Below are 114559 nucleotides of genomic sequence, written 5' to 3' on the forward strand. Positions count from 1 at the left end.
CCCCCCCCCCCCCCCCCCCCCCCCCCCCCCCCCCCCCCCCCCCCCCCCCCCCCCCCCCCCCCCCCCCCCCCCCCCCCCCCCCCCCCCCCCCCCCCACGACCGTGCAAGGATCACCGCATGCTGAGCAAGGTCGGCCAGGCGGTCCTGGGCATCTTCCTGATCGTCGCGGGCACCGGCCACCTGACCTTCGCCCGCGACGCCTTCCGCGCGCAGGTGCCGCCCTGGCTCCCGCTCGACCCCGGTTTCGTCGTCGTCGCCTCCGGCATGGCCGAGCTCGCCTTGGGCCTGGCCCTGCTCACCATCTGGCGGCAACCCGCCCGTGGCTTCCTCGGCGCCGTCGTGGCCACCTTCTTCGTCGCGGTCCTGCCCGGCAACATCGCCCAGTTCACCGAGCACCGCGACGCTTTCGGCCTCACCACCGACACCGCCCGCGCGGTCCGCCTGCTCTTCCAGCCGCTCCTCGTCCTCTGGGCCCTCGCCACCACCTCCGCGCTGCGGACCCTGCGCGCCGGGCGGGTCAGTCCCGGCGCATCAGCTGGACCATCTGCTCGGCCAGCGGCGCCAGCTCGGCCCGGAGACGTTCCGCCTCCACCGGGGTGACCACCACCGCCGGGTCGAGGTACGCGCGGGCGGCCACCCACTGCCGGCGACGGCCCGCCGGCGGATGATCGGCCAGCAGCGAGGCGTCCTCCCGGATGGACAGCTGGCGCAGCACCGGCAGGAGCCCGGCCCGGCGCTGCTGCACGTCGGCGAGCAGGTCGCGCCACCGTCGCGCCGCTTCCCCGGCCGGCACGCGCGGGTGCAGCAGGTCGGTCAGCCCCGGCAGCAGGACCAGGACGTCGAGCGCCTCCATCGCGGCCCGGGACCCCGCGGCCCGGACCGACATGAGGTCGGCCCGGACCTCCGCGCGACGGTCCTGCCCGGCGGCGAGCAGGAACATCCCGACGTGGGCGCTGAACAGCACGAACGACACCAGCCCACCCACGACCTGCCACGTGGCGAACAGCAGCGGCAGTGGGCCGGCCAGTCCCCTGTCCTCAGCGCTGCCCCGGGGCGGGGCGACGATCCTGGAGAGCGCGCCGAAGACGGTCCGGGCGGGCTGCTCGAGAAGCCGGCGGAGCCCGTCCTCGTGCGCCAGGTGACCGAGCTCGTGGCCGATCACCGCGACGAGCTGCTGCTCGGTCAGGGCGAGGATCACCGGTAGTCCGAGCCGCAGCACCCTCGTCCGTTTCCAGCCGACCACCGCGGCCGACGCGTTGAACTCGGTGTTCACGACCAGCACGTCCGGCATCGGCGCCCCGATCCGTTCCGCTGTCCGCGCGACGAGCGCCACCAGCGCCGGCGCGTGGCCGGCGTCCAGCACCCAGCCCCCGGCAACGGCCTCCTTACGGCTGCCGAGCCGGGGCCGGAGCACCCAGGCCAGCGCGAGCAGCGCGGCGCCGGCGGCGATCGGCGGCAGCAGCCGGCCGGTCACGATCAGCCAGATCCCGGCCGCCGCCGTGGCCAGCACCCCGGCGCCCAGGACCAGGGAGACCGCCAGCAGCACCACGTGCCCGGCGGTCACCCGTCGCCCGACGGCCTTCTCGTCGAGCCCGGCCAGCACCCGGTCGGCCCGGAACCCGGCCCGCCGGTCGAGCCGCAGCATCCGCCGCCCGAACCAGCTGCCGCCGTCCGGGGCGAAGGCGTCGAGATTCCATTCGCAGGAACCGCACCACGGGGGCGTTTCGTCCACCGTCACCAGCACCCCGGCACATTGGGGGCAGACCCCCGTCGATGTCAGCACCGGGGCATCAGATCAGGTGGGCCGCGCGCCACATGCGGTAGAAGGGGGTGCCGTCGGGGAGGTGGATGGCGAACGGGTGCAGGGTCCGGTATCCGTGGCGGCGGTAGAGGCGGATGTTGTCCTCGTTGGTCGCTTCGAGATAGGCGGGCACCCGGAGCCGGGCGTGGGTGTGGTGCAGCAGGGACGTGCCCAGGCCGGACCCGCGATGGTCCGGGTGGACCGCGAGGAAGGCCAGGTGCCAGTGCGGTTCGGCCGGGTGGTGCTCGCCGAGGAGCCGGTCGAGGGTCTGGAAGGCGGGCAGGCGGGGGCCGGCCAGGGCGGCGAGTCTGCCCTCGTACGCCGGATCGGGTGCGGCCGTCCGGGTGCGGTCGAACCAGACGGCGGCCGCTACCGGCGTACCCGAGGGCCCGGGGATGACGTCGATCGTGCCGGCGGCCGGGGCAGCGTCGGTGACCAGCGCGAAGAAGTCCGTCATGACGCGCAGACGGTCGGTGTCGTCCGGGACCAGCGACCGGTTCTGGTCGAGGTCGTCGAAGGCGAGCGCGATGAGCGCGGCGATCGCCGGGAGCTCGGCGGGCCGGGCCGGGCGGATGGCGCCGGTCATGCGCCACCACCGAGGAACGGGAAGCCGAACGAGCTGCGGCTGCGGGCGCCCCAGCCGATGCCCTTGTAGACCTCCGGGCGGACGCGGCGCAGGATGACGGCCCAGGCGGCACCGGCGGCGGCCAGGACCGCGAGTGCCAGCGGGACCACCCAGGTCGGGCCCGAGCCCGGTGGGACGCCGAACAGCGTGGCGATGGTGGTCAGGGCGACCGTGGTGATCACCGCCAGCAGCATGGTCGCGGTCACCGGGGCGACGATCCGGCGCCAGACGTTCTCCGTGCCGGGGTCGCGGGCGAAGTAGGCGAGCACCGCCGCGGAGGTGACCGTGATCAGCAGCAGCACGCCGATCCCGCCGGTCGTGCCGCCCCAGAAGAACAGCTGGACGAGCGGATCCCAGCCCAGGACCGCGTACGTGATGATCACGACCAGGCCGAACGCGGACTGGGCGAGCGAGCCGTTCTTGGGCGCTCCCGTGCCGGGGACCGTGCGGCCGAACGCGCGGGGCAGCACGCCCTCGCGGCCCAGCGAGAACGTGTACCGGGCGATGATGTTGTGGAACGAGATCATCGCGGCGACCAGTGACGTCAGGAACAGGGCGTGGCCGAGGTCGACGGCGGTGCCGCCCAGGCGCCCGGCGGCGAGGGTGAAGAACAGCTCGGGGCCCTCGGCGGCGGCCCGGCCGACGACGCCGGGACCGGCCGCGGAGATCATCGTCCAGGACGAGAACGCGTACAGGACGGCGATGAGCGTGATCGCGATGTACGTGGCCCGGGGCACCGTGCGCCGGGGGTCACGGGATTCCTCGCTGAACACGACGGACTGCTCGAACCCGACGAAGCCGGTGACCGCCATGACGAGCAGTGCGCCCGCACCCGCCCCGGTCAGGTTGCCCGGGTCGAGCGCGGCCCCGGAGGCCCGGAAGCCGGCGGTGCCCAGGTCGGCGACGCTGAACACGAGCACCAGGGCGATCTCGGCGACCAGCAGGGTGGCCAGCACCTTGCCGTTGACCGCGACGTCGCGGACGCCGAGCACGGCGACGAGTGCCCAGGCGGCCAGCGCGATCGCCCACCAGGGCGGCTCGACGCCGAACCAGCCGGCGAACAGGGGCGCGGCGATCGCGCCGAATCCTCCGTACGACGCGACCTGGAAGCTGTTGTAGGCGGCGAGCGCGACCCAGGCAGCGGCGACCCCCGGGGGCCGGCCGAGGCCGCGGGCCACGTACGCGTAGAAGGCTCCGGCGTTGGCGATGTGCCGGGCCATCGCGACGTAGCCGATCGAGAACACGGCCAGCACGAGGGCGACGGCCAGGAACGCGACCGGGACGGCGAGCAGGCCGGTGACCGCGAGTCCGGTGGGGACGACGCCGGCGACGACGGTGAGCGGCGCGGCGGCCGACATCACGAAGAAGACGACCGCGGCGACACCGAGCCGGTCGCGGGCCAGGGCGGTCGAGAGCCGGGCGGGCCCGGTGGAAGTGGGGTGTGGCACAGGGGTTCTCCTCGGGAAGGGGTTCAGGCCCGGCGGGCCATGACGGCGTCGCCCACTGCCGCTTCGGCGTGGCCGACGAGTCGTTGCAGCGGCGGCGGGAGCCGGCGGCGCAACTGGTCGAGCAGGTGGTCGCGCCCGCGTGGGTCGAGCGTGGCCAGGGCGTGCTGGTCGAGGCCGGTGGCGAACACCAGCCCGGTCAGCACGAGATCGGGTACGCCGAGCAGCTCGCGGCGTTCGGCGGCGACCCGGATCCGGGTCGCCGGCAGCCCGGAGACGACCGAGTCGACCGGGTCGAAGCTCAGCCGGGAGCCGAACAGGCCCCGCCGGACGGTGCGCCGGGTGAGCCCGGCCCGGGTGAGCCGGCGGGCGACCAGGTCGGTGGCGACACCGGTGGACAGGAACGCGATCCAGTCCCGGACGCCGCGGCGCTGTTCGCGGGTCAACTGGTCGAGGACGGCGGCGCTGGCCACGTCACCGGTGGGCCGGTGGTCGACCACGCTCAGGCGGTCGTCGTGGATCTCGAGACGGCGCCAGAGCACGAGCTCGCCCAGCAGCGCGCCGGCCAGGCCCAGGCCCAGCGTCGCCGGCGTGAGCACGCAGCGGGCGCGGACGGTGTCGTGGGCGGCCAGGTACAGGTCGTCGGCAAGCGACACGGATTCCCCCGGGGTCATCGGACTGGCAACGTGAGGCAGTTTGGCATTCACGGGACTAGATGCGCAACGCCTACTAGACATGAGTCAACTATTTGGCCGAAAAACATCCGTACGTGGTGTCCTGGTTTAGTTGACGGCTCAACTAAAACGTCGTACCGTGGAGTCAGTTACTTGAAGCATCAACGGAGGCGACCCATGAGCACCCTGCCCGCGCTCTTCATCAGTCACGGCGCCCCGCCGCTGGTCGACAACCGCACCTGGGTCGCCCAGCTCCAGGAACTGGCCGCCGGCCTGCCGCGCCCCAAGGCGATCCTGATGGCGTCCGCGCACTGGGAGTCGGCCCCGCTGATGCTCGGCGCCACCGAGCCGGTGCCGCTGGTCTACGACTTCGGCGGCTTCCCCCAGCGGTACTACGAGACGCAGTACAAGGCGCCCGGCGCCCCCGAGCTGGCCGCACGCATCGAGAAGCTGATGCCCGACACCGAGCGGGTCGCGCGCACGAACCGCGGCCTCGACCACGGGGCGTACGTACCGCTGACGGTCATGTACCCGGACGCCGACATCCCCGTCCTGCAGATGTCACTGCCCACCCTGGAGCCGGACCGCCTGCTCGACCTCGGCCGCCGGCTCGCCCCGCTGCGCGACGAGGGGGTGCTGATCGTCGGCTCCGGCTTCACCACCCACGGTCTGCCGTTCCTGCGGGACTGGAGCGAGGACGCCAAGGCCCCGGGCTGGTCGCGCGAGTTCGACGCCTGGACCGCCGAGGTGCTCTCCCGCGGCGCGGTGGACGAGCTGGCCGACTTCCGCCGCCTCGCCCCGGGCATGCCCTACGCCCACCCGACGATCGAGCACTTCGCCCCGATGTTCCTGACCCTGGGCGCGTCCAGCGACCCGGAGCAGAGCACCGAGCAACCGATCGACGGTTTCTGGATGGGGCTGTCCAAGCGCTCGTTCCTGGTCAGTTGATCTAAAGGTCAGACGCTTCCACCTGCGCCTTTTCAGGATCTTCCCAGTCTGAGCAGGGATTCTTGTGGGTATCACGACCCCGCACATCCCTTGCAACGACGTCCGGAGGTTCCTCCCTCATGCTTGAGGTCACCGCGCTCGGCTGGACGCTGACCATCGGGGTCATCGTCGCCCTGCTCGCCCTCGACCTGACCCTCGGCGTGCTGCGCCCGCACGCCGTCGGGTTCCGCGAGGCCGCCGCCTGGTCGGTCTTCTACATCGCCGTCGCACTCGCTTTCGGTGTCGTGTTCGCCCAGGTCGCGGGGTGGGACTACGGCACCGAGTACTTCGCCGGCTACATCGTCGAGAAGAGCCTGTCGGTCGACAACCTCTTCGTCTTCGTGATCATCATGAGCACGTTCGCGGTGCCGGAGAAATACCAGCAGGAGGTGCTGACCTTCGGCATCATCATCGCGCTGGTGCTGCGGGTCATCTTCATCGCGCTCGGCGCGACGCTGCTGTCGCTGTTCTCGTTCATGTTCCTGATCTTCGGCCTGCTGCTGATCTACACCGCGGTGCAGCTGTTCCGGCACCGCGACCAGGATCCCAGCGTGGACGACAACGTCCTGGTCAAGGCCAGCAAGCGACTGTTCCCCGTCACCGACGAGTACCAGGGCGGCAAGCTGTTCGCCCGCATCGACGGCAAGCGCATGGCCACCCCGCTGTTCATCACGCTGATCGCGATCGGCAGCTCCGACCTGCTGTTCGCGCTCGACTCGATCCCCGCGGTGTTCGGCGTGACCGAGGAGGCGTACATCGTCTTCGCCGCCAACGCGTTCGCCCTGCTCGGTCTGCGCGCCCTGTTCTTCCTCGTGAAGGGCCTGCTCGACCGGCTGGTCTACCTCTCGACCGGCCTGTCGCTGATCCTCGCGTTCATCGGCGCCAAGCTGGTCCTGCACTGGCTGCACGAGGACGTCTGGCACGACGCCCCGCAGATCAGCACCCCGGTCTCGCTCGGCGTGATCCTGGTGGTCCTGACGGTCACCACGGTGGCCAGCCTCCTGAAGACCCGCAAGGACCCGTCGGCCAAGGCCCACGCGGGCAGCCTCAAGGCACACGACAACCAGCAGGACTGATCACCGGCTCAGGAAGGCCCCGGCAACGGCGCCGGGGCCTTTCTGCTGTCCCGGACGACGCTGCACCGGGCCACCGGTCGCGGGGTGTAACAAAGAAGCCCCCGGCCGTCGGCCGGGGGCTTCTCGTCTGGCGGTGTCGCGGTCAGCGACTATAAGCACTGCCCGCGGGCCAGGCACGCTGGCGTTCGTAGTCCTGGTCGTTGAGGATCTCGCGGATCTGGTGGGTCTCCTCCGGGGTGTGCCGGCTGAGGATCAGGTCGAGCTCCGCGCGCTCCGCGGGGGTCTGGAAGGCCGCGAGCTCAGCGCACAACTGACGGTGGGCGCGGCGCTCGGTGCGGCGGTGGGCGAGGGTTACCTGGACATCTTTGATCATGGTCTTCAGTGGCATCGTGCGTCTCCTCACGGGCAGTCACGTCGAGGCGTCATCGCCGTCGAGTACCAGCGTCGCCGAGGCTCGCGTCATCGCCAAATCACCCAGGTAAAACCCTCGCGAGGAAAGTGACCGGGGCCACGGAAACCGTGTTGCGCGGGTCACTCTGCGTGGTCTTTGTGCTGGTCAGCGCTCCGAGGTGTTTTGCGCCACTACAGAGCTTAATAAGCCCTCAGGTGCTGCGACGCAGGTCACGAAGCTGCGTGATCCGATGTGGACACCCCCGCGGGCAGGCGCTGCGACAGCTGGGTGCGGGAGCGGACCCCCAGCTTGCGATAGACCCGCGTCAACGTCGCCTCGACCGTCTTGACGCTCAGGAACAGCTGCGACGCGATCTCCCGGTTGCTCGCCCCGTCGCGCACCAGGCCCGCGATCCGCGCCTCGGTGCCGGTCAGCCCCAGGTCGTCGGCCGGGGGCGCGGTGCTCCCCTCGGTGCGCGCCAGCACCCGCTCGGTCTGCTCCGTCCACGGCTTCGCGTCCGCGGCGAGGAAGATGGCCAGCGCCGCGCCGATCGCCACCCGGGCCGCGGCGTAACGGCGCCGGCGGCGTTCCGCACCGCCCTGCACCAGCAGCGCGTGGGCCTGCTCGAGCGGCTGGTGCAGACCCTCGAAACGCTGGGCCGCCGACTCGGAGAGCCGCACCGCGGAATCCGGCTCCCCGCTCTCCGACAGCACCATCGCCGCGGCCCGGTCCAGATAGCCGTCCAGGGCCGGGCCGGCGCCCAGGCGGGCCGCGGCCCGCCGGGCCTCGATCAGCGTGGCGGCGGCCTCCCCGTGCTCCCCCAGCGCGGCCAGCCCGGCCGCGAGATCCCCCTGCCAGCGCACGATCATCGGGTCGGGGGCTCCACTGAGGTCCCGCAGCCGCCGCAGCGCGGCCACCCCGGCACGGGCGTCCCCGGAGCGCACCTCCGCCTGGCCCAGCGCGTGCAGGTTCCGGCGCAGGTAGAGCCCGTCACCCTCCTGCTCCGACGCCCGCACGCCCCGGCGCGCGTACCCGGCCGCGGCGGCGAGACTGCCCCCGGCCAGCTCGGCGACGGCCGCGGTGTACCAGGTCGGGCCGGGACTCAGCCCCGCCCGCCCGGCCGCGGCGACGGCCCGGTGGGCGTACCCCAGGGCGTCGCGGCACCGGCCCGCCCGGGTGGCCACCTCGGAGAGGCTGCGCAGCACCTCGACCAGCGCCTCGCCGGCCCGGTCGCGTTCCGCGAAGGCCAGCAGGACGAGCAGTTCGGCGCGGGCCTCGTCGAGCCGGTCGTCCATCATGGCGAACCGGGCCGCCGCATACCGCGGGCTCATGTGCAGCCAGCCCGGCAGGAGCGGGGCCGGCAGGTCGAGGGCGCGTTCGAGGGTACGGTGCCAGACCGCCTCCCCGCGCAGCCGCTGCAACTGGGCCAGCGCGCTCAGTGCCATCGCCTCGGTCGTGGTGTCCCCGGCCCGGCGGGCGGCCTGCGCGGACGCCGCGGCGTGCCCGGCGGCACCGTCCACGTCGCCGACGATGAACGCGGCCCACGTCTGTCGCAACAGGACCGGGGCCAGCAGCACCGGGTCCGGGCCGGCGTCGTGCAGCGCCGCGGCGAACGTCTCACCCATGTCGGCGAGCGCCTGCCCGGCCAGGTCGAGCAGGACCAGGCGGGCCCGGACCCGGTCGGCCGCCGGGGCGCCGGGCGCCGCGATGACCGATTCCGCGGCCCGGCCGGCGATCTCCGGGGCCCCGGCCGTGGCGGCGGTGCACGCGGCCGCGACCAGCCAGTCGAACCGCTCGGCGGCCAGGCTGCGCGGGCACCGGTCGGCGGCGAGCAGGTACAGCTCCGCGGCAGTGCGCCCGGCACCGCGGGCCAGCGCCCGCCCGGCCGCGGCGACCAGATCCCGGGCCACGTCGGCGTCCGGGCGGCCGCTGCGCAGGGCCCGGTGCCGCACCGCGACGGTCTCGTCCAGGGCCGCGTCGGCGAGCGCGTCGTGCACCCCGGCCCGGCGGGCCGCCCCGGCGTCCTCGGCCAGCACGACGGCGAGCGCGGGCGGGGTGAACCGGACCACCTCGCCGTCCAGCTCGACGATCCCGGCCACGGCGGCGGCCCGCAGGTCCCGCGCGGCGTCCTCGCGCCCGGCCCGGACCAGCGTCGGCGTGCTCGCCTCGGTCGCGAGCGCGGCCACCAGCAGCGTCGACGCCACCACCGGGGGCACCGCGTCGAGGCGGCGGCGCAGCACGGCCCGCACCGGCTCGGGCAGCGGCGCGGCCCGCCACTGCGGCCCGGGGGCGACCGCCCGGGCCAGCGCGAGGGCCAGGAACGGGTTGCCGCCGCTGGCCTCGTGCAGCCGGGTGGCCGTCCGGCAGGGCAGGCCCCGGGCCTCCAGCAGCGCGGTCAGCTCGTCCGGGCCGAGCGCCGGCACGACCAGATCGGCCACCGGCGACGGGCACAACCGGACGGCCCGGTGCGCTCCGGTGCCGCCCGGATGGCGCTGCGCGGCCACCACCCGCACCCGGGGGCCGGCCCCGCGGCGCATGGCGAAACCGATGAACCCGGCCGACTCCGCGTCCAGCCACTGCACGTCGTCGAGCACCAGCAGCACCGGCGCGGTGCGGGCACAGTGCGCGAGCAGGCCGGGCAGCACGAGCCGGCGGGCCAGCGCGGGGGCGCCCGCCCGCGGGATGGCACCGCGGCGCAACCCGGCGAGGGCCGTGCGGTGCGCGGGTGGCAGCGCCCCGGCGGCGTCCGGCGGCAACTGCGCGACCAGGTCGGCGATCCCCGCGTACGGCAGCAGTCTTTCCGCCTCCGCGGGCCGCAGCCGGACCACCAGCTCGCCCCGGGCGGCCGCGGTGGCGGCGACGACGTCGAGCAGCGCGCTCTTGCCGATGCCCTCGGGCCCGCGCAGCGCGACCCCGCCACCGGCGGCCAGCCGGGCCTCGACGGCCGACAGCAGCGCCGCCCGTCCCGCGAGGACGTCCTGACCGGGGGAAGGCCGAGTGACCATACCCGCCACCTCCCTGGGTAGATGCCGATCGATCCGCATCAGCCTAGGGAGGTGGCGGCCCGCACATCAACAACAGTGCATGAGTCGACACTTTTCGCCGGTCAGGTCCCGCAGGCCTCGGCCCCACCGGCACCGCGCGCGACCCGGGCCAGCAGGTGCCGCAGCTGGGCCTGCTCCTCGGCGGACAGGTCGCCCATGAGGGCCGCCTCGACCCCCCGCAGCGCCGCCCGCGTGGTGACCAGCAGGGCCCGGCCCGCACCGGTGGGGATGACCTGGCTGCGCCGGCGGTCCCGCGGATCCGGGCGCCGCTCGACCAGCCCCTGCCGCTCGAGCCCGTCGACGACCTGGGTCATCGCGTTCTTGTCGATGCCGAGCCGCTGCCCGAGGGCGACCTGTGACGACGCCTGCTCGGTCGTGACGGCGACCAGCACCTGGTAACCGCGGGCGCCGCCCGGGACCCCCGCGACGGCGCCGGAGGCGGTCCGCCCGAATCCCGCGTACATGGTGTGGAGCGACCAGCCCAGCTCCGCCTCGATGCCCTCCGTCGTACCCATGCCGGGATCTTACCTTGACATGATCGTCCCATATAAGGATCATCCTTTGCCAGGACGATCCTGATCGGGGATCGTCAACCGCCATCTGAGGACGCCGACATGATCACCCCGTTCACTCTGGACATCCCCGACGCGGACCTCGCCGACCTGCAGGAACGCCTGCTGCGCACCCGCTGGCCGGACAAGGAGACCGTGGACGGCACCGCCCAGGGCCCGACGCTCGACAAGATCCAGCGGCTGGTGCACCACTGGGCGACCGGCTACGACTGGCGCCGGGCCGAGAAGCTGCTCAACGGCTGGGGGCAGTTCACCACCACGATCGACGGCCTGGAGATCCACTTCCTGCACATCCGGTCCGGGGTGCCCGGCGCCCGGCCGCTGCTGCTGACCCATGGATGGCCGGGCTCGGTGCTCGAGTTCCGCCACGCGATCGGCCCGCTCACCGACCCCGTCGCGCACGGCGGATCCGCCGGGGACGCCTTCGACCTGGTCATCCCCAGCCTCCCCGGCTTCGGTTTCTCCGGGCACCCCACCGCGCCGGGCTGGAACCTGCGCCGGACCGCGACCGCCTGGGCGACCCTCATGGCGCGCCTCGGCCACCAGCGGTGGTTCGCCCAGGGCGGCGACCTCGGCGCCGTCGTCACGGCGGAGCTCGCCGCACTGCAGCAGACGACCGGGATCGGCCTGGCCGGCATCCACCTGAACATGGCGCTGTTCGCGCCGACCGACGAGGAGATCGCCGGGGCCGACGACGCCGAGCGCGCGATGCTCCAGGAGAGCGGCCACTACTGGCAGGAGCTCTCCGCGTATTCCCAGCAGATGTCGACGAGGCCGCAGACCATCGGATACTCCCTGACCGACTCGCCGGCCGGTCTGGCGTCGTGGATCTACGCCATGTTCCAGGACGTGGGCGGTTCGCACGGCGAACACGGCGACGCCGAGAAGCTGTTCTCCCTCGACGACATGATCGACGACATCATGCTGTACTGGCTGCCCAACGCCGCCGCGTCCGCCGCCCGGATGTACTGGGAACAGCAACGCGGCAACTGGACGGCCCCCGGCACCGTCGAAGCGCCGATCACGGTGCCGGCCGGGCTCAGCGTCATGCCGGGCGAGTACGTCCGGCGCTCGCACCGCTGGGCGCGACGCCGCTTCACCGACCTCGTGTTCTTCGGCGAGGTGGCCCGGGGCGGGCACTTCGCGCTGCTCGAACAACCCGGACTCCTGGTCGCCGACATCCGCGCGACGTTCCGGGACCTGCGCTGATCACCCGCGCCGATAGGCTCGGGCGGTGACGAGCTTCTTCCGCCGCGTGGGCGGGCACCGGTTCCTGGCGACCGAGCTGACCGGGGGTGCGTGGGCCACCGACGAGCAGCACATCGCACCGATGACCGGGCTGATCGTGCACGAGGCACAGCGGCACGCCGCCGCCCGCGGCCCGGACGACCTGGTCATCGGCCGGATCAGCATGGACATCCTGGGCGTGCTGGAGGTCGGCGAGTTCGATCTGACCGTCGAGGTGCTGCGCCCGGGCCGCACGATCGAGCTGCTCGAGGCCGTGGTCGTCGCCCGGGGCCGGCCGGCGGTCCGGGCCCGCCTCTGGCGGATGGCCCGGCACGACACCACCGCCGTCGCCGGGGGCGCGCCGGACGCCCTGCCGGACCCGGCGGCGCTGCCCCGGCACCCCATGTCGGACGTCTGGCCGGGCGGTTACATCGGCGCGATCGACACCCGCGCGGCCGGCGAGGTCCGGCCCGGCCGGGGCATCGCCTGGGTCACCACCGGGACGGAGCTGGTGGCCGGCGAGCCGGTGAGCCCGCTCGCGGAGTTCGCCAAGCTGATCGACACGGCCAACGGCATCGCGGTCCGGGAGTCACCCAAGGAATGGATGTTCCCCAACCTCGACCTGACCGTCCACCTGCACCGGCAACCCACCGGGCGCTGGGTCGGCCTGGACACCACGGTCGTGTTCGGCCCCGACGGTCAGGGCCTGACCAGCACCACCCTGCACGACGTGCACGGCGCGGTGGGACGGGCCGAGCAGATCCTCACGGTCCGGCCGCTCTGAGGCGCTACTTGCTTCTGGTGACCGTCGACGCGGTGACCGTACCGTCCGGGTCCGCCGCTCCCTGGACGGTGACGCTGTCGCCGGTCCTGACGTCCTTGAGCTTGCCCGCCGAGGCGGTCCGCACGTCGGTGTCGCCGCTGGTGCGGACCGTCACCACGGTGCCGTCCGTGGTCTCGACGTAGATGGTCGTGCCGTCCACCAGCTTGACCGTGCCGGTGGTCGGCCCGGCGGCGGCAGCGGACGCCCCAGGGGCCGCCGCTCCGGGTGCCGCGCCGCCGCCGGAGTTCTGGCCGCCCGCGTTCTGGCCGCCGACATTGCCGCCGGGATAGCCGCCGCCGCTGAAACCGCCGCGTCCGCCCTGCTGAGCGCCGGCGCTCCGGCCACCCGCGGTCGCGGCGGTGCCGTAGTTCTTCTGGACCTGGAGGCCGCCGGCGAAGCCGCCGAGCAGCAGCACCGCCGCGCCGAGGTAGACCGTGCCGCGGTTGTGCCAGCGCCGGGGTGCGGCCTTCGCCAGCTCGGCCGCGAGGCCCGCACCGGCCTCGGACCGCGAGGCGAGCTCGGGGGCGGGCAGGACGGCGGTGTCGTCGTTCGAAGGGGTCACAACGGTCCTCACTCGTAGCGCAGCGCGTCGATGGGGCGCAGCCGGGCGGCGCGGCTGGCCGGCAGCCCGCCGAAGAACAGTCCGATGGCGATGGACACGCCGAGCGCGAGCCCGACCGAGCTGGGCACGATGACCGGTTTCACCCCGACGATCTCGAAGCTGCTGCCGATCAGCGCGGTCGCCACCCCCAGCGCCCCGCCGAGCACGCTGAGCAGCGTGGCCTCGATGAGGAACTGGGTCAGGATCACCCGGCGGGGCGCGCCGAGCGCCTTGCGGATGCCGATCTCACGGGTCCGTTCGGTGACCGTGACCAGCATGATGTTGGTGATACCGATGCCGCCGACCAGCAGGCTGATCGCGGCCACCGCGCCGAGCAGCGTGGTGAAGGTGTCGGCCGTCTCGGTCTGCGTCGCGAGCAGCTGGGACGCGTTCTGGATCCGGTACGGCGTGCTCGACCCCGTGGTCGGCAACCGCTGGTCGAGGATCGTGGAGACCTGCGACTGCACCGCGTCGACCTTGCCCGGGTCGGTGGCCTCGACGAGGATCGAGCTCAGGGACCCGTACCCGGTGAGGACCTGGCGCACCGCGGAGAGCGGGGCGACCGCGGTGTCGTTGCTGTCCTGCACGCCGGTCGAGCTCTTCTCCTGCAGCACCCCGACGACCGTGAAGAGGGCGCCGCCGACGGTGACCTGCTTGTCGAGCGGGTCGACACCGGGGAACAGCTCCTCCGCGACCGTCTGCCCGATGACCACCACCCGGCGGCCCTGGGCCTCGTCGTCGGCGGTGAACCCGGAGCCGGTGCCGACCGGGGTGTTCGACGCGGCGAACCAGCCCGGCGTGGTGCCGACGAAGCTGCTGACGTCGTGGTCGGTGCCCTCGTACGTGACGGTGGCCGACGCGCTGACCACCGGCGAGACGGACGCGACGTCGGGAGCCAGGTTCGCATCGACCAGCGCGCCGGCGATCTCCGTGGTCAGCGCGGTGCTGGTGGAGCCGCCCCGGCCGGCGCTCATCACGGTGATCGTGTTGGTGCCCAGCGCCTCGATCCGGTCACTGATCGCCTTCGCCGAGCCGTTGCCGACTGCGACGAGCAGGATGACCGCGGCGACACCGATCAGGATGCCGAGCATGGTCAACGCGGATCGCAGCTTGTTCGCCGACAGCCCGCGCAGCGCGAACCGCACCACTTCGAAGAAGCTCACAGGGAGTGCCGTCCTGCCAGGGAGAGGATGGGCGCCTGGCGGCGGTCCATGACGATGTCGCCGTCGACGAGGCGGATCAGGCGTTTGGCCCGGTCGCCGACCTCGGGTTCGTGGGTGATCAGCACGATCGTCCGGCCGGCGGCGCTGAGCTGGTCGAACACCTCGAGCACGTCGTCGGTCGAGCGGGAGTCCAGGTTGCCGGTGGGCTCGTCGGCGAGCAGCAGGGCCGGCTCAGTGACCAGGGCCCGGGCCACCGCGACCCGCTGCTGCTGACCGCCGGAGAGCTGGTTGGGCTCGTGCCTGGCCCGCTCGGCCAGGCCGACGACGTCCAGCGCGGCCATCGCCCGGCGGCGGCGTTCGCGCGGCTTGACCCCGGCGTACGCGAGGGGCAGCTCCACGTTCGCCACCGCACTCGTACGCGGGATGAGGTTGAACGCCTGGAAGATGAACCCGATGAGACGGTTGCGGGCCAGGGCGAGCTGCCGGTCGGCGAGCTTGCTCACGTCCACGCCGTCGAGCAGGTACTCCCCCGAGGTCGGCACGTCGAGCGCGCCGAGGATGTTCATCAGCGTCGACTTGCCGGAGCCGGACGAGCCCATGATCGCCACGTAGTCGCCGCGGTCCACGGTGAGGGACACGCCGCGCAACGCGTGCACGGTGGCTTCGCCCGTACCGTAGATCTTGCGCAGTTCGCGGACGTCGAGCACCGGGGCGGTCATCGGCCGGGCCCGCCCTGTCCGCCGCCACCCTGGAAGCCGCCGCCGCCGGGGCCGCCGCCACCACCGGTCAGGCCGCCGAAGCCGCCGCCGGTGTTCCCGCCGGTGGTCGACGTGGTGGTCGTCTTGATCACGACCTGTTCGCCGGCGGTGAGCCCGGAGGTGACCTCGGTGGCCTGGTCGCCCTCGAGGCCGATCTCGACCGAGCGGGTCTGTTCGACGCCGTTGGCCAGCACGGTGACCGTGTGCCGGTTGCCGACCGAGGTGAGCGCCGCGGAGTTGACGTACAGCGCGTCGGTGACCTCGCCGGTGACCACGGAGACCGAGACCGTCTGGCCGGGCTTGGCGCCGGTGGGCACCTTGTCGAGGCTGAGCGTGACGCCGTACGTGACCACGCTGTTCGACGTGGTGGCCTGGGGGTCGACCGCGACGACCTTGGCGCTCTGCTCGGTGCCGCTGAGCGCGTTCCAGGTGACCGTGGCGGTCTGCTTCTCCTTGAGCTTCGTCGCGTCCGCCTCCGCGAACGGCGCGGTGACCTGCAGCTTGCTCAGGTCCGCGAGGTCGATGAAGCCGTCGCTGGTGCTCGTCGCGGTCGCCGCGGACGATCCGGCCTGCTGACCGCCGCCACTCGACGAGGTGGAGCCGGTGGAACTGCCCAGCGTGCCGTTGACCGCGACCACGGTGCCGGCCATCGGCGCCTTCAGGGTCGTGCCGGTCACGCCCGCTTCCGCCTCGTTCACGGCGAGCTGGGCCTGGGTGACCTCGTTCTCCGCGGTGCCGGTGTCGGAGCCGGCGTCCTCGGCCCGGGCCAGGGAGTCCTGGGCGGCGTCGAGGTCGGCCTCGGCGGCGTCCAGCGTCCGGTTCGCCGCGGCCGGGTCGACCTTCGCGAGCACCTGACCCTTCTTCACCTTGTCACCGACCTTCACCGAGATGCTGGTGACGGTGCCGCCGGTGACGAAGCTGGCGCTGGCCGAGCTGGCGCTCTCCAGCGAGCCGTCGGCGGACACGGAGGCGGTGACGGTGCCCTGCTGGACGGGTACGGATCGGGTCGAGGCGGCCGCGGCGGTGCCGGTGTCCGGGCCGGACAACGTCTCGTACGCCCAGAAGGCGCCACCGGCGAGCAGGAGCCCTAAGGCGGCGTTGACCGCCACGGAGGGGCGGCGCAGGGAACCCAGGCGGGGGGCAGGCATGCCGGGTAGTCTGGCGACGCCCCCTCAAGGGAGGTTCGGCGTAACCTCGGAGCCACCTATGAAGCGTGGTCCGGCAGGAGCACGCGGAACGTCGCGCCGCCGCCGGGTGACGGGTCGAGTTCGACCCAGCCGCCGTGCCCGTCGACGATCGCCGCCACGATGGACAGGCCCAGCCCGGATCCCCCGCCTTTCGCGCGGCTCCGGCTGGAATCGGCCCGGTACAACCGTTCGAAGACCCGCGGCGCGTGCTCGGCGGGCACGCCCGGGCCGTCGTCCGACACCTCCAGAACAGCCATCGGTACGCCCGGAGCGACCGTTCCCGAGCTGACCGTCCCGGGGCGGGGCACATGATTCTCGACCCGGCCCACGCGCACCACGACCCGCGCCGGTCGCGTGGTGTGCTGCAGCGCGTTCGCGACCAGGTTCGTCGCCACCTGCCGCAGCCCGTGCTCGTCGCCGAGCACCGTGGGTGGCTCGAACGTGTCGCTGTCGTCGTCCAGCCCGGCCAGCCGTACCGGCCGGTCCGGCACCCGGGCATGGGCGTCGCGGATGGTGTCCGCGGCGATCTCCAGCAGGTCCACCGGCCGCAGCCTCGGCGGGCGCTTCTCGTCGAGCCGGGCCAGCAGCAGCAACTCCTCGACCAGCACGCCCATCCGGCCGGCCTCGCCCTCGATCCGGCTCATCGTCTCGTCGAGCTGGGGCCCCGGCGGGGCACCACCACGCCGGTACAGCTCGGCGAACCCGCGGATCGAGGTGAGCGGGGTGCGCAGTTCGTGCGAGGCGTCCGCGACGAACTGGCGCAGGCGGTGCTCGGAGTCCGTACGTGCGGAGACCTCGGCCTCGATGCGCGAGAGCATCAGGTTGAGCGCGCCGCCGAGCCGGCCCGGCTCGGTGTGCGGGTCGGTGTCGGCGACCCGGCCCGAGAGGTTGCCCGCCGAGATCGCGGTGGCCAGCTCCTGCATCCCGGTCAGCGGGCGCAGCCCGAGCCGCACCACGAACGCCGCACCGGCCGCCAGCAGCACCAGCACGAGCAGCGTGACACCGGCGTCGATGAGCAGCAGCCGGTCGACGGTCTGCTGGACCTCCGACATCGAGGCCCCGATCACCGCGGCTCCGCCGGTGTCCGGGATCGCGACCGCGCGCAGCCGCCACTCGGCACCGCCGTCGGCCGCGGTCACGGTGTACGGACCGCCGTCCGTCCTCGCGAGGACGTCCGCGAGCGGCAGCACCGGCGGCCGGGAGGCGTCCGCCGTGGAACTCCGCGACGGGTCCAGGCCGCCGTCCGCCGTGTAGACGTACATGACCTGGTCGGCGCCGAGCCGCTGCGCGCGCCAGGAGGGGAAGCCGTTGACCGGCGGGGACTCCGGGCGGCTGCCCATCGCGAACGGGCGGGCCATCCCGGTGAGCTGTTCGTCGATCCGGTCGCTCAGGTAGCTCTTGATCAGCACCAGACCGGCGACGTTGGCCAGCACCAGCGCCACCGCGGCCAGCGCGCCGACGACCAGCACCAGCCGCGAGCGCAGGGTCCAGTGACCCCACCGCCGCATCCTCACTCGTCGCCGCGCGGCATCCTGAGCGCGTACCCCACGCCGCGGACGGTGTGGATCAGCGGCGGATCGGTCTTGTCGATCTTGCGGCGCAGGTAGTAGACGTAGGACTCCACGATCCGGCCGTCGCCACCGAAGTCGTACTTCCACACCCGGTCCAGGATCTGCGCCTTGCTGACCACCCGGCCCGAGTTCACCATCAGGTACTTCAGCAGGTTGAACTCGGTGGGCGACAGGTCGATGAGCCGGCCGGCCCGGCGCACCTCGTGGGCGTCCTCGTCCAGCTCCAGGTCGGCGTACCGCAGCACCGCCGGGTCCGGCGCGGCGTCCAGCTCGGGCTGGCTGCGCCGCAGGATCGCCCGGATCCGCAGCACGACCTCCTCGAGGCTGAACGGCTTGGCGACATAGTCGTCGGCGCCGGCGGTGAGCCCGGCGACCCGGTCCTCGACGGTGTCCCGCGCGGTCAGGAACAGCACCGGCGTGCTCCGCCCGGCGGCCCGCAGCCGCCGGGCCACGTCGAAGCCGTCCAGGTCCGGCAGCATCACGTCGAGCACGACGAGGTCCGGGTCGAAATCCTCGACCGCGGCCAGCGCGCCGTGGCCCGACCCGGCCACCCGGACGTCGAAGGCGACCAGGCGCAACGTGGCCGAGAGCAGCGCGGAGATGTTCGGTTCGTCGTCGACCACCAGGACCCGGGTCGGCCGGGCGGCCGGGGGTTCGGCGACGGAGGTGGAACCTCGGTTATCGGGATGCACCCGAAAGGGATATCAACGCTACCTATGAGTTGGCCATGAAGAGGTTGGGAGCCCGCTGAGGTCACCACGACCGGGTCACGCTCTCACCCTCCGTGAGCCCGGAGGTGATCTCCGTGTACTGGTCGCCCCGCAGCCCGACACCGACGGTGACCTCGGCGCCGTCGCGCAGCACCGTCGCGCTGTCCCCGGCGACATCGTGCACGGCGGTGCTCGGCACCCGCAGCACGTTCCCGGCCGAACCGGTCGTCACCCGCACCGCGGCGCTCTGCCCGACCAGCAGGTCGTCCGGGGCGTCCGCGAACGACAGCACCACCCCGTAGCGGACCAGGGTGCCGTCGTTCGTCCCCACCGGGTCCACCTGCACGACGGTCGCGCCGAGACTGTCCGCCGTCCGGTCGGCGAGCGTGACGGTGCCCTTCTGCGCCACCGCGAGCCGGTCCGCGTCGGCCTCCGGGAAATCGGCGCTGACCTGCATGTCGTACACATCGGCCAGGCTGATGAACGTCGAACCGGAACCGACCTGGCTGCCGACCTTGCCCGACACCGACAGCACCCGGCCGGCGATCGGCGCGGTGATCGTGGTGCCCTCGAGATCGTCCTCGGCGTTCTCCAGCGCGACCTGGGCCTGATTGACCCGCTGCTCGGCGCTGAGCACCGCGTCGCCACCCTGCTGGCCGCCAGCCTGCTGGCCGCCACCCTGCTGGGTCTGGGCGCCGGTGGCGCAGCTGCCGGCCCGCGTGGTCGTCGCCGGGGCGCCACCACCGCCGTTCCGGGCCGGTGCGGTCGTCGTGACCGGCGCGGTTGTCCTTGCGGGCGCGGTCGTCTTGACCGGCGCGGTCGTCTTTACGGGCGCGGTCGTCTTCACCGGCGCCGTCGTCTTGGCCGGGCTGGTCGTCACCGTCCTGCTCGGACCGGCCGTCGCGGTCGGCGAGGGGGTGGGCGACGCGGTGGCCGGGCTCGGATCCGCGTACGCGGCCGGCGCCACACACCCGGTCGCCGGGGTGCTCGCCGTGCTGCTGTCCTCCTCGGCCTGCGCCTCCCGGGCCTCGGTCAGCGCGTCCTCGGCGTCGGCCAGCGTGTCCTGAGCCGAGTCGACCGCCGCCGCGGCATCCGCGTCGTCGATGGTGGCGAGCTCCTGCCCGGCCGTGACCACCGTGCCCGCGCGCACCCGCACACTCTCCACCGTGCCGCCGACCGCGAACGCGAGCCCGCGTGTCGTCGCCGGCTGCACCGTCCCGGTCGTGGCGACCTCGGTCGTCACCGCACCCCTGTCCACCGCGACGGTGGCGGCGGCCGCGGCGGGTTCGTCATCGGCACCGGCGGTCACCGCCCGTGCCACCCCCGCCACCAGCACCAGAATCAGCACCACGCCGGCCGTCAGCCACACCCGACGCCGGTTCACCCCGCGCCAGGCGGTCAGGCCGTTACCCATGACGGCGAAGTGTTCCGGTCCCGCCTCGCCGCGGGCTCGGTCCCGCCTGGGAGTTGCCTAGGAGCGCCCGGCCGGCTCATAGCCAATTCCGAGCAACATCCGACGTTGCGTGCAGGTGTGGCGTCTTCTCTGAACCGTCGTGTCCGCGTACGCAAGGAGAAAACCCGTGCCGATCAACCGAACAACGACCCCGCGCCGCCTCGCGGGCCTGCTCGTCGCGTCCGCGGCACTGCTCATCACGGCGGCCTGCGGCGGCGACTCGGACACCGGCACCACGGCGTCCGGCGGCGGCGACGGGAACGACGCGTTCGCCGCGTACACCAGCTGTCTCAGCGAGAACGGCGTCACCGTGACCATGCCGTCGGGCATGGCCCGCAACCGACCGTCCGGCGGAGCTTCCGGCGGCCCCCAGGGCGGCGGCTTCCCCTCCGGCGGCCCCCAGGGCGGCGGCTTCCCCTCCGGCGGGCCGCAGGGCGGCGGCTTCCCGTCCGGCATGCCGCGTCCTTCGGGCAGCGCGGGCGCCGGGATGCCGGGTGGCGGCGGCTTCCCGGGTGGCGGCGGCATCCGCAAGCCCGCGGGCGTCGACGACGCGACCTGGGAAAAGGCCCAGACGGCGTGCTCCTCGCTGCGGCCGAGCGGGCGCGCGGGCGGCGGCAACGGCGGCAACCGGCAGGGCGGCGGCAACGGCATGAGCGCGGCCTACCGCACCTGCCTGCAGGACCACGACGTGACCATCGGCGAGGGCGGCCTGGCCACCACGGACCCGACGGTCAAGGAAGCCATGGAAGCGTGCAAGGCCCTGGCCCCCACGGCAAGCCCGTCCCCGACCTCCTGACCGTCCCACCCCCACACAGCGCCGGCGCGTGCCCCCGCGCCGGCGCTGTCCCCCTGCCGGGTGCGGCGGTCAGAAGTCGGGGATGTTCGACTCGAGATTGATCCATCGGTCGGTGAGCTGACGGCGGCGGCAGGCGACGAGATGCCCGGCGAGGATGGCCGGCTGCCCCCCACGGACACAGACATCCGCGCCCGCGGTCAGCACCCCGGCGACCAGTTCGGCCGCGGCGTCGTCGTCCACCAGGGCAACGATCCGGGTACGCCCGGGAAGCACCGCCCTGGCCCCGGTGACGTCACCTTCCCTGGCCCCGCTGACCAGCACGATGTCATCAAGGCGCACCTCGTCGAGGCCACCCGCGTACCGCACGGACCAGCCGGCGGGCAGATGCGCGGCCAGCCCGGCCACCCGGCCGTGGTAGCCCAGGACGGACACGACCGGGTCAGGTCGCCGCCGGTTGAGATCGGCGGCGGGACTCACCGTCGAGTTCGGCGCGAAAGCCGCGTTCTGATCGTTGCGGTTCAGCTGCACAAGCATCTCGGACTCCCCCGGGCCGTCTTCCGTTCCCTGCACCCCCTCTACCTTTCGCCCTCAGCCTGAGCCCCACGTGTGCGAAACCTGTGGGTCCGTTGACAACCCATCGAGGGGATCACCCAGCCCCGATCAAAGAGACACGCGCAGTGACGCCGTCGCGGGGTCAGGCCGATTCCCGCACCACGATCCGAACCACATCGTCGAGGTCGAGAACCGGCTCCGGACCACCCTGGACCGCGGCTACCAGCGCGGCGGCCAGATGCGCCGCCACCGCCTGCTGGTCGGTGACCACGGTGGTCAGCGCCGGCTCCGCCAGCCGCGCCGCGACGATGTCGTCGACCCCGACCACGGCAAGCTGCCCCGGCACGGCGACACCGGCCCGGCGGGCCCCGGCCAGGACCGCCAGCGCCACCTCGTCGTTGTAGGCGCAGACCCCGGTGACCCCGGCCGCGACCCACCCCCGGACCACCACCGAGGCAGAATCCGGATCGAGACGCACCGTACGCGTATCCGGGCCCCGGACCCCCAGCGCGGCACACCCCTCGCGGGCCCCCTCCAGCCGGGGCTCGGCGAACGCCCGCACCCGGTCGTCGCCGGGATACGCGTACCCGATCACCGTGTGCCCCCGTCCGCCGAGAAACCTGGCCTGAAGCCACCCCACCCGCCGTTGCGACCCCTCGAGCCGAGCTCCCGCCGGTTGCCCTTGCGCACCGCTCCCGGACCGGCCCAGGAGCACCACGACGAGGGCGACCCCGGCCGCGCTCATGGCCTCGATCTCCGGGGCGGAGAAATCCGCGAAGGCAAGGACCGCCGCCGGGGTGATCGCCTTCCACAGTTCGCTGATCGGCCGGTCGGCGCGCGTCGCCGGATGGGCCACCAGCGTCAGCCCGGCCCGGCCGAGCTCGGCCGACAGGTTCGCGAGCAGGGCCCCCACCTCCGGACCGATGGGCCAGTCCGGCAGCAGGCAGAGGACCACATCGGAGCGCCCGGTCCGCAGCGCCCGGGCCGCGGCCGAGGGGGCATAGCCGAGACTCGCCGCGGCCGCGAGGACCCGGGTCCGGGTCGCGGGCGAAATGGTCTGGTGCGGGGTCGCATTGAGGACGTAGCTGACGGTCGCCCGGGAGACCCCGGCCGCCCGAGCGACATCAGCGCTGGTCACCCGCGGCATCGAAGCACCCACCCCCAGCCTGTCACCGGACGATCTCTCCACCATGGCCCATCGAACCACCGGCCCGCCACCACCGCTCGCCCAGCGCGGCCCCGGCGGCTTGCGGGTCATTGTTCCGGCGCAGGTTTCGGATCGGTTACATTGCCTTCAGGACTCATCGAAGAACCTGGATGGCTGAGATGACCGACCAGTTCACGATCGTGACCGACCCCGTCGCCGATTCCGTCGGCGTGTCCGCGCTCTTCGCGGTCCTCCCCCTGCTCACCCTGTTCCTGCTGCTCGGCGCCCTGCGGATGCGCGCCTGGCTGGCCGGGCTGATCTCGCTCGCCGTGGCCCTGGTGGTGGCGGTGGCCGTCTACGCGATGCCGGCCGGGCAGGCGGTGCTGTCGGCGACGGAGGGGGCCGCGTTCGGGTTCTTCCCCATCCTCTGGATCGTCATCAACGCCATCTGGGTCTACAACCTGACCGTCGTCAGCGGACACTTCGACGTGCTGCGCCGCTCGATGGCACGGGTCAGTCCCGACATGCGGATCCAGGCCATCATCGTGGCCTTCTGCTTCGGGGCACTCCTGGAGGCACTGGCCGGATTCGGTACGCCGGTCGCGGTGACCGTCGTCATGCTGATGGCCCTGGGTTTCCCGCCGCTGCGAGCGGCGTCGGTGGCCCTGATCGCCAACACCGCCCCGGTGGCGTTCGGCGCCCTCGCGACGCCGATCGTCACGCTCGGGACGGTCACCTCGGGCGCGAGCGACGACGCGCGGCTGACCACCGAGACCCTCGGAGCCATGGTCGGCCGGCAGACGCCGCTGCTGGCGGTGGTCGTACCCCTGGTCCTGGTGGCGGTGATCGACGGCCGGCGCGGGGTCCGCCAGACCTGGCCGGTGGCGCTGGTCGCGGGCGTGGTCTTCGCGGTGGGCCAGTTCCTGGCGTCGAATTTCATCTCGGTGCCGCTCACCGACATCATCGCGGCCCTGCTGGCGGCCGCCGCGGTGGTCCTGCTGCTGCGCGTCTGGCAGCCGGCCGGGTCCCCCCGGCTGACCCGGCCCAGCGACCCGGCCCGGCCCAGCGACCCGGCCCAGCCTTCCGACCCGGTCCAGCTCAGCGACCCGGCCCAGCCTTCCGACCCGGTCCAGCCTTCCGACACCGCCCACCCCCGCGATCCGGCCCCGGCGTCCCCGCCCGCTCAGCCATCCGGGCCGGCCCAGCCATCCGGGACGGCTCGGGCAGCCGGGCCGGCTCGGGCAGCCGGTCGGGGTGGGCCGCGGGTGACGGAGGCGCCAACGGCTGCACGGGGTGAGGTTGCCGGGCGGGATTCGGCTGTCGAGGTGGCGCGGGCCTACGCTCCGTACCTGATCATCATTGCTATTTTCTCGGTGGCCACTCTCGGGCCGGTGAAGGCGGCACTGGCGGAGGCGCCCTGGACGGTCGCGTTCGGGTGGCCGGGGCTGGAGGTGCTCGGCGCGAACGGCAAGCCGCTGGCCTCCACCACGTTCACGCTGGGCTGGCTGCCCGCGGCCGGCACCCTGATGATCCTGGCCGGAGTGCTCACCGCGATCGTGCTGCGGGTGCGTCCCGGCCGGGCGCTGCGGGCGTACGGGCGGACCTACGTCGAGCTGCGGCATGCTGTTGTCACCGTGATGGCGGTGCTCGCTCTCGCGTACGTGATGAATCAGAGCGGCCAGACGACCACGCTGGGTGAGTCGCTGGCCGCCACCGGGAGTGCTTTTGTGTTCCTGGCGTCGATCCTGGGGTGGATCGGGGTGGCGGTGACCGGCTCGGACACGTCGGCGAACGCGTTGTTCGGCGCCCTGCAGGTGCAGACCGCCGCCGGGGCCGGGCTCGATCCGTTGCTGCTCGCGGCCGCGAACTCGTCCGGCGGGGTGCTCGGCAAGATGATCAGTCCGCAGAATCTGGCCATCGCGGCGTCCGCGGTGGGGATGGCCGGCCGGGAGGGGGACATCTTCCGGCGGGTGGTCGGCTGGAGTCTGCTCCTGCTGCTGGTGATGTGTGTGCTGGTCACCCTGCAGGCCACGCCGGTGCTGGGCTGGATGGTCCCCTGACGAGGAAGCGGCACGGCAGGTTGACGATTCGTGAATCGTTAAGTTCCGTCACATGAAAGAAGCGTTCCGGACCGGACCGGCGCCGTCCGCCGTGTCACCCTTGTCCACCAGACAGGTCGACAATGCGTCCGGGGAGGCACCATGGCCAGACGCGTTCACCTGCATGTCGGCGCGCCGAAGACGGGCAGCACCTATGTGCAGAATGTGCTCTGGAAGAACAGGGATGCGCTGAAGAAGGCCGGCATCCTGCTGCCGGGGTCGGTCGCGGCCCACGACCAGGCGATGACCGATCTGCGCTCGGTGCCCTGGCGGGATCCGGCGTCGACCTGGACCTGGGACCGGCTGGCGGCCGAGGCGGCCGCGTGGCCCGGTGACGTCGTCATCACCAACGAGGGGCTGGGCGGGGCCACCGCCGAGCAGGCCGAACGGGCCGTACGCAGCCTGGCACCGGCGGAGGTGCACGTCATCGTGGCGGGCCGCGACCTCTGGCGGACGTTTCCCTCGGTCTGGCAGCAGGGCGTCCGGGCGCGCAACGTCGGGCGCCTCGACGATTTCCTCGGCGCCGTCGAGCAGGGGAAGAACGACGCCTTCTGGGATCACACGACGAACCGGATGCTGATGCGGTGGGGCGATCTGGTGCCGGCCGACCGGCGGCACCTGATCACCGTGCCGCCGGCGGGGACCCCGCACGACGTGCTGTGGCAGCGTTTCGCCCGGGTCATCGGGATTCCGGAGGGCGTCTGCGTCATCGCGGCTCCCCCGGCGAACCCGTCGCTGGGTGCGGCCGAGATCGAGGTGCTGCGCCGGGTGAACGCGGCGCTGGGGGACCGGTATCCGCACCGGACGCCGTACCAGAAGGTGGTCCAACGGCATCTGGTCGACGCCGTGCTGAAGCGGGCCCCGAACCGGGTGCGGTTCGGCGTCGGTGCGGGCCGGGCCGGCTGGGTCCTGGATCTGGCCGACCGGCAGATCAAGGAACTCGACGGGTATCCGTGCCGGGTCGAGGGGGATCTGAGCGAGCTGCGGCCGGCCACGGTCGATCGGCATCCGTCACCCGACGAGCTCGACGACGGTCAGATCCTGCAGGCCGCGATCGAGAGCATCGTCGGGCTGCTGGGGCAGGCCGACGCCCTGCATCAGCAGGCCGCGGCCCCGAGGACGTTCGCACGCCTCCGGAGCCGCGCGGCGCGGGGGCTGCGCCGCGACCGATAGACGGGGTACGCCCAGGGTCAGCCGACAGCGACGGGTTCGGCCGGCCGGGAGCGGCGGTCGAGGGTGAAGCTGACCGCGGCCAGGGCGAGACCGATCACGGCGAGGACCACGCCGACCCAGGACGGCGCGATGTAGCCGAAACCGCGGGCGATCACCAGACCACCCAGCGCGGCGCCGAGGCTGTTGGCGATGTTCATGGCGGACTGGTTGACCGCGGCGCCCATCAGCTGGGCGCCCGGTGCCACCGTGATGAGCCTCGCCTGCAGGGCCGGGCCGAGGAAGAGGCTGGTCGCGCCGATCAGGAACGCGCCGGCGAACAGGCCGATCGTGGTGCCGGCGGCCAGGGCGAAGAAGACCAGCGAGGCGATCACGCAGGTGAAGCCGATGAGCATCGCGCGGCGCAGGTCACGGTCGGCGAACCAGCCGCCGAGCGCGTTGCCGACCGTCATGCCGAGGCCGACCGCGACCAGCACCCAGGGGACGGTGCCCGTGGACAGGCCGGTGACGTCGGTGGTGATCGGGGCGATGTAGCTGTCGACCGCGAAGAAGCCCGCGAAGCCGACCGCCGCCGTCGCCGCCACCAGCCACACCTGAGGGGTACGCAGCGCGTTCAGCTCGGCGCGTGGCGAGCCGCCCTCGGCCGCCCGCACCTCGGGCACGGTCAGCGCCACGGCGAGCAGGGTCAGCAGGAAGACGCCGGCGATCACCAGGTAGGCCACGCGCCAGCCGGACTGCTGGCCGAGCCGGGTGATCAGCGGGACGCCCACCACGTTGGCCGCGGTCAGGCCGCTGAGCACCGCCGCGAAGCCGCGGGCCTCGTTGCCGGGGCCCATCAGGGTGGCGGCGAGCAGACCGGCCGCGCCGAAGTAGGCGCCGTGCGGCAGCGCCGCGACGAACCGGGCGACCAGCACGAGCTCGAACGTGGGGGCCAGCGCGGACCCGATCGTCCCGAGCACGAACAGGACCAGCAGGCCGAGGACCAGTTTCTTGCGGGGCAGGCGGGCGGTGAGCGCGGCGATGGTGGGCGCGCCGACGACCACGCCCAGCGCGTAGGCGCTGATCATCCAGCCGGCCTTGGCGACCGCGTCGGAGGAGGAGGCGGCGTATTCGGCGGGCAGCAGGCCGCGGGCGATCTCGGGAAGCAACCCCATCGCGACGAACTCGGTCAGGCCGACCGCCACACCGCCGAGGGCGAGCGTGAGCAGGGCGGTCCAGCGGTGACGGGGGCTCAGATGTTCCACGGGAGCGACTTTAGCAACGCTGTTGCTTTAAAGGGTAGTGTGATCCCATGCACCGCACCGCGGCCGACCTCACCTTCCTGCGCGATTACAACGAGGCGCTGGTCATGGCGCTCGCCCGGACGATGCGCACGTTCGAGCGCGGCACGGTGTCGGACGCCACCGGCCTCACCCCGCAGGCGGTCTCCAAGGTCCTCGCCCGCCTCGTCGAGGAGGGGGTGGTCGCTGCGGCCGGGGTGCGCCGGCCGGCGATCGGCAAGCCGGCCGGGGTCTACGAGCTGGTGGCCGCCAGCCGGTACGCGATCGGCGCGCACGTCTCCCGGCGTACCCTCCGGTTGGTCCTGACCGATCTCGCCGGCGCCGTGCTGTGGTCGGCGGTGACGCCGCTGCCCGCGGATTTCACGCCGGGGCAGCTCGTCGACCGGATGGCCGAGATGATCTCCGCGGTGCGGGCGGCGCACGACATCGACGGCCGGCTGACCGGGGTCGGCATCGGCATGATCGGCCCGCTGGACCACGCGGCCGGCACCGTCCGCGACGCCCACCGGATGCGCCACTGGCACGACGTGCCGCTCGCGGATTTCGCCGCGGACGCCCTCGCCCTGCCGGTCCACCTCGACAAGGACGTCACCGCGGGGGTGACCGCGGAGGCCTGGCGACGGGGGGCCGCATTCCGCGACGCCGCCCTGATCATGGTGGAGTCGGGCGTCGGGGCCGGGCTGTGGCTGGGCGGGGCCACCCATCGCGGCGCGCACACCAACGCGGGCGAGTTCGGCCACACGGTCGTCGCGATGGACGGGCCGCCGTGCGTGTGCGGCCGCCGGGGATGCCTGGAGGCGGTGCACGACCTCGCGGCCGCGGCCGGCGACATCGACCGCGCCGCCGCCGTGCTGGCGGTCGGCGTGGTCAATCTGTTGCAGACCCTCGACCTGGCCCATGTGGTGCTGGCCGGAGCCGACCTGCTGCGCCACGGCGAGGTCTACGCGCGCGCGGTCGCCGAGGCGATCCGCACCCAGGTCCCGCGGGCGGACTGGCTGACCGTCGAGGTGACGCTCTCCAGCCTGGGCGAGGACGTGATCGCGGCCGGCGCCGCGATGCAGGTCCTCGACGCCCGTTACGGCCTTCCCGGGCTGGCCCCGCTCTGAGGAGGGCTCAGCGCGCGTTCCAGGTGTCGATGGCCGGCTCGCCGTGGTCGAAGCCGAGCGTCGAGATCGTCGCCGTGTCGAGCTTGAGCAGAGCGCCGCCGCTCGCGGGCAGGCCGACCCACCGGGCACCGGCGACCCGCAGCGCGTGGCCGTGCGCGATCAGCGCGACGTCACCCTGGTCGAGCAGGCCCCGGGCGTGTTTGAGCACCCGGTCGAGCCGCTGCGCGATCTGCTCCGGCGACTCCCCGCCCGGGGCGCCGTCGGTCCAGAGCCGCCAGGACGGCGTGGTCTCGTGGATGGTCGCCGAGGTGATGCCCTCGTAGTCGCCGTAGTTCCACTCGGCGAGGTCCTCGGTGGTCTCGGTGACGGTGAGGCCGGCCAGCTCCGCGGTGCGCAGCGCCCGCTTGCGGGGGCTGGAGATCACCGCCGCGAACGTGCGCCCCTGCAACCGCTTGCCGGCCTCGCGGGCCTGCTCCTCACCGGTCGCCGTCAACTCCAGATCCGTGTACGACGTGTGCCGCCCGTTGGCGCTCCACTCCGTCTGCCCGTGCCGGATGAGCACGATCTCGCCCATGATGCCCCCTATGGTTCCCAATCTTTGTACCCCGCCAGGGGCCCCCGTGCCGCGAGATCTCCCCCACGTCAGGTCCCGGCGAGCATGTCCTCGAACGACGCGGTCAGCGCGAACGGGTCGGTGACCACGGCCGGCTCGCGGCGGTCGATCTCGCGGACGAGCTCACCGGCCGCGCGGGCGACCCGGGTCCGCAGGTCGTCGTCGGCGCCCCAGTCGTCGGTGGCCGCGAAGACCGCGGTCGCCGTGGTCGCGGCCCGCAGGTACGCGAACATGGGCCGCAGGGCGTGTTCCAAAGCCAGCGAGTGCCGGCCCGTGCCACCGGTCGCCGCGAGCACGACCGGCTTGTCCACCAGCGCGTCCTTGTCGAGCACGTCGAAGAAGGACTTGAACAGCCCGCTGTAGGAGGCGTTGAAGATCGGCGTCACCGCGATGATGCCGTCGGCGGCCGACACCGCGTCGATGACCTCCTCGAGCGCCGCCGGCGGGAAGCCGGTCAGCATGTGGTTCATCAGGTCGTGCGCCACGTCGCGGAGTTCGACGACGCGCACGGAGAGGTCGGTGCCGAGGCCGGCGGCCTGGTCCACCGCCGCCGCGGACAGCCGGTCCGCGAGCAGGCGGGTGGACGACGGCTGGCTCAGGCCCGCCGAGATGACGACGAGAGAGCGGGTCTTCATGCTGCGGCGACCTCTTCCTGACGAGAAGCGGCGAGACGGGAGGCGGCGAGCAGGGAGGCGTGGGTCGGGGCGTCCGGCACGTGGGCCGGCTTGCGGGCGGCGAACTCCTTGCGGAGCACCGGCACGACCTCGGCACCGAGCAGGTCGAGCTGCTCGAGGACGGTCTTGAGCGGCAGTCCGGCGTGGTCCATGAGGAACAGCTGGCGCTGGTAGTCGCCGACGTACTCGCGGAAGCCGAGCGTCTTGTCGATGACCTCCTGCGGGCTGCCGACGGTGAGCGGCGTCTGGCTGGTGAAGTCCTCCATCGACGGGCCGTGTCCGTACACCGGGGCGTTGTCGAAGTAGGGCCGGAAGGCCTTCTTGGCGTCCTGGCTGTTCTTGTTCATGAAGACCTGGCCGCCGAGGCCGACGATGGCCTGGTCCGGGTCGCCGTGGCCGTAGTGCGCGAACCGCTCGCGGTAGAGCGCGATCATCCGCTGGGTGTGCGACGCCGGCCAGAAGATGTGGTTGGCGAAGAAGCCGTCACCGTAGAACGCGGCCTGCTCGGCGATCTCGGGGCTGCGGATCGAGCCGTGCCAGACGAACGGCGGGATCTCGTCGAGCGGGCGCGGGGTCGAGGTGAAACCCTGCAGCGGCGTACGGTACTTGCCCTTCCAGTCGACGGTGTGCTCGCGCCAGAGCTTGTGCAGCAGCGCGTAGTTCTCGATGGCGAGCGGGATCCCGGCGCGGATGTCCTTGCCGAACCAGGGGTACACCGGCCCGGTGTTGCCGCGGCCCAGGGTCAAGTCGACGCGGCCGTCGGCGAGGTGCTGCAGCATCGCGAAGTCCTCGGCGATCTTGACCGGGTCATTGGTCGTGATCAGCGTGGTGGCGGTGCTGAGCTGCAGCGTCGACGTCTGCGCGGCGATGTAGGCGAGGGTCGTCGTCGGCGAGGACGAGAAGAACGGCTCGTTGTGGTGCTCACCGAGCGCGAAGACGTCGAGGCCGACCTGCTCCGCGTGCTTCGCGATGGTGACGATGTCCTTGATGCGCTCGGCCTCGGTCGGCGTGTGACCGGTGGTCGGGTCGGTGGTGATGTCGCTGACGCTGAAGATCCCGAACTGCATGACCGGCTCCTGTACTTCCCCGCCGGGACCGTGCCGTCCCGGACTGCCCCGCACAACCTCTTTGACTCGGCAATTATTTCACAGTCAAAGATCTCCCGTGAAGTGCGGTCCGGGTCACACTCCCCGAGCGGCCATCGAGGTTCCCACCTTCCCCGGCATCCCACCCCAGCCCCGGTCGAGCCACACGGCGTCATGAGCAGCAGCGGGCGCAGCGCCTCTTCATATTGATACTCGTACATTCTTTTAGGCCCTGACGTGCACCCCCTCACTCGTTCGAAGTAGTTGTCGCGGGACTAGTGCTTTCGGAGTACGCTATCGCCCACGCCCGTGGATATACACCCGATTCGGCTGCCACGAACGGGTATCCCGGGAACAATAGGGCGATACCCGCACGCCGCGTCCGGCGTTACACCTGTCGCGTCATGTGAAATCGGCCGCTCGTCGATGTGCGCACCAGGGCCCTACGCTAAAAGAGGCGGCGAGTCCGCTCGAACCGCCGGAGGAGATCGACCCGTGGCTGATCGCGTCGCAGCAGAGAATCGCACCACCGTGTGGGCGCAGATCGGCAACGGCGACGTCGACTGGGACGAGTTCGACTCCGCGGCCTACTTCGATCACAACTACGGTCACCTGCGCCCCGACGACGAGCAGATCATCGAGATCGTCGCCGACTACTTCCAGTCCCGCAAACCACGCGACGGCTGGCGCGACCGCGCGATCGACGTGGGTGCCGGCGCCAATCTGTACCCGGCGCTGACCATGCTCCCGTTCGCCGCCGAGGTGACGCTCTACGAACGGGCCGCCACCAACTGCGACTGGCTGACCGCGCAGACCGCCGTACCCAACGAGTCCTGGTTGGACTTCTGGGCGCATATCATGCGGGGGCGGCCGGACTACGCGGACATCAAGCGGCCGTTCGATCTGCTGCACCGGCGCGCCCGGGTGACGCGGGGCAACATCTTCGGGCTGCCCACCGATCAGTACGACATCGGCACCATGTTCTTCGTGGCGGAATCGATCACCACCCGCACCGACGAGTTCGAGCGGGCGACCCGGACGTTCATCAACTCCCTGCGGGCGGGATCCCCGTTCGCGGCGGCATTCATGAAAGACTCTTCCGGCTATCAGGTGGGCCGGGTCAGTTTCCCCGCCTGCTCGGTGGACGAGAACGACATCCTGCGCGCGCTCGGCAAAGTTGCGCGGGATGTCACCATCACGACAGTGGAAAGCAACGATCTGCGCGACGGTTACGGCGGCATGGTCGTTGCCACGGGACGTAAACGCTTGTAAAAGGCCCACGGACGGGTAGGTGTCAGCGCACCGATGCAGATCCAGCCACGTCAACAACTTCTCGATGTCTGGCGCGCCACGGTCAGACTCTCCTATCCCGACGGAGCATGGCACTTCGGTGGCCGCGACGGCGCGAATTCGATCAGTGACGCCGAACAGTTGCTCTGCATCATGGCACCGGCCACCGAGATCCCGCTCTTCCGGCTGGACGACCCGGACGCCGCCAACCGGGACGTGCTCGACGCGCTCGGCGCACTCGGCGACAACATCCAGGTGCCGCAGCGCCTGATCCGGACCCTCACCGAGTACTGCAACCGCTACACCGCGCCGGACGGCACGCCGATCTTCGCCGGCGACACCTATTTCCTCGGCGAGGGCGCGGGCAACGGCCTCAGCGACGAGCAGCGCTCGCTCGACGTGGTGGACTCGTTCTCGATCAGCGTGACGCTGATGCTCGCCATCGCCGGCTTCACCCGGGTCTTCCGTCAGGTCGTCACCCGCACGCGGCTGCTGGAGGAGATCGACGCGCTGGAGATCATGGCCGGCAAACGCCTCACCGCCGCCATGGTGGGCCTGCTGCGCAGCTTCGCGGTCAACGTCTTCTCGGCCGAGGACAAGTTCGGCCAGGAACTCGTCCGCATGGTCAACCAGGAACGGCGGCCGTCCCGGGTCGTGGTGGAGGAGCTGCGCGAAGCGCTCCGGGAGATCAACGCCCGGCTGCGCGACGACGTCACCATCGGATCCGGCGCCGCCGAGAGCGGTGAACTCGACCTGCCCAACCGCCTGTTCGAGTGCGGATGGAGCTGGGGCATCGTCACCGACGCACCGGAGATCGAGACCTCCGACGTCGGGCGTCAGCTGAACGGCGTGGCCCAGAACGCGCCCTACCTGTACTTCACCACCGTGGCGCTGGACGCGATCCAGGCCCTGTCGTCCGAGCGCACCCGGCTGCTCGGCCTGCTCGACGAGGCCCAGTCCAAGCTGGCCCAGGCGCTGCAGCTGCGCTTCGAGCTCACCCGGTCCTACTGGGCGACGATCGCGACGTACGGATCGGGTCGCTGGCCGCTGGAGGACCTGCCCTGGCGCACCACCGACGGGATCGAGAACGACTACTTCACGCTGTTGGTGACCGGCATGGTCATGCAGAACATGGTCGCGAACCGGGCCTCCAACGCCGACATGTCCCGGGTCGCCTCGGTGCTGGAGGAGGTGGCCAACCGCAGCCGGATCACCCGCCGCTCGTCGAAGCTCGAGGCCGCGCTCGACGTGCACCACCCGGGCCTGCGGTTCCCGCTGGAGGGCAGCGAGGACGCCGGCGGACCCCGGCTCGCGTGGACGGTCGCGGACATCTCGCCGCTGCTGCTCAAACGGACGCTAAGCCTGGCCGGCCTGCTGTCCGAGGGCACGTCCCGGAGCCTGCTGCTCGACCTGTCCGACGAGATGTGGAACCACCTGGCGAGCCGGGCGCTCTCCGACGGGCTGCCCGGCGGGCTCTGGGACCAGCCGACCGGCGTCTTCCCGCAACTCGACGTGAAGTACACCGAGGCGTCCTGGTACTACACCAAGCGGGTCGTCGACTGCCTGGTCACCGCCGCGCAGTTCATCAACGAGCCGCCGTTGCGCAGCGATCTGCTCGCCCAGATCGCCGCGGACCTGCTGAACGAGGCCGAGCACCTGTACGACCGGGAGCTGCTCAACAACTCCACCGACAGCGGGCGCTCCCTGGCCGAGCAGCTGAAACAGATCGGTGTCGACCTGAACCGGGCACGGGCGGTGCGGCGCGAGCGTCCCGGCGTCGCGGTGGCGGTGACCGAGGAGGTCCTGCGCAAACTGGACCGGCTCTCCGCCGCGCGGCGCGCCACGACGGGGACGGTCTGACGTGCTGATCTTCGCGACGTCCGACAAGGGCGGTACCGGCCGCTCGGTGACCAGCAGCAATCTCGCGTACCGGACGGCTCTGGACGGTCTTGACAGCTGCTATCTGGACTTCGATTTCGGCAGCCCGACCTCCGGCGCGATCTTCGAACTGCCCCAGCTGACCGCCGGGGTGGACTCCGGCGACGGTCTGCACAACTACTTCCTCGGGCACATCGCGCTGCCCCGCCGCGTCGACGTCTGGGCGGAGTCGGAACGTGACGTGCTGCGCAGCCGTCCGGCCGGGGCGGGCCGGCTGACGCTGCTGCCGGGCGACCGGGGCGGCGGCGAGTTCCAGGCGACCCGGGCCATGGTGGACCGGTGCGTCGAGCTGTTCCTGCGCGTGTCCGAGGAGTTCGACCTCACCATCGTGGACCTGAGCGCCGGTCGTTCGTACGCGACCGAGATCGTGCTGGCGGCGACGGCCCGGCCGGAGCTGGCCGGGGTCAACGCCCGGTGGCTGGTGTTCCACCGCTGGACCCGGCAGCACATCATCGCGGCCGCCGGGCTGGTCCGGGGCCAGCACGGGCTCCTCGACGCCGGTACCCAGCAGGGCCACGACCGGTGGGCCCTGCAGAACGCGATCCGGTTCATCCGGACCGCGGTGCTGAACCCCGCGGCGCAGGGTCAGGAGGGACTGCGCCCCGAGCAGCTGGCCTGGCTCGACCGGTGCAACCGGCGCCTGCACGAGCTCGCGGGCAGTCTCGGCGTCGGCCGGTCGGTGCTGCTGAGCGAGATCCCGCTCGACCCGGTGCTGCAGTGGCAGGAGCAGCTGCTGTCCAACGAGGATGTGCTGCTGCACGGCACCGCCAACCAGGAGACGGTCGCGGCGTTCGAGCAGCTGGCCAAGAAGATCTTCGATGACGACGCGTGGGTGGGGTTGTGACGCTGCCGGCCTACGAGGTGTTCACCGAGGAGTCCGCCACCCCCGTCATCCGGTCCGTGCCCCTGGCCCACCTGTCCGTCGAGCTCGGCCACCTGTACATGGACGATTTCGAGGCCGGTCCGGCACACCTGCTGGACCAGTTCCGCCTCGTCGCGCCCTGGGCCGCCGCGGCGCGCGGGATCACCGCGGCCGAGTTGCCCGAGCGATCGACGCCCCGGATCAGCACCTGTTTCCTGATCGACGACTACTTCAGCCGCTTCAGCACCCCGGACAAGGTGGTGGCCATGCTGGCGAGCACCGCGGCGGAGGCCGGCCTGGAGATCGACTACGTGGCGCGGGAGTCGGGCTGCGCCGTGGCCGAGGGCGTCGAGCTGGCCCGCATCGTCGAGCATCACCTGGTCAGCGAGCCGCCCGAGGGGGCCACCGGGTCCCGGCCGCCGGTGTCGGAGAGCGGCTGGCTGACCAACGGGGAACGCTCCCCCACCACCGGGCCCGGCTCGGCCATGAGCGCCCGGCCCGAGTGGCGCCCGCCGCGGCAGAGCGCGGTCAAGAACCACTCCATCTTTCTCGACATCGAGCTGTGGCGTGAGGAGGCGGGCGACCGGTTGTGGTCCTGCCCGTTCCTCGCCGCGGTCTGGCAGCTGCAACGACTCGGTCTGGTCCGGCATCTCGGGGAGCCGGTCGCCCCGCCGAGGATGCTGTCGCTCGACGAGCTCCCGTCGGACTGGGACGCCCTGCCGCCGGTCGTGCAGCTGAACCCGGACGCCGCGCCGTTCCGGGCCTACCGGACGTTCTCCGTGCTCGGCGCCCGGTTCCTGCCGATCGAGGTCGCGGTCCGCACGATCCTGGGGCAGGTGGCGATCGCCGCGCCGATCGAGGACCAGCTCCGGGCGCGCGCCCGGGGTGAGCGGATCACCCTGCCCGGCGAGTTCGTCGACCGGATCCGGTACGCGTTCATGTGAGCCCGCGCCGCTCAGACCACCGCCGGTTCGGTCGAGACATCCCACAGGTCGGCGAAGAGCTGGGCGCATTCCTTGACCCGGTCGATGGTCAGCACGAGCCGGGTCTCGGAGATCTGGGCCAGCTCGGGGTCGTTGGTCAGCGTCGGTGTGGTCTCGTACGCGAGTGTGTCATCGAAGACGATCATGTCGCGGACCTGCACCTTGAGGTGCGGAGGCACGTCGGCGCGGGCGAGCAGCCGGACGTGGATCTGCATCCGGCGCTGCTCGGCGCAGACCCGGAGCAGCGCGGGGTCGTCGGCGGTGCCTTGCGCGTCGAGGACGAAGATCCGCCGGACCCGTTTGCCGGCGGCCGCGACCCGCCGCTGGGCGTCGAGGTACCGCTGACCGATCTCGCTCTGCCAGAGGCCGTGGTCGACGGCCGCCATGCTGATCGCGTCGATCCCGATGGTGGCGGTCCGCGTCAGGCCGAGCAGCCACTCGCGGTCCTCGCCGTAGTAGGTGATCGTGCCGCCCTCGGCGAGTTGTTTGAGCAGCCCGGCCGTCTCCTTGATCTTGGCCTGGACGAAGTGCTGGACGATCCGGGGCGCGTCCCGCGAGATCCGGGTCGAGTTCTCCACGAGCTCGGTGACCACGTCGGCGTCCAGCGCCGAATTGTCGATCTTGCGATACAGCTCGGTCGCCTTGCTGATCTGAGGGAACGTGTCGTCGACGAGCCGGCGCATCGCCACGATGCTCTCGGCCTCGATACGCTCCAGCGCCGCGAGCCGCTTCTCGAAGTCGGCCAGGAACCGGATCAGCAGCGCGATGCCCCCGATCAGCACGGACAGCGTGATGCTGATGGCCTGCGGCTGGTTGAGCGCGTTGGTGATGAGGAACGTCAGGCCGCCGGTGGCGACCGTGGTGAGGACCTTGCGGGTCACGCTCGAGGCGTTGCCGGGCGTGACGACCGCCGAGGTCATCGCCGCGGGCCCACGGCGGCCAGCGCCGCGACCGCACCGGCCGACAACTGGTCCCTGATCCGGCGCACGACCGTGTCCCATTGCCGGCTGAAGCCGGGACGGGCCTCCAGCGTGGCCCAGACCCCCGCGGAGTACGCGTCCCCGCGCGCGTCCGGCATCCACAGGTGCAGCAGGTAGTCGATCACGGGACTGAGCCGGTTCAGAACGTCGTCGCGGGCGAGCACGCCGGGCGCGGCCTTGCGGACCGCCTCCAGCAGCGTGGTCAGCAGCCAGTCGTGCAGCGCGATGTCCTCGCAGAGCGCCGCCAGCGCCTCGACCGGCTGGTCGGTCACGGTCAGCTGGACCGTACGCAGCGTGTCGCGGCCGAGCCCGAACCGCACCGCGCCCTGCCCCTCGTCGCAGGCCACCCACCGCACGCTGGTCCGCGCGCTGCGCAGCCGGGACGTGCCCGGCCGCCCACCGGCCCGCTGCACCTGGTCGAGGGCCCGGGACGCGACCTCCCGCAGGCCCAGCGGGGACGAGCCGGCGGCGAGGACCCCGGCCAGCTCGCCCGGGCGGACCTTGCCGATGGCCTCGATCACGCCGGGCCGGGCCAGGTAGTGCGACCAGGACTGCCGGGCGGTGCCGCCGGCCCGCGACACCGTGGCGTACGCGGAGCCCTGCACCACGTGTCCACCGGTGATCGCCGACCGCTGCAGCACCGTGCCGACACCGCGCACCTGCCGTGCCGACCCGGCGGGCACCAGTGCGCAGTCGACCCCGATGGGCACCGCGGGGGAACGCACGTAGGAGATCGGCCGCCGCGAGACCAGCACCGGCTCGCCGGCCACCAGGTCCACCAGGCGCTGGGACTCCTCCAGGGTGACCGGGTCACGCCCGCGCAGGAGTCCGGTGTGCACCTCACCAACGATGAGCATCTGCCCCCCAGGTGTGACGCGGTACGCCGATTGGATCGCATCCGATCGCTGATTGCAACAATGAGTATTGACGCATACCCGTTCCGTAGATCTCGCTATCACCCGGCGCGGCCCTCGACAACCCGGGCACGCCTTAGTCCGCAGCCGCCGGATATTCACGTTCGTCATCAGCACAAGAGGAAACCGACGGATAACGTCGAAAGATGACCTCTGCCCGACCCGATCTTCTCATTATCGGCGCCGGCATATCAGGCATGACCACCGCGGTGCGCCTGGCCGAGGACGCGAGGGGGTTCCGCGTCCGGGTGGTGGCCGAGCGCCGGCCCGAGAGCAGCACCTCGGCCGCCGCCGGCGCCATCTGGGACCCCATATACGCCAATCATCCCGAGGTTCCCGCGTGGAGCATGTACACGTACGGCGTACTGCGCGACCTGGAACGCGCCGGGCGCCCCGGGGTGCGGCTCGTCGACGGGGTGGAGGCGTCCCGGCGGGAGATCGCCACCCCCGGGTGGGCGACGTCGCTGCCCGGGTTCCGGGAATGCACCGCGGCCGATCTGCCCGACGGATTCCGCAGCGGCTGGTGCTATCGCGCGCCGATCGTCGACATGCCCTCCTATCTCGCCTATCTGGAACGGCGCCTGATCGCCGCCGGGACCACGATCGAGACCGCGCGGTTCGATTCGCTGGACGAGGCGTTCGAACAGGCCGATGTCGTCGTCAACTGCAGCGGGATCGGCGCGCGGGAACTGGTGCCGGATCCGCTGGTGGAGCCGATCCGGGGGCAGCTGGTCGCGGTCCGCAACCCGGGGGTGACGGAATTCTTCGCCGAGCACACCGACGAGCTGGAGGAGATGACGTACCTGCTCCCGCAGGGCGACGTGCTGCTGCTCGGCGGCAGCGCCGACAAGGACGTGGACGACCTGGTGCCGGATCCCGAGGTCGCGCGCGGCATCGTCGAGCGGTGCGCCGGCGTGGTGCCCGCGGTCGCCGGCGCGACGGTGCTCGGGCACCGGGTCGGGATCCGGCCGCAGCGTGAGCAGATCCGCGTGGAACGGGTCGAGGCCGGTGGCGGGCGGGTCGTGGTGCACAACTACGGGCACAGCGGCGCCGGGGTGAGCCTGTCCTGGGGCTGCGCCGAGACGGTGGCCGGCCTACTCGCCGGTGACCTGTAGCGGGAGCCCGACGAACGTCGCGAACGGTTCGAGTGCCGCCTCGGCGCGTTTGCGGGCGGCGGCCGTGAGCGGCACCAAAGGCGTGACCTGCACGGTGACCGCCTTCTTGCCGAGAGTGCGTTTCCAGATGGCGGCGACCCGGCCGTTCTCGACGAGCGTGGACTGGAAGATGCCGTTCCCGCCGGGGACCACGGCGGTGAAGTGGGCGTCGTCGAGCAGCATCGAGCGGTCCTTGTAACCCAGCATGTATTCGTCGAAGCCCGGCAGCGCCGCCCAGTCGTCCAGGGCCACCGGGTCCGGTTCGAGCAGAGCGGGATCGACGATCATCGGGACCCCCTCGACGGTGACGGTGGTGAGGGCGTCGCCGGCCAGGGTGATGCCCTTGCGGACGTCGGTGAGGGTCAGACCGGTCCAGCGGGCGAGATCCGCCGGGGTGGCCGGGCCGTGACTGCGGAAGTAGCGGTGCGCGATCAGCGCCAGGGCCTCGTCGCGCGACGGGGTGGCCGACCGGGGCACCCACTCGTCGAGCAGGACGAACGTCTGTTCCTTACCGATGTGCGGGGCGATGCACGTGACGCCCAGCTGACTCGCGTACCAGAGGAGGTGGTAGCCGAGCTGACCGCTCACCTCGACCCCGGCGTCGTTGAGGGCCGTCAGGCACTCGGCCCGGGTGAAGCGGCCGCCGCCGGTCAGGGCGGTGCGCAGGACGTCGACGGCCCGGTCGGCGGTCTTCTCGGTGAGGCCGATGATCTCCCGGCGTTTCGCGGCGCCGGAGAGGGCCCGCACGCCCATCACGTCGAGCATCCAGTGCGCGTCGGCGGGTGGCACGAGGTGGACGGTGCCGCGCATGGGCCAGGTGCGGATCGCCTCGCGCCGCTCGAGGGCGGCGTCGATGTCGGCGCGGACCGAGCCCGGCAGGCGCACGCCCAGCGACCACAGACCGCTGGCCATGTCCTGCGCCTGCATCGCGCCGAACCACTCGACGATCTCGGCGACACTGCCGAGGCGAATCTCGCGCGTCAGCAGCAGGCTGCGCATCCGCACGGCCAGGGCCTGTTCCATGGTCAGTTCCACAGAACAGGACCCTAGCGTCTTATCTAGCGGCCGCGCTGGTTGCGGTAACGGGCGATCAACGCGTCGGTGGACGAGTCGGTCGGCGTGTCGGACGCCGTCGCCGCGGTGAGCAGCGGCGCCAGCTGGTTGGCCATGACCTTGCCGAGCTCGACGCCCCACTGGTCGAACGAGTTGATCTCCCAGATGACGCCCTGGGTGAACGTGATGTGCTCGTACAGCGCGATGAGCTGGCCGAGCACCGACGGGGTCAGCTTCTCGGACAGGATCGTGGTGGTCGGGTGGTTGCCCGGCATGACCTTGTGGGCCACGATGTCGGCGGCCACGCCCTCGGCCTCGATCTGCTCGGCGGTGCGGCCGAACGCCAGCGCCCCGGTCTGGGCGAAGAAGTTCGACATGAACAGGTCGTGCATCTCGCCGGTGTCGTGGTTGGGCACGCTGAACCCGATGAAGTCGGCCGGGATCAGCTTGGTGCCCTGGTGGATCAGCTGGTAGAAAGCGTGCTGCCCGTTGGTGCCGGGCTCGCCCCAGAAGACCTCACCGGTCTGGAAGCCGACCGCCGAGCCGTCGAGGCGTACGTGCTTGCCGTTGCTCTCCATCGTCAGCTGCTGCAGGTAGGCCGCGAACCGGTGCAGGTACTGCGAGTACGGCAGCACCGCGTGCGACTGGGCGCCGAGGAACGTGTCGTACCAGACATTGAGCAGGCCCAGCAGCGCCGGCACGTTCTCCTCGAGCGGCGTGGTGAGGAAGTGCTGATCGACGGCGTGGTACCCGGCCAGCAGCTCGCCGAACTGCTCCTTGCCGATCGCGATCATGACCGAGAGGCCGACCGCGGACGGCAGCGAGTAACGCCCGCCCACCCAGTCCCAGAAGCCGAACATGTTGGCGGTGTCGATGCCGAAATCGGAGACCCGCTGCGCGTTCGTGCTGACCGCGACGAAGTGCTTGGCGACCGCGGACGCGTCCCCGCCCAGGCCGGCGAGCAGCCAGTTGCGCGCCTCGGTGGCGTTGGTCAGCGTCTCCTGGGTGCCGAACGTCTTGGAGACGATGACGAACAGCGTGCTCGCCGGGTCGAGGTCGTGGGTCTTCTCGTACAGGTCGGTCGGGTCGATGTTGGACACGAACCGGCACTCGATGCCCTGCTGCGCGTACGCCTTGAGAGCCTCGTAGGCCATCACCGGACCCAGGTCGGACCCGCCGATGCCGATGTTGACGACGGTCCTGATCGACTCGCCGGTGGCGCCCTTCCACTCCCCGGAGCGGACCTTGTCGGTGAACGCGCCCATCCGGTCGAGGACCTCGTGCACGTCGGCCACCACGTCCTGGCCGTCCACGACGAGCGTGGCGTCGCGCGGCAGCCGCAGCGCGGTGTGCAGCACGGCGCGGTCCTCGGTGACGTTGATGTGCTCACCGGCGAACATCGCCGCGGTGCGCTCGCGCAGCTTCGCCTTCCCGGCGAGCGCCACCAGCGCGCTGATCACCTCGTCCGTGACGAGGTTCTTGCTGTAGTCGACGTAAAGGTCCGCGACCTGGGCGGTGAGCCGCTCGCCGCGCCGCGGGTCGCCCTCGAACAGTTCGCGCAGGTGCACACTCGAGAATTTCTCGGCGTGCCCCTGCACTGCCTGCCATTCCGCGCTGTCGGAAACGTGTTCGCTCATTGCCTTGACTCTCCCGCCTGAACCGACCTATTCGGTGCCATCGTGGCACGGATCCCACCCCCCTGCCGCAATTACTGGGGGGCGAGACCGGTCACAGAGATCAAAACGGGGCTCAGGGCCGAAAGGATCAGAACGCGTACGGACCGAAGCGGCCCCAGGCGACGAACGCGGCCAGGAGCAGGAGCACGACATTGGGAGCGAGCGCCTGGAACTCCTTGCGCCGGGCGTGCACGACGATCGCCCCGATCATCATCAGCACCAGCCCGGTGGCGGCCAGCGGCACCAGGATCGTCGCGATGTCGAGCAGCGCGGGCAGGATCAGGCCGACCGCCGCGGCGATCTCGAGGCCACCGATGACCTTCGGCGGGAACTCGTCGACCCAGCCCATGCCCGCACCCTTGAGCGCTTCCTTGTCCTTGAGCACCTTCATGGAGCCGGCGGCGAGGAAGGCCGCAGCGAGCAGACCAGCGACGATCCAGAGCGCAATATTCACGGTGATGCCTTTCAAGGAGTTGAACGTTCCACTGAAACTTAGGGGTTCAAGGTTGAACGGTCAACCCACTGTGACATGAACGTTCACGCTAAACTGGTGGGGTGCCCGACGACGTGAAATGGCTCGACGACGACCAGCTGCGAGACTGGAAGCGGGTGGTCGGCCTGCTGGTGCTCCTACCGGCCGAGCTCGACAGCCAGATGCAACGCCAGGCCGGCCTCACCCAGTTCGAATACACCGTGCTGGCCGCCCTCTCCGACGCCCCCGGCCGCACGATGCGGATCAGCACCCTCGCCCAGCTGGCCCAAGGCTCCCTGTCGCGCCTGTCCCACCTGATCAAACGGCTCGAGACCCGGGGCTGGGTCCACCGCACCCCCGACCCCGCCGACGGCCGCTACACCAACGCCACCCTCACCGACGCCGGCCGGCAGCTCATGGTCACGATCGCCCCCGGCCACGTCGACCTCGTCCGCCGCCTCGTGATCGACGCCCTCACCCCGGCCCAGCTGCGCAAACTCGGCGAGATCAGCGAACGCATCATCAGCAACATCAACCCCGGGGAGAACTGCCCGGGGTGAATCGCTACTCGCCGCCGGCGGCTTCGCGCCGGGCGGCGGCCTCAGCGGTCCACAGCAGGGCGGCGTTCTCCAGCGCGCTCTTGTGGTACGCGGAGAGCTCGTCGCCGCTCCAGTACGTCTCGACCTGCGGGTAGCGCACGCGCTCCTCGCCCAGGACCACCTGGGTACTGCCGGTGAGATCCCACGCCGGCCACCCCGGCGCAGCCTCGATGAGGAACACCCGCTGCGCCTCCACGGGCGCCCCGGACGCGGCGAACCGCCAGGCCCGCCGCACGGCCACCACCCCGCCCTCGAACGACAGGTCGTTGACCGTCTCCTGATCGGTGTCATCGGTCAGCACCATGGCGAGATCCGCCAGCGACGCCAGCTCCGGCCCGACCTCACGCAGGTCGAACGTGCTGCCACCGCTCAGGTCGAGCCGCAGTGGGACACTCCCGGCAGAGACGGCCAGCACTTCTGCCGACACCGGAGAGAACACATGACCGGTCGGTGGCAGCGGCTCCGCGGAGACCGGAATCAGCTCGATGCCCTTCGCCTCAGGGGCCAGCCCACGCAGCAGCTCAAACTCGTCCGGAGTCACCGACACGCCCAGCTGGGCCAGTGAGGCGCTCAGCGCGCCGGACAGCAGAAGCAAGTCACCGTCGCACAGGACCTTCCGGGTGTAGCTGACGAACTCATCGGGAACCCGCCCGGCCAGCCGCAGCAGCAACCGGTGCATCGCGGCCCGCTCAGCCCACCCCTCGCCAGTCTCGGTCATTCACCGAACTGCTTACCGTAGGCGACGAGATGGACCGCGTCATCGGTGCTCTTCAGAAGGTCGGCCTCATCGACATCGGGGACGACGTACCCGCGTTCGCGGATAAGGGCGAGGAACTCCGCCGGCAGGGTCACATGGTGACGGGACACATAATAGGGAAGGTCGTAGCGCCACATCCAGTCGCCGTCGGTCATGATCGAATCACCGCCCATAACAGTCCGAGACGGATCGAAGACGTCCCTGTCCGCACTTATCGCGGAAATAAGTTGGTAGCTTGCCCGCAGGTAGGCCAAGACCTGTTCCACGTCAGGCAACGGCTCCTCCCCGACATTGTCATGGATGCTCGGCTGAGGCGTCGGCGGCCGAATTTTGCCCAGCTCAGCGAACATTCCTGCCAACTTCATCGTTTCCCGCCTCCCGGCCTGAACGACTCCCAGGTGCCGTCCTTGAAGATGATCACTGGTCTTTCATCGCCACCCCGGTTCGGTACTCCCACCGGCTGGGTCGGCGCCAGAACCCGAACCCCCAACGCATCAGCGACCCGTTGCGCCGCACTGAAACCCTCGAACTCCTTGAGCCCTTCGGGCAACAAGAACTCCTTGTCCAGCCGAGCGGAATGACAGGAGATCAGCCGCACGGGACCGCCGTCCCAATGCGGGTTGTGCCGGATCGCATCGGCGATATGGCCCGCGTTCGTGTCGTTCGAGAACCCGATTTCACCGTCCGCCCTGACAAGTCCGGGTATGAACTTCCCGTCAGGTTTCCCATGCACGACCACATCATGATGACCGGGCACCGGTTTCGCATGGTCGAAGTTCGACATCGTAGCCGCGTCATACCCGATAGCCGTGGCGTTGGGCCGGTAATAGACCGGCTCTCCCCCGGGCAGGAACGAATCCGGAGTGCGTTCCGGCGGACGCGGGAATTCCTCGGGATGACTGTGCCGATATCGCTGGTCACGGCGAGTACCTTCGGGCTCGGCGGTGCTGAACGGGCCGGCATCGTGGTACGGCAGCGGCGAGTACTGACCGTCACCGGTGACCACGAGCGCGTCCATGACCGTGACGTTGCCGCTGTCCACGTTGCCGTTGTGCGAATACAGCGGGCCGGTGTCGCTGACCCGGCGGACCTGCGGATCCAGGTAGACGATGGTCCCGTTCTGATTCACCGCCGCGAACGCGTGGGTCCGCCCACCCTCGGACCTCGTGGTGACGAACGCGAATGAACCATGCCCGGAATTCAGCAGATGGTTGTGCAGGTTCCGCTGGGCGAGCTGCACTGCCTGCCGGGCATCCTGCGGGTCGAGGTCGCTGACGTCCGGGCACAACCCCTGGAACCGTCCACCGGTCGTCGCCTGGATCCGCGAGAGAACATTCCGCTCCGCGCCCATCGGCCGGTCCGGGTCACCGTCGTGATAACCGTCGAACGTACGAGGAGCGGAAACCCGGGGCCGCCCGTGCACGTACGTCTCGTACAGTGAAAGGACTGTGTCACCGCAGTTGATCGACCGGGTCGGATCAACCTCCGGACCACCGTCGTTCATCAGCCCGAACCACTCCCCGTCCCGGGGATCGGCCTGCCGCAGAACCCGGCCCTCCGCGTCGCGCGGCATGGCCCGCTCCAGGTCGGTCTGATGCACGGCCAGCGGGGGCCGTAACCCACCCCGCTCGTTGTAACGCCGCGACATGTCGACCGGCCGAGGTCGGTCATCCCCGGTCAGCGCCGAGCGATCATCGGTCTCCACCGGCCCGGGCGCAAGATCACCCGGATCCTCATTGACCCGATGCCACTCCGGCCCATCAACCTCGACATCCCCGACCGGCGCGGTGCCCCGCTCCACCGCGATCGCCTGATCCCGGAGGTCCGCCGAAGCCTCCAGCGCCACATCGGACAACGCCCGGTAGCGCTCACCATTGGCGTCCTGCCCGTCGCCGAACGCGAGGGAGGCCTGGCGGGAAAGGTTCTCGGCAACCTCCTCCTCGCGTACCGACTCCCGCCGCAGATCCCGCCCCAGCTCCTGCCGATGATTCTCGGCAAACTCAGCCCGTTGCTGGTTGAGCGCGTACTGATAGGTGGCCCGTGCCTCGGCCTCGGCAACCTCCCGTGCCCCCGCGTCCGGTTTGGTGCTCGGCCCAGGATCGGGCGCCGGCGCATCGGGGGCCAGCGCCATCCGGATCCGGTCAGCCTGGTCCCGCGGCTGAGGATCGAGCACCGAGAGCCGGTCCAGATCAGACAACGGCGCCGGCCTCTCCACGGTCGGCTCTGTGAAACTCAAGCTCACATCGTCGGAGATAGGCTGGACCGGCTGACTCTGCTGGACCGGGGGCATGTGCGGAGGTCCCGGTGGCGGCTGCTGATTAATCTGCGTCTGCACGACGGGCTGCACGGGCGGCTGTGGCACAACCACAGGGTGCGTTGCTCGGAGGCTGCCCTGGACCAGGTTGGTGTTAGGGACGAACATCGGGTTGCCTTGGCCGTCGACCATGATGGCGGCGAGCTGAACGACGTTGTTGTCCTGGGATACTCCGTGGTGGCCGTAAAGGGTTCTGACGGCACCCTGGGCTGGCTGGCTCGAATCAACCAACTGGTTCGTCTGCGTGTCCAGGTAGAGGATCGTGCCGTTGTGGTTGACCGCGTTCCAGGCGTGACCCCCACCGCCCTCCCAGTAGGTGATGACCACCGCGCACGAACCCGGGCCCCCGTTGAGCAACGTCTGGTGCAACGCGTTGAAGCCCTGGTCGACCTCAGCCTTGGCCTGCGCCACGGCCTTGTTGCCGACCCATGGGGTGATCTCGGTATGCCAGCTGTTCATTGCCAGTTCGGCACGCCTGGGCCCTTCGGCCTCACCGTTCATCTGGATGGTCGGGTGGCCGACCACGTACGAGTCGAACGTTCGGGGCGCCGCAACGCGTGGCCGACCATGCACATATGTATCGAAGAATGACAATGAACAGTCCAGGCAGTTGTTACCACGCGTGGGATCAGCCGTTGGACCACCGTCGTTGATGAGGTGCCGATACCCGCCGGTACGCGGGTCCACGGCACGCATCGGGTCGCCGTTCGCGTCCCGGGGCATCGCAAGCTCCAGGTCGACCTGATGCTGACTTAACGGTGGACGCAATCCGCCCTCGTGATAATAGTTACGCAGCGACGCAGCAGACGGCGGATGACCGTTGCCGGTGAGCGCGGACCGTTCGGTGGTTTGCACCGGCCCAGCCGCGAGTTGCCCGAGGTCGGCATTCGCCCTTGTATGATCCTGTGCGGTCAGTCGAAATTCATAGCCACTGTTCGGGTTCTCGACATTTTGACGATCTTGCTGAAGTTTCCCCGCCGTTTGGCGGAGTTCGTCCAGCTCCTGCTGCTGGTCTCGTGCAGTGACCAGATCCCCGACTTGAACCGCGTAGTTTCTGGAACTGAGGGCGACACCTTGGTCGTAGCGGTTCTGGTAAAGAGCCGAGTCAAGTCGTTTACGTTCGGCGTTCAGCGCATCGGGATAGACCGTCAGCTGGGTATTTGCCGAAGCGTCGAAATACTGCCGCTCCGCGAGGTCCTGTTGTGGGGTACGGCCATTCTGACCCGGAGCGCCGGGCGCACCTGGAGGCGCAGTGCCGATGAACGGTCCCGACGGGTCGGGTCGCACACCGTCGGCGCGGGGGTTCGTAAGCGGTGTATCGGCGGGAGAGGCCGGTCGTACTGGCGGCGACTGGTTCGCGGGCGGTGCTGAGGACGGAGAGGACGGAACGGAAGGATTCCCGGGTGGAGCCGGATTTGCTGGGGCAGTGATCGAGGACGGGTTCGTCCGGATCGGAGCGACGTCCCGGGGTGACGTTGCGGAAGGTCCCGGAGACGACAGCGGCGCGATGACCAGCGGGGCACTGCTACGAGGGGTCAGATCCGGCCGTACGCCCCCGTTAGGGGCAGCACCTGTAGTGGACGTGTTTGGGGGCGTACCAGCAGGATTGGTCAATGGGCCGCCGGGAGACTGCGGTCCACCAGTAGTGGGGTTGGTGGTGAGATTTTGCGGTGAGTTGACCGTCGACAACGACGGCGAAGAATTCGCTGGTGAGGGCAACGGTCCGCTGATCATTGGGCCCCCAGCGAGAGGGCTGGCATTCAGCGGACTGTTAGGCAGTGAACCAGCGGGACCCGCCGAAGGAGTGGCCGTTGTGGGGTTCGTCGTCACCGATCCGGGTGAGGACGGCGTCGAGGTCGACAGTGGCGATGACGCAGGCGCCGGGCCGGTGTCGACGTGTCCGGCGGGTGCGTCCATCGGCGGGGCGATGGATGACAGGCTCACACCCGTGTCCGATGGGGTTGCGTGGGCAATCGGGTCCGTAGCCGCAGACACACCGCCGTCGGACGCCACGGTCGCGTTGACTTGCACAGGGCCGGCATCCGTGGCGATGCCGACGGCAGGGGCGGACGCTGTGCTCACCGCGGAAGCAGCAGTATGCGAGACCGGCGTGGAAGCGGGTGCCGCCGGCGAGGCCGCCGAATGCGACGCGGCGGAAGATGCGGGCAAAGACGATGCCGGGGCGGACGCGGACGGGGATGACGTCGGAGAGTCATTGCCCGAGGCATAGCTGACCGGCGAGGCCGGGGACGACGAAGCCGGGCTCGACGAGGCGGGGCTCGATCCCCCGCCCGCGTAGTCACCGGCCGGTGAGACGACCGGGTCTGCGGCCGACGAGGGCAGGCGGACATCACCGGACAGGCCGGACGGCAGGGTCGGGACGCCGCCGTCCAGGCTGCTCAGGTCGAGGTTGCTGAAGTCTCCCCGCGCGCCGCTGATGGCAGAGCCGCTTGCTCCCGAGACCGCTGACTTCGCGACGCTCTCGAAGCTGGTCGGGAGGTTTCCGGTGGCCGCCGCGCCGCCGAATTCGCCGAGGACCTCGGCGGCCGCGCCGCGGAGCAGGCTGTTGTTGCCGTGGCCCGCGCCGATGTGGGCGCCGCTCGCCGCCGCGCCGCCGGCCGCTCCCGCGGCGGTCGACCAGGCGAGGTCGCTGCCGTCGATGCCGTCGCGGCGGCCGGTCGTGTTCTGGTAGGCCTGGATGCCGAGGTTGGTCGCGAATTCCTCACGGGCCTCGTCGAAGCCTTCCTCGAGTGCTTCCTTGCCGAGTTTGCGCAGGCCGGCCTTGGTGGTGAGCTGCTTGGCGGCGCGCTTGCCGGCTTCCTTCAGGGTGGCCTTGAGCGCCTTCTTGCTGAGCTGGGCGAGCAGTCGCTTGAAGATCTGCTGGATGGCGTACCGGGTCGCGGCGATCAGGCCGCCGGCCGCCGGGGAGGCCGCGCCGAGGGTGAGCGCGACGGTCACCGCGAGGCCGATCAGTTCGATGACGAACAGGCCGAGTTCGATCCAGGCCTCGATCTTGGCGCCTTCGATGTCGCAGCCGCAGCTCTCGACCATCTTGCCCATCTCGTCGGCGAACTCCAGCAACGAGTTGAGCGGGGCGTCCGTACCCTGCGAGATCTTGTCCCAGGCCGCGGCGAACGCGTCGATGGTGACGCCCGAGCCACCGTACGCGCCGATGACCTCGGCGGCGGCCGCGTAGGACTCGTCGCGGGGGCCGGCGAGTGTGGACGTGATCTCGTACCACTGGTCGGCAATGTCCCACGTGGTTTTTTCATTGCCTTCGGGCCAGTCGAAACCGACAGCCCATTCGAGCGCCGTGTACGCCCAGTCGGGCAGATCCCACGGGGAGAAGTCGAAGGGGTGCGGGATGGGGCTCGGCAGGATCGTCATACGGTCAGTGCTTCTTGTACGCGTCGATCACGCGGGTGGAGGCTTCCGCGTCGGCGTGCAGGTTGTCGTTGACCGAGGCGACAGCCGCTTCGCCCAGGCCCTCCACGTACTCGGCGATCCTCAGCCAGGCCTCCATCAGCTTGGCCTCCATGGGGGCGTACTGCTGGTCGAAGGCGGCACCGATGTCGTCCATGCCCCACGGCTTCTGGCTGCTCGCGGCGATGATGTCCGCGCCGATGCCGTTGCGCCGGTCGACGAGGTCCTTGCCGGCCGCGGCGAGGTCGCGCCCGCCGGCGATGGCCCGTTGCGGGTCGAGGTACAGCTCGCCACCGTCAGGCATCCCGATCGTCCTCCTCGCGCATGATGCGGTCCTGCCGGGCGAGCAGCTTGCCGAAGTCCCCGTCGCGCAGGAACCCGGCCGCCGCGGAATCCGCCGGCATGTACTCCTTCATGATTTCCTGCACCTCGTCGGTGGTCCGGGCGACCGCTTTCTCGACGGTGGCGAGGATCGTGCGCGCCAGTTTGTCCTGGTCGCCCTCACGGTAGATGCCGCGGTCGAGCTTGAGGTCGATGAGCTGTCCGCGCGGCCCGACGGTCGCACGGACGAGGCCATCGGGCGATTCGACCGTAACGGCCATACTCGCCAACCGCTGCTGCAACTCGTCCATACCCGAGCGAAGCCGGTCATATTGCGCGCGCACGTCATCGAAGCGCGCTCGAAGCGCGTGATTCGCGTCGCGGTCAGCCGAATGCGGCACGGTCGTCCTCCCCCGGAACCCCTTGTTCGCCTGCTGGAGACTACCGGGCACCTCGATGCGGCGTTGTCCGGTAACTTCGGCAGCTCAAGGCAAGAGGGGGCGGCCAGACATGATCACGCGGGCGACGGCGGACGACATCGCCGTGGGCTGGGCCCACCGCGAGACACTGCGCCGGGGGTACGAATGCCGCCCGGTCGTGGAGGAGTTCGACCTCGGCTTCGCGGTGTGGATGCGACTGCCCGAGACCACGCTGACCGTCCCGGGCGAGGACGCGACCACGGTGATCGACCGCGAGACCGGCCGGCTGTCCCACTGGCCCAACGTGCCGGCCGAAGCGCTCGAGGAGCTCTACCGGCAGCGGCGCGCGGCCGTGGTCGACCCACCCCGCACGTCCGACGCCGAGGTGGAACTCAAACGAAACGCCCACCGCCGGGCCAGTCCTTCGGTCGCGGCGCACATCACCCTCGGCGGCAAGCTGTACATCGCCCGCGGCGCCAAGGGCGACCAGGACCTGAACCACCACCCGTTGGTGGCGGCCTGGCTGGCGGACGTCCCGGCCGGCCACCTGGTCCGCGGCGCGGAACGGCACGCCGAACTGCTGGTGCTCTCCGACGTCCTGCACGAGACCGACCGGATCCGCGCCGAGCAGGAGCAGCCACCGCTGAGCCTGGCGGAGGCCCGCAAGCTGATGCTGACGGCCCGCTTCGAGACGTTCCACATCCGCGAACCCGGTGACGTCCTGGGTGGCAAGCGTGCCGAGCCCTGCCCGTCCTGCAACGACGCCCTGATCAACATTGCCCTGGTGCCGTGGAAACAACGGATCATGAGCCAGGTCAAAAAGCTCGATTCCGGTACGGACCCCCAGCCCGGTCGCTTCCCGCCGGAGGTGGCCTGGGAACTGGCCGGGGGCGGCTGGAGAACGAGGCCAGGGCCGGACGCCGCGGCCCTGGTGCAGCGGGCCGAGTCGGTGCCCGGCCGGGAGCACCGGCTGACGGCGTTCCCCGCGGCGCTCGCGGCGCTCGCCGAGTTCGGCGGGGTCAGCCCGGACCGGTGGAGCCCCGGCATCGCCGAGCGGGTCCGGTGGTACTTCATCGGCATCGACACCTCGGTGGACCATCACGCGGACGCGCTGCACGAGCTCGGCACCATGATCGGCGCCCGTTTGTTCCCGATCGGCGCCGAGGGCTTCTCCGAATCGGTGCTCGCGATCGACGAGCACGGCCGGGTCTTCGCACTCGACCAGGGTGGCGAGTGGTTCATCGCCGACACCATGGACGAGGCTATGACCGCATTGCTGCTCGGCAGCCGCACCCACCGCATCCGCGACGACGGCACCTGGTAGGCCCTCATCCCGTACCCGAAGGAGTTCGAATGATCACCCGCGCCGACGCCGAGGACATCGCCGCAGGCTGGGCCCACGGCGAGTCGGTCCGGCGCGGCGTCGAGCACGTGCCCGTGGTCGACGAGTTCGACCTCGGATTCGTGGTGGCCAGCAACCCGGTCGAACGGCAACCTGGGGCGGCCCCCGACGGCGGCACCACCGTCATCGACCGGGAGACCGGCCGACTGTCGTACTGGCCCCGGGTACCGAACGCCGAGGTCCACCGGATGTACCGCGAACACCGCGACACCATCGTCGGCCCACCCAAGACCGCCGACGCCGAGGTCGAGCTACGCCGCAACGCGCACCGCCGCTCCACGCCGAACACCGCCGCCCACATCACCCTCAACGGACGACTCATCATCGCCCGCGGCGCCAAGGGCGACCAGGAATTCAGTTATCACCCCCTGATCGCCGACCGACTCGCCGCCATCGCGCACGGCCATAAAGTACGAGGCGCCGAACGCCACGCCGAGATCCTCGTGACCTCCGACGCACTGCACGAAGCCGATCACACCCGGGCCGCTGAAGGACTCGCACCGCTGACCGTCGACCAGGCCCGCGAACTGCTGGGCACCGCCCACCTCGAGACGTTCCAGATCCGCGAACCCGGCGACCCGCTCGGCGGCCGGCCCGTCACACCGTGCGAGACCTGCATCGAGGTGCTCACCCAACTGAGTCTGATCCCGCGGGCCGCGACCGGAGCGCTTTTCGAGCGGATCCCGCCGGCCCAGCCCAACCCGGTGCCCGACCGGTTCCCCGACGACATCGCCTCCGCTCTCCTCGACGCTCACTGGCGGCCGCAGCGGAAGCCCAACGTCGCCGCCGGCATGGTCGCGGTCATGACCGCTGACATCGTCGCGGTCGAGGGCAAAGAACATCGTCACGAGGGCTTCCCCGCAGCGTCCGCTGCCCTGGAATCCATCACGTTGCTGACCGCCGGCCGCTGCGGCCCAGGCATTGATCAACGGATCCGGTATTTCACCATCGACCCACGGGACGCTATGCACAGCGCGGACGTGTTGTACGAATTCGGCCAGGTCATCGGAGCACGGCTGTTCCCGATCGGCGCCGAGGCCGAGACCTCTTTTCTCACCGTCGACGAGCGGGGCCGGGTGTTCGCGCTGGACCAGGGTGGGGAATGGTTCATCGCTGAGACCTTCGACCAGGCGTTGATCACGTTGCTGACCGGTGGGTTCACGCCTCGGGTGCGGGACGACGGGACCTGGTGAGGGCGGGGGCGTGTTTGATGGGGGCATGCGTGCGTTTGTGATCACCGGGCCTGGGGCCGCTGCTGTGCAGGATGTCGGGGAGCCGGTTGCCGGGCCCGGGGATGTTGTGGTGGCGGTGGAGCGGGCCGGGGTGTGCGGCACCGATGCCGAGTTCTATTCGGGGCACATGACGTATCTGCATACCGGGCAGGCCGCGTACCCGGTCCGGATCGGGCATGAGTGGTGCGGGACGGTGGCCTCCGTGGGGGTGGGGGTTGATCCCGGGTGGGTCGGGAAGCGGGTCACCGGGGACACGATGCTCGGCTGCGGGCACTGTGCACGATGTCTGGGCGGGCGTCAGCATCTGTGTGCGGACCGGTTCGAGATCGGGATCCGGAACGGGTTTCCGGGGGCTCTCGCGCAGCTCATGGCCGTACCCGTGCGGTCGCTCTTTGTGCTTCCGGACAGTGTCGACGCGACGCTGGGGGCGCTGGTGGAGCCCGGGGCCAACGCCCTGCGGGCGGTGCGGGCCGCCGATCTGGCCCCGGGGCAGCGGGTGCTGGTGGCAGGGCCGGGGACGATCGGGTTGCTGGCCGCGATGATCGCGGAGGCTCAGGGGGCCGAGGTGCATCTGCTGGGTGAGCACGGGAGCGACCGCGTCTGGACCGCCGATGACCTTCCTGACCTGCGGTGGGACGCGGTGATCGACGCCTCCACGGGTACGGGTGTGCCGGCTCGGGCGGTCGATCTGGTCGAACCGGGCGGGCGGGTCGTGTTCATCGGGATCGCCGCGCATCCGAGCCCGGTCGACAGCCGGGCGCTGGTGCTCAAGGATGTCACCGCCACCGGGGTGCTCAGCGGGTCGGGCGGGCTGGCCGGGACGATCAAGCTGTACGCGTCCGGGGCGGTCGATCCGCGGCCGCTGGTCGCCGCGACCGTGGGTCTGGCCGACGCCGCGACGGTGCTCTCCGGGCAGCGCCTGCCGGGGTGGGGAACCGGGCCGAAGATCCATATCGACCCGCGGGAGTGATCCAGGCCTCACAGACGGCGCACAGAACGAACACAGAGCTCCCGTAGCCGTGGTCACGACGGTGGTGGCATGACGACGTTGATGGACCGTCCGGCCACCACCCCCGACGCGGCGCCGCCGCAGCACCGGCGCCGCGGACCCGGCTGGGAGAAGGTCGCGCTCGGTGTCCTGCTCCTCGGCACCGCCGTGCTCTACCTGTGGAACCTGTCCGCCTCCGGCTGGGGGAACAGCTTCTATGCGGCGGCGGCCCAGGCCGGTGCGCAGAGCTGGAAGGCGTGGCTGTTCGGCTCGCTCGACGCCGGCAACGCCATCACGGTGGACAAACCGCCCGCGGCGATGTGGGTGATGGGGCTGTCGGCGCGCATCTTCGGCGTGAACAGCTGGGCGATCCTCGCCCCGCAGGCGCTCATGGGCGTCGCCTCGGTCGCCCTGGTGTACGCGGCGGTCAAGCGCTGGTTCGGCCCGGTCGCGGGGCTGCTGGCCGGTACCGCTCTCGCGCTCACCCCGGTCGCGGTGCTGATGTTCCGCTACGACAACCCGGACGCGCTGCTGGTGCTGCTGATGACCGCCGGTGCGTACGCGACGGTCCGCGCGGTGGAGACGGCGTCGTGGAAGTGGCTGGCCCTGACCGGCACCCTGCTCGGTTTCGGGTTCCTGACGAAGATGATGCAGGCGTTCCTGGTGCTGCCCGCGTTCGCCCTGGTCTACCTCGTCGCCGCGCCGACCGGGCTCGGCAAGCGGATCCGGGACCTGCTGGTCGCCGGGCTCGCCATGACCGTGTCGGCCGGCTGGTACATCGCGCTGGTGTCACTGTGGCCGGCGTCGTCGCGGCCCTACATCGCCGGGTCCACCAACAACACGCTGTGGGAACTCGCACTGGGCTACAACGGTCTGGGCCGGATCCTCGGCGGGTCCGGCAACGGCGGCGGCGGGGGCGGCGGGGGCGGCGGTCAGAACACGAGCTTCGGCGGCGCCACCGGTATCGGCCGGCTGTTCGGGTCGTCGATGGGCCTGGAGATCTCCTGGCTGCTGCCGGCCGCCCTGCTCGGTATGGTCGCGGTCCTCGCCGCGACGTGGAAGGCGCCGCGCACCGACCGGGCCCGGGCCGCGGCCCTGCTCTGGGGCGGCTGGGTGCTGGTCACCGGCGTCACGTTCTCGTACATGAGCGGCACGATCCACCCGTACTACACGGTCGCGCTCGCCCCGGGCATCGCGGCGCTGGTCGCGGTCAGCGGACGGATCATGTGGCTGTACCGGGGCACGCTCGCGGCCCGGCTCACCCTGGCCGCGATGGTCGCCGGCACCGCGGTCTGGGCGTGGGTGCTGCTCGGCCGCAGCGACTGGCTCCCGGTGCTGCGCTGGGCCGCCCTCGCTGTCGGCGTTCTCGCGGCGCTGGTCCTGGCGGTCACGGCCCGGCCCGGCGACGCGGCCCGCCACGGCGGCCACCGCACGCTGCGGCTGCGCAAGGTCGCGGTGGTCGCGGTGCTGGCGGGGGTGCTGTCGGCCGGCGCGGGCAGCGCGGCCTGGGCGACGGCCACGGTGGGTGAGGCGCACACCGGCAGCATCCCGACGAGCGGCCCGGCGGGGGTCACCCGGAGTGGCATGGGTGGCGGCGGGGGCATGGGCGGCCCGGGCGGCGGCACCGGTGGTCCGGGCGGTCAGCGCCCCGGCGGCACATCGCAGGACGACACCGCGACGGGTACGCAGGATGGTGCCCCCACCGCCCCGGACAGCACCACCACACCGGACGGCACCACCACACAGGACGGCACCACCGCGGAAGGCGGCACGCAGGACGGCACCACCGCGGAAAGCGGCACGCAGGGCGGCGGGGGCCGGACGGGCGGCGGGATGGGTGGGCAGAGCACCAGCGCCGAGATGACCGCAGCGCTGAAGGCGACCACGACGACGTGGTCGGCGGCGGTCAGCGGGGCCACGTCCGCGGCGGACCTGGAGCTCGCCAGCGGCACCGCGGTCATCGCGCTCGGCGGCTGGAACGGCAGCGACCCCTCCCCCACCCTGGCGGAGTTCAAGGCCTACGTCGCGGCCGGGCAGATCACCTACTACATCTCCGGCGGCGGCATGGGCGGTGGCGGCGGTCAGGACAGCGGGACCACCGAGGCCTCGCAGATCGCCACCTGGGTCTCCGAGAACTACCCGTCCACCACGATCGGCAGCAGCACGGTCTACGACCTGACCGCCACCAGCTGACCGACCGGCGCACGGCGGCCCGCATCCGAGCGACGGATGCGGGCCGTTTTCCGCCTGAGCGCGGCTATCATCACGAGGTGCCCGCCTTGGACCGGATCGCGTGCGTCTTCCTGACCACCGCGGGCCTGCAGGTCGCCGGACTGTTCCTGGACCGCCGGCTGATCCCCTGGGCCGGCACCGCCGCGATCGCCGCCCTGCTCGCCGTGGCCTGGATGAGCCCGGCGCTCCCGGGGTCCGGGCCACGATGGTCGCGCTGGACCGCACTCGGCGGGCTGGCCCTGCTCACGGTGACCGCCGGTGTGGTCGACGCCCGCACCGACGGTTACGGCTGGCCGGCCGAACTCACCGAGGGCGACGCCGGTTCCCAGCTCGTGGAGGCGGCGCTCGTGACCGTGGCCGGCCGCGAGCCGGCGAACGTCGAGATGAACGTCGACGTGGCCCGGATCAGAGTTGCCGGCGAGGCCCACGGCGGGCGGACCGGCACCGCTGTGGCGTGGGCGGGCGTCGCAGCGGCGCCGCGGGCCGGCGCACTCCCGGCGGACGTCCCCGCCATCTGGGGCGAGGACACCGACTGGAAGCGGGCGGAATCGGCGCTGCTGGCGACGTTCCTGCTGCTCGGACTCACCATGCTGGTGACGTCACTGTTCCCGCGACCCCCGTCACCCGGGCTCGACGGTCGCGAGCTGCACTACTGACAGCCTCAGGCCAGGGCCGCGGCTGCCGCGCGGCCGGCGGTGCGGCCGGAGAAGATGCAGCCGCCCAGGAACGTTCCTTCCAGGGAGTTGTAGCCGTGCATGCCGCCGCCGCCGAAACCGGCTGCCTCGCCCGCCGCGTAGACGCCCGGCAGCGGGGTGCCGTCGGCTCGCAGGACGCGGGCGTCGAGGTCGGTCTGCAGGCCGCCGAGGGTCTTGCGGGTGAGGATGTTGAGCCGGACCGCGATCAGCGGGCCGGCCGCCGGGTCGAGCAGGCGGTGCGGGGCCGCCACCCGGACGATCTTGTCGCCGCGGTAGTGCCGGGCTCCGCGGATCGCCGTCATCTGGGCGTCCTTGCCGAACGGGTTGTCGACCTCGCGGTCGCGGGCCTCGATGATGCCGCGGACCGACGTCAGGTCCAGCGCCGGCCCACCGGACGCGGCGGCCAGCTTGTTCATGCCCTCGACCAGCTCCGGCAGGGTGGCCGCGACCACGAAGTCCTCGCCGTGCTGCTTGAACGCCTCGACCGGCGGGGTGGCCCCGGGGCGGATCCGGCCGAGGACCTGGCGCACGCTCTTGCCGGTCAGGTCCGGGTTCTGCTCGGAGCCCGAGAGCGCGAACTCCTTCTCGATGATCTTCTGGGTGAGGACGAACCAGCTGTACTCGTGGCCCGTACCCATCAGGTGTTTCAGGGTGCCCAGGGTGTCGAAGCCGGGGAACAGCGGCGCGGGCAGGCGGCGGCCGGTCGCGTCCAGCCACAGCGACGACGGGCCGGGCAGGATGCGGATGCCGTGGTCGGGCCAGATCGGGTCCCAGTTGCGCAGGCCCTCGGTGTAGTGCCACATCCGGTCCGGGTTGATGATCCGGCCGCCGGCGCGTTCGGTGATGCCCAGCATCCGGCCGTCCACGTGTGCCGGAACGCCGGTGACCATGGTCCTCGGCGGGGTGCCGAGCCGGGCCGGCCAGGCCGCCCGGACCAGGTCCTGGTTGCCACCGATGCCGCCGGAGGTCACGATCACGACCGGGGCCTCGTACGCGAAATCGGTGATCGCGGTCCGTGAACTGGGGGCGCCGCGCCGCACGTCGCTGGCCTCGAAGACCGTGCCGCGCACCCCGGTGACCGTGCCGGCGGTCACGACCAGGTCGTCGACCCGGTGCCGGAACCCGAACGTGACGAGACCCCGCTCGGCCGCGGCGCGCACCCGTCGCTCGAAGGGTGCCACCACGCCCGGCCCGGTCCCCCAGGTGATGTGGAAGCGGGGCACGGAGTTGCCGTGGCCGTCGGCGGCCGCACCGCCGCGCTCGGGCCAGCCGACCAGCGGGAACGAGCGGTGTCCCTGCTCATGCAGCCAGCCGCGCATCTCGCCGGCGGCGAAGTGCACGTAGGCCTCGGCCCACCTGCGGGGCCATTCGTCCTCGGGGCGGTCGAACGCGGCGCTGCCCAGCCAGTCCTGCCAGGCCAGATCGAAGGAGTCCTTGATGCCCATCCGGCGCTGCTCGGGCGTGTCGACCATGAACAGGCCGCCGAACGCCCAGAACGCCTGGCCACCGAGGCTCTGCTCCGGCTCCTGGTCGAGCAGCAGCACCGTACGCCCGGCATCGGTCAGCTCCGCGGTCGCGGCCAGCCCGGCCAGCCCCGCACCCACAACGATCACATCTGCGTCCACGGTCTCCAAAATAGGCACCGCAGTGCCAAAATGATCCTCCCGCACGTCACAAAAATGCCACGGCCTTAGCACCGGGATGACAAATGATCGCCGAGCTGCGACCGCAGATCAACGCCCGCCTGCTGCGCACCGTCCGCGCCGAGATGAGCGCCCAGGGCCGCTCCCTCACCGGCGGGCAGGGCCGCGGCCTCACTCTCGGCGTCGAGACCGCCGTCGACGCGTTCGTGCGCACCGTCACCGACCCGGACCACGACATGGCACCGCACCGCGCGGTCTTCGTCCGGCTCGGCCGCACCGAGTTCCGCGAGGGACACCGCGTCGACGCTCTGCGCGCGATCCTCACCGTCGGCGGCCGTGACCTCTGGGCGTTCCTCGTCGGACAAGATCTCAGACCCGAGATCCTGTACGCGCTGGCGTCCGCGCTGTTCGGTTTCGTCGACACCCTCGCCGGGGCCGCGGCCGAGGGTTACCTGGCCGAGCAGGAGGAACACGGCCGGGACTGGGACACCACCCGGCGCCGGCTGATCACCCTGCTGGTGCAGCCCGACCCGCCCGGCGGCGCGGTGCTGCAGGCCGCCGCGGACGCCGCGCGCTGGCCGCTGCCCGCCACCGTCGCGGTGCTCAGCGTCGACGGGACCGACGGCGCCCACCTCGCCCGGACCGCCGGGCACGGCACCATCGCCGCGGTCATCGACGACGCGACCCGGATGGTGGTGCCCGCCCCGCAGACCCCCGGGCGCCTCGTCCACCTCGAAGCGGTCCTCGCCGGCCGCCGGGCCGCCCTGGGCCCGGCCGTGCCGCTGGCCGCCGCCCGCGAGTCCTACCGCCTGTCCAGCCACGCGCTGCGGATCCTGCCGGGCACCGGGTTGCTGCGCTGCGAGGACCGGCTCTTCGACCTGGTCACGGCGTGGGAACCGGGCCTCATGGACCGGTATGCGGCCGGCTGGCTGAAACCCCTGGAAGCGTTGCGCCGCCCGGAGCTGGAGACGCTGCACGCCTGGCTCCGCGCCCAGGGGCAGGTGGTGGCCACGGCGGAAGCCCTGCACGCGCACCCGCAGACCGTCCGCTACCGGATGCGCAAGATCCGCCAGGTGGCCGGCGCCGCCCTCGACGACCCGGACACCCGCCTGCACCTCCAGCTCGCCCTGCACCACCGGCTGAATCGGATGGCACCCGGGCCGTCGGCCCGATAACGTCGCCGGATCATCCGCGACGACGACAAGGACCCGACTGTGGAATACCTCGGCCGTGTGCCCGACGACGAGTGGCCGGTGCTGCTGCGGGAGCACCTGGACCGCGCAGACACGTTCCGCCTCCACACGCCGGACGGCGAGGGTCCGCTGAGTGCGGGCCGCACCGAGTTCCAGGCCCTGCCCCGGGTCGAGGTGCGCCCCTGGACCGGCATGCGCGACGCGATCGAGATCGAGGGCCCGCTGACCCCGGCCGCGCGGGAGCTGTTCACCGCGTTCGAGTTCGGGGTCCTGTGGGACTACCAGCTCGTCCAGGACGGCACGGTCGTCCTCTCGGTCGGCGACTTCCACGACCTGCAGATCGAGCCGCGATGACGGTGCTCCCGGAGTGGGAACGGCTGCGGGTGCTGCGCGCCGAGGCCGAGTACGAGGCGGTTCGCAAGGAACCCCGGATCGCGTACGCGCTGTGGTGCGTGAGCGGCGTCTTCGGCGGGCACCGCTTCTATCTCGGTGACACCGCCCGGTCGTTCGCGATGCTGTACACGCTGGGCGGGCTCGGGGTGTGGGCACTGGCCGACGTGTTCGTCCTCGGCCGCCGGGTCCGGGCGGTCAACCGGGCCCGTCGAGCCACGATCATGGGCCGCTACGGCATCCTCGACAGCACGGTCGCCGATCGGTGACCGCCCCCACCCCCGCTAGGGCGTCCTAGGAGGCTAGGCCATGACGTGGTCGGGCAGCGGGGTGAGTCCCTCGTCGAGCAGGCGGGTGGCGTCGCCGGCCGGGAGCGGGCGGGACAGCAGGAAGCCCTGGGCCAGGTCGCAGCGCAGGTCGCGCAGCGTGGCCAGCTGGCGGGTGTCCTCGATGCCCTCGGCCACGGTGGTCATGCCGAGGCTGCGGCCGAGGCGGATGATCGTGGCGACCAGCGCCTCGTCCTGCGGCTCCCCCGGTGCGCCGGCGTCGCCGCTGAGGCGGTCCACGAACGAGCGGTCGATCTTGAGAATGTCCATCGGGTAGCGGCGCAGGTAGGCCAGTGACGAATAGCCCGTACCGAAATCGTCCATCGCCAGGGTGACGCCCAGCGCCTTGAGGCGGTGCAGCTGGGTGAGGTTCTCGTCGGTGTCGGTGAGCAGCACGCTCTCGGTCATCTCGAGACACAGCTGCCCGGCCGGCATGCCGGTCTCGGCCAGCACCTCGGCGACCGTCGCGGCCAGATCGCCGTGCTCGAACTGCCGGACCGAGACGTTGACCGCCATCTTGAGCGGCCGGGTGGTGCCGGCGCCCCACGCGACGGCCTGGCGGCAGGCCTCCGCGAGGACCCAGCGGCCCAGCGGGACGATCAGGCCGGTCGCCTCGGCGATACCGATGAAGTCGAGCGGGGAGACCAGCCCGCGGACCGGGTGCCGCCAGCGGACCAGGGCCTCGAGACCGACGATCGCATGGGTACGCAGGTCGACCGTCGGCTGGTAGTGCAGGGTCAGTTCCTCGCGGGCGAGCGCGACCCGCAGGTCCGCCTCCAGTTCGAGACGCTCGACGAGGCCGGCCAGCATCGCCGGGTCGTAGGCGGCCAGCGCGTCGCCGCCCGGCGCCTTCGCCCGGTACATGGCCAGGTCGGCGTTGCGGATGAGCTGGTCCACGTCCTCGGCGTCGGCCGCGCGGGCCAGGCCGATGCTGGCCGTGGTGCGCAGCTCGCGGCCGCCGACCAGGAACGGCTCGCGCAGGGTCGCGGCGATGCGCCCGGCGACCGCCTCGGCGTCGCGGCGGGCCGGATCCGACACGACGACCACGCCGAACTCGTCGCCGCCGATGCGCGCCACGGTGTCGTCCTCCCGGACCACCGCGCGGATCCGCTCCGCGACCTGCACGAGGAGCTGGTCGCCGGCGGCGTGGCCCAGGCTGTCGTTGATCTGTTTGAAGCCGTCCAGATCGAGGACCAGGATCGCGACCTCATCGGTACGGGTCCAGCCAGCGGCCGCCTCCTCCACCCGTACGTGGAACAACGCCCGGCTGGCGAGCCCGGTGAGACTGTCGTGATAAGCCTCGTGCACGAGGCGTTCCTGCAGTTCTTTCTGATCGTGCACGTCGCGGGTGTTGAGCACGAGCCCGTGGATGCCGGGGACGTCGAGCAGGTTGGTGACGGTCATCTCGGCGAGCCGGACCGTGTCGTCGCGGTGCCGCACGGGCAGTTCGAGGACCATCGCCCGGCCGGGTGCGCGCAGCGCCGCGGCGATCGCGGTGCCGAGCGCCGCCCGGCCGGCCGGCTCGACGAGGTCGGTGAGCCGGCGGCCGACGAGGTGCTCCGGGGTCCAGCCGAAGACCTTCTTCACCGAGTCGCTCTGGTACCGGATGGTCGAGTCGGCGTCGATGATCGCGACCGAGTCGGAGCTCTGCTGCACCAGGGCGCGGAAACGCGCCTCGCTGACGGTCAGCTGGGCCGAGCGGGCGCCGACCCGGTCCTCCAGGTCGCGGGTGAGGTGCCGGTTCTCCAGCAGGGTGAGCAGCTGGCGGACCACGATCAGCAGGATCAGCGCCGAGCGGGAGTACGAGTAGAAGGCGTCCGCCCGGCCCGCGACGGCGTAGAAGACGACGCTGCAGACCAGGGCGATGACCACGGCCGCGTACGGGACCAGCACGGCGAACGGCTGGGTGGCCAGGACCGGGTCGGGTCCCGCGGCCGGACCCGGGTCGGGGTGCAGCGCGGCGAGCAGGACCAGCGCGAAACAGAGGAACCAGCCGAGGTCGAGCAGCCCACCCGAGCTGTAGGTGCCGTGCAGGGTGAGGTACGCGTACGCGCTGTCGGCGACCCCGACCACCACCATGGCCGCACCGATGAGCATGAGCGGCCCGGAGTCCTGGCCCTGGCGGCGCAGCTGCGCCAGCGTGTACAGCACGACGGTGACCAGCACGACGTCGCCGAGCGGGTACGCCAGCAGCACGACCAGGCCCAGTGTGCTGTCCGAGCCGGCCTCGATCAGCGGGTGCAGCACCGCGATCCAGCTGATCAGCAGCAGCGAACAGGCGATCATCAGCCCGTCGACGATGCCGCGGACCCGATTGGCCAGCGACTGCCGGGCCACCGGGACGAACAGCAGGCCGAGCACGATCAGCGGCACCATGCCCAGGTATCCGAGGTCGGCGGGGCCCGGGGAGGACACCGCGTGCCCCTCGACGGACTCGGTCCACGCCCAGCTCGCCTCGCCGTACGCGTAGGAGAAGCAGCCGAGCCCGATGCCGGCCCAGGTGATGCCCATGCGGCCGCCGCGCCGGGCGGCCCGGGCGAGGGCGGCGCCACCGGCGGCGACCGTCATCAGCACCGACGCGATGTTGGAGACCAGCACCGTGACGGCCGAGCCGCCGGGCGCGAGCCACATGCACGCGGCGAACAGGGCGACGAGGAGCCCGACGAGGATCGTGCAGGGACTCCGGCGGAGGCCGGCCATCGAACGCCTCCCCACCCCGGTCCGAGGTGCCGGTCGGCACGTCTCGTCCCCCCGAGATCGGGCGGGCGCCCGGTCACCTGAGGGATTCGAGCCATTCGCGCAGGGCCGTCACGGCCGGGGCGGCCAGGCCGTGCCCGACCGGGTCGCGGCGGGCGGTGAGCGTCGCACCGCTCTCGTCGTGCAGGTAGGACCAGGTGCGGGCCTGCAGCTCGGGCGGGATCACCACGTCCTGGGAGCCGTGGGCCAGGAACACCGGGACACCGGCGAGGCGGTCCGGAGTGACCGGCACGCCCGCGTCGAACGGCAGCGTCCCGTAGAGCACGGCCGCGCCCGCGTACCGCGCCGGGTCGTCGAGCAGCAGGCCGCCCGCGAACGCCGCACCGCCGCTGAAGCCGACGAGGTGCACCGGGCGCCCGGCCGGGGCGACGCCGTCGAGCCAGGTGCGGAACCAGTCGAGCGTCGAGCGCAGGGACTCCGGCAGGGGGCGGCCGATGCCCCGGTTGGCGAACCAGGCGTAACCGGGACCCTCGGTGATCGGGGCTCGGACCGCGGCGTACACCGGACCGGCCGGGAGGTGGTCCGCGAGCGCGATGATCTCGTTCTCGTGCGAGCCGCGGCCGTGCAGCAGCACCACCAGCGGGGCGTCCGAGGCCAGGTCGCCACGGACGGCGACCTCGGGGGACGGGTACGCGTGCGCCATGATCAGTCCTTAGTTGAAGATGCAACCAACATGGTCACGGTACGCCGTACCGGTTAGTTGAAGCAACAACTGATTGTCCAGGAGGTGAACGACGCGGCGCACAGCCAGGTCCGGGCCGTGTTCCAGCGGACCCAGCGACCCTCGAACGCCGTGCGGACCGCCACCGGATCCGGCTGTCCCGCGGCGTCGAGGGCATTGTTCAACGGGACGCTGACACCGGCGGTGATCGCGACCTGCACGGCGTACAGGAAAAGTCCGGCGACGGCCGGGACCAGAACGCGGCGGTCTCCCCCGGCGGCGATCAGAATCGTGGCCGCCAGGCCGATGAGCAGGGCGCCCAGGAAGCAGAGCAGGAACCAGCCGTTGACGATCGCCCGGTTGATCCGCTGCATGACCTCGACGAACACCGCGTCCGCAGCGCCGCGCAGCGCCGGCATGACCGAAATCGAGTACGCATAGAACAGGCCGGCCATCAGGCCCGTGGTGATCGTCGCCGCGAGCAGGGCCGAGGTCCTCAGCGCATCCATGCCCGCCACAGTAACGACGACCGAGCCGCCCGGATGTCCCACCGGGCGGCTCGGTCGTCGGTCTCTCAGCGGCTGGCGCTTCAGCGGATCTTGACGTCGAAGATCTTGTCGGCGGCGAGGGTGCGGAACGCGGACAGCGCGGTCTTCGTGCTGTCGATGCTGATGTCGCGGTCACCCTGGTCGTCACGCTTGGTGTCGAAGTACACGACGGCCTTGATGTTCGGGCGCTTCTTCAGCTCCGGCAGGACGCTCTGGTAACCGGCCGACTTGTCGGCGGTCCTGCCGACCCGGTGGTAGACGCCCCACTCGGCGACCATGATCGGCTTCGCGGCGTGCTTGCTCGCGGCCCAGTCGTAGAAACCCTGGCCACCCGGCGCGGAACGGTCGAGCAGGTCACCGAACGCACCGTAGTGGTAGTAACCCTTCTCGGCACTGACGTACGAGTCCAGACCCATCCAGTCGACGACGTCGTCGCCCGGGTACAGGTCCTTCCACCACGACTGCGCCATCCACTTCTCGTTGCCCATGTAGGCCATGACGTTGATCGCGTTGGTGACACCCTTGGCGCGCAGCCGCTCGATCGTGTGGCGGTACATGGCCGCGAAGTCCCTGGCCTCCCAGCCGGAACCCTTGCCGGGCTTCACGTCGTTCTCCGGCTCGTGGTTGAGCGCGAGGAAGAACTTCTCCGGGAACGAGGACTTGATCCGGGCGGCGAACTTGTCGATGCGGGCGTCCTGGTCACCCTGGGCGACCTTGGCCCAGGACGAACCGTACGCGATCTTCCAGTTCAGCAGCAGCACGCGGGGCTTGGCGGCGTCGCGGGCCATCGCCATCTCGGACTTGGTCGGGAACGGCTCGTCACCCTTGTGGTACGTGTGGAAGATGCTGGCGGTGCGGCCGCTGAGCTTCTCCCAGTTCTTGAGCGCGGCGTCACGCGGCGCGTCGGTGAATCCACCGGCGGCGGCACCCCACAGGACACCGCACGACGGTACGAGCAGCTTGCCGGTCACACACTCGCCACCGGTGGCCGTCCCGGTCGCCGGCGGCGGGGGCGGCGGCATGTCCTCGTCCTCGATCGCCGGCGGGATGTCCTCCGCGGGCATGTCCGGGACCTCGGTGCTGGTGCCGACGAGCAGGACCGGGCCGGTGCCGGACTCCGTGGACCGGAAACGGGTGATCGAGGAGGCGTCGGACCGCAGCGCGAACGCGTACGTGCCGGGGCCGGTCACCGCCTTGCTCACGTCGAACGTCACCTCCGCGGCGTCCGCCCCCGGCGTGGCCGAGTCGACGACATCGCCCAGCTCGGGGGCGTTCGACGAGGTCAGCGACGACTCGGACCAGTCGGTGCCGGCGACCCGGTTCAGGGTCAGCTTGCCGGCCACGTCACCGACGGTGACCAGCTTGAGCCGGGCACCGGTGACCGGCGTACCGGCCGGGACGACGAAGCGCAGGAAGCCCAGCTTCACGTCCCGGTCCTCACGGCCCACGGAGAGTTTCGCCTCGGCGCCGAACGAAGCATCCTTACGACCGCTCGACACGTACGTGTCACCCGAGGCGGCCAGCTGCAGCTCCGAACCGGCGGCGGCAGCAGCACTCGCGCCGGCCATCGTGGCGCCGGCACCGGCAGCCAGGGCGGCCAGGGCGGTAACGGAAATCTTCAGCTTCGAGCGACGCAACTTTTGTCTCCCCCGCGTTGTCCAGCCGCTGACCGGCCGGGCATGAGAAGAGATTCCGGGGCGCCCGGTGCGCGGCACGGTCCCGAACGGGTGCACGCCGGTTGCGAACGGTCCTTTCGGCGCGACTTGAGGATTTCGCAGCCGGGGAATCCGGACTCCCGGGTGGTTCCGGTCATATGCTTCGCGCGCTGATCATCAACTGTCTGGAGGACCCGTGACCTCTGCCTCGCCCCCTGTGCCCTCCTCCCCCGCCACGTCGCCCGGTGCTTCTGGTGCCGGGGCCGCTGCTGTGGTCGGGGCCGCGCTGGCCGCGATGCCGGTGGTCGACGGGCACAACGACCTGCCGATGGCGCTGCGTGCGCGGGCCGGATACCGGGTGGCGGGCCTGGCCGCGGACCGGCCCGAGTTCCACACCGACATCGCCCGGCTGCGCGCGGGCGGGGTCGGCGGCCAGTTCTGGTCGGTGTACGTCCCCTCGGACCTCTCCGAACCCGACGCGGTCGTGGCGACCCTGGAACAGGTCGACGCCGTGTACCGGCTCGTCGCCGCGTACCCGCGGGACCTGGCCATCGCCCGGACCGCCGCGGAGGTCTCGGCGGCCATCGCCGGCGGCCGGATCGCGTCGTTGATCGGCATCGAGGGCGGGCACAGCCTCGCGTCGTCGCTGGGGGTGCTGCGCGCGTTCGCCCGCCTGGGGGTGCGGTACGTGACCCTCACCCACAACCACAACACGCCCTGGGCGGACTCGGCGGCGGACGTGGCCGCCGTGAACGGCCTCAACGACGAGGGCCGGGCGGTCGTCGCCGAGATGCAGCGCATCGGCGTCCTGCCGGACCTCTCCCACGTGGCCACCGCGACCATGCACGCGGTCCTGGACGTGGCCACCGCCCCGGTGATCTTCAGCCACTCGTCGGCCCGGGCGGTCACCGATCACCGCCGCAACGCCCCCGACGACGTCCTGGTACGCCTGCGCGCCAACGAAGGCGTGTGCATGGCCACGTTCGTCCCGTCGTTCGTCTCGGCCGCCGTCGCCGCCTGGGAAACCGCGGCGGACGCGGAATGGTCCCGCCTCGGCCTCGCCACCGACGAATGGCCCCGGGCACCGCGCCCCGGCGAGGAGATCGTGGCCGGAGCCCCGGGTCCGCGGCTCTGGAGCGACGAAGCCCCGGAATTCCGCCCCTGGCTGACGGCCAACCCCCGCCCGGAAGCCACGATCACCGACGTCGCGAACCACATCGACCACATCCGCGAGGTGGCCGGGGTGCAAAGTGTCGGCCTGGGCGGCGACTACGACGGCTGTGACCGGCTGCCGCTGGGACTCGAGGACGTCTCCGGGTATCCCCGCCTGCTCGACGAACTCGCGGGACGCGGCTGGTCCGCGCCGGACCTCGCCCAGCTCACCGGCGGCAACATCCTGCGGGTCCTGCGCGCGGCCGAGGACCACGCCACCGAGCCGATGCTCCCCTGAGCCCTCCCCCGGCTTCATGACAGGACCGCTTCATGGCAGGCCCGCGTCATGACAGGCCCGCGTCATGACAGGCCCGCGTCATGGACGAGCAGGGCCACCTGGACCCGGTTGTTCAGGTCGAGCTTCACCAGGAGCCGGGAGACATGCGCCTTGACCGTGGCCAGGCTCATGAACAACTCCTGGGATATCTCGGCGTTCGACCGGCCCTGACCGAGCGCGAGTGCGACGTCGCGCTCCCGCTCGCTCAGCACACCGAGCGTGGCCAGCGCCTGATTCCGATGGGGATGCGCGCCGGGACGAGCGGTGCCGGGAGCGGCCACATGGGCGATCAGCTGCCGGGTGACGGTGGGCGAGAGCATCGCCTCCCCGGCGGCGACCTTGCGCACGGCGTGCAGGATCTCCGCCGGCGGGGTGTCCTTGAGGAGGAACCCGCTCGCCCCGGCCCGCAGCGCCCGGAGCACGAACTCGTCGGCATCGAACGTGGTCAGCACGATGACCTCGGGCGACCCGTCCCGCCCCCGCAACGCCTCGGTGGCGGCGAGCCCGTCGACCCGCGGCATCCGGATGTCCATGAGAACGACATGCGGCCGGCTCGCCGCGACGGCCCCCGGGACCTCGAAGCCGTCAGCGGCCTCCCCGACGACCTCGACGTCCGCCGCCGTCGAGAGGATCATGGTCAGCCCGGCGCGCACCAGCGCGTCGTCGTCCACGATCAGCACCCGGATCGCGCCCGGCCGGTCACCGCTGGTCCGGTCACCGCTGGTCCGGTCACCGCTGGGCGGGGTTGTCAGGTGGGCCATGGCAGCCAGGCCTCGAGGACGAATTCGCCGTACGGGTCCCGGCCGTGGGACAGCGTGCCCCCGGCCAGGGTGGCGCGTTCGGTCAGTCCGATGAGACCGGTACCCGTACCCGGGATCACCAGCAGCGGCCTGCCCACCGGGGCCGGGTTGCGGATGTCGATGGTCAGCCCTGTTCCCGCCGACCCACCGACCGCGACCTGGACGGTGGTGCCGGGGGCGTGCTTGCGGGCGTTCGTCAGGCCTTCCTGGACGATCCGGTAGGCCGTGCGCCCCGTGCCCACCGGCATCCGCAGAGCCTGCTCGACCTCGACGTGCAGCGTGAGCTTCACCTTGGCTCCCGCGGCGCGGGACTCCTCGGCGAGCATGGGCAGCTCCGACAGCGTCGGCTGGGGGCGTTCCGGAGCCGACTCGTCCGCCGGCTCGCGCAGCACGGTGATCACCTCGCGGAGATCCTGCAGGGCCTGGTGCGCGCTGGCCCGGATCACCCCGGCCGCGCCGGCCACCGCGGTGTCGGCCACGCCGGGGTGGATCTCCAGAGCCCCGGCGTGCAGGCTCAGCAGCGAGATCCGATGGGCGAGCACGTCGTGCATCTCCCGGGCGATCCGGGTGCGCTCGAGCGTGCGGGCCTGGGAGACGCGCAGACGTTGCTCCGACTCCGCCCGCTGCGCCCGGTCGCGCAGGGAGACCACGAGCTGCCGGCGGGCCCTGACGATCATCCCCCAGAGCTGGATGACGATCACGAAGATGACGCTCCAGAGGAGGGACTCGAGGAACCCGGTGTCCTTCTCCGGCCGGAGCCAGCCGAACACGGCGGTGGACGCCATCGTGGCACCGGCCAACCACGCGGTCGCGGTGAAGCCCCGGTGGACCGCGAGCGTGAAGAGAGCGATCAGGCCGGCCACAGCGACGCTGATCGCGAACATGCCCAGCACCGCCCCCGCGATCGCGATCTGCACCGGCCACCTCCGCCGCCACCACAGCGCGACGGAGAGGGCGATGCCGACCGCCATGTCCGTCCAGATCAGCCACGGTGCCGTCCCCGCCCATCCCGGGATCATCGACGGCTGAGGACTCAGCAGGTCACCCATGCAGAGCACTGCCCAGCCGATGCTCAGCGTGAAGCAGAAGACGTCGATCATCCAGTCGCGACCCGAGCGCGGGCCCCGCGGACGGTCGGGCTCGTCGCGCAGGAACGCGGGAAGCAGGAAGGCGTACTCGGAGGCCGAACCGGGGCGCGAGGGGGTCGGACCTCCCGCCGTTTCCCCTGATGACCGGACCGTCGTGCCCGCCGCGTTTCCCATGCCCGCCATCGTAGGCACGGGCCGGCCGGGGCCGATACCGACCAAAGTCGATACCTTTGATAGACCAAGGTCGCACCGGCACAGACTCATGGCCGCTGCGGGCGGCCACCCGGCCCCGGCAGGCTGGGACGCATGATCTCGGTAGACCACCTGAGCAAACGGTACGGGTCCCACCCGGCCGTGGATGACGTGTCGTTCGTCTGCGAGCCCGGCACGGTGACCGGTTTCCTGGGCCCGAACGGGGCCGGCAAGTCCACCACGATGCGGATGATCTGTGGGCTGACCGCGCCCACCTCCGGCACGGCGACCGTCGACGGCCTGCCGTACCAGCGTCTGGGCAACCCGGGGCGGCGCATCGGGGTGCTGCTCGACGCATCCGCCCAGCACCCCGGGCGCACCGGCCGGGAGGTGCTGACGCTCGCCGCGCTGACCCTGGGCGTCGACCGGAGCCATGTCGACGCGAGCCTCGAGCGGGTCGGGCTCAACCGGACCGCCGCGAAACGCCGGGTCAAGGCCTACTCCCTGGGGATGCGGCAACGGCTCGGCCTGGCGTACGCCCTGCTCGGCGACCCCGGCATCCTGATCCTCGACGAACCGGCGAACGGCCTCGACCCGGAGGGCATCTTCTGGATGCGCGGCCTGCTGCGCGAGTTCGCCGACCGGGGTGGCACCGTCCTTCTTTCCTCGCACCTGCTGCGGGAGGTCGAGGCGGTCGCGGACGAACTCGTCGTGATCGGCGGCGGAAAGGTCGTGGCCCAGGGCGGCAAGGACGAGCTCCTCGCGGCCTCGGGCACCCTGGTCCGCGCCCTCGACGCGGCGGCCCTGGAAGCGACGCTCACCCGCGCCGGGCTGTCCGCGACGAAGACGGCCGACGGGGGCGTCGTCGTGCAGGCCGACGCGGAGACCGTGGGCAGGGCCGCGGCCGCGGACGGCCTCGTCCTGCTGGAGTTGCGGCCCGCCGGCAGCGGCGGGCTCGAGCAGATGTTCCTGACCCTGACCGCCGGTGACTCGGTGAAGGAGGCCGTCCGATGACCGCCGTGCAGAACGCACCACTGACCACATCGTCCGCCGCCGCCCCGGGGGCACGCGTCAGCTCCATCCCGATGGTCCGGCTCGTCCGCGTCGAGCTGCGCAAGCTGGCCGACACCCGCTCGGGCTTCTGGCTGCTCGTGGTGATCGGGCTCGCCGCCGCCGGCACGGCCGCGATCATGCTGAGCGCCGCACCGAACGAGGAGCAGACGTTCCAGGCTCTCTTCTCGTTCGGCCTGCTGCCGGCGGCGGTCCTGCTGCCGGTGCTCGGCATCCTGTCGATGACCAGCGAGTGGTCGCAGCGGACCGCGCTGACCACCTTCACCCTGGTGCCCGAGCGGGGCCGGGTCGTCGCGGCCAAGCTCCTCGCGGGCGTGCTCATCGCGATCGCGGCGACCGTCGCGGCGGCGGCCCTGTCCGCGCTGGCGAACCTGATCGCCATCGGCATCGGCGGTGACGGGAGCTGGGAGATCACCGCCGACCAGGCCGGGCGACTGCTGCTCAACCAGGTCATCTTCGTGCTGATGGGCTCGGCGTTCGGCGCGCTGCTGATGAACTCGCCACTGGCGATCGTGCTCTACTTCGCGATCCCGATGGCCTGGTCGGTGCTCGGCGCACTGGTGAAATCGCTGGCCACGGCCGCCGCGTGGGTGGACATCAACACCACCTCGACACCGCTGAGCACGCTGACGATGAGCGGCGGCGAATGGGCACGGCTGGGCGTCTCGTGCGCGGTCTGGGTGCTGCTCCCCCTGGCGGTGGGCACGGTCCGGGTGCTGCGCCGCGAGGTCAACTGACCACCCGCGGCACCGGCTGACCGGCGTCCACCGGTCAGCCGGCGAGGAGGGCTTCGCCGAGAGCGGTCCGGCGGTACAGGATCGAGCGGCCGCTGCGGGCGCGGGTGACCAGGCCCGCGTCGCGCAGGACGGCCAGGTGGTCGCCGACCGCGCCGAGGCTCTGGGCGTGCTGGGCGGCCAGGTGGCTGGTGCTGGCCGGTTCGTCCAGAGCACGCAACAGCGTGGCCCTGGACCGGCCGACGAGTCTGTCGAGGGCATCGGGGCGAGGAGGTTCCGGGTGATGCCAGAAAGTCGCCACGCCGCCGGCGGCGTAGAGCAGGACATAGGACCTCGGTGGGTCCAGGCCGAGCCAGCCACGGGCGAACGCATTCGGGGCGAAGAGCAGGTCGGCGTCCTCGAGCTGGTGCGACGGGCCCGGCATCCGGGGTATCTCGATCCGGCCGTCCGGGTGCCAGACGAGATCGAGGCCCTCGAGGGCACGCTGCCAGCCGTAGGCGGACAGCAGGCCGGCGCGGCGCACGACGTCGCGTTCGAGGCCGGCCCGCAGGCGCGGCCAGTGCTCGGCGAGGACCGCGTCCCAGAAGCCGGTGAACGCGTCGGCGAGCAACCCGGGGTCGTGCAGCAGGGCGGGTGGGTCGGGCACGCTCAGCAGCAGGTCGCGCCGGACCACCTCGGGCGGGGTGGCCCGCATCGCCGCGAGCTCCTCCTCGATGGTGGTCTCCATGCTCCGCGGTGGGAGCGCGATGAAGTCCGGCATGTTGCGGGTGCGGTGGAGCATGCCGATCAGCGCGACCAGCACGGGGCTGGCGTCGATCGCGGCACGGACCGTGGCGCGCCAGGCCGGCGTCGGTCCGCCCGTGCCCGGGATCGCGGCCCGGCCGTCCACGGTGACCATCGCCGCGACCAGGTTGGCGATCGGGGACATACCGAAACGCGCCCGGACGAGGGCGGCGGAGCTGAGACGCAGAGTGGCCATGGTTTCGTCCTCCGGCGAAACAGTAGTGCGCCACGGGGGTCTGCACGAGCCTGGGCCCGTGGTCACCTACCGACAGATCTTCGCGCTCGCCGAGTTCCGGGCCGTCTTCGCCACGTTCGCCGTGTCGGTGGGCGCGATGACGGTCAAGATGCTGGCGTTGTCCGCGTTCGTCTACGCGCGGACCGGCTCGCCGTTGCTCTCCGCGGTGGCCTTCCTGGTCGGGTTCCTGCCCCAGGCGATCGGTGCGCTGACACTGATGTCGCTGGCCGACCGGTTGCCGCCGCGGGCCGCGCTGGCGTGGTGGCGGGCCGCGCAGGCCGTACTCCTCGGGGTCCTCGCCCTGGGGGTGCTGCCGGTCTGGGCCGTGCTGGTGCTGGTGGTGGCGGGCGGGCTGGGCGACGCCGTGGCCGGGGCGATCAGCAACGCCGTGCTCGTGGACATCCTCGACATCGGCGACGGCGCCTACGTGCTCGGGCGGTCGGTGCTCAACGTGTCCGTCGGGGTCATGCAGATCCTCGGGTACGCCGCCGGGGGTGTGCTGATCGCCACCACCGGGCCGCGTGGTGCTTTCGCGATCGCGGCCGGGGCCGGTGTGGTGACCGCTCTCCTGACGTGGGGCGGGTTACGGCGTCGGGAGCCGCGGGCGACCGGGCGGGCATCGCCGGCGGCCACCTGGCAGGGAAACCGGCGACTGTTCCGGGAGCCCCGGTTGCGGGTACTGCTGCTCGCCCAGTGGCTGCCGAACGGGTTGATCGTCGGGGCCGAGGTGATGTTCGTGCCGTATGCCGGGGATGCCGCGGGGGTGCTGTTCACGGCCGCCGCCGCGGGCATGCTGACCGGCGATCTCGTGGTCGGGCGGTGGGTCACCCCGGCGGTCCGGGCCCGGCTGGGTCTCCCGCTGTACGTGCTGCTCGCCGTCCCGTACCTCGCGTTCGCCCTGCGGCCGGGCCCGATGGTCGCGGCCGGGCTGGTGGCGGTCGCCTCGATCGGGTACGCGGCCACGCTCACGCTGCAGGAACGTTTCCTCGCCGCCGTCCCGCGGGACCTCGTCGGGCAGGGCCTCGGCGTGGCTCAGAGCGGCATGCTCACCGCGCAGGCCGTCGCCGCCACCGTGATCGGTTCGCTCGCCGAACTGGCGACGCCGGCGGCGGCCATCGTGATCGCGGCGGTCGTCTCGCTCGGGGCTACGCTGACCGTATGCCGATCGCAGCCCAGCCGCCCGGCCGACGGGGAACCGTCGATGAGCCCTACAGCGCGCTGAACCTGCGGCTCGTCCTCGCCCTGTTCGGGTTCGTCGTCTGCACCGGGCTGTCCGTCCTGCTCTTCAGCCGGGGATGGACCGTGCCGGGATGGCTGCTGGCCGGCTGGGCGGTCGTCGCGGTCGTGGACGCCGTGGTGGTCCAGCTACGGCGACGGGCCAGGGCCGGCACCGACCACTCACTGTTCGAATAGCCGCCCTCGGCGTCAGCGGTGGCGCGGCTGATCCGGGACGGGTCCGCGGTGCGCGGATCCCCCTTGCCGTCGCAGATCGTACCGGTGCGGATGAGCGCATAAACGTTGACAGTGTCACGGTGACAGTGTCAGGATGTCCGGGTGTGGACGATGGATGAGCTCGTGGACCGGGTCGGCCGGGCACTGGCGGCCGAGTACGCCGGTGCGCCCAACGGCCGGGTCCGCGACGTGCCCGACCGCCGGGCCGTCCGGTGGTACACGACGATCGGCCTGGTCGACCGGCCCAGCGGCATGAAGGGACGAAATGCGCTGTATGAACAGCGGCATCTGCTGCAGCTCGTGGCGATCAAGAGGCGCCAGGCCCAGGGCCATTCCCTCGCCGCGATCCAGGCCGAGCTGACCGGAGCGTCCGAGGACCTCCTCGCCGAGGTCGCCCGAGTGCCGGTCGCCGTGCTGACCACCGACCACCGCGAGGTCGGTGACACCCCCCACGACGTGGCCCGGCCCCGCTTCTGGACCGCGTCCCCGGCCCTGGCCGAGGCCGCGCCGGCCGTCGATCTCTCCGCGCGGCCCGGTGAGACCCGCCACCCACGGCCCGACATCTGTTTCCTACCCACCGGGGCGATGGAGATCGGCGGCATCGCCCTCGGGGGCGGGGCGATTCTGGTGATCCCGGTCCGCCCGTCCCCCGCCGATCTCGCCGCGGTGACCGCTGCCGCACAACCCCTGCTGACTCTGCTCCACGATCGTGGCCTGCTGAGAACCGATGATGGGAGCCCGACATGACCTTGTCCGTCACGCCGATGGAGCCGGCGGAGCTCGGCCGTATCCGGATCCTGCCCGATGCCGGGCTGGGCGCGCTGCGCACCGAGCGGGGCAACCTGCCGCTCGACCGCCTGGACGTCCAGGCCCGGATCAGTGGCCTGGTCGCCCGCACCACGGTGACCACCGAGTTCATCAACGCGTTCGACATCTCGCTCGAGGCGACCTACGTGTTCCCGCTGCCCGACCGGGCCGCGGTGACCGGCATGACCATGACCGCCGACGGCCGCACGGTCGAGGCCGAGCTGCAGGAGCGCGGCGCCGCGCGGCACGCTTACGACCAGGCGATCGAGGCCGGGCAGCGGGCATCCATCGCCGAGGAGGAGCGCCCGGACGTCTTCACCATGCGGGTGGGCAACATCCAGCCCGGCGAGCGCGTGACCGTCGAACTCACCATGGCCGGTCCGCTGCCCTGGGAGGACGGCGCCGCGACGTTCCGCTTCCCGCTGGTGGTGGCGCCACGGTACGTGCCCGGCACCGCGTTGCCCGGGGAGCCGGTGGGTGACGGGCGGCTGCTGGACACCGACGCCGTGCCGGACGCCTCCCGCATCACTCCCCCGGTGCTGCTTCCCGGGTTCCCCAACCCGCTCCGGCTCACCGTCGGCGTGGACATCGACACCACCGGCCTGCCGCTGGGTTCGATCCGGTCCAGCCTGCACACCGTGACGACCGCCGGCACCCGGATCGAGATCGCCGCCGGCGAACGCGCGGACCGCGACTTCATCCTGCGCCTGCCCTACGCGGGCGACGGTTCCGGCGCTGTCTTCGTGCCGGACGTCAGCACCGGCGACACCGACGCCGCGGCGGACGCCGCCGAGGGCACGTTCCAGCTCGTGGTGCTGCCTCCCGATGACGGCGACTCCCCCGCCCGGCCGAAGGATGTCGTGCTGCTGCTCGACCGTTCCGGCAGCATGGGCGGCTGGAAGATGGTCGCCGCGCGGCGCGCCGCCGCCCGGGTGATCGACACCCTCACCTCGGACGACCGGTTCGCGGTGCTGACCTTCGACCACCAGGTCGGGCGGCCCGACGACCTCGGCTCCGGCCTGTCCGACGCCACCGACCGCAACCGCTTCCGGGCGGTGGAGCATCTGGCGCGGGCGGAGGCACGCGGCGGCACCGAGCTGCTGTCCCCACTGCGTGACGGCCTGGGGCTGCTGACCGATGTCAAAGCCCGCGACCGGGTGCTGGTCCTGGTCACCGACGGGCAGGTCGGCAACGAGGATCAGATCCTCGCCGAGCTGACGTCCCTGGTCGGCAGCACCCGCATCCACACCGTCGGCATCGACCGCGCGGTGAACGCGGGCTTCCTGGGCCGGCTCGCCGCCATCGGGGCCGGGCGTTGCGAGCTGGTGGAGAGCGAGGACCGGCTGGACGACGCGATGGAACAGATCCACCGTCGCATCGGCGCTCCCCTGGTCACCGACATCACCGTCAGCGGGGTCGACACCGGCGCGCGGGCGCATTCGATCTTCCCGGGGGTGCCGCTGGTGCTGTTCGGCCGGCACTGCGGCGCGGTGCCGGCCACGGTCGCCGTGCGCGGCCGCACCCGCGACGACGAGGAGTTCCTGACCGAGATCACGGTCGAACACGGCGACGAGTCCGCGGTGACCGCGCAGTGGGCCCGAAGCCGGCTCCGTGAGCTCGAGGACAGGTACGCGGCGGGTGACCGCAGCCTGGAGAAGGAGATCGTCGGGGTCTCGCTGCGATTCGGGGTGCTGTGCCGGTTCACCGCGTACGTGGCGGTCGACAACCGGGTCGTCACCGAGGGGGGCAGCACCGAGCGGGTGACCCAACCGGTCGAGTCCCCGTCGGGCTGGCAGAGTTTCGAGTCGCACGACGCGGCGTTCCTGATGGCCGGCGGCGCGCCTCCGGTCGCCGCCGGGCCGCCCCCGGCCGGGCCCGCTTTCGCCCCGGCCGCCGTCTCCTACGGTGGGCCGCAGCCGTTCGCGGCGGTACCGTCCGGGCTCGCCCCGACGGGCCGCCCGACGCCCACCGGCCGCCCCGCACCGTCGGGCCTCCCCGCGATGTTCGGCCGGGCCGCGTCATCGGGCCGGGCGGGCGCACCTCGCCTCGCCAAGTCGGCCGTCCCCGCGAGCACCGGGCTCACGGTCGAGGACCTCACCGCGATCGTCAGGCTCGAGGCCGAACGCCTCGGCGAGGCCGCGGACCGGTCCGTGGCGCAGCGCCGCGACCTGCTCGACGACCTGGCCACCCGCCTCGCGGCCCTGCTGGAGACCATGAGCGATCCCGAGGTCGAGCCGCTGCGGGCCCTCGTCGAACGGCTGCGCGCCGACGGCGACCTGGCCACGAAGTGGGCGGACGCCCGGGAGGTGCTCGACGGCTTCCGGCCGGGTTCCTCAGCGGATCCCGGACGCAAGCCGTTCTGGAAGCGATGACCTGACGGGCCGTCACCCGCGGACGGTCAGAACGGTCCGCGGGTGACGGGCGGGCGCTGCTTGGCGGCGTCCGCGGCGGGCCGGCCCTGGGCGGCGATCTGCTCCTTGGTGACAGTCGTCAGGTCCAGGGCCGCCGTGGCGGTGGTCAGCGACGCTGCGGGGTTCGCGGTGGCGAACGGCGCCGCGGCCGTGCACACCTTGCCGGTGGTGGGGAGGGCCTTGTGGAGCAGATAGTTGTCGATCGCGGTGTCGACGCACGCCGACGACCCGTACGCGGTGTGGCCGAAGTTGTCGCTGCTGAGCAGACGGGCGTTGCCGAGCTGACCGGCCGAGCCGACCGCCTCGTAGTAGTTCGTCGCCGGGTCCCAGTAACTGCCGACCACCAGCACGGTGTTCCTGGAACGGCGGGTGAACGGGCCGGTGTAGGCGTCCTCGTCGTGGACCGTCCAGATGTCGCGGGCGCACGGCGCGCTCGCCCAGGCCCAGGCCGCGCCGAAATAGGGAGCACGCTTCGACGCCTTGGCGACCTTCGCCGGCCACGACGACGACGTCGCCGGGTGCCGGCCGTCGGTGCACATCACCCCGGCGTAGGCATCGAGCGAGTTGTCGTACGCGAAGGCGCGGTTGCGGCGCACCCGGGCGAGGGCCGCCGTGACGTCGGCCTGCGACGCGTTCTCCGCGGTCAGTGTCCACAGGTCGGCGGCGATGCCGGTGACGTCCTCGGGGGCCTGCTCGCCGTACAGCGAACTGAGCACGGCACCGATGAACGTCGCGTACGTGATCGTGGTGCCCTGGACCGTGATCGGCTTCGCCTTGAGGCGGGCGGCGAGGGCGGCGAACCGCTTGACCGGGTCACCCGCCGCGAAGGAGCACTTCGTGGTGCCGGCCAGGTCGCAGAGTTCGAGGATGCGGGCCAGGGCACGCTCGGCACCCTTGGCCGAGCCGAGCCGTACGTCCTGGATCGTGTTCCCGGTCTTCGCCGAGCCCACCCACGAGCGCGGGTTGATCACGCCGTCGACGGCGATGGTCCGGAAGCGGTCCGGGAACATGTTCGCGTAGTACTGGCCGAGGGCGGTGCCGTAGCTGAAGCCCAGGTAGTTCAGCTTCTTGTCGCCGACCGCGCGGCGCATGACCTCCATGTCGCGGGCCACCTCGGCGGTCGACATGGCCCCGGCGAGCCGGCGACCGGTGGTGGAACAGCCGACGGCCAGTTTACGTACGCTCGCCAGGTAGGCCTTGGTCTGCTTCTTCCCGACCGGGAAGGCGACGTTCATGCCCTTGAGCGCGTTGGTCTGCCGGCGGGTGTCCTTGAAACAGGCGATGTTGTCGCTCGACCCGATGCCGCGCGGATCCATGCCGACGATGTCGAAACGGCGCAGCAGCGACGAGCTGAGCACGCCGGAGGACAGCAGCGCGAACGTGGTCGCGGACGCCCCGGGCCCGCCCGGGTTGACGAACAGACTGCCGATCCTGTGCTTCTGGTCGGTCGCCTTCACCCGGAGCAGGGCGACGGTGGTCTGCTCACCGTACGGGTTGTCGTAGTCGAGCGGCACCTCGGCGGTGGCGCACTGAGCCCAGCCGTAACAGGAGTACCAGCGCAGGTCGGGAGTCTTCACTCCGCCGACCCGGCGGGCCTCGGTCGCACTGGTCCGCGCCGAGGTCGCGGCCGCCGTCACGTCCCCGGCCGCCACGGTCCTGCCCGGGGACACGGGTGCGGCCGAGGCCGGGACCACGGCGGTCGCGGTGAGGACGAGACCCGCGAAACCGGCGGCGAGCAGGCGGGAGGAGAGCGGCATGCCGCTTTCTTCGGTACGCCGGGTCGCGAGGAAAGAGAATGGTGCGGGTGCAGTTACGGTGCCGGCGTTCTCGCGTACGCGGCGTCGGCGACATCCGCGTCCGGGTGGGCGCGCAGCCGGTGCAGGGCCGCCAGCCAGGGATCGCTCCAGCCCTGCACCGTGCCGGCCTGGAACAGCGCCAGCGCGAACAGGCCACCGGCCTTGTCCTCGCGTGCTCCGAGCCGGTTCACCACCGCGAGCACGGTCGCCGGGCGGACCCGGTGGCTGTCCCGGATCACCCGGCTGCCCAGCTGTTCCGCGAGCCGGGCGGCCAGCACGGGACGGCCGGTGAGCAGATCCGATATCTCGGCCAGGCCGGCGACCAGCGGGTCCGGCCCGGTCGAACCGAGATCCACCAGCGAGACCAGCAACGTCGCCGCCAGCCCCCGGAAGCGGGGGATCCCGGCCAGGTGCAGCGCGGCGCGGCGCACGGGTTCCGGATGCTGCCACGGCCCCTGGGCGTCCTCGACCACCGACTCCAGCCGGCGCCGGGCCGGGCGGTCGGCGCGAGAGGTGCCGGGGTCCGGGTCGGCGGCGTCGCGAGCGACCAGGCGCTCGGCGACCTGCTCCAGGAAACCGCGGCCCGGCTGTGGCGGCCGGGTCAGCAGCGCATCGATGAGGCGGGCCTGGCCGGGGGCACGGAGCCCGTTCGCCGGATCGGCGCCGCAGAGCGCGCCGACGACCATCCCGGTGACATCCGGCGCCCACGGGATCCACGACGGCAGCGTCTCCCACCCGGCAGCGGCGGCTGTCCGGTCCGGGCCGGTACAGGTCGCGGCGACGAGCGGGGCGTACCGCACGCGCGCGGCACGGGTCAGCGTCCGCGGGTCCACCGCGAGCACCGCGGCGATCTCCTCCCGGGTGCCGGTGGCGGCCTCGGCGAGGATCACCCAGGTCACCGGCGACGTCCACCGGCCCCGGACGGCGGCTACGACAGCGGCCCGGAGGTCCCGGTGAGCGCCACCTTGCCGCCACACCTGCGCCAGGACGTCCACCGCGCCGGGCGGCCCGTAACGGCCGAGCAGCCGGACGGCCGCCTTACGGCTGGTCAACCGGACCGCGGCCGGTCCAGCCAGCCCAGCGGCGCCGGCAACATCCTGCGGCCTCACCGGCCCGGCCGCTCCCGCTGGGCCCGGCCCGGTCGGCACGGTCCCGGCGCCGGGGGTTCGGCCGAGGGCGAGGTCGCCGAGGTGGGTGAGCAGGTGGGACGGGGCGACGAAGCGGGCGGCGCGTTCCGCCGCGGACAGCGCCACGCGGGCGTGGTCGTCGCTCGCGTGGGCGAGCAGCTCGCCCAGTTCCTCGCCGGGGCGGTCCGTCCACGGCAGGCCGCGCAGCGCGGTCTCGTGCAGCCGCAGAAGAGACGGGTCGGTCGCCGAGGGGTGGAGGTGGACGGCGAGGATCTCACGGCCGATCCCCGGGACCTTCGCCGCGTCGGTGAGGGCCGCGGCCCGGAAGCCGGTGTCGAGGGCCGGGTCGGCGGCGATCGCGGCCAGGGCCTCGGCGTACGCGCGCCGTTGCCTCGGCAGCCAGCGGCGCACGTGGTGGGGCGGGCCGGGACGCCAGCGGGCCCGGCGGCCGACCATCAGCCCGAGCGGCGGGCCGGGCAGGACCGCGTCGAGCAGGTCGGTGCGGCGGGCGCAGACGGCCCGCCACACCGCGTCGAGCTGGACCGTCGACGGGTCCCAGGCGATCAGCGTCGCGACCCGTTCGTCACGGGTGGACGGGTCGGCGAGCCAGAGGGGGACGGCTCGCTGGGGGTGCCCGTCGCGGTCGGTCGCGGCGAGGTGCAGGAGGTCCTGGAGGTCCGGGACCGCCCAGGCCCGGCGGCCCAGGGACTCGGCGAGGGTGCACAGGACAGCGGCGTCAGCCGTGAGGTGGTGGTGCAGGGCCGCGACCACGAGGTGTTCCTGGCCGGGGCGCAGACGGTCCCCGAGGTCCGCCGGGACGGTCCCGGGCAGACGGGCGATCGTGTCGAGGGACCACCGGACCAGGGCCGGTTCGTCCGGGTGCCGTTCGAGCAGCTCCCACGGCAGGGTGCCGAGCGCCCGGCGGCTGTCGCCGGAGAGGTCCGGGGCCGCGAGGGCGTCGTCGACGATGCGGGTGAGCAGGCCGGCCGACTCCGGGCCGATGTGCCGGGCGAGCGTGGTCAGCTGGCGGACCACGTGCCGGCGTACCGGATCCTGCTCGTGGCGCAGTGCCGCGTAGCGGGCCAGGACCGCGGGCAGCACGCCGGGCTCCCGGCCGGCCAGTTCGCCCATCCGGTCGTACGCGGTGGCGCGGCTGCGGGGATCCGCGGCGCGGGCGAGCTCGTCGAGCACCGGGAGCGCCTCCTCCCCCGGCAGGTAGGCGCTCCACCGCGCCCGGTCCGTCTCGTGCGCCGCCACCTCGGGCAGCGCCAGGACCCGCCGGGCCTCGCGGTGCCGGACCCACGATGGGACCAGGCTCAACGACCGGTCGTCGAGGAAGGGGCCGGCCGGGGGCAGCGCGTCGTACAGCGCCGCCCGGCGCCCCGGAGGCAGGGCCGCCAGCATCGGACCGGGGCCGGGCCGGTTCCGGACCAGGGCGGCCAGATCCTCGATCGGCAGGTCCCGCAGCGACCGGAGCACAGCCGTGGCGGGAACGTCACCGGTGTGACCGAGCAGGAGCCGCAGCACCCGCGCCGGGGCGGCCCTCGCCGGCAGGCGCAGGTCGACCGGCGGCAGGCCCGCCGGCAGCGGGTGCCGTTCGAGCAGGTCGAGGACGAGTTCCGGCCCGGCGTGGACGCTCGCGCCGACCGCGGGCGTGATCTCGTCCCAGACGAGGGGTCCGTCCTCGGCGAGGCGGGCGGCGGCATGAGCGAGGACGGCGGATCCGTGCCGGTGGCCCAGGGCCTTCCACGAGACGACCGCCGGGGCCAGGTCCGGGAGCAGGCGTTCGACGGTCGCGGTGGTGCACGCGGGGAGGGCCAGGGCGGCTTCGCGGTCCCCGTGGCGTTCCCGCACCAGGTCGATGATCTCGTCACCGGAGCCCGGTCGTTCGCGGAGGCGGCGCAGGATCATGCGGCGGGACGCGGCCGGGGCGTCGGCGAGGAGCTGCGGAGCCGGGATCCAACCGGCTCGGAGGGCGTTCCTGACCGCCACCGCCCGTACCGATGGATCGGGGTCCTCGACGGCCCCGGCCACGACGGCGCGCAGGCCGAGCGCGGTGGCCGCGGTGACCGCCAGGAAGCGCTCGTCCGGGCCACCGCCGGCGAGCTGCGCGACCGCGGGCTCCGGGTCGTCGAGCCCGCGCAGCATGGCCAGCAGGGTGGGGACGCGGCGCGGGTACGGCAGTTGATCAAGCTCGGCGGGCAGCACCACCGCATTCTGCCCGGGCCGGCCCGCCCGGGGAGGGGCGGGCCGGTGGTCACGCGGTCAGGGAGCGGTGATCGGCGCGGTCAGGCCGTCCGGCGACGTACGCGGGTTCAGCTTGACGTCGGCCGGGACCGCCGCCGGGAAGCCGAGGCTCACGAGCTTGCCCTTCACCTGGTTCTCGGCCTGGCAGTCGGTGGTGCAGGTGGTCGGCGGGTTCGCCACCTCCGTGGCGTCCTCGCCCGTGACCATGCCCAGCCGGCCGCCACTGGCCACGTCCCAGACGCTGGTCGCACCACAGTGGTCCTTGGTCTCGGTGAGTCCGAGGGCGTTGGTGAGGTCCGGGCCGCAGGACGCCTGCGGGACCCGGGTGGCGACCTGGGCGCTGTCGCGCAGGATCAGGCCCGGGGCGGTGTCGCTGCCGATGTTGACCCGCGGGGTGACCCGGACGCAGTACTGCCCGGCGGGACCCGTCTGCGGACTGGTGCACTCCGAGCCGAGGAACTGGCCGAGGCGGGCCCGGAAGTTCGGGTTGTCGTAGTAGAACGACGGGTCCGTGAGGGTGTGCACGATCCGGGTGCGGGTGCCGTCGCCCCGGCCGACCTCCATCTGGAAGATGCCACCCTGGGCACAGTCCTTGGCCTGGATCTTCATGCTGAGGCCGCCGGGACCGGTGCGCGAGATCGTCATGTCCTCGTCGCGCAGCTCGAGGCTGATGCCGCCGGTCAGCGACAGCCCGCGGTGGTCGGGCACCTTGCTCGCGTACACCGGGGTGGCCCGTCCGCCGGTCATGTCGCCCTGGTTGGCGGCGCCGGTGAACGCGTAGTCGTAGATGGCGAACGTGGCGGGGTCCACCGTGAACCGGGTGAACTTTCCCTGCACGGTGAAGCGCCCGGCCGGCGCGGTGACCGTACCCCGGAAACGGTCCTTCTGGCCGACCTTGCCGAGGACCGCATAGCTGCCGCCGTCGCAGAACTTGGAACTCGCCGCCCGGGCCGCGGTCGGGGCGGTGATCGCGACGAGCGGGACGGCCGCGGCGAACGCCGCGAGCGCCGCGAGGCTCTTGGTGCGCAGTGATGACATGCCGGTGACTCTGTCGGGCCGGGCCCTAACCCGACGTTATTTGACAGTTAAAGCAACGCTAAGGTCGCAAGATCATGTCTGTTCGGACGGCGCTCGCGGGGGCGGGATTCGGTACCGTCCCAGCAACCACCCGACCGCTCGAGCGAAGGCCGGAATGACGCAGCAGGACGACACCGCGGACGGGGATCCTCTGCTGGTCCGCCCGTACATCCACGCCGACGCCCCACGCCCGTCCGCGCAGACCTGGCCAGCCGCACCGCCGGCGAACGACGCCGACGCCACTGTGGTGCTGCCCCGCGTGGCCGCCACGGACTCCCCCGCCGGCCGGCGCAAGCGCACCGGTGGCCGGTCCCTGCTCGCCCGGGCCGCCGGCCGATCGGTGCGCGTGCTGACCGGGAACCGCTCCCTGCTCGCCCTGGCCGGCGCCGGATTCCTGGTGCTGCTGCTGGGCGTCGCGGGACTCGTCGCCGCGAACCGTTCCGGCGGGCCCCGCACGCCGCAGTCCTTTCACGACGTCACGCTGCCACCATGGTCGACGCCGGTGACCGGTACCCCGGAAGCGACGGTCGCCGAGCCCCCGGCCCCGGCGGACGCGCCGCGGCGCACGACGGCGGACCGCACCTCGACCGGCCGGGCCACCTCGGCCGCCGCCGCCACGTCGGCCTCCTCCTCGCGGGCCTCGGCGGCACCCGCGTCCAGCACGTCCGCGGCCCCCAGCGCGAGTGCGATCGCACCGCCGTCACCGGAGATCGCACCGGTGGACCGGACCGGGATCATCACCGGGACCGGCGGGCGGTGCCTCGACCTGAACGGTGGCGTCGTCGTCGACGGCAACCACGTCCAGGTCTTCGCATGCAACGGCACCACCGCCCAGGCCTGGACCCTCGCCGCCGACGGCACGCTGCGGGTCAGCGGCAAGTGCGCCGGCAGCACCTTCGACAGCCTCGTGCGGATCGCGCCGTGCGACACCGCCGCCACCACCGCCCGATGGCGGCCCGGGACGGACGGCACCCTGGCCAACGTGGCGACCGGCGACTGCCTGACCGCACCGTCCGAGGGACGCCGGACCATCCCATGGGTACGGACGGACGACTGCGACGGTGACCCGGACCAGCGCTGGCGTTTCCCCTGAGAGGTCAGGCAATGGATCGGGGGGTGGCACGGATCGGTCATCATGGAGTGGTGCGATTGATCTTGAATGTCCTCTGGTTCGTGTTCGGCAGTGGCCTCCTCCTGGCGATCGGGTACGGCGTCGCGGCGCTGATCTGCTTCGCGCTGATCGTCACCATCCCGTTCGGCGTCGCGTCGATGCGGCTGGCCGTCTACTCGCTGTGGCCGTTCGGGCGGACCGTCGTGAGCCGCCCCAGCGCGGGTGTCGCCTCGGGGCTGGCCAACGTCCTCTGGGTGGTGCTGGCCGGCTTGTGGCTGGCGCTGGCCCACATCACCGCCGGGATCGCCCAGTGCGTGACGATCATCGGCATCCCGTTCGGTATCGCCAACTTCAAGCTGGTCCCGGCCGCGTTCTGGCCCCTCGGCCGCGAGATCGTCGACCTCGACTGAGCCGCACCCCGCGCACCCGGCCGGTCAGCCGTAGGTCGGGTGCTGGGGCCAGCCGGCCGGGGAGTCCTCCCAGTCCTGCCGGCGGCCGTACACGCTCAGGTCCAGGATGTTGTTGGTGAACAGGAGCCGGTCGACGCCGCGCGCGGTCGTGGCGTACGTGCGGTAGATGTCGTCGCCGTCGCGCAGGAACACGCTGAGCATGAAGCCTCCGCCGGCCCCGCAGTCGGCGGCGAAGGACGTGCCGTGCGACGACACGAACGGCAGGGTCCAGCCCCGGGTGATCTTGTACGCCTCGATCTGGGCGAGCGGCATGTCCGACACGGTCGCCCAGCTGATGCCGCCCGCGGCGAGCCGGTCGAGCGCGGGGCCGGGCACGTTGTCGGTGAACGCGGTGCAGCCGGGGCAGAAGTGGCCGGGCCCGTTGTCCATGAACTGGTACACGGCCAATTGTTCGCGGCCGTCGAACAGATCGGGCAGCGACCGTGGCCCGTCCGGCGTGCCGAACGTGTGGTCACCGGTGAACGCGACCATGGGCAGGCGCCGGCGCCGGGCGGCGAGGGCGTCGAGCGCCCGGGTCGCCTCCTTCTCGGCCGTCAGCAGCCCGGCCCGCGCCGACTCCCACTCGTCGAGCGTCACTACCTGCGGTTTTGTCATGGTTCCAGAATGCCCGGTGCCGGCGCGATCAGCGGTCACCGGACCGCGGTGAACTCCTCCGTGGCGTAGACACCGTCGCCGGTCTGCGGATGCCGGACCAGGACCCGGCCCATCGGGAGGAAGCCGGTCACATAGGCGTACGGGTGGGTGGCGCCCTCCGGGTCCTCGGTCAGCTCGACCAGCGTGCCCTTCTTGATCCAGAAGGGACGGTCGACGGTGATCTCGATGGGGAACGTGTCGGTGCGCCAGGCCGTGTGGGCCGCTTCCCGGGCGATCCGGCCGAGGTCGCTCGTGCACCGGGTGAGGCCGGCGTCGAACGGGCCGTCCGGGCCTTCCACGACCACGTTCATCGCGTGGTGCTCGGTGAAGTGGACCCACACGCGGACCACCGGCAGGTCATCGATCATGGGTGCCTTCTCTCGGGGGCAGGGCCAGGTAGGCCGGGCGGAGGAGTTCGGCCAGCGACCCGCCCGCGTACCGCAACGGGGGCGGATCGTGCTGGTCGAGCAGGAGGTCGGGGCGGGACGGTGCGGGCGGCGGGGGCGGCGCTGACGGCGTACCCGTGGTGTCCCAGAAGCCGGCGGGGTCGCCCAGGGTGGCGTCGGGCGGTGGCGTCTCCACCGGTGGCGGCGTCGCTGTCCCGCGCAGCTGGGTGAGGCGGGTGAGCAGCTCGGTGCGGCCCCGGCCGCGCCAGGTGAAGACGCCGAACGGGTCGGTGTCGAACGAGTCCGCCAGGGCGTAGATCGTCGCCGCGAGGTGGGCGCAGGGCAGCGGCCAGCGTTCGCAGGTGCAGTCCATGGCCACCTCGTCGAGCGAGAGCGGCAGCAGGGTGAGCCCGGCGCGGCGGAAGACCTCGTCGATGCCGTCCGGCATCCGGCCGGCGAGCAGGTCCGCGACGTAGCGGGCCTGGGACGCGAGGTCGTCCTCGAGGCCGGCCCACGCGGCGGCGCCGAACGCGCGGACCGCGAGCCGGGACCGGAACGCGGTGGTGTCCTCGGGGCCGCGGACCTGGGCGACGGCCAGGCTGCTGGAGATGCTGAGGGCGCGCACGTGCCCGGCGCGGGCGTCGCGGCGGCCGCGGGCGAAGGTGGGGGCCATCCGCAGCGCCTCGAACATCGCCACGAACGGCGCGGAGACGGGTTCAGTCACCGACGGCCTCCGGGGCGAGGCGGGCCAGGTCGCTGAGCTCGTCGGTGGACAGCGTGGTCAGCCAGCTCTCGCCGGTGCCGACCACCCGCTCGGCCAGGACGCCCTTGTCGGCGAGCAGGCGGTCGATGCGTTCCTCCAGGGTGCCGAGGCAGACGAGGGTGTGCACGCGGACGTCGCGGTGCTGGCCGATGCGGAACGCCCGGTCGGTGGCCTGCGCCTCGGTGGCCGGGTTCCACCAGCGGTCGACGTGCACGACGTGGTTGGCGGCGGTCAGGTTGAGCCCGGTGCCGCCGGCCTTGAGCGAGAGCACGAAGATGCCGGGGCGTTCGTCGGCCTGGAACGCGGCCACCATCTCGTCGCGGGCCCCGCGCGGCGTGCCACCGTGCAGGTAGCGCACCGGCACCCCGAACCGCGCGCTCAGGTGCGGCACCAGCATCGACCCGAACCGCGCGAACTGGGTGAAGCACAGCGCGCTCTCCCCCTCGGCGAGCGCCGCGTCGAGGATCTCCTCCAGGCGTTCCAGCTTGCCCGAGCGGCCGGGCAGCGCCGAACCGTCGCCGAGCAGCTGGGCGGGGTGGTTGCAGACCTGTTTGAGCTTGGTCATCGCGGCCAGCACGATGCCTTTGCGCCGGGTCTCGTTCGTCTGCTTCAGCCGTTGCAGCATGTCGTCGAGGACCGCGCGGTACAGCGTGGCCTGCTCGGTGGTCAGCGAGCACAGATGCCGGACGTGCCGCTTGGTGGGCAGGTCGTCGATCACGTTCGGGTCGGCCTTGACCCGGCGCAGCAGGAACGGCCGGGTGGCGTGCCGCAGCCGGGCCGCGGCGTCCTCGTCGCCGTAGCGTTCGATCGGCACGGCGTAGCGGTTGCGGAACGTGTGCGCGCTGCCGAGCAGCCCCGGGTTGAGGAAGTCGAGGATGGACCACAGCTCGGCGAGGCGGTTCTCCACCGGTGTGCCGGTCAGGGCGATCCGCGACCGGGCCGGGAAGCGGCGCACGGCCTTGGCGGTGCCACTGGCGCTGTTCTTGATGTGCTGCGCCTCGTCGAGCACCACCCGGTCCCACGCGACGGTGGCCAGCGCGTCGGCGTCCAGCGTCGCGGTCGCGTAGGTGGTCAGCACCACGTCGGCCCCGGCGGCGAGCTCGGCCGGCTCGGGCCGGTCGGCGCCGTGCAGCACCGTGACCCGCAGCGCCGGCGCGAACCGGGCCGCCTCGCGCTGCCAGTTGCCCAGCACCGACAGCGGGCAGATCAGCAGCGTCGGCCCGGGCCGGTGCAGGAGCAGGGCGAGCAGCTGCACGGTCTTGCCCAGGCCCATGTCATCGGCCAGCAGAGCGCCCAGACCGAGCCCGTCGAGAAAGACCAACCAGGAGAAACCCCGCCGCTGGTACGACCTGAGCTCACCGACCAGCCGCTCGGGCTGGTCCAGGAGCTCGAGCCGCTCCCCCAGCCGCCCGGACAGCAGGTCGGCCACCCAGCCGCTGCCGCGCACCTCGGTCACCGGCAGCGGCACCTGCTCGGGCGGCAGCAACCGGACCAGCCGGACCGCCTCCCCGGCGGTCATCGTGCCACCGCCGCGCCGCAGGAACTCCAGCCCGGTGCGCAGTCGTTCGGCGTCGAGGTAGACCCACCGGCCCCGCAACCGCACCAGCGGCACCTTGACGGTCGCGAGCTCGGCCAGCTCGTCGTCGGTCAGCACCCGGCCACCCAGGGCGAGCCCCCAGTCGTACGCGACGATCCCGGCCAGGTTCGCGGTCTCGTCGCGCAGCACCGGGGCGGCCGCCCCGGTGCCGCGGACCTCCAGCGCGAGCCCCAGCCGCAACGGTTCCCGCCACCACCTCGGCAGCAGCACGCCGTAGCCGGCCTGTTCGAGGATCGCGGCCTGGCCGAGGAACCGGTAGGCCCCCTCGGTGTCGAGCACCAGCTCGGTGGGGCGCGGCAGGCGCAGCGCGGCGTCGAGGTCGCCGAACAGTTTCGCGGCCCGGCCGAGCCCGGCGATGAGCCGCTCCTGCGGGCGTTGCGTCCACTGCCGCAGCGGGGCGACCGCGTCCTGCCACACCTCGGTGGCGCCGACCAGCAGGCTGGGCTCGTCGATCGGCTGGAGCAGGAACTCGAGCAGCCACGCGTCGGCGGGTTGCGCGGCCGGATCCGGCCGGCCGGGGCCGTGCACGCTGGTGGCGTCGGGTTCGTCGGGCTCGATCTCGTGCAGGTGGCCGAGCCGGAACACCACCCGGACGGCGGCCCCGCTGCTCGCCTCGGTGTGCCACTCGTCGAGCGCGTCGGCGAGCGCGTCCAGCTCCCCGGGCCGGTCCGCCGGGAATCCGCTGTCGTCGCTGCTCAGGGCCGTGAGCCAGGCGGCGCCGCCGAGGCTCACGCCGGACTCGGCGAGGCGGGTCCGGACCAGGCCGTCGACGAGCAGGTGCAGCGCGGCGTGCAGTGCGTCGGCGGCGGGCAGCCCGTCCACGTCGCCGGGCCGGGCGCGTTCGGAGCGGCAGGCCGGCGGCATCCGCTCCACCAGCTCGGCGTGCCGGGTGGCATCCGCGCCGGAGAGCACCGGCCGCCAGAACGCGCGGGGCCCGTCGGTGCGCACCCCCGGCAGCACCCGGCCCCGGGCGACGAGGTCGGCGGCGAACGCGCACACCTCGGCGAGATAGGTCAGCGACGGTGCGGCCCGCGCCCCGAACTCGTCGGCGAGCTCGTCGGTCACGAACGGCACGACCACCGCCGGCACCACCCACGGCCGCAGCCTCGGCGTCCCCCGCCGCGCCGCCAGCCCGAGCCCCGGCGACGGCAACGGCCCCGCCGAGGTGGACGGCAGCAGCAGCGTGGATGCCCGCCGCGGCCCGGCGCCGGGCGCGAACGCGAACGGATGCGCCCCCCGGCCCGCCGTGGGGGACGGCCGCGGGGACGGGGACGGTGGGGTCTCGCCCCAGACGGCGAGGGTGCCGTCGCGGGCGATGAACGCGTGCAGGACCGTCATGCGAGGGTCCAGGTGATGTCGGGTGGGCGGACCCGGGCGCAGCGGGGGCCGCCGGCCGCGTCGGTCAGGCCCAGACGGGCGGTCAGGGTCGCGGTGCCGTCGTGGGCGGCCCGCAGCAGCTCTGTCGGGATGTCGCCGAACATGAGTTTGGCCCGCCGGAAGCCGTGGAACGTCCCGCCGTCGACGGTGCCCCAGTTGAGGTACAGAAAGCGCGCTCCCGGCCGGCCGTGGACATAGGGCCCGCCGACGTCGAGCAGGTCGTCGACCTCGCGGCTGGTGACGTCGAACTCCCAGCTCACGGACGCGGTGTCGGCGGGGAACCGGTCGATCACCTCGGTCCTGCGCTGCACGCCGACGTGCACGTTGCCGCGGCGCAGGGCGTCGGCCTCCGCGCCGCCCCGACACCCTGGCAGGTCACTGCCCTCGATCCGGATCCGCACGCCCTGAACTCTAGGCCGACCCTGCGACGATCCCGCTACGCGCCGAGCGCGTCCTGGTACCAGGCGGCCTGCTCCACCGGCACGAACGCCACGTCGGCCCAGTACCGCTTCAGTGACGTGATGTCGCTCTCGGTGGCGCTCGGCTCCGGGCCGCGCGGCTGGACGGTGACGCCCACGTACAGCGGCTGCTCGACGCCGGCGACCTCGACCCGCTCGGCCCGGGCGCAGGAGCCCACGGACCAGGCGGCGCATTCCGGGACGGCCTTCGGCGAGAACGCCACGTAGGCGTCCAGCCGCCCGCCCTCGAAATGGTAGGAGCCGATCGCCGCCTCCAGATCCGTCGCGTAGCTGCCGGGGCCCATGCTGATCAGGCCGGGAGGACGCTGCGCCGGGACGTAGGCGAAACCGGTCGCATCGACCTCGACGGGCGCGGGTGCCGGGCCGGTGGTGCGCTGCCAGATCAGCGTCGCGGCCACGCCGAGCACCACGACCAGCACGAGCGGCGACCGCCATCGGGAAACGAGCACGCGTCAGCGTAGCCAGACGTCGATCAGCCCGGTGAAGTGGGCGAGGAAACGGTTCTGCTCGTGCGGTGGGTACTGCGCCCGGACCGTTTCGGCCAGCAATGTCCGGAAGGCCGGGGAGCCGACCCAGTCGTGGACGATCTCGTCGACGTGGGCGAGGTGTTCGGCGCAGAACTCCTCGTACTTCCCGGTCTCGAAGTAGTCGTCGGCCAACCGGCGATAGCGCGCGAGCTTCTCGTCGTACCCCAGGGATCTGTCGTCGGCGATCGCGAAGTAGGCCGTGGTGTCCATGTCGAGGCGGGGTCTGCGGCCGGTGACCACGCAGAAGACGGTCCAGCGCAGCAGCGCGGCCATCGCCCAGGGGAAGTAGTAGTGCAGGGAGGTCACGGCCACGTCCGGGCAGGCGTTGGCGTAGTCGATGGGGTGCACCTCGCTGCCCTTGACCAGCGATTCGCAGGAGTTGAACTCCCAGCGGAAGAACGCGTTGACCAGCCGGGAGATCGTGACGACCTCGTCGCCGACCGCCGGGGCGAGGAAGTCGTGGGCCACCTCGTAGCGTTCGTGCATGGGGCGATCGGGGCGGAACCTCATCACCATGGTCTCGGGGCCGATGGTCAGGGACCGGGCGAAGACGTCGAAATCCTCGACCGCGGCCTGCAGGTGCATGAGCATCTTGCCCGACGCGTCGTAGGCGGCGTGCAGCTCGTCCGAGTTGCGGATCTTGGAGACACCCACCCAGGCGCCGCCGTCGTACGGTTTCATGTACATCGGATAGCCCACCGAGCCGGCCAGGGCGTCGAGGTCGAACGGCTGGTTGTAACGGGCCGACGTGTAGGCCCAGCGGGAGTTGTCGAGCGGGTTCTTGTACGGGACCAGCACCGTCTCGGGACCAGGTCGTGCCGGGGCTGGTCGCGCAGGTTGAACGGTTCGATGGTCACCCGGACACTGCGGACGCGATGGGTACGCCCGTCCGGGCCGGTGATCGGGCCGACCCGGCTCAGCAGGTGTTCGTACGCCCGTGGCCAGTCGTCCTCGGCGCCCAGCAGCAGTCCGATGGTGTGCTCGACGTCGGCCATGAGCGGCTCCTCCTACATGAAGGCCCTCTGCAGCAGCGCGGTCAGGTGCGGGTCGAGAGCGGCGCGCCAGGACGCCCGGTCGTGGCCACCGTGCACCTCGGCGAGGTCCACGGTGTACCCCTGGCGGCCGAGCGCGGCGGCCATCTCCCGGTTGTTGGCGAGGTTCTCCTCCACCGTGCCGCAGGTGAGCGCGATCGGCACGCCGGGGCCGTGGTCCGCCCGGATCACCCGGCCGGTGAACCGCACGACCCGCAACCATCGGGCGAAGCCGGACTCTTGCCGGTCGAGCTCGGGCCGGAAGAAACTGCCGGACTGCAGGAACAGGCCGGCGAACATCCACGGGTGCCGGCTCTGGGCGTGCAGCATGGCGAGGGCACCGAGGCTCGCGCCGACACCGACGACCGGTCCGCCGAGGCCGAGCTCGGCGGTCAGCTGCGGCAGGGCGTCGTCCGCAAGAGCCTTCGCGTACGCCGGGCTGGCCGAATACCACTCCAGCCGGTCCCCGGGCGGCAGCAGCACGAGGTGGTACCCGGGCACCCGCCCCGAGTCGATCACCTGCTCGGTGAACGCGACGATCCCGTCGTACCCGGGACCGTCGTGAACCAGGACGGCCCGGTCCGTCGGCACCGGGGGTGACCAGACACGGGCGTCGATCCGCCCCCGGACGGCCGGGAGCGCCAGCGGGATGTCACGCCACCGGCCGGCCATCCGCGTCAGGGGGTGTAGGACTGCGGTCCCGAGGGCTGGGCGGGCAGGCCGAACATCTCGGCGAGACCGGTGATGCGCAGCTGGTGGTGCACGAAGTCGCTCGGGTTGCGCAGCACGAAGTGGGTGCCGGTCTCGCGGGCCGCGTTGTAGCCGGCGACCAGGGCGCCGACGCCCATCGAGTCCATGAACGTGACGAACGTCAGGTCGACGATCATGGAGAGCGGGCGCTGGCCGTGCAGGGTGCTCACGAAAGCGTTGCGCAGGGCGTCGACGGTCGCCGCGTCGAGCATGCCCCGCACGTCGACCACGATGGCACCGTCCGCCTGCCGGCGGGTGGTCATGACGGCCTCACCCATGGAAATTTCGTCCCCGTCCCGTTCGCTCGCCCGTTTCACGGTACAACGCGCCCGTGTCACCCGCAGGCTGCCGCACCATTCCGTGACCCGGGCGGACACCGGGTGCGGCGCAGGGTGCCCCGGCTGTCACCCACCGCACGCCGAGATCGGCAACCCGGGCGGCCAAGTTTCCCGCATCGCGCCGATCATCTTGCGGGTCCGAGCAGATGACCACCACGGTGACAACGGCGGTTGTCAATATGGAGGGCGGGCCACATGACTACCAGCTCGAACCGTAAACCCGGGATCTTCGCGATCCGCGATGTCCGGTCCCTGATCACCGAGACGGCGCAGGAGGGCCACGGGCTGAAGAAGTCCGTCGGCTCGCTGCAACTGACCGCGATGGGGGTCGGCGCCATCATCGGCACCGGCATCTTCGTGGTCATCGGCGAGGGCGCCGGGGTGGCCGGTCCCGCGGTCATCCTGTCGTTCGTGCTGGCCGCGGTCGCCTGTGCGTTCTCCGCGCTGTCGTACGCCGAGCTGGCGTCGTCCATCCCGGTGTCCGGCAGCGCCTACACCTACACGTACGCCACGCTGGGCGAGATCGTCGCGTGGATCATCGGCTGGGACCTGATCCTGGAGTACGGGGTGAGCGTCGCGGCGATCGCGGTCGGCTGGGGCGGCAACCTCAACGCGTTCCTGGACGCCGCGTTCGGCTGGACGCTGCCCGACGCGATAGCCAAGTCGCCCGAGGACGGCGGGATCTTCAACCTGCCGGCCGTGTTCATCGTGCTGGCGATCACGCTGCTGCTGGTCCGCGGCGTCACCGAGAGCGCCCGGGTCAACCTGGTCATGGTCGCCGTGAAGCTCTCCGTGCTGGTGTTCTTCATCGTGGTGGCGCTGTTCAATTTCGGCACCGGCAACTTCCACAACTTCGCCCCGACCGGGGTCGACGGCATCACGTCGGCCTCGGCGATCATCTTCTTCGCCTACATCGGGTTCGACGCGGTCTCCACCGGCAGCGAGGAGGCCCGCAACCCGGCCAAGGACCTGCCGCTGGCGATCATCGGCTCGCTGGTCATCTGCACGGTCTTCTACGTGCTGACCGCGGTCGGCGCGATCGGCATCGCCAGCCCGGCCGAGCTCGAGTCGAGTGACGCGCCGCTGGCCGCGGCGCTCGATCAGGGCGCCGGGATCAGCTGGGCGGCCGGGCTGCTCGCGCTCGGCGCGGTGGTCGCGATCACCAGCGTCGTGCTGGTCATCATGTACGGCCAGACGCGCATCTTCTTCGCCATGTGCCGTGACGGTCTGCTGCCGGTGCGGCTGGCCAAGGTCAACCAGCGGTTCGGCACCCCGGCGCGGCTCACGGTCGGCCTGGGCGTCCTGATCGCGATCCTCGCCGCGCTGGTCCCGCTGTCCGAGATCGTCAAGCTCGTCAACATCGGCACGCTGTTCGCGTTCGTGCTGGTCAACATCGGGGTGATCATCCTGCGCCGGACCCGCCCGGAGATGAACCGGCCCTACCGGGTGCCGTGGTCGCCGGTGCTGCCGATCCTGGGCGTGCTCTTCGCGGTCTACCTGATGAGCGACCTGCCGCTGTCCACCTGGATCCGGTTCGTCGTCTGGCTGATCCTCGGGCTGGGCATCTACTTCCTGTACGGCTACAAGCACTCCCGCCTGCGCACCCAGGCCCCCGGAACCCCGGGCGGGGTCCGGCTGGAGGACAAATGAGTGCCCCGGTGATCGTGGGGGTGGACGGCGGCGAGTCCGGCCGCGACGCACTGGTGCTGGGCGAGTGGGCCGCGGCCGTGCTCGGCGCGCCCCTGGTCGTGGCGGTGGTGCACCCGGCGCCCGCCGCGCTCGGGTCGGGCCGGGTCGACGCCGAGTGGGTGGCCGACCGGCGCCGGTCCGCGCAGGCGGTGCTCGACGGGGCCCGCGCGGTGCTCACCACCGCGGCCGAGTACCGCACGGTGGCATCGACGTCGGCCGCGCACGGCCTGCACGACCTGGCCGAGCAGCTGGGCGCGGAGGCGATCGTGGTCGGCTCGGGTCGCGCCGGGCCCCGGCACCGGCTGTTCCCCGGCAGCACCGCCGACCGCCTGCTGGCCGGCAGCGTCTGCCCGATCGCGGTGGCACCGGCCGGGCTGGAGCGGGCGCCGGGCACGCTCGGGCGGATCGGCGTCGCCTATGTGGACACCCTCGACGGGCGGGCGGCGCTGGAGGCGGCGGCCCGGCTGGCGGCCCGCACGAGGACGCCGGTGCGGATCTACACGGTGGTCGCCGACGCGGACGCGACGCTGCCGTTCCTGGTGGGTCAGGACGCCGAGCACGCGTTCCTCGACACCGCGCGGGAGACGTTCGAGCAGTCGCTGCGCCGCGCGGCGGAGTCGGTCCGGGATCTGCCGGTCGACTGGGAGATCCGTACCGGTGACGTGGTGGACCAGCTCGCCGAGCTCGACGACGTCGACGTGCTGTTCTGCGGCTCCCGCGGGTACGGCCCGGCCCGGCGGGTGCTGCTCGGCGGCGTGTCGACGCGACTGCTGCGGCGGGCCCGCCGCCCGGTCGTGGTGGTCCCGCGCAGCGGCTGAGGCTCAGGCCCGGTGCCGGCCCCGGCGGCCGGCGTACTCCGGGGTGCCGGCGTCGTCGTGGTCCACCGGGACGGCCATGTCGGTGGGGGCCTCGGCGGCGCGTTCGTCCCAGGTGGAGACCGACGGGCGGGGCACCCGGGTGCCCACGTCCATCAACGGGACGTACACCCGGGCGTCCACCGCCTCGGCCAGCAGCAGCGCCGCGACCAGCGCGGGCGGTCGTTCCAGCGGGTCCTTGTCGAGGCAGCGCGAGCACAGGTCGAGGACCTCCGGCGCCAGGCCCGCGATGACCGGCAGCGGGTCCGGGTCGAGGTAGCGCTGGGCGTGCACGAGCGCGGTGCCGGATTCCACCTGCCACGGCAGCCGGCCGGAGAGGCAGTGGTAGAGCAGCACGCCGAGCGCGTACATGTCCGAGGCCGGGGTCGCGGGCAGGCCGTCGAAGCGTTCCGGGGCGACGTAGGCCGGGGTGCCCATGACCGGGCCGTCCGGGTCCGGGTCGCGGCTGCCGGTGGCGGCCGCGATGCCGAAGTCGAGGACCTTCGCCCCGGACGGCGTCAGCATGATGTTGGACGGCTTGATGTCGCGGTGCACCACCTGCTGGCCGTGCGCGGCGGCCAGCGCGGCCGCGACCTCGGCGCAGACCCGCACGGCGATCCGCCAGTCGAGCGGGCCGGCGGTGAGGTGCTCGCTGAGCGTCTGGCCGTCGATCAGTTCCATCACGATGTAGGGCACGTCGTCGCGGCCGGGCCGGGGCGAGGTGCCAAAGTCGTGGACACCGGCGACGTTGGGGTGGGCCAGCCGGGCCGCCGAACGGGCCTCGGTGCGGACCAGGTCGACGCCGTCCACGGCGCCGAGCGTGCCCTCCACCGCGGGCGCCATGATCTTGACCGCGACCGGCCGGTCCAGCACCTGGTCGTGCCCGCGCCAGACCTCGGCCATGCCGCCGACACCGATGCGGTGCTCGAGCTGATACCGCCCGCCCAGCACCCGCATCCGTCATCCCCCCGTCGACCGCCCCGTGCGGTGGTCGGGTACCCGGGCCTCACGCAGCACAAACGTCACGTTCGGATCACTGTCCCCGGGGACCACGATCAGGTGGTCGAGACCCTGTCCGGTGCCGACCCGGCGGGCCGCGGTCGCGGCCATCCTCGCGTACACGAATCGCCTCAGCCCACCACGGCGCAGCAGGCCCGGACCCGGGCGCGCGCCCCGGCGCAGCGTCGCGGCGTGCCGCACGACGGCCGGGGCGATCGCGGGGAAGTCCATGTACACGGCCCGGTTCTCCGGCGAGCCGAGATAGGCGAACGGCCCGGACCCGGCCAGCGGTCGCAGCGGGGTGCCGAGCAGACCGATCCCCCGGTACGCGCCGCGGTCGAGCATCGAGACCGCGTGCCGCACCCCGCGGCGCTGCCCCATCACCAGGAAGGTGCGGTACAGCAACGAGCTCACCAGCAGGGACGTGCCCCGGCCGCGGTACTCCGGGCGGACCGCGAGGGTGGCACAGTCCCAGACCGTGCCCCCGTCCATCCCGTGCGCGGCGAGGATCTCGTCCACGCCGACCCCGATGTGCCCCGGCGCGTCGTCGATCGTCTTGACCCCAGCGCCGGTGCTCTCGATCATGCGGGCCACCCCGGCCGGGATCCCCCGGCGGCGGTCCAGGACCACGAAGAAGAGGCTGTTCTTCTCGTACGGGCCGTACTCGGCGGCCATCACGGTGGCGTCGTTGCCGAACGTGGCATCGAACACCTGCCGTTCCAGCGCCCGGCCCACGCCGGCGAGCTCGCTGTCGGTCGCCACCACCGCGCAGACGAACCGGTGCCGGCCGGGGTGCTGCTCGAGGAACTCCGCGGTGACCCGGCGGGACCGGGCGGCGCTGACGTCGTACCGGATCGCGTCCATGACCGGCCGCTCAGAACTCTTTGCCCACGATCTCGGTGGCCCGGAAATAGTCCCGGGTGAAGTCGAGCACGGCCCGCGGGTCGAACGCCTTGCAGGTGTACAGGTCGACGCTGAAGAACGAGATCGGGCGCTCCCACGAGTAGAAGTGCGCGCCCGAGGTCTCCCAGTGGATCCAGCCGGCCCAGCCGTAGCGGTCGCTGACGTGGGTGACCGGCTCGATGAGCGTGATCATGCCGGTCACCGCCGAGAGCTCGCTGAGGTAGTCCCTGATGTGCGCGTCGGTGATCGCGAACGACGGATACCCCTCGACGACGAGGCGCTGACGGGTGATGTCCGGGGCTAGGTCCTGGAAGTCCAGCATCGGGCGGTGGGGCTCCTTCGGCGTCACGACACATCGACACGGTTCGTGGCCACACCGAATTGGTACGCGTACGCGACGTGGCGGGCCGCGCACCACTCTGTGTCCAATGTGGTGCCAGGACAAGCCATCGTGGGCGACCTGACACGGGTAGCCAGATCGGATCAAACGGCCATGCCGAGGTCGATCACTCAGCGTCACGCAGATGGTACACACAGATAGACACGCACCGCGACGAGAAAGTCACGGAAAAAAACATGGCGGGACCCGTCTTTGTGAGACAGGCCCCGCCACTAGCGGTCACTCGGTCTGCAGCCGCCGTTGGTGATGGCGGGGGCACCGGTGGACCGGGCGTTATGGGGACGACAGTAGGCGAGGAAGATCACGGTGTGTCATCCGGGGGGAGAGCGCGTGACCCGGCTCTCATCGGGTGCGGGAATCAGGGCGCGATCTCGGTCCGCAGGTCGTGGGCACCGTCCGCGCGGGTGGCTTCGTAGTACAGGCGGGTGCGGCCGTCGGGCAGCTCGACCACGCTCACGTAGCGCAAGCCGTTGGGGGCGTGCGGGCTGCCGAGCGGCTCGCCCTCCTCGGCGGTCAGCACGCCGAAACTGCCGTCGGGCCGGCGCACCCCCCGGGCCACGCCGGTGCGCTCCTCCCAGTTCTCCCCCGCGGTGGCCCGGCCGTCGTACGCGGCGAGGATGGTGTCGCCCTCGACGCCGACCGACGAGACCCGCACCCCGCGCGTGTCCCACCGGCCCGGGCGCCCGGCCAGCGCGGTGCCCCGCCACGTCCAGACGATGCCGTCGGGACTGGTGGCGTACTCGGTGGTCATCCGGTCGGCGTCGTCCCAGGACTCCAGCGGGTGCACCGACGCCCAGAGGTGCCAGCCGTGCTCGTCGTGGTGCAGGACCGGATCCTTCACCCCCACGGTCTCGTCGCCGGCGAGCACGGTGCGGGCGGGCGCGGTCGACAGCCCCTCGGGCGTCGCCGCCTCGACCATGTCGACCCGCCAGTGCTTGGTGCCCGGCGTGGCGGCACTGACATACAGACGCCAGCGCCCTTGCGGGGTACGCACGAGAGCCGGCCGTTCCAGCGACTCGGCCCCGAACTGGTCCTTGGTGACCTCGGCGACGACCTCGAAGCGCACGCCGTCCGACGAGCGCGCGACGACGTTGGAGATGCCGCGCCCCTCGCCGATCGGCAGCCGGAGGCGGTAGGCGAGATAGATGTGACCGTCGGCGACGACGGCCGAGGGAGCCCCGGCCCACGCACCCGGCTCGTCACCGGGCGGCTCGACCACCACGGTCGAGTCCTCCCAGCGAGGCAGTGACAACGACTGAGTTCCGATGGACAAAGCGGCTCCGTTTCGTGGCGTCAGCGACACAGCGAAGAGTATCCGCCCAAGTTTGCATTATCCATGGGAAAGATAGGGATTAAGCGGCGCTGGCGTGTCGGTCGACGGCCAGCCAGTCGTCGTACGACTCCCCCGTCACGTCCTGCAGCAACGCGATGTCGTCGGCGAACAACGGCAGCAGCGCGGCCCGCTCCTGCGGCGTGGTCACCGGCCGGCTGCCGGTCCGGCGGTGCAGCAGGGTCAGCAGCGGGCCCCGCGCGGCCAGCCGCAACGGCACCGGGAACCGGTGACCGAACGACCCGCCCGCGCGCAGCAGGCCGCGCAGCACGGTGTTGAGGGTGTTGTCCTCGACCACGTGCCGGTTCACGTTCTCCTTGGGGATCTCGCGCAGCACGCCCTGTTGCACCCCGAGAAACGCGCAGACCCGGTCCAGGGTTGCGGCCGGCGCGTCCTTGAGATCGCGGTAGCGCATCAGCAGCACCTGCTCGCGCGGGAACACCTTGTAGAGGTGCTGCACCTGCCGGCCGTACAGCCCGAGGCTCACGTAGTGCCAGAAGTCGGCCCACCCGTCGGCCCGGCGCCGCTCCTCGGCCCGGCACGCGGTCAGGAAGTCGGCCTCCGGCTCGAGCCCCGCGTTCCACAGGTGCGTCCAGTTGGAGTGCGCCCGGTCCACCGGGTCGCGCAGCAGCACGATCAGCTTCGCGTCCGGCACGAGCGCCCGGATCCGGTCGTGCGTGCCGTTGTCGTACAGGTAGAACGGGGTGGCCTCGCCCCGCAGCGCACCCGGCGGCGCGGCGTCGAACAGCGCCTCGTAACGGTCCCGGCGCCAGACGTGTTCCTGGTAGGTCTGCACGTCACCCGGCCCCCCGCTCGCCGGGGGCCGCCCGTCGGTGAGAAAGAACTTCGGTTCCTTCACCGCGGGCAGGAAGAGCCCGGGATGCCGGACGAGCGCGGCGTGCAACGCGGTCGTCCCGGCCTTGGGCACACCGGCGATCAGGAAGTCAGGAAGCGGCACAGGGGTCTCCCCTCGTCGACAGGGCACAGCGCCAGTAAGCCTACAGATCCAGTAGGTTTTCGCACCCCGCCGCCCACCACGCGGAACCGCTCAGCCGCGCCGCCGCCACCAGGGGATCTTACGGAAGCGCGGGCAGATCTCGGGGCCGCACAGCGCGCACTCGCTGCCGGGCCGGTAGTGCTCGTGGGCGTCCTTGCGATGGCCGCAGACACACTGCGCGCCGGGGCCGCTCACCGGATCACCCAGCGTACGGACGGCCGATCGGCCCGGGCGGCACCGCCGGCCCCGGCACCCGGCGAGTTGTCACTCGTCATGACCTCAGCGTAGACATCGACGGGCGATCATGCGCGGCGGCCGGGAAACAACCGTCCTGCAACCGTGGCTTGTACGCAGGGTTACATCACTGCGCGTGAGCCGGGTCACGGTAACAAGTCGGACATAAATTATTTGCGAGGTGCGTGCCCGCGATCCCCCGGGTCGGCGAAATAGCCCTTGGTCACGTTTCCACACCGCCGACCGCCCCGATGTCCGTTACGGAACGTGATTGGTGGGACGGAAGGGTGATCTTGTTACCTGTGTGCATAGCCGCAGCTCAGCCGATTGGTCAGAGGTGGCCGCACGGATATCGACTCCCCGTCCCTTTGGTTAGTTGACGCTACGTAGCGTGTTGCTAGATTTGGGGGCAGACGCCGACGACCTGGTTCTCCGCTCCCGGAAATCCTTGAATCCGTCGCTTCTGCCGCCCCCGAAGGGAACGACATGCAGCTCCCCCCGTCCTCCGGCAACACAGCGAGTAACCGTTCTTCATCACCGTCCGTCAGCGTCGTGATCCCGACACTGAACGAGGAGCGGAACCTGCCCCACGTGTTCGCCAAACTTCCCGCCGGTATCGACGAGGTGATCGTGGTGGACGGCGGCTCCCGGGACCGCACCGTCGCGGTGGCCCGCGAGCTGCGGCCGGACGTCGTGATCGTGCAGCAGACCCGCACCGGCAAGGGCAACGCGCTCGCGTGCGGCTTCGCGGCCTGCACCGGCGACATCATCGTGATGATCGACGCCGATGGTTCCACCGACCCGGCCGAGATCCCGTCGTTCGTCGCCGAGCTCGTCGCGGGCGCCGACTTCGTCAAGGGCTCCCGCTTCTCCAAGGGCGGCTTCAGCCACGACATCACCCCGCTGCGCAAGCTCGGCAACGACGGGCTCAACCTGGTCGTCAACGTGCTGTTCGGGACCCGGTTCACCGACCTCTGCTACGGCTACAACGCGTTCTGGGCCCGCGTCGTGCCGACGCTGGACCTGCCGGACCCGGCGCTGCCGCGGCCCAGCGACGGCGCGAAGCTGTGGGGCGACGGGTTCGAGATCGAGACGATGATCAACATCCGGGCCGCGGCCGACGGCATGAAGGTCGGCGAGGTCGGCAGCGTCGAGCACGCCCGTATCCACGGCGAGACCAACCTCAACACGTTCCGCGACGGCTTCCGGGTGCTGCGCACGATCTTCAGCGAGTACGGCCGGACCCGCCGGATGCGCCAGCTCAACGCCGCCCGCGGCGCCGTGATCGTGCACCAGCGCCCGGGCACCACCGCCCCGGCCGGCAGCACGCAGGCACGCACGCTCAACAAGGTCGTCAACCGGCCGCCGTCAGCCGGGACCGGCGCCGCCGCCACCCGTCAGCACGTCGCGAGCGTCAACCGGGGCCCGCGCCGGGACGAGCAGGTCACCGGCCGCCGCAACGAGGCCGGCACCCGCACCGACGACATCCGTGCCATCCAGGCCCGCACGACCAGCGACGACTGACCCTCCACCGCACCGCACCACCGGCCGCCCTGCCAGCGCTTGCCCGCCTGGTCCGGCGACACCTCTCTCGCACCACCCCGGCCGCGCGCGGCGACCGGCCCGCGACCGCATCCGACGGCCGCCGGGCCGCCCCCGCACCGCCGCGGCCACCCCGCCCGAGGAGTACCCAGCGTGGAAAGCACCCCCCGTCCCGCCGTCAGCATCGTCATCCCGACGCACACCGAGAAGCGCTGGGCGACGATCGTCCGCACGGTCGCCGCGGTGAAGTCGCAGAGCTATACGCCGGCCGAGATCGTCGTCGTCGTGGACCACAACCCGGCGCTCTACCGCCGGGCCCGGCGCGACCTCGCCGGCGTGACGGTGCTGGAGAACCTGTACGCCCAGGGCGTCTCCGGCAACCGCAACACCGGCGCGTTCCACACCTCGACGTCGCTGATCGCGTTCGTCGACGACGACGTGACGATGGGCCCGGACTGGCTGGGCAACCTCGTCGCCCCGTTCAGCGCCCCCGAGGTCATCGGCACCGGCGGCGGCATCACCCCGGCCTGGGAGATCGCCGAGCCACGCTGGATGCCCGCCGAGTTCCTCTGGGCGGTCGGCGGCTCGTACGCCGGCATGCCCACCACCGTCTCCCGGGTCCGCAACGTGTGGTCGGCCGGCATGGTGGTGCGGCGCGACACGTTCCTCGCGGTCGGCGGCTTCCGTACCGGCTTCGGCAAGCTCGGCAAGCAGAACCGCCCCGAGGACACCGAGCTGTGCCTGCGCATGAGCGCGCACGCCGGTGGCCACTGGATGTACGTCCCGGACGCCGTCATCCGCCACGACGTCCCCGCCGCCGCCTCGACGTTCGGCTTCTTCATCCGCCGCTGCTACGCGGAGGGCCGCGGCAAGGTGGCGATGGCCGGCCTGCTCGACGGCTCGCAGAGCCTGGGCTCGGAACGCGACTACCTGCGCTCGCTGCCGAAAGCCGTGCTGCGCAACCTCGGCGCGACCGCCCGGGGCCACGGCGTGGACCACGCCCTCAAGGCCGGCGGGGTGCTCGCCGGCGTCGCCGCGGCCGGCTGGGGCGGCGTCGTGGAGACGGTGCACGCGAAACGTACGGGACAGCCCGTCACCGCCGGAGCGACCCGATGACCGCCGACGCGCTCACCGCCCCGGAACTCACCACCGGCGACCTGCCGGCCGTGGTGCTCGACCTCGACCTGGCCGAACCCCTGCCGGCGGTGCCCGCGACCGGCACCGACGGGCGACGGGTCCTGCGCGCCTGGGTGCTCGTGCGACTCTTCAGCGAGCCGCTGGGGACGGTGCTGACCGGCGTACCGGAAACCGGTCTGGCCCCCGCGCAGCTGGCGGCGGCGATCGACGCCGAGCTGGCCACCACCCTGGCCCCGCGCCTGGCCGACCTCGGCCTGAGCGCCCTGCCGGTGGACGGCATCACGACGGCGGCCGAACCGGCGTTCCTGGCCCGCCGCCGCGAGGTGCTCGCCGATGCCCCGCCGATCACCGTCGTGGTCTGCACCCGCGAACGGCCCGGCGCGCTCGCCCGCTGCCTGGACAGCCTGCTCACCCAGGACTACCCGGACTTCAAGATCCTCGTCGTCGACAACGCCCCGGTCACCGGAGCCACCGCCGAGGTGGTCGGCTCGGCCGCCCGCCGCGGCCCGGTGAGCTACCTGAAGGAGCCCCGGGCCGGCCTGTCGTTCGCCCGCAACGCCGCCCAGGCCGCGGCCGCCGGCGAGATCATCGCCTGGATCGACGACGACGAGTACGCGGACCCGAACTGGCTCGCCGAGATCGCCCGCGCGCTGGCCGAGCACCCGGAGGCGGACGTCGTCTCCGGCGTGATCGTCCCGGCCGAGCTCGAGACCCAGGCGCAACTCTGGTTCGAGCAGTTCGGCGGGCACAGCAAGGGCCGCGGCTTCCGCCCCGACGTGTTCAGCCCGGCCACGGCCCACATCCAGAGCCCGCTGTACCCCCTGCCGCCGTTCGGCACCGGCGCCAACATGACGTTCCGCCCGGGCGTCATCGAACGCGTGGGCGGCTGGGACACCGCGCTCGGGGCCGGCACCCCGGCCATGGGCTCGGAGGACACCCTCGCGTTCACCCAGGTCCTCGTCGGCGGCGGCACCATCGTCTACCAGCCGACGGCGATCACCCACCATTACCACCGGCGAGACGTCGAGGGCCTGCGCAAACAGATGATCGGGTACGGGGCGGGGCTGACCGCCGCGTACACCAGCCTGCTGCTCAAGCGGCCCGGACTGCTCTGGCCGCTGCTCAAACTGGCGCCCGGCGCTCTGCGGGACCTCACCAGCAAGGACAGCCTCCGGGTGTCCACGCTGCAGGAGGACTTCCCCCGCGAACTGCTCGGCGCGAACCGGCGCGGGATGCTGGCGGGGCCACGCGCGTACCTCAAAGGCCGGCGCGCGGCCCGGGCCAAGCTCCGGGGCAGCCGCTGATCGTGCGGTTCCCCGGACAATCACCCGAGAAACGGGGCATTCTCGGTGCATATGTGGCAAAAGATCGGTCTCCGGCGGACCGTCCCGCTGACCGGCGGAACGGCGGCGGAATGCTGAACACCCCCGACCCGGCGCCCGACCGTCCCGAGCCCGGCACCCCCGAGCCCGGCATGCCCATGCCCCAGACCCCCACGCCCAGCTCTCCCGCGCCCAGCTCTCCCGCGCCCAGCTCTCCCGCGCCCAAGATCGCTGCGGCCGAACCCGTCACGCCCCAGGCCACCGCATCCCAGACCTCCGGTCCCGGCACCGGGACCGCGAAAGCGGGAGTTATCAAGGCCGTGTCCGGCGAGGAAGCCGAAACCGCTCCCGGCGGGACGGCTGGGGTGAGCACACCGTCCGGCAAGGAGGCCGGGGCGGCCTCCGGGGTCGAGACCACGGCGTCCGGGAAGACGGTCGAGGCCGAAACTTCGCCCGGCGGGACGGCCGGACCCGGCACCACTCCCGGCCAGGCAGTCCCGTCCGGCACCACTCCCGGCCAGGCAGTCCCGCCCGGCACCACTCCCGATCAGGCAGTCCCGTCCGGCACCACTCCCCGCGGGACAGGCCCGGCCGGGGACGCCGATGGCCAGGTTGCCGGGGATGCGGGGTCCGCTGATCCGGTGCTCCGGCGGGCCGCGCCGCTGACCTCGATCCAGTCGGCGGAGATGCCGCGGGACCCCGAGCCGGTCGACACCGGCCGAGAATCGGATAAAGCAGGACAGAACGACGCCGAGTCTGCACCTGAGGTAGAGGTCGAGCAGGACGAGGGTGACCCTCAGGTCGAGGCTGAGACCGACCCCGAGGCCACCGCGATCATCGTGCTGCCCCGCCCCGCGCTGCCACCGGCGGACGACTCGGACGAGACCGCTGTCATCCCCCGGGTACGCGACGACGAAACCATCGTGCTGCCCGCGCGCGGCGATCCGGCCGAGGCCACCCAGGTCATCCGGATCTCCACCGCCGACGACACCCAGGTGATCCGGACGGGCGACCCGGACGCCACCACGTTCATCCCGGTCGTGCCCGGCGGCAGGACCGGCACCAAGGCCGGCACCACGGCCGGGAGCGTCCCCGGGAAGCCGGCACCACGGCCCGCGCGGCGGTGGGCGGCGGTGGACCTGGGGCACGCGCCCGCGGTGCTGCTGATGTCCGCGCTGGGCGTGCTCATGGTCGCCCTCGGGTATGCCGGGGGGCGGATCGGGACCGGTAACGACCAGTTCGCGTACTGGGTGGGTCAGGTCGTGGTGTTCACGCCCGTCGTCGTCCGGCTGCTCAGCCGGCGGATGGCCGGCGCGGCCGAGTCGTTCCTGCTGGTCATGGGGCTGGCGCTGAACCAGTACCTGTTGAAGTGGATGTACAGCCCGGACCAGTTCCGCTTCCCGGACGAGTTGCAGCACTGGCTGGGCACCACGGTGATCATGGAGACCGGGAAGCTGTTCCAGCCGAACCCGGCACTGCCGCCGGCGGTCAACTTCCCCGGGCTGGCCGAGATGGGCGCGGCCATCGGTTCGCTGACCGGGCTGCCCGTGGTCGCGGCCGGCACGCTGGTGGCCGGCGTGGCGCGGATGGTGTTCGTCGCGACGATGTTCGCGGTGGTGCTGCGGGCCAGCCGGTCCCCCGCGGTCGCCGGGGTGTGCTGTGCGATCTACGCGACCGCGCTGCACTACCTGTTCTTCAACTCGAGCTATCTCTATCAGACCGCGGCGCTGCCGTTCCTGATCCTGGCGGTCTGGTCGACCCGGCGCTGGCGTACCTCCGGGGGCTGGCAGTTCCTGTCCCTGGCGATCCTGTCGATCGCGGTGGCCACGGTCAGCCACCACATCACCGCGTTCGCGCTGGTGCTGACGCTGTCGCTGCTGGCCGTGGCCGAGCTGGTGCTGGCCCGGCCACGACGGTGGAGCGCGCTGATCGTGCCCGGGATCGCCGCCGCGGTGGTCGTGACGTGGATGACGACGGTGGCCCGCGACGTGCTGGGCTACCTCGAGGCGCCGGTCGAGCAGATGGTGTCGACCGTGCAGAACCTGGTCAACGGCACCTCCGAGGCGTCGTCGACGACCGCGGCGGTGAGCATCGGGCAGCTCGCGCTGCAGGGTGCCGGGCTGGTCGCGCTGTTCGTGCTCTATCTGGCCCTGCTGCGCGACATGCTGCAGCGCCGTGACCGGGACCCGTGGCGGTGGGCGGCGATCGCCGGTGGGGCGCTGTTCTTCGCCGGCAACGGGGTCCGGTTCCTCGGGCAGAGCGGGCCGGAGATCGCGGGGCGGCTGTCCACGTTCACGTACGTCCCGATCTCGATCGTGGCCGCGATCGCACTGGTCCGCGGCGTCCAGCTGATCCCCGAGCGCGACAGCGACGGCAAACGGCAGTGGCGGGCCGCGGCGCCGGCCATCGACTACATCGCGCCGGGCAACTGGAACCTGTACAGCCGGGTCGCGGCCGGGTCGCTGACGATCACGATCCTGATGATCGGCGCGCGGGCCGGCGGCTGGCCACCGATCGGGTCGATCCTGCCGGGCCCGTACCTGGCGGGTGCGTTCGAGCGCTCGGTCGACGAGTACGGGGTGGCGGCCGCGTACTGGGAACGCGACACGCTGGGGCACGCCAACCGGGTCGGCGGTGACATCACGTCGGTGTCGCTGGCGTCGACGTACGGGCGCCAGGACCCGGTCCGCGAGGTCGGCACGCTGTTCTACTCCGACGAGTGGAGCCTGGACGACGAGAACCTGGTCACCGACCTCCAGGTGCAGTACCTGGTGGTGGACAAGCGGCTCGGCGAGCAGCTGCCCGAGGGTGAGGCGTACTTCGAGAACGATCCGCACGCCGGGTCGATCACCTCCCCGCTGACGGCCCAGCAGATCGGCAAGTTCGACGACCTGGCCGGCGTCGACCGCCTGTACGACAACGGCATCGTCCGCGTCTACCGCATGGGAAACCTGTGAAAGCCTGGATCGCCGCCGCGACCGCCGTGGGCTGCGCCGCGCTCGTGCTGCTCACCCCCCGGCCGCTGGACATCGCCGGGGGGCTGCTGCTCGGGTTCGTGCTGCCCGGGTACGCGCTGACCGGCGCGCTGTTCCCCCGCCGGCGCGCCCTCACCCGGATCGAGCGGGTGGTGCTCGCCCCGGCGCTGAGCCTCGCCACGCTGGTGGTCGGCGGCCTGCTGCTGTACGTGTGCCGCGCCCCGCTGAACCAGGTCAGCTGGACCGCCCTGACCGCCGGGGTGACCCTGGCCGGGCTGGTCGCCCAGGCCGCCCAGGCCCGCGCCACCGGGTCCCCGGAACCGGCGCCGGCCCCGCGGTTGCAGGCGGCCGGCGCGACGGGTACCCCGGCCGAGGCGCACACCATCATGATGTCGGTGGTGCCCGCGGCCGCCGTGCAGGAGCCGGAGGCCCCGCCGCCGGGCCGGTTGCCGCGCCAGCTGCTGCCACTGGTGCTGGTGGCCGCGATCCTCGGCGGGGCGGCGTGGCTGTCGGTCGAGACCTCGCTGTCGACGTCGTCCACGACCTCGGTCACCGCGTTCTCGGCGTCACCGCCGGGCCGGTCCGACGCCGACGGGAACCGTACGGTGGTCCTGAAGGCGACCGGGTTGCTGACCAGCGAGTCGCCGTACCGGGTGACGATCAGCGCGGTGGCCGGCGACACCGCCGGGACCCGTGACGTGACCCCGGACCGCGACGGCGAGTGGACCGAGACGGTCACCGTGCCCGACGACGTACGGGTGACCTTCGACCTGTACCGCAACGACGGCGACCTGTTCCGCTCGATCTCGGTCAGCGCCGCGGAGTGAGAAGTTCTTCCCCGCGAAACATGGAACGTCCACGATGGTTGCTCGCCGTTCATCTCCAGCGGGGAGCCACCGTTGCGCGCTCACGAACACCCGGCCGCTCCGGTCCCGCGACATGACACGGTTCTTCCCCGGGCAGACCGGGCAGACCGGGCACCGCTGACCCCGCAGGCGGTTCTGGCGCTGCAACGCGCGGCCGGTAACGCCGCCACGACGGCGGCCCTGCCGGTGATCCAGCGCGCGGTCGGGTTCGAGTTCGAGGCCCAGTGGAAGGTGCGCCGCCAGGACGGCACCGCGCCGGAGGTGCACGAGGCCCCGGCCCGGCGCTACGACGAGCAGCACGGCACCAAGCTGCTGGAGATGGTCGCGTCGCCCGCCGCGGCGTCCCGGATGGCGCTCTGGTTCCCCGGGCATACCGAGGAGCTGACCCACCTGGCGGCCGGGAGCCCGCTGGTCGAGCGGGGCGAGGGCGCACCGATGCCGACCCCGGCCGGGGTGGACTGGCTGGAGACGGCCCGGCGCCTCGACAGTCACGGCTACCGGCGGGCCACCCTGGAAGCCAACGTCACCCGGTTCCTCGGCGGTGAGCTCGCCGAACCGCCGCTGCCCGGTGTCTCGCTGGACAAGCACGAGCGGATCGCCGACGGCGACCGGTACCGCCTCGAGGCCGACACCAGCCCGTCCGGCGGCTCGAACCTGGAGTGGGTGACCGAGCCGCTGGACACCCGCGCCCAGGTCGCCACCGTCATGAACGCGATCACCACGATGGCCGGCGGCATGGAACAGCGCCGCACCGACCGGGAGATCCCCGCCCCCGAGCTCACCCCGCCCGGCCACGCCGGCCTGGTGATCCACCCGGACGGCCGGCCGCTCGACTTCAGCCCGCAGGCCACCGCGGGGCTGGCGCTCGACCGGATCGCCGCGATGGCCGAGCACCTCACCACGCCGGGCAGCGCCGACGGGCAGGAGTACTTCCGGGAGAACACCATGCGCCGGTCCGTGGCGGGGGCCCGGACCCGGGTGGACGCCGCGCATCCCGGCGACCCGGGCCGCGACGCGCTGATCGGCCTCGTCACCCTGCTCGGCAACTACCTGAACGCCGCGGACGGGATCCAGTCCGGCGGCAACAGCAAGTCGATCGCCGGCGGCCTGATGTCGCGGACCGACTTCGCGCACAACTTCCAGCTGCTCCCCGAGCCGCTGCGCACCCGGTACCAGGCCGCTCCGGCCGCGTTCGCCCAGCTCGTCACCGGCTCGGCCGACAACAGCGACCCGGTGTTCCCGCTCGAGGTCGAACGCGGCGCCGCCGGGGCCCGGTCGCGGACCCGGATCCGCCTGACCCGGGGCGACTGGCTCACCGGCATCGCCCGGGGCCAGGACCTGCTCAAGAACCATGCCAACTTCACCGACACGCAACGTACGGGCCTGAGCGCCGAGCACGCCGAGGACTCGAAGGCCGTCCACGACTCGCTGGGCAAGCTCGGCACCGTCCCCGACCTGGTGGGACCGGAGGCCGCCCGGGTCATCGCGGTCGTCGCGGAGTTCCGGCGGATGCGCGACGGGAAGGTGACCGCGGACCTCGTACCCTTCGCGTTGCGTCTGTTCGATCTGGTCGAGACCGTGAACGCGGGACTGCCGCTGGGCGACGTCTCCAGCGCGCGGACCACGACCCGGCTCGGGCCCGGGCTGCTGACCCGGCTGGGTGATCTGCTGCTCGGCTGCTGCCGCGGAGCCGGGCACGACGGGTGACGCGATGCGGCACCGGGGCGCGGCACCCGGCATACTGGGCGGCGAACACGCGACTGGCGGCATCGAGGATGGGGACCACCATCGGGGAGCTCGCCGTGGGGGCCGTCCGCCTGGGTGCCCACGCTGAGGGGGGGAAGCATGTCCGCAGACACTCACGAGGCGCGCCTGCTGCCCGGCAAGCCGGTGGCCGACGCGGTGCTGGCCGACGTGGCGCAGCGGGTCGCGAAGCTCAAGGAGGCCGGGGTCCAGCCGTCGCTGGCCACCGTCCTGGTCGGTGACGACGACGCCAGCGCCGGCTACATCCGGATCAAGCAGCGGCAGGCCGGCGAGCTCGGCTTCGTGTCCCCGCACGAGCACCTGAGCGCCGATGCCACCCAGGCCGACCTGCACCGGGTCATCGACCGGCTGAACGCGGACCCGTCCGTGCACGCGCTGCTGATCCAGTACCCGCCGCCCGCGCACATCGACTACGACGCCGCGCTGATGTCCGTCGACCCCGACAAGGATGTCGACGGCATGCACCCGCTCAACCTGGGCCGGCTGTCGGTGGGCCTGCCCGGCGCGCGCCCGTGCACCCCGGCCGGCATCGAGGCCCTGCTCGCGCACTACGAGATCCCGGTCGCCGGGCGCGAGGTGGTCATCCTGGGCCGCGGCGCGACCATCGGCCGTCCGCTGGCCATGATGCTCTCGCAGAAGCGCCCGACCGCCAACGCGGCGGTCACCGTGGTGCACACCGGCGTGCCGGACTGGCAGCGGTACACCCAGCGCGCGGACGTGCTCATCGCCGCCGCGGGTGTGCCCGGCATCATCCAGCCGGAGCACGTCAAGCCCGGCGCCACCGTGATCGGCGCGGGCGTCCGCTACGAGGGCCGCCGCCTGCTGCCCGACGTCGCGGAAGAGGTCGCCACCGTGGCCGGCGCGCTCACCCCGCGCGTGGGCGGGGTCGGCCCGACCACGGTCGCCATGCTGTTCCGCAACGCGGTCGAGGCCGCCGAGAAAGCCGGCCGCTGACCTGACCTGACCGGCGGCCGGCCTTCCCGGCCGGCCGCCGCCAGCTCATCCGGCCGGGCTCATCCGACCGGGCTCATCCGGCCGGGCTCATCCGACTGGGGCTCATCCGGCCAGAACCGCGTCGATCTGGCCCATGGCGAGGCTCATGCCCTCCTCCACGCCCATCGCGACCACCTTCTCGAGGCTCTCGAGGTCGGGGAACAGGCTCGTGGTGACCATCCGGGTCCCGGTCGCGGTCGGCTCCAGCGTGACGACGGTGCGGGTCACCGGCATCGAGGCGCTGGGCTCCCCGTCGTCCCCGGCGAAACCGTCGTCGAACTCGAGGCGGCGCGGCGCGTCCACGGCCGTGATCGTCCACCAGCCGCCGGCCTTCTCCCCGTCCGGCCCGGTCATGTAATAACGCGCCCCGCCCCCGGGCCTGAAGTCGTGCTCCTCGAACGTGGCCGGCCAGGTCGGCGGTCCCCACCAGCGCTCCAGCTGCCGCGGGTCCTGCCAGACCTGCCACACCCGTTCGACATCGGCGGTGAACTCGGCGGTGGACGTGATCGTCAGTTGCTCGACGTCTTTGTGGGAACTGATCATCATGGTCCTTCCTCGGAGAGAATCTGCTCGATGCCACGAACCCGATGACGCCACAACTCCTCGTACGCGTCGAGCAGCCGGGCCGCCCGCCGCACGGTGCCGAGGTCGGCGTGCACGACCTGCTCACGCCCCCGGCGCTGCTTGACGACGAGCGCGGCCCGTTCCAGCACCGCGACGTGGCGCTGCACCGCGGCGAAACTCATCGGGTAGTGCTCCGCCAGGGCCGACACCGACTGCTCGGCCCGGACGACCCGGCGCAGGATGTCACGTCGGGTCCCGTCCGCGAGTGCCTGGAAGACCCGTCCCGATGGTGTTATCCGGCGGCCGTCAGGAACTCCGAGTAGAACAGGCCCAGGCCGGCCGCCACGCAGACACCGGCCACGAGCCAGAACCGGATCACGATGTTGACCTCGGTCCACCCGGCCAGTTCGAAGTGGTGGTGCAGCGGCACCATCCGGAACACCCGCCGGCCGGTGGTCCGGAACGAGACGATCTGGATCACCCAGGTCACCGTGATGATGACGAAGAGCCCGCCGATCACGATCGCGAGCAGCGTGGTGCGGGTCGCCACCGCGAGCCCGGCGATCAGGGCGCCGAGCCCGAGCGAGCCCACGTCACCCATGAAGATCCGCGCCGGGGACGTGTTCCACCACAGGAAGCCCACACAGGCACCGGCGGCCGCCGCGGCGATCATGGCGATCTCCAGCGGATCGCGGACCTGGTAGCAGTGGTCGATCGCGCGGGCGTTCGTCTCGTCGGCGCACCAGTGCCGGTACTGCCAGTACCCGATCACCGCGTACGCGCCGAGCACCAGCGTCGACACGCCGGTGGCCAGGCCGTCGAGGCCGTCGGTGAGGTTCACGCCGTTCGACATCGCCATGACCACGAAGACGAACACCAGCACCGAGCCGACCTTGCCGACGTCGAGCCAGCTGATGTCCCGGATGAACGAGATGTGCTCGCTGGCCACGGTCTCGCCGTTGGTGCTCGCCACGTACAGCGCGGCGATGCCGAAGCCGGTGCCGACGATCGCCTGGCCGAGCAGTTTGCCCTTGGCGGACAGGCCGTCGGAGTTGCGCTTGCGGACCTTGAGGAAGTCGTCGAGGAACCCGACCGCACCGCAGAAGACGAACAGGCCGAGCAGGACGAGGGCCGTCATGGTCGGCTTCTCCTGCGCGATCTGCCGCTCGGGCAGCGTGGTCAGCGCCAGGTGCCCGGCGACGTACGCGAGCAGCGTCGCCACGATGAACACGACGCCACCCATCGCGGGGGTGCCCTTCTTGCCCTCGTTCGACGCGAGCCCCAGCGACGACCGGATCGGCTGCCCGGCCTTGAGCGCGGTGAAGGCCCGGATCGCCACCGGCGTGCCGAACAGGGAGACGATGAACGCGACCGCCGCCGCGACGATGACCGCCCTCACCGCGTTCCCACCGTGCCATGCATGTCGGACCAGCCAGCATCATTGTTCACGGGGCACGATCTTGCCATCCGCCGCAAACCGGAGCGGCCCTGGACCCCACGGCCGCGCGGACCGGGGTCAGCCGCTGAAGCGGGCGCTCCTGGCGAGCGCGACGTACGCCGCCAGGGACTGCGGGTTCGTGTCCACCCGCCACCTCTCCGCGTACCCCGGGTGGGTGTCGGTGTCGAACCAGGTGACCGCGCCCACCGCGGGGTGGCCCGTGACCCACTCGGCCAGCAGGCCGATCCAGTCGGCCTTGGTCCGGCCGCCGTCGTCGACCGCCCCCACCTCGGTGATCATGATGGGTTTGCGGGTGCTGTACGAGCGGTAGATCGGGCCGAACAGGGTTTCCGGGGTCTCGTGGTGCAGGTTGTATCCGGAGACGCCGACCCAGTCCACGTACGCGTCGCCCGGGTACAGGGTGGCGTAGGTGTTCCAGTCCGCGACCGGGGAGGAGTTCCAGTTGGGACTCCAGACCCAGGAGACGTTGTCCGCCTTCTCCTCGGCGAAGATGCCGTGGATGTGCTTCCAGGACTCGATGTAGCCGTCCGGGTTCTTGTTGTTCCGGGCCGCGCTCCAGGCGTACCAGTCGCCGTTCATCTCCCAGCCCCAGCGCAGCAGCACCGGGCGGTCCTGGGCCTTCAGGCGGCGGGCGGCACGGGCGATCAGGTCGTCATGGCTGCCGTTGATGATGTCGGCGAACGACGTGCCGCGCCACGAGACCATCGGGATGCCGTTCTCGGGCAGTCCGGTGACCGAACGCGGCAGCTGGTCGTCCCAGTCGTAGAAGACGTGCACGATGCGCAGGTCCCGGCCGGTCTGCTCGCGGCGCAGGGCGAGCGCCTGCTTGGCGGTCCTGCCGGACAGCGCGAGGTACGCCCCCAGCATCGCCTTGCCGGCCCGGAACGGCACGGTGCCGCCGCCCTTGGCCACCGCGGCCGGCAGCGGGCCGGTCGAGGTGGTGGGGGCGGGATCGGGTGCCCGGCCGGGTGACGTGGTCGCCGCCGCGGGCGTCTCCGGGCCCCGGAACTGCTGGACGCCGGCCGCCGCCACCGGGATGACGCCCAGCGCGGCGAGGCCGAGGAGGTACCGGCGGCCGAAGGTGCGGCGGGGTGCCCGGTGGGCGCCCCTCACGTGAGGTTCCGGCCGGCCGCGCGGGCGGCCCGGCGGACCACCCGCCAGCCCGGCTGGGCCAGTTGCTTGAGTTTGGGGACCAGCGGCGAGCCGCCGCCGGCCACGAGGGCCACGAGGTCGTCGCCGGTCAGGTCGGGGGTGGGCTGCAGACGGGGTACGGCGAACCGCCGCTCGCCCGGCGTGTGCAGCCGGCGGCCCACCTCGGTGGCGTTGTCGTGCCCGGCGGCGAGCACGGCGGCCCGGACCTTGGCGCCGTTGTAGCCGTGCGGGTACGCGAAACCGCGCACCCGGCGGCCGAGGCGCTGCTCGAGCTCGTCCTTGCTGCGCAGGGTCTCCTCGCGCAGCTGGTCGGCGGGCAGCACGTCGAGCGGGTGGTGCTTGAAGCTGTGGTTGCCGATCTCGACGCCGGCGTCGGCGACCTCGGCGAGCTCGTCCCAGGTGAGCAGCTTGCCGAAGTCGGGGGCCCACCGGCCGAGCCAGTCCGCGTGGTGACCGAGGTGACCGACCGACGCGTACAGCGTGGCCCGGGCGCCGGTCTCGGCGAGCACCGGCACGCCGGTGGTGAGGAAGTTGCGGTAGCCGTCGTCGAACGTGACGGCGACGAGTTTGTCGGTGCAGCCGCCGTCGAGCAGGTCGAGGGCCTCGGTGAGCCCGACGAGCCGGTAGCCGGCCATCGTGAGCGCGCTGAGCTGCTCGGTGAGCCGGCCCCGGGGCACGGCGAGATCGCGCATCGGTCCGGCGACGGCGGACACGGAGTGGTACATCAGCGCGGGCAGGGTCTCCCACGCCGACGGGGCCGCGACGGTCACCGGTTTTCCTCCCCCACGCTCTCGGACATGACCATTATCGGTCAGAACCCCGGCGAGCTTCGTGCTTCCGCGCACTGCTTCACGAGGAACGTTTGCGCCGCTCAGACCACGTTACGACGCAGTTCCGGCAGTGTCCAGCGCGCCTACCGCGGATATCGGTGGCGGTCACTGCCGCGCCGCCTCTGCCAAAAGTCATAGACCGTGATCCGACCGGGGAGGGAAGCGCGCACCCCCGCCCCGGCGGCAGGGTGACCCCCATGAATGTTGACCGTGTGCGCCGTCTCCTGGAGGCCGCCGCCCAGGCCGGGATCCTGCTCGCCGTCTCGGCCCT

At 72.0% G+C, this 114559-nt stretch carries 102 protein-coding genes (1 of these 102 cut by a window edge); 42 read left to right on the forward strand and 60 right to left on the reverse strand.

Annotated features, from left to right (window positions below):
• The first annotated feature begins 117 nt into the window (after positions 1 to 117).
• A complete protein-coding gene (locus ACIA6A_RS23535) occupies positions 118 to 600 on the forward strand; it encodes a hypothetical protein (protein ID WP_396099977.1) in 483 nt (160 codons plus the stop codon).
• Here ACIA6A_RS23535 and ACIA6A_RS23540 read toward each other — a convergent pair.
• The 4 genes from ACIA6A_RS23540 to ACIA6A_RS23555 are packed head-to-tail and all read right to left on the reverse strand — an operon-like array spanning position 518 to position 4527.
• Positions 518 to 1738, reverse strand: coding sequence for a M48 family metalloprotease (locus tag ACIA6A_RS23540; protein ID WP_396099978.1), 1221 nt, complete (start codon positions 1736 to 1738; stop codon positions 518 to 520). The two genes, ACIA6A_RS23535 and ACIA6A_RS23540, sit on opposite strands and share 83 nt — an antisense overlap.
• Positions 1739 to 1790: 52 nt before the next feature.
• On the reverse strand, positions 1791 to 2387 hold the full coding sequence (locus ACIA6A_RS23545; protein ID WP_396099979.1) for a GNAT family N-acetyltransferase: 597 nt from the start codon (positions 2385 to 2387) through the stop codon (positions 1791 to 1793).
• Positions 2384 to 3874, reverse strand: coding sequence for an APC family permease (locus tag ACIA6A_RS23550; RefSeq protein ID WP_396099980.1), 1491 nt, complete (start codon positions 3872 to 3874; stop codon positions 2384 to 2386). Before ACIA6A_RS23550 ends, ACIA6A_RS23545 begins: the two co-directional genes overlap by 4 nt.
• A 23-nt stretch (positions 3875 to 3897) precedes the next feature.
• Complete coding sequence (locus ACIA6A_RS23555) at positions 3898 to 4527, reverse strand: GPP34 family phosphoprotein (protein WP_396099981.1); 630 nt, start codon at positions 4525 to 4527, stop codon at positions 3898 to 3900.
• A 195-nt stretch (positions 4528 to 4722) separates the two neighbouring features.
• On the opposite strand from ACIA6A_RS23555, the gene ACIA6A_RS23560 reads away from it, so the two are divergent.
• Both ACIA6A_RS23560 and ACIA6A_RS23565 read left to right on the forward strand, forming a co-directional pair.
• Positions 4723 to 5493, forward strand: a complete 771-nt coding sequence (locus ACIA6A_RS23560) for a dioxygenase (protein ID WP_396099982.1) — start codon at positions 4723 to 4725, stop codon at positions 5491 to 5493.
• 119 nt (positions 5494 to 5612) lie between these two features.
• On the forward strand, positions 5613 to 6608 hold the full coding sequence (locus ACIA6A_RS23565; RefSeq protein ID WP_396099983.1) for a TerC family protein: 996 nt from the start codon (positions 5613 to 5615) through the stop codon (positions 6606 to 6608).
• Between the two features lie 142 nt (positions 6609 to 6750).
• On the opposite strand, the gene ACIA6A_RS23570 is transcribed toward ACIA6A_RS23565, so the two are convergent.
• The 3 genes from ACIA6A_RS23570 to ACIA6A_RS23580 form a co-directional block, all read right to left on the reverse strand.
• Positions 6751 to 6996: a hypothetical protein gene (locus ACIA6A_RS23570; protein WP_396099984.1), complete on the reverse strand. Its 246-nt coding sequence runs from the start codon at positions 6994 to 6996 to the stop codon at positions 6751 to 6753.
• A gap of 233 nt (positions 6997 to 7229) precedes the next feature.
• On the reverse strand, positions 7230 to 10004 hold the full coding sequence (locus ACIA6A_RS23575) for an AAA family ATPase (protein WP_396099985.1): 2775 nt from the start codon (positions 10002 to 10004) through the stop codon (positions 7230 to 7232).
• A gap of 101 nt (positions 10005 to 10105) precedes the next feature.
• Positions 10106 to 10558 (reverse strand): MarR family winged helix-turn-helix transcriptional regulator, encoded by a 453-nt coding sequence (locus ACIA6A_RS23580; RefSeq protein WP_396099986.1) that lies wholly within the window; start codon positions 10556 to 10558, stop codon positions 10106 to 10108.
• A gap of 99 nt (positions 10559 to 10657) precedes the next feature.
• Between ACIA6A_RS23580 and ACIA6A_RS23585 the strand changes: the two genes are divergently transcribed.
• Together ACIA6A_RS23585 and ACIA6A_RS23590 are read left to right on the forward strand one after the other, a co-directional pair.
• A complete protein-coding gene (locus ACIA6A_RS23585) occupies positions 10658 to 11824 on the forward strand; it encodes an epoxide hydrolase family protein (RefSeq protein WP_396099987.1) in 1167 nt (388 codons plus the stop codon).
• Between the two features lie 25 nt (positions 11825 to 11849).
• Entirely contained in the window at positions 11850 to 12626 is a 777-nt protein-coding gene (locus tag ACIA6A_RS23590) for a thioesterase family protein (protein ID WP_396099988.1), read from the forward strand.
• Positions 12627 to 12630: 4 nt separating this feature from the next.
• On the opposite strand, the gene ACIA6A_RS23595 is transcribed toward ACIA6A_RS23590, so the two are convergent.
• The 7 genes from ACIA6A_RS23595 to ACIA6A_RS23625 all read right to left on the reverse strand — a co-directional run bounded on the left by ACIA6A_RS23595 (position 12631) and on the right by ACIA6A_RS23625 (position 20069).
• Positions 12631 to 13227: a hypothetical protein gene (locus tag ACIA6A_RS23595; protein ID WP_396099989.1), complete on the reverse strand. Its 597-nt coding sequence runs from the start codon at positions 13225 to 13227 to the stop codon at positions 12631 to 12633.
• Positions 13228 to 13235: 8 nt separating this feature from the next.
• Positions 13236 to 14429, reverse strand: a complete 1194-nt coding sequence (locus tag ACIA6A_RS23600; protein ID WP_396099990.1) for an ABC transporter permease — start codon at positions 14427 to 14429, stop codon at positions 13236 to 13238.
• Positions 14426 to 15148 carry an ABC transporter ATP-binding protein gene (locus ACIA6A_RS23605; RefSeq protein ID WP_396099991.1) on the reverse strand — a complete coding sequence of 241 codons (723 nt, stop codon included), beginning with the start codon at positions 15146 to 15148 and terminating at the stop codon, positions 14426 to 14428. The genes ACIA6A_RS23600 and ACIA6A_RS23605 overlap by 4 nt, the downstream gene beginning before the upstream one ends.
• Positions 15145 to 16335, reverse strand: coding sequence for an efflux RND transporter periplasmic adaptor subunit (locus ACIA6A_RS23610; RefSeq protein WP_396099992.1), 1191 nt, complete (start codon positions 16333 to 16335; stop codon positions 15145 to 15147). Before ACIA6A_RS23610 ends, ACIA6A_RS23605 begins: the two co-directional genes overlap by 4 nt.
• 56 nt (positions 16336 to 16391) lie before the next feature.
• The gene (locus ACIA6A_RS23615; RefSeq protein WP_396099993.1) at positions 16392 to 17882 is read right to left on the reverse strand and encodes a sensor histidine kinase; all 1491 of its coding nucleotides are present in this window, start codon (positions 17880 to 17882) and stop codon (positions 16392 to 16394) included.
• Between the two features lie 2 nt (positions 17883 to 17884).
• A complete protein-coding gene (locus ACIA6A_RS23620) occupies positions 17885 to 18637 on the reverse strand; it encodes a response regulator transcription factor (protein ID WP_396099994.1) in 753 nt (250 codons plus the stop codon).
• A gap of 61 nt (positions 18638 to 18698) precedes the next feature.
• A complete protein-coding gene (locus ACIA6A_RS23625; protein ID WP_396099995.1) occupies positions 18699 to 20069 on the reverse strand; it encodes an HlyD family efflux transporter periplasmic adaptor subunit in 1371 nt (456 codons plus the stop codon).
• Positions 20070 to 20235: 166 nt separating this feature from the next.
• On the opposite strand from ACIA6A_RS23625, the gene ACIA6A_RS23630 reads away from it, so the two are divergent.
• Entirely contained in the window at positions 20236 to 20904 is a 669-nt protein-coding gene (locus ACIA6A_RS23630) for a hypothetical protein (protein ID WP_396099996.1), read from the forward strand.
• Between the two features lie 69 nt (positions 20905 to 20973).
• Here the strand turns inward: ACIA6A_RS23630 and ACIA6A_RS23635 are convergent, their stop codons facing one another.
• Together ACIA6A_RS23635 and ACIA6A_RS23640 are read right to left on the reverse strand one after the other, a co-directional pair.
• Positions 20974 to 21438, reverse strand: coding sequence for a hypothetical protein (locus ACIA6A_RS23635; RefSeq protein WP_396099997.1), 465 nt, complete (start codon positions 21436 to 21438; stop codon positions 20974 to 20976).
• Positions 21439 to 21598: 160 nt separating this feature from the next.
• Positions 21599 to 22603: a LacI family DNA-binding transcriptional regulator gene (locus tag ACIA6A_RS23640; protein WP_396099998.1), complete on the reverse strand. Its 1005-nt coding sequence runs from the start codon at positions 22601 to 22603 to the stop codon at positions 21599 to 21601.
• Positions 22604 to 22773: 170 nt separating this feature from the next.
• Here ACIA6A_RS23640 and ACIA6A_RS23645 point away from each other — a divergent pair, with 170 nt between their 5' ends.
• Positions 22774 to 24663 carry an L-lactate permease gene (locus tag ACIA6A_RS23645; RefSeq protein ID WP_396099999.1) on the forward strand — a complete coding sequence of 630 codons (1890 nt, stop codon included), beginning with the start codon at positions 22774 to 22776 and terminating at the stop codon, positions 24661 to 24663.
• Between the two features lie 141 nt (positions 24664 to 24804).
• Positions 24805 to 25875: a hypothetical protein gene (locus ACIA6A_RS23650; protein ID WP_396100000.1), complete on the forward strand. Its 1071-nt coding sequence runs from the start codon at positions 24805 to 24807 to the stop codon at positions 25873 to 25875.
• Positions 25876 to 25892: 17 nt separating this feature from the next.
• On the opposite strand, the gene ACIA6A_RS23655 is transcribed toward ACIA6A_RS23650, so the two are convergent.
• Complete coding sequence (locus ACIA6A_RS23655) at positions 25893 to 27116, reverse strand: MFS transporter (RefSeq protein WP_396100001.1); 1224 nt, start codon at positions 27114 to 27116, stop codon at positions 25893 to 25895.
• Positions 27117 to 27163: 47 nt separating this feature from the next.
• Between ACIA6A_RS23655 and ACIA6A_RS23660 the strand changes: the two genes are divergently transcribed.
• On the forward strand, positions 27164 to 28258 hold the full coding sequence (locus ACIA6A_RS23660; RefSeq protein WP_396100002.1) for an ROK family protein: 1095 nt from the start codon (positions 27164 to 27166) through the stop codon (positions 28256 to 28258).
• Positions 28259 to 28265: 7 nt separating this feature from the next.
• Here ACIA6A_RS23660 and ACIA6A_RS23665 read toward each other — a convergent pair whose 3' ends face one another.
• From ACIA6A_RS23665 to ACIA6A_RS23675, 3 genes are all read right to left on the reverse strand, one after another.
• Complete coding sequence (locus ACIA6A_RS23665) at positions 28266 to 28832, reverse strand: histidine phosphatase family protein (protein WP_396100003.1); 567 nt, start codon at positions 28830 to 28832, stop codon at positions 28266 to 28268.
• Between the two features lie 68 nt (positions 28833 to 28900).
• Positions 28901 to 29506: a CE1759 family FMN reductase gene (locus tag ACIA6A_RS23670; RefSeq protein ID WP_396100004.1), complete on the reverse strand. Its 606-nt coding sequence runs from the start codon at positions 29504 to 29506 to the stop codon at positions 28901 to 28903.
• Positions 29503 to 30612, reverse strand: a complete 1110-nt coding sequence (locus ACIA6A_RS23675) for an LLM class flavin-dependent oxidoreductase (RefSeq protein WP_396100005.1) — start codon at positions 30610 to 30612, stop codon at positions 29503 to 29505. The genes ACIA6A_RS23670 and ACIA6A_RS23675 overlap by 4 nt, the downstream gene beginning before the upstream one ends.
• Before the next feature lie 513 nt (positions 30613 to 31125).
• Between ACIA6A_RS23675 and ACIA6A_RS23680 the strand changes: the two genes are divergently transcribed.
• From ACIA6A_RS23680 to ACIA6A_RS23695, 4 genes are read left to right on the forward strand one after another with little or no spacing between them, the layout of a single operon-like run.
• Entirely contained in the window at positions 31126 to 31902 is a 777-nt protein-coding gene (locus tag ACIA6A_RS23680; protein WP_396100006.1) for an SCO2525 family SAM-dependent methyltransferase, read from the forward strand.
• Between the two features lie 33 nt (positions 31903 to 31935).
• Positions 31936 to 33780: an SCO2524 family protein gene (locus tag ACIA6A_RS23685; RefSeq protein WP_396100007.1), complete on the forward strand. Its 1845-nt coding sequence runs from the start codon at positions 31936 to 31938 to the stop codon at positions 33778 to 33780.
• Between the two features lies 1 nt (position 33781).
• Positions 33782 to 34702, forward strand: a complete 921-nt coding sequence (locus ACIA6A_RS23690) for an SCO2523 family variant P-loop protein (protein ID WP_396100008.1) — start codon at positions 33782 to 33784, stop codon at positions 34700 to 34702.
• Positions 34699 to 35664 (forward strand): SCO2522 family protein, encoded by a 966-nt coding sequence (locus ACIA6A_RS23695; protein ID WP_396100009.1) that lies wholly within the window; start codon positions 34699 to 34701, stop codon positions 35662 to 35664. Before ACIA6A_RS23690 ends, ACIA6A_RS23695 begins: the two co-directional genes overlap by 4 nt.
• A gap of 11 nt (positions 35665 to 35675) precedes the next feature.
• Here the strand turns inward: ACIA6A_RS23695 and ACIA6A_RS23700 are convergent, their stop codons facing one another.
• Both ACIA6A_RS23700 and ACIA6A_RS23705 read right to left on the reverse strand, forming a co-directional pair.
• Positions 35676 to 36623, reverse strand: a complete 948-nt coding sequence (locus ACIA6A_RS23700; RefSeq protein ID WP_396100010.1) for a DUF6879 family protein — start codon at positions 36621 to 36623, stop codon at positions 35676 to 35678.
• A complete protein-coding gene (locus ACIA6A_RS23705; protein WP_396100011.1) occupies positions 36620 to 37522 on the reverse strand; it encodes an SCO2521 family protein in 903 nt (300 codons plus the stop codon). The genes ACIA6A_RS23700 and ACIA6A_RS23705 overlap by 4 nt, the downstream gene beginning before the upstream one ends.
• Before the next feature lie 221 nt (positions 37523 to 37743).
• Here ACIA6A_RS23705 and ACIA6A_RS23710 point away from each other — a divergent pair, with 221 nt between their 5' ends.
• Complete coding sequence (locus ACIA6A_RS23710) at positions 37744 to 38712, forward strand: FAD-dependent oxidoreductase (RefSeq protein WP_396100012.1); 969 nt, start codon at positions 37744 to 37746, stop codon at positions 38710 to 38712.
• On the opposite strand, the gene ACIA6A_RS23715 is transcribed toward ACIA6A_RS23710, so the two are convergent.
• The 3 genes from ACIA6A_RS23715 to ACIA6A_RS23725 form a co-directional block, all read right to left on the reverse strand.
• The gene (locus ACIA6A_RS23715; protein WP_396100013.1) at positions 38692 to 39786 is read right to left on the reverse strand and encodes a winged helix DNA-binding domain-containing protein; all 1095 of its coding nucleotides are present in this window, start codon (positions 39784 to 39786) and stop codon (positions 38692 to 38694) included. The two genes, ACIA6A_RS23710 and ACIA6A_RS23715, sit on opposite strands and share 21 nt — an antisense overlap.
• Positions 39787 to 39809: 23 nt before the next feature.
• Positions 39810 to 41441 (reverse strand): glucose-6-phosphate isomerase, encoded by a 1632-nt coding sequence (gene pgi, locus ACIA6A_RS23720; RefSeq protein ID WP_396100014.1) that lies wholly within the window; start codon positions 41439 to 41441, stop codon positions 39810 to 39812.
• A 127-nt stretch (positions 41442 to 41568) separates the two neighbouring features.
• Complete coding sequence (locus tag ACIA6A_RS23725) at positions 41569 to 41934, reverse strand: DoxX family protein (RefSeq protein WP_396100015.1); 366 nt, start codon at positions 41932 to 41934, stop codon at positions 41569 to 41571.
• Positions 41935 to 42035: 101 nt separating this feature from the next.
• Between ACIA6A_RS23725 and ACIA6A_RS23730 the strand changes: the two genes are divergently transcribed.
• Positions 42036 to 42512 carry a MarR family winged helix-turn-helix transcriptional regulator gene (locus tag ACIA6A_RS23730; protein ID WP_396100016.1) on the forward strand — a complete coding sequence of 159 codons (477 nt, stop codon included), beginning with the start codon at positions 42036 to 42038 and terminating at the stop codon, positions 42510 to 42512.
• A 4-nt stretch (positions 42513 to 42516) separates the two neighbouring features.
• Here the strand turns inward: ACIA6A_RS23730 and ACIA6A_RS23735 are convergent, their stop codons facing one another.
• Genes ACIA6A_RS23735 through ACIA6A_RS23755 form a run of 5 tightly spaced genes read right to left on the reverse strand, consistent with a single transcriptional unit; the run spans position 42517 to position 49767 of the window.
• Entirely contained in the window at positions 42517 to 43269 is a 753-nt protein-coding gene (locus ACIA6A_RS23735; RefSeq protein WP_396100017.1) for a hypothetical protein, read from the reverse strand.
• Positions 43266 to 43658 (reverse strand): hypothetical protein, encoded by a 393-nt coding sequence (locus ACIA6A_RS23740; RefSeq protein ID WP_396100018.1) that lies wholly within the window; start codon positions 43656 to 43658, stop codon positions 43266 to 43268. The genes ACIA6A_RS23735 and ACIA6A_RS23740 overlap by 4 nt, the downstream gene beginning before the upstream one ends.
• 11 nt (positions 43659 to 43669) lie before the next feature.
• On the reverse strand, positions 43670 to 49009 hold the full coding sequence (locus ACIA6A_RS23745; protein ID WP_396100019.1) for a toxin glutamine deamidase domain-containing protein: 5340 nt from the start codon (positions 49007 to 49009) through the stop codon (positions 43670 to 43672).
• 4 nt (positions 49010 to 49013) lie between these two features.
• Positions 49014 to 49349 carry a hypothetical protein gene (locus ACIA6A_RS23750; protein ID WP_396100020.1) on the reverse strand — a complete coding sequence of 112 codons (336 nt, stop codon included), beginning with the start codon at positions 49347 to 49349 and terminating at the stop codon, positions 49014 to 49016.
• Positions 49342 to 49767, reverse strand: coding sequence for a YbaB/EbfC family nucleoid-associated protein (locus tag ACIA6A_RS23755; RefSeq protein WP_396100021.1), 426 nt, complete (start codon positions 49765 to 49767; stop codon positions 49342 to 49344). Before ACIA6A_RS23755 ends, ACIA6A_RS23750 begins: the two co-directional genes overlap by 8 nt.
• A gap of 109 nt (positions 49768 to 49876) precedes the next feature.
• On the opposite strand from ACIA6A_RS23755, the gene ACIA6A_RS23760 reads away from it, so the two are divergent.
• The 5 genes from ACIA6A_RS23760 to ACIA6A_RS23780 all read left to right on the forward strand — a co-directional run bounded on the left by ACIA6A_RS23760 (position 49877) and on the right by ACIA6A_RS23780 (position 56295).
• Entirely contained in the window at positions 49877 to 51109 is a 1233-nt protein-coding gene (locus ACIA6A_RS23760) for an SUKH-3 domain-containing protein (protein WP_396100022.1), read from the forward strand.
• A 29-nt stretch (positions 51110 to 51138) separates the two neighbouring features.
• Positions 51139 to 52380, forward strand: a complete 1242-nt coding sequence (locus tag ACIA6A_RS23765) for an SUKH-3 domain-containing protein (RefSeq protein ID WP_396100023.1) — start codon at positions 51139 to 51141, stop codon at positions 52378 to 52380.
• 25 nt (positions 52381 to 52405) lie between these two features.
• Positions 52406 to 53389: a zinc-binding dehydrogenase gene (locus ACIA6A_RS23770; RefSeq protein ID WP_396100024.1), complete on the forward strand. Its 984-nt coding sequence runs from the start codon at positions 52406 to 52408 to the stop codon at positions 53387 to 53389.
• A 69-nt stretch (positions 53390 to 53458) separates the two neighbouring features.
• Positions 53459 to 55600 (forward strand): ArnT family glycosyltransferase, encoded by a 2142-nt coding sequence (locus ACIA6A_RS23775; RefSeq protein WP_396100025.1) that lies wholly within the window; start codon positions 53459 to 53461, stop codon positions 55598 to 55600.
• A gap of 77 nt (positions 55601 to 55677) precedes the next feature.
• A complete protein-coding gene (locus ACIA6A_RS23780; protein WP_396100026.1) occupies positions 55678 to 56295 on the forward strand; it encodes a hypothetical protein in 618 nt (205 codons plus the stop codon).
• 5 nt (positions 56296 to 56300) lie between these two features.
• Here the strand turns inward: ACIA6A_RS23780 and ACIA6A_RS23785 are convergent, their stop codons facing one another.
• Positions 56301 to 57959, reverse strand: a complete 1659-nt coding sequence (locus tag ACIA6A_RS23785) for an FAD-binding dehydrogenase (RefSeq protein ID WP_396100027.1) — start codon at positions 57957 to 57959, stop codon at positions 56301 to 56303.
• A gap of 83 nt (positions 57960 to 58042) precedes the next feature.
• On the opposite strand from ACIA6A_RS23785, the gene ACIA6A_RS23790 reads away from it, so the two are divergent.
• The 3 genes from ACIA6A_RS23790 to ACIA6A_RS23800 are packed head-to-tail and all read left to right on the forward strand — an operon-like array spanning position 58043 to position 59829.
• Positions 58043 to 59152 (forward strand): PucR family transcriptional regulator, encoded by a 1110-nt coding sequence (locus ACIA6A_RS23790; RefSeq protein ID WP_396100028.1) that lies wholly within the window; start codon positions 58043 to 58045, stop codon positions 59150 to 59152.
• Positions 59153 to 59191: 39 nt separating this feature from the next.
• Complete coding sequence (locus tag ACIA6A_RS23795; protein ID WP_396100029.1) at positions 59192 to 59524, forward strand: hypothetical protein; 333 nt, start codon at positions 59192 to 59194, stop codon at positions 59522 to 59524.
• On the forward strand, positions 59521 to 59829 hold the full coding sequence (locus tag ACIA6A_RS23800; protein WP_396100030.1) for a TM2 domain-containing protein: 309 nt from the start codon (positions 59521 to 59523) through the stop codon (positions 59827 to 59829). Before ACIA6A_RS23795 ends, ACIA6A_RS23800 begins: the two co-directional genes overlap by 4 nt.
• 33 nt (positions 59830 to 59862) lie before the next feature.
• Here ACIA6A_RS23800 and ACIA6A_RS23805 read toward each other — a convergent pair whose 3' ends face one another.
• From ACIA6A_RS23805 to ACIA6A_RS23820, 4 genes are all read right to left on the reverse strand, one after another.
• Entirely contained in the window at positions 59863 to 62586 is a 2724-nt protein-coding gene (locus ACIA6A_RS23805; protein WP_396100031.1) for a putative bifunctional diguanylate cyclase/phosphodiesterase, read from the reverse strand.
• Positions 62587 to 62659: 73 nt separating this feature from the next.
• Positions 62660 to 63286, reverse strand: coding sequence for an alpha/beta hydrolase (locus ACIA6A_RS23810; RefSeq protein WP_396100032.1), 627 nt, complete (start codon positions 63284 to 63286; stop codon positions 62660 to 62662).
• Between the two features lie 53 nt (positions 63287 to 63339).
• A complete protein-coding gene (locus tag ACIA6A_RS23815; RefSeq protein ID WP_396100033.1) occupies positions 63340 to 63813 on the reverse strand; it encodes a DUF1772 domain-containing protein in 474 nt (157 codons plus the stop codon).
• 80 nt (positions 63814 to 63893) lie between these two features.
• Complete coding sequence (locus tag ACIA6A_RS23820) at positions 63894 to 65489, reverse strand: DNRLRE domain-containing protein (RefSeq protein WP_396100034.1); 1596 nt, start codon at positions 65487 to 65489, stop codon at positions 63894 to 63896.
• A gap of 214 nt (positions 65490 to 65703) precedes the next feature.
• Here ACIA6A_RS23820 and ACIA6A_RS23825 point away from each other — a divergent pair, with 214 nt between their 5' ends.
• Complete coding sequence (locus ACIA6A_RS23825) at positions 65704 to 66957, forward strand: dipeptidase (RefSeq protein ID WP_396100035.1); 1254 nt, start codon at positions 65704 to 65706, stop codon at positions 66955 to 66957.
• A gap of 62 nt (positions 66958 to 67019) precedes the next feature.
• Here ACIA6A_RS23825 and ACIA6A_RS23830 read toward each other — a convergent pair whose 3' ends face one another.
• Positions 67020 to 67766, reverse strand: coding sequence for a response regulator (locus ACIA6A_RS23830; protein WP_396100355.1), 747 nt, complete (start codon positions 67764 to 67766; stop codon positions 67020 to 67022).
• Positions 67745 to 69058, reverse strand: coding sequence for a histidine kinase (locus ACIA6A_RS23835; RefSeq protein WP_396100036.1), 1314 nt, complete (start codon positions 69056 to 69058; stop codon positions 67745 to 67747). Before ACIA6A_RS23835 ends, ACIA6A_RS23830 begins: the two co-directional genes overlap by 22 nt.
• A 132-nt stretch (positions 69059 to 69190) precedes the next feature.
• Between ACIA6A_RS23835 and ACIA6A_RS23840 the strand changes: the two genes are divergently transcribed.
• Both ACIA6A_RS23840 and ACIA6A_RS23845 read left to right on the forward strand, forming a co-directional pair.
• Positions 69191 to 70090 carry an ABC transporter ATP-binding protein gene (locus ACIA6A_RS23840; RefSeq protein ID WP_396100037.1) on the forward strand — a complete coding sequence of 300 codons (900 nt, stop codon included), beginning with the start codon at positions 69191 to 69193 and terminating at the stop codon, positions 70088 to 70090.
• Entirely contained in the window at positions 70087 to 70884 is a 798-nt protein-coding gene (locus ACIA6A_RS23845) for an ABC transporter permease (RefSeq protein WP_396100038.1), read from the forward strand. Before ACIA6A_RS23840 ends, ACIA6A_RS23845 begins: the two co-directional genes overlap by 4 nt.
• A gap of 34 nt (positions 70885 to 70918) precedes the next feature.
• Here the strand turns inward: ACIA6A_RS23845 and ACIA6A_RS23850 are convergent, their stop codons facing one another.
• Positions 70919 to 71860 (reverse strand): ArsR/SmtB family transcription factor, encoded by a 942-nt coding sequence (locus tag ACIA6A_RS23850; protein ID WP_396100039.1) that lies wholly within the window; start codon positions 71858 to 71860, stop codon positions 70919 to 70921.
• 58 nt (positions 71861 to 71918) lie between these two features.
• Here ACIA6A_RS23850 and ACIA6A_RS23855 point away from each other — a divergent pair, with 58 nt between their 5' ends.
• The 4 genes from ACIA6A_RS23855 to ACIA6A_RS23870 all read left to right on the forward strand — a co-directional run bounded on the left by ACIA6A_RS23855 (position 71919) and on the right by ACIA6A_RS23870 (position 76530).
• Positions 71919 to 73121, forward strand: coding sequence for an MFS transporter (locus ACIA6A_RS23855; protein WP_396100040.1), 1203 nt, complete (start codon positions 71919 to 71921; stop codon positions 73119 to 73121).
• On the forward strand, positions 73058 to 73312 hold the full coding sequence (locus tag ACIA6A_RS23860; protein ID WP_396100041.1) for a hypothetical protein: 255 nt from the start codon (positions 73058 to 73060) through the stop codon (positions 73310 to 73312). The genes ACIA6A_RS23855 and ACIA6A_RS23860 overlap by 64 nt, the downstream gene beginning before the upstream one ends.
• Positions 73313 to 73462: 150 nt before the next feature.
• Positions 73463 to 74098, forward strand: coding sequence for a MerR family transcriptional regulator (locus tag ACIA6A_RS23865; protein WP_396100042.1), 636 nt, complete (start codon positions 73463 to 73465; stop codon positions 74096 to 74098).
• A complete protein-coding gene (locus ACIA6A_RS23870; RefSeq protein ID WP_396100043.1) occupies positions 74095 to 76530 on the forward strand; it encodes a VIT domain-containing protein in 2436 nt (811 codons plus the stop codon). Before ACIA6A_RS23865 ends, ACIA6A_RS23870 begins: the two co-directional genes overlap by 4 nt.
• A gap of 26 nt (positions 76531 to 76556) precedes the next feature.
• Here the strand turns inward: ACIA6A_RS23870 and ACIA6A_RS23875 are convergent, their stop codons facing one another.
• The 3 genes from ACIA6A_RS23875 to ACIA6A_RS23885 are packed head-to-tail and all read right to left on the reverse strand — an operon-like array spanning position 76557 to position 82777.
• Complete coding sequence (locus ACIA6A_RS23875) at positions 76557 to 78326, reverse strand: alpha/beta fold hydrolase (RefSeq protein WP_396100044.1); 1770 nt, start codon at positions 78324 to 78326, stop codon at positions 76557 to 76559.
• A 53-nt stretch (positions 78327 to 78379) separates the two neighbouring features.
• Positions 78380 to 81700 (reverse strand): hypothetical protein, encoded by a 3321-nt coding sequence (locus ACIA6A_RS23880; protein ID WP_396100045.1) that lies wholly within the window; start codon positions 81698 to 81700, stop codon positions 78380 to 78382.
• A gap of 57 nt (positions 81701 to 81757) precedes the next feature.
• Complete coding sequence (locus ACIA6A_RS23885; protein ID WP_396100046.1) at positions 81758 to 82777, reverse strand: hypothetical protein; 1020 nt, start codon at positions 82775 to 82777, stop codon at positions 81758 to 81760.
• A 154-nt stretch (positions 82778 to 82931) separates the two neighbouring features.
• Here ACIA6A_RS23885 and ACIA6A_RS23890 point away from each other — a divergent pair, with 154 nt between their 5' ends.
• Both ACIA6A_RS23890 and ACIA6A_RS23895 read left to right on the forward strand, forming a co-directional pair.
• Positions 82932 to 83909: a ricin-type beta-trefoil lectin domain protein gene (locus ACIA6A_RS23890; protein WP_396100047.1), complete on the forward strand. Its 978-nt coding sequence runs from the start codon at positions 82932 to 82934 to the stop codon at positions 83907 to 83909.
• A 47-nt stretch (positions 83910 to 83956) separates the two neighbouring features.
• Complete coding sequence (locus ACIA6A_RS23895) at positions 83957 to 84337, forward strand: YccF domain-containing protein (protein ID WP_396100048.1); 381 nt, start codon at positions 83957 to 83959, stop codon at positions 84335 to 84337.
• Between the two features lie 24 nt (positions 84338 to 84361).
• Here ACIA6A_RS23895 and ACIA6A_RS23900 read toward each other — a convergent pair whose 3' ends face one another.
• The 9 genes from ACIA6A_RS23900 to ACIA6A_RS23940 all read right to left on the reverse strand — a co-directional run bounded on the left by ACIA6A_RS23900 (position 84362) and on the right by ACIA6A_RS23940 (position 92218).
• Positions 84362 to 84991 (reverse strand): DUF899 family protein, encoded by a 630-nt coding sequence (locus tag ACIA6A_RS23900; protein WP_396100049.1) that lies wholly within the window; start codon positions 84989 to 84991, stop codon positions 84362 to 84364.
• 35 nt (positions 84992 to 85026) lie between these two features.
• The gene (locus ACIA6A_RS23905; protein WP_396100050.1) at positions 85027 to 85398 is read right to left on the reverse strand and encodes a hypothetical protein; all 372 of its coding nucleotides are present in this window, start codon (positions 85396 to 85398) and stop codon (positions 85027 to 85029) included.
• Positions 85388 to 86140: a hypothetical protein gene (locus ACIA6A_RS23910; protein WP_396100051.1), complete on the reverse strand. Its 753-nt coding sequence runs from the start codon at positions 86138 to 86140 to the stop codon at positions 85388 to 85390. Before ACIA6A_RS23910 ends, ACIA6A_RS23905 begins: the two co-directional genes overlap by 11 nt.
• Positions 86133 to 89114 (reverse strand): DEAD/DEAH box helicase, encoded by a 2982-nt coding sequence (locus ACIA6A_RS23915; protein ID WP_396100052.1) that lies wholly within the window; start codon positions 89112 to 89114, stop codon positions 86133 to 86135. The genes ACIA6A_RS23910 and ACIA6A_RS23915 overlap by 8 nt, the downstream gene beginning before the upstream one ends.
• Entirely contained in the window at positions 89111 to 89554 is a 444-nt protein-coding gene (locus tag ACIA6A_RS23920; RefSeq protein WP_396100053.1) for a DUF5990 family protein, read from the reverse strand. Before ACIA6A_RS23920 ends, ACIA6A_RS23915 begins: the two co-directional genes overlap by 4 nt.
• Before the next feature lie 35 nt (positions 89555 to 89589).
• Entirely contained in the window at positions 89590 to 90081 is a 492-nt protein-coding gene (locus ACIA6A_RS23925; RefSeq protein ID WP_396100054.1) for a hypothetical protein, read from the reverse strand.
• Between the two features lie 3 nt (positions 90082 to 90084).
• Positions 90085 to 90957 carry a hypothetical protein gene (locus ACIA6A_RS23930; RefSeq protein WP_396100055.1) on the reverse strand — a complete coding sequence of 291 codons (873 nt, stop codon included), beginning with the start codon at positions 90955 to 90957 and terminating at the stop codon, positions 90085 to 90087.
• A gap of 209 nt (positions 90958 to 91166) precedes the next feature.
• Positions 91167 to 91862, reverse strand: coding sequence for an alpha/beta hydrolase (locus tag ACIA6A_RS23935; RefSeq protein ID WP_396100056.1), 696 nt, complete (start codon positions 91860 to 91862; stop codon positions 91167 to 91169).
• 5 nt (positions 91863 to 91867) lie between these two features.
• Complete coding sequence (locus tag ACIA6A_RS23940; RefSeq protein WP_396100057.1) at positions 91868 to 92218, reverse strand: STAS domain-containing protein; 351 nt, start codon at positions 92216 to 92218, stop codon at positions 91868 to 91870.
• Positions 92219 to 92473: 255 nt separating this feature from the next.
• On the opposite strand from ACIA6A_RS23940, the gene ACIA6A_RS23945 reads away from it, so the two are divergent.
• Complete coding sequence (locus tag ACIA6A_RS23945) at positions 92474 to 93928, forward strand: amino acid permease (protein ID WP_396100058.1); 1455 nt, start codon at positions 92474 to 92476, stop codon at positions 93926 to 93928.
• Positions 93925 to 94785: a universal stress protein gene (locus tag ACIA6A_RS23950; protein ID WP_396100059.1), complete on the forward strand. Its 861-nt coding sequence runs from the start codon at positions 93925 to 93927 to the stop codon at positions 94783 to 94785. Before ACIA6A_RS23945 ends, ACIA6A_RS23950 begins: the two co-directional genes overlap by 4 nt.
• Before the next feature lie 3 nt (positions 94786 to 94788).
• On the opposite strand, the gene ACIA6A_RS23955 is transcribed toward ACIA6A_RS23950, so the two are convergent.
• The 5 genes from ACIA6A_RS23955 to ACIA6A_RS23975 all read right to left on the reverse strand — a co-directional run bounded on the left by ACIA6A_RS23955 (position 94789) and on the right by ACIA6A_RS23975 (position 99411).
• Positions 94789 to 95778: a serine/threonine-protein kinase gene (locus tag ACIA6A_RS23955; RefSeq protein ID WP_396100060.1), complete on the reverse strand. Its 990-nt coding sequence runs from the start codon at positions 95776 to 95778 to the stop codon at positions 94789 to 94791.
• Between the two features lie 3 nt (positions 95779 to 95781).
• Positions 95782 to 96684 carry a hypothetical protein gene (locus ACIA6A_RS23960; protein WP_396100061.1) on the reverse strand — a complete coding sequence of 301 codons (903 nt, stop codon included), beginning with the start codon at positions 96682 to 96684 and terminating at the stop codon, positions 95782 to 95784.
• Positions 96685 to 96694: 10 nt separating this feature from the next.
• Positions 96695 to 97045: an S-adenosylmethionine decarboxylase gene (locus ACIA6A_RS23965; protein ID WP_396100062.1), complete on the reverse strand. Its 351-nt coding sequence runs from the start codon at positions 97043 to 97045 to the stop codon at positions 96695 to 96697.
• 436 nt (positions 97046 to 97481) lie between these two features.
• Complete coding sequence (locus tag ACIA6A_RS23970) at positions 97482 to 98396, reverse strand: hypothetical protein (protein ID WP_396100063.1); 915 nt, start codon at positions 98394 to 98396, stop codon at positions 97482 to 97484.
• A 79-nt stretch (positions 98397 to 98475) separates the two neighbouring features.
• Complete coding sequence (locus ACIA6A_RS23975; protein WP_396100064.1) at positions 98476 to 99411, reverse strand: sulfotransferase domain-containing protein; 936 nt, start codon at positions 99409 to 99411, stop codon at positions 98476 to 98478.
• Positions 99412 to 100236: 825 nt separating this feature from the next.
• Here ACIA6A_RS23975 and ACIA6A_RS23980 point away from each other — a divergent pair.
• The 7 genes from ACIA6A_RS23980 to ACIA6A_RS24010 all read left to right on the forward strand — a co-directional run bounded on the left by ACIA6A_RS23980 (position 100237) and on the right by ACIA6A_RS24010 (position 110244).
• Positions 100237 to 101208, forward strand: coding sequence for a glycosyltransferase family 2 protein (locus tag ACIA6A_RS23980; protein ID WP_396100065.1), 972 nt, complete (start codon positions 100237 to 100239; stop codon positions 101206 to 101208).
• 171 nt (positions 101209 to 101379) lie between these two features.
• Positions 101380 to 102342 carry a glycosyltransferase family 2 protein gene (locus ACIA6A_RS23985; RefSeq protein ID WP_396100066.1) on the forward strand — a complete coding sequence of 321 codons (963 nt, stop codon included), beginning with the start codon at positions 101380 to 101382 and terminating at the stop codon, positions 102340 to 102342.
• Positions 102339 to 103667 carry a glycosyltransferase gene (locus ACIA6A_RS23990; protein ID WP_396100067.1) on the forward strand — a complete coding sequence of 443 codons (1329 nt, stop codon included), beginning with the start codon at positions 102339 to 102341 and terminating at the stop codon, positions 103665 to 103667. The genes ACIA6A_RS23985 and ACIA6A_RS23990 overlap by 4 nt, the downstream gene beginning before the upstream one ends.
• 110 nt (positions 103668 to 103777) lie before the next feature.
• Positions 103778 to 106642, forward strand: coding sequence for a hypothetical protein (locus ACIA6A_RS23995; protein ID WP_396100068.1), 2865 nt, complete (start codon positions 103778 to 103780; stop codon positions 106640 to 106642).
• Positions 106639 to 107487, forward strand: a complete 849-nt coding sequence (locus ACIA6A_RS24000; RefSeq protein ID WP_396100069.1) for a DUF1616 domain-containing protein — start codon at positions 106639 to 106641, stop codon at positions 107485 to 107487. The genes ACIA6A_RS23995 and ACIA6A_RS24000 overlap by 4 nt, the downstream gene beginning before the upstream one ends.
• A gap of 72 nt (positions 107488 to 107559) precedes the next feature.
• Positions 107560 to 109233 carry a hypothetical protein gene (locus ACIA6A_RS24005; protein ID WP_396100070.1) on the forward strand — a complete coding sequence of 558 codons (1674 nt, stop codon included), beginning with the start codon at positions 107560 to 107562 and terminating at the stop codon, positions 109231 to 109233.
• A gap of 138 nt (positions 109234 to 109371) precedes the next feature.
• Positions 109372 to 110244, forward strand: a complete 873-nt coding sequence (locus ACIA6A_RS24010) for a bifunctional 5,10-methylenetetrahydrofolate dehydrogenase/5,10-methenyltetrahydrofolate cyclohydrolase (protein WP_396100071.1) — start codon at positions 109372 to 109374, stop codon at positions 110242 to 110244.
• A gap of 102 nt (positions 110245 to 110346) precedes the next feature.
• Here ACIA6A_RS24010 and ACIA6A_RS24015 read toward each other — a convergent pair whose 3' ends face one another.
• The 5 genes from ACIA6A_RS24015 to ACIA6A_RS24035 all read right to left on the reverse strand — a co-directional run bounded on the left by ACIA6A_RS24015 (position 110347) and on the right by ACIA6A_RS24035 (position 114228).
• Positions 110347 to 110829, reverse strand: coding sequence for an SRPBCC domain-containing protein (locus ACIA6A_RS24015; protein WP_396100072.1), 483 nt, complete (start codon positions 110827 to 110829; stop codon positions 110347 to 110349).
• Positions 110826 to 111245 (reverse strand): ArsR/SmtB family transcription factor, encoded by a 420-nt coding sequence (locus ACIA6A_RS24020; RefSeq protein ID WP_396100073.1) that lies wholly within the window; start codon positions 111243 to 111245, stop codon positions 110826 to 110828. The genes ACIA6A_RS24015 and ACIA6A_RS24020 overlap by 4 nt, the downstream gene beginning before the upstream one ends.
• Positions 111140 to 112246, reverse strand: coding sequence for a phospho-N-acetylmuramoyl-pentapeptide-transferase (mraY, locus tag ACIA6A_RS24025; protein WP_396100074.1), 1107 nt, complete (start codon positions 112244 to 112246; stop codon positions 111140 to 111142). The genes ACIA6A_RS24020 and mraY overlap by 106 nt, the downstream gene beginning before the upstream one ends.
• Positions 112247 to 112363: 117 nt before the next feature.
• The gene (locus ACIA6A_RS24030; RefSeq protein WP_396100075.1) at positions 112364 to 113419 is read right to left on the reverse strand and encodes a glycoside hydrolase family 26 protein; all 1056 of its coding nucleotides are present in this window, start codon (positions 113417 to 113419) and stop codon (positions 112364 to 112366) included.
• The gene (locus tag ACIA6A_RS24035; RefSeq protein ID WP_396100076.1) at positions 113416 to 114228 is read right to left on the reverse strand and encodes a polysaccharide deacetylase family protein; all 813 of its coding nucleotides are present in this window, start codon (positions 114226 to 114228) and stop codon (positions 113416 to 113418) included. The genes ACIA6A_RS24030 and ACIA6A_RS24035 overlap by 4 nt, the downstream gene beginning before the upstream one ends.
• Positions 114229 to 114485: 257 nt before the next feature.
• Between ACIA6A_RS24035 and ACIA6A_RS24040 the strand changes: the two genes are divergently transcribed.
• Positions 114486 to 114559, forward strand: partial view of a hypothetical protein gene (locus ACIA6A_RS24040; protein ID WP_396100077.1) — the start only. It continues 169 nt past the right edge of the window; only the first 74 of its 243 coding nucleotides appear in the window; its start codon is at positions 114486 to 114488; the stop codon falls past the right edge of the window.

Origin of the sequence: Actinoplanes sp. NPDC051494 (assembly GCF_044454705.1) — a bacterium.
In the GTDB taxonomy this organism is placed as follows: Bacteria; Actinomycetota; Actinomycetes; order Mycobacteriales; family Micromonosporaceae; genus Actinoplanes.

Coding starts and splice junctions, on each gene's coding strand:
- ACIA6A_RS23950 (WP_396100059.1), top strand. CDS start 93,925: ATGAGTGCCCCGGTGATCGTGGGGGTGGACGGCGGCGAGTCCGGCCGC.
- ACIA6A_RS23835 (WP_396100036.1), bottom strand. CDS start 69,058: ATGGGAAACGCGGCGGGCACGACGGTCCGGTCATCAGGGGAAACGGCG.
- ACIA6A_RS23670 (WP_396100004.1), bottom strand. CDS start 29,506: ATGAAGACCCGCTCTCTCGTCGTCATCTCGGCGGGCCTGAGCCAGCCG.
- ACIA6A_RS23805 (WP_396100031.1), bottom strand. CDS start 62,586: ATGGCCGGCCTCCGCCGGAGTCCCTGCACGATCCTCGTCGGGCTCCTC.
- ACIA6A_RS23960 (WP_396100061.1), bottom strand. CDS start 96,684: ATGGACGCGATCCGGTACGACGTCAGCGCCGCCCGGTCCCGCCGGGTC.
- ACIA6A_RS23815 (WP_396100033.1), bottom strand. CDS start 63,813: ATGGATGCGCTGAGGACCTCGGCCCTGCTCGCGGCGACGATCACCACG.
- ACIA6A_RS23760 (WP_396100022.1), top strand. CDS start 49,877: ATGATCACGCGGGCGACGGCGGACGACATCGCCGTGGGCTGGGCCCAC.
- ACIA6A_RS23675 (WP_396100005.1), bottom strand. CDS start 30,612: ATGCAGTTCGGGATCTTCAGCGTCAGCGACATCACCACCGACCCGACC.
- ACIA6A_RS23870 (WP_396100043.1), top strand. CDS start 74,095: ATGACCTTGTCCGTCACGCCGATGGAGCCGGCGGAGCTCGGCCGTATC.
- ACIA6A_RS23635 (WP_396099997.1), bottom strand. CDS start 21,438: ATGCTTGTGCAGCTGAACCGCAACGATCAGAACGCGGCTTTCGCGCCG.
- ACIA6A_RS23800 (WP_396100030.1), top strand. CDS start 59,521: ATGACGGTGCTCCCGGAGTGGGAACGGCTGCGGGTGCTGCGCGCCGAG.
- ACIA6A_RS23605 (WP_396099991.1), bottom strand. CDS start 15,148: ATGACCGCCCCGGTGCTCGACGTCCGCGAACTGCGCAAGATCTACGGT.
- ACIA6A_RS23745 (WP_396100019.1), bottom strand. CDS start 49,009: ATGACGATCCTGCCGAGCCCCATCCCGCACCCCTTCGACTTCTCCCCG.
- ACIA6A_RS23935 (WP_396100056.1), bottom strand. CDS start 91,862: ATGGCCGGCCGGTGGCGTGACATCCCGCTGGCGCTCCCGGCCGTCCGG.
- ACIA6A_RS23565 (WP_396099983.1), top strand. CDS start 5,613: ATGCTTGAGGTCACCGCGCTCGGCTGGACGCTGACCATCGGGGTCATC.
- ACIA6A_RS23865 (WP_396100042.1), top strand. CDS start 73,463: ATGGATGAGCTCGTGGACCGGGTCGGCCGGGCACTGGCGGCCGAGTAC.
- ACIA6A_RS23685 (WP_396100007.1), top strand. CDS start 31,936: ATGCAGATCCAGCCACGTCAACAACTTCTCGATGTCTGGCGCGCCACG.
- ACIA6A_RS23990 (WP_396100067.1), top strand. CDS start 102,339: ATGACCGCCGACGCGCTCACCGCCCCGGAACTCACCACCGGCGACCTG.
- ACIA6A_RS23900 (WP_396100049.1), bottom strand. CDS start 84,991: ATGACAAAACCGCAGGTAGTGACGCTCGACGAGTGGGAGTCGGCGCGG.
- ACIA6A_RS23560 (WP_396099982.1), top strand. CDS start 4,723: ATGAGCACCCTGCCCGCGCTCTTCATCAGTCACGGCGCCCCGCCGCTG.
- ACIA6A_RS23965 (WP_396100062.1), bottom strand. CDS start 97,045: ATGCTGGACTTCCAGGACCTAGCCCCGGACATCACCCGTCAGCGCCTC.
- ACIA6A_RS23570 (WP_396099984.1), bottom strand. CDS start 6,996: ATGCCACTGAAGACCATGATCAAAGATGTCCAGGTAACCCTCGCCCAC.
- ACIA6A_RS23610 (WP_396099992.1), bottom strand. CDS start 16,335: ATGCCTGCCCCCCGCCTGGGTTCCCTGCGCCGCCCCTCCGTGGCGGTC.
- ACIA6A_RS23650 (WP_396100000.1), top strand. CDS start 24,805: ATGGCCAGACGCGTTCACCTGCATGTCGGCGCGCCGAAGACGGGCAGC.
- ACIA6A_RS23640 (WP_396099998.1), bottom strand. CDS start 22,603: ATGCCGCGGGTGACCAGCGCTGATGTCGCTCGGGCGGCCGGGGTCTCC.
- ACIA6A_RS23775 (WP_396100025.1), top strand. CDS start 53,459: ATGACGACGTTGATGGACCGTCCGGCCACCACCCCCGACGCGGCGCCG.
- pgi (WP_396100014.1), bottom strand. CDS start 41,441: ATGAGCGAACACGTTTCCGACAGCGCGGAATGGCAGGCAGTGCAGGGG.
- ACIA6A_RS23585 (WP_396099987.1), top strand. CDS start 10,658: ATGATCACCCCGTTCACTCTGGACATCCCCGACGCGGACCTCGCCGAC.
- ACIA6A_RS23850 (WP_396100039.1), bottom strand. CDS start 71,860: ATGGCCACTCTGCGTCTCAGCTCCGCCGCCCTCGTCCGGGCGCGTTTC.
- ACIA6A_RS23905 (WP_396100050.1), bottom strand. CDS start 85,398: ATGATCGATGACCTGCCGGTGGTCCGCGTGTGGGTCCACTTCACCGAG.
- ACIA6A_RS23615 (WP_396099993.1), bottom strand. CDS start 17,882: ATGCGGCGGTGGGGTCACTGGACCCTGCGCTCGCGGCTGGTGCTGGTC.
- ACIA6A_RS23645 (WP_396099999.1), top strand. CDS start 22,774: ATGGCTGAGATGACCGACCAGTTCACGATCGTGACCGACCCCGTCGCC.
- ACIA6A_RS23735 (WP_396100017.1), bottom strand. CDS start 43,269: ATGACCGAGACTGGCGAGGGGTGGGCTGAGCGGGCCGCGATGCACCGG.
- ACIA6A_RS23545 (WP_396099979.1), bottom strand. CDS start 2,387: ATGACCGGCGCCATCCGCCCGGCCCGGCCCGCCGAGCTCCCGGCGATC.
- ACIA6A_RS24015 (WP_396100072.1), bottom strand. CDS start 110,829: ATGATGATCAGTTCCCACAAAGACGTCGAGCAACTGACGATCACGTCC.
- ACIA6A_RS23625 (WP_396099995.1), bottom strand. CDS start 20,069: ATGGGTAACGGCCTGACCGCCTGGCGCGGGGTGAACCGGCGTCGGGTG.
- ACIA6A_RS23860 (WP_396100041.1), top strand. CDS start 73,058: ATGCCGATCGCAGCCCAGCCGCCCGGCCGACGGGGAACCGTCGATGAG.
- ACIA6A_RS23885 (WP_396100046.1), bottom strand. CDS start 82,777: ATGTCATCACTGCGCACCAAGAGCCTCGCGGCGCTCGCGGCGTTCGCC.
- ACIA6A_RS23575 (WP_396099985.1), bottom strand. CDS start 10,004: ATGGTCACTCGGCCTTCCCCCGGTCAGGACGTCCTCGCGGGACGGGCG.
- ACIA6A_RS23665 (WP_396100003.1), bottom strand. CDS start 28,832: ATGGGCGAGATCGTGCTCATCCGGCACGGGCAGACGGAGTGGAGCGCC.
- ACIA6A_RS23915 (WP_396100052.1), bottom strand. CDS start 89,114: ATGACGGTCCTGCACGCGTTCATCGCCCGCGACGGCACCCTCGCCGTC.
- ACIA6A_RS23770 (WP_396100024.1), top strand. CDS start 52,406: ATGCGTGCGTTTGTGATCACCGGGCCTGGGGCCGCTGCTGTGCAGGAT.
- ACIA6A_RS23840 (WP_396100037.1), top strand. CDS start 69,191: ATGATCTCGGTAGACCACCTGAGCAAACGGTACGGGTCCCACCCGGCC.
- ACIA6A_RS23740 (WP_396100018.1), bottom strand. CDS start 43,658: ATGTTCGCTGAGCTGGGCAAAATTCGGCCGCCGACGCCTCAGCCGAGC.
- ACIA6A_RS23660 (WP_396100002.1), top strand. CDS start 27,164: ATGCACCGCACCGCGGCCGACCTCACCTTCCTGCGCGATTACAACGAG.
- ACIA6A_RS23580 (WP_396099986.1), bottom strand. CDS start 10,558: ATGGGTACGACGGAGGGCATCGAGGCGGAGCTGGGCTGGTCGCTCCAC.
- ACIA6A_RS23875 (WP_396100044.1), bottom strand. CDS start 78,326: ATGCCGCTCTCCTCCCGCCTGCTCGCCGCCGGTTTCGCGGGTCTCGTC.
- ACIA6A_RS23710 (WP_396100012.1), top strand. CDS start 37,744: ATGACCTCTGCCCGACCCGATCTTCTCATTATCGGCGCCGGCATATCA.
- ACIA6A_RS23955 (WP_396100060.1), bottom strand. CDS start 95,778: ATGCGGGTGCTGGGCGGGCGGTATCAGCTCGAGCACCGCATCGGTGTC.
- ACIA6A_RS23535 (WP_396099977.1), top strand. CDS start 118: ATGCTGAGCAAGGTCGGCCAGGCGGTCCTGGGCATCTTCCTGATCGTC.
- ACIA6A_RS23945 (WP_396100058.1), top strand. CDS start 92,474: ATGACTACCAGCTCGAACCGTAAACCCGGGATCTTCGCGATCCGCGAT.
- ACIA6A_RS23750 (WP_396100020.1), bottom strand. CDS start 49,349: ATGCCTGACGGTGGCGAGCTGTACCTCGACCCGCAACGGGCCATCGCC.
- ACIA6A_RS23765 (WP_396100023.1), top strand. CDS start 51,139: ATGATCACCCGCGCCGACGCCGAGGACATCGCCGCAGGCTGGGCCCAC.
- ACIA6A_RS23890 (WP_396100047.1), top strand. CDS start 82,932: ATGACGCAGCAGGACGACACCGCGGACGGGGATCCTCTGCTGGTCCGC.
- ACIA6A_RS23845 (WP_396100038.1), top strand. CDS start 70,087: ATGACCGCCGTGCAGAACGCACCACTGACCACATCGTCCGCCGCCGCC.
- ACIA6A_RS23940 (WP_396100057.1), bottom strand. CDS start 92,218: ATGGGTGAGGCCGTCATGACCACCCGCCGGCAGGCGGACGGTGCCATC.
- ACIA6A_RS23700 (WP_396100010.1), bottom strand. CDS start 36,623: ATGACCTCGGCGGTCGTCACGCCCGGCAACGCCTCGAGCGTGACCCGC.
- ACIA6A_RS23790 (WP_396100028.1), top strand. CDS start 58,043: ATGATCGCCGAGCTGCGACCGCAGATCAACGCCCGCCTGCTGCGCACC.
- ACIA6A_RS23995 (WP_396100068.1), top strand. CDS start 103,778: ATGCTGAACACCCCCGACCCGGCGCCCGACCGTCCCGAGCCCGGCACC.
- ACIA6A_RS23810 (WP_396100032.1), bottom strand. CDS start 63,286: ATGGCGCACGCGTACCCGTCCCCCGAGGTCGCCGTCCGTGGCGACCTG.
- ACIA6A_RS24010 (WP_396100071.1), top strand. CDS start 109,372: ATGTCCGCAGACACTCACGAGGCGCGCCTGCTGCCCGGCAAGCCGGTG.